The 115,343-nt window shown below is 51.5% G+C and carries 90 protein-coding genes and 2 riboswitches (1 of these 92 cut by a window edge); of the genes, 17 read left to right on the top strand and 73 right to left on the bottom strand.

The features are described 5' to 3' along the window. Positions 1 to 87: 87 nt before the first annotated feature. Together uvrA and uvrB are read right to left on the bottom strand one after the other, a co-directional pair. Positions 88 to 2,964, bottom strand: coding sequence for an excinuclease ABC subunit UvrA (uvrA, locus tag NSU18_RS22710; protein WP_341150124.1), 2,877 nt, complete (start codon positions 2,962 to 2,964; stop codon positions 88 to 90). A 454-nt stretch (positions 2,965 to 3,418) separates the two neighbouring features. Beyond that, positions 3,419 to 5,410, bottom strand: coding sequence for an excinuclease ABC subunit UvrB (gene uvrB / locus NSU18_RS22705; protein ID WP_341150123.1), 1,992 nt, complete (start codon positions 5,408 to 5,410; stop codon positions 3,419 to 3,421). A gap of 181 nt (positions 5,411 to 5,591) precedes the next feature. Between uvrB and NSU18_RS22700 the strand changes: the two genes are divergently transcribed. The 3 genes from NSU18_RS22700 (at position 5,592) to NSU18_RS22690 (ending at position 7,923) form a co-directional block, all read left to right on the top strand. Beyond that, a complete protein-coding gene (locus tag NSU18_RS22700) occupies positions 5,592 to 6,377 on the top strand; it encodes a flagellar motor protein (RefSeq protein ID WP_341150122.1) in 786 nt (261 codons plus the stop codon). Next, complete coding sequence (locus NSU18_RS22695; RefSeq protein ID WP_341150121.1) at positions 6,374 to 7,249, top strand: flagellar motor protein MotB; 876 nt, start codon at positions 6,374 to 6,376, stop codon at positions 7,247 to 7,249. Before NSU18_RS22700 ends, NSU18_RS22695 begins: the two co-directional genes overlap by 4 nt. Before the next feature lie 251 nt (positions 7,250 to 7,500). Continuing rightward, positions 7,501 to 7,923, top strand: coding sequence for a hypothetical protein (locus NSU18_RS22690; RefSeq protein ID WP_341150120.1), 423 nt, complete (start codon positions 7,501 to 7,503; stop codon positions 7,921 to 7,923). Positions 7,924 to 8,023: 100 nt separating this feature from the next. Here NSU18_RS22690 and gcvH read toward each other — a convergent pair whose 3' ends face one another. After that, positions 8,024 to 8,416: a glycine cleavage system protein GcvH gene (gene gcvH / locus NSU18_RS22685; protein WP_341016299.1), complete on the bottom strand. Its 393-nt coding sequence runs from the start codon at positions 8,414 to 8,416 to the stop codon at positions 8,024 to 8,026. Between the two features lie 184 nt (positions 8,417 to 8,600). Then, positions 8,601 to 8,698, top strand: a riboswitch (glycine riboswitch). Between the two features lie 3 nt (positions 8,699 to 8,701). Continuing rightward, a riboswitch (glycine riboswitch) is annotated at positions 8,702 to 8,802 on the top strand. An 80-nt stretch (positions 8,803 to 8,882) separates the two neighbouring features. On the opposite strand from gcvH, the gene gcvT reads away from it, so the two are divergent. The 3 genes from gcvT to gcvPB are packed head-to-tail and all read left to right on the top strand — an operon-like array spanning position 8,883 to position 12,813. Further along, entirely contained in the window at positions 8,883 to 10,007 is a 1,125-nt protein-coding gene (gcvT, locus tag NSU18_RS22680) for a glycine cleavage system aminomethyltransferase GcvT (RefSeq protein WP_341150119.1), read from the top strand. After that, entirely contained in the window at positions 10,004 to 11,356 is a 1,353-nt protein-coding gene (gcvPA, locus tag NSU18_RS22675) for an aminomethyl-transferring glycine dehydrogenase subunit GcvPA (protein ID WP_341150118.1), read from the top strand. Before gcvT ends, gcvPA begins: the two co-directional genes overlap by 4 nt. Beyond that, positions 11,353 to 12,813: an aminomethyl-transferring glycine dehydrogenase subunit GcvPB gene (gene gcvPB, locus NSU18_RS22670; protein ID WP_341150117.1), complete on the top strand. Its 1,461-nt coding sequence runs from the start codon at positions 11,353 to 11,355 to the stop codon at positions 12,811 to 12,813. The genes gcvPA and gcvPB overlap by 4 nt, the downstream gene beginning before the upstream one ends. 95 nt (positions 12,814 to 12,908) lie before the next feature. Here gcvPB and NSU18_RS22665 read toward each other — a convergent pair whose 3' ends face one another. Next, positions 12,909 to 13,682, bottom strand: a complete 774-nt coding sequence (locus NSU18_RS22665; RefSeq protein WP_341016291.1) for a LuxR C-terminal-related transcriptional regulator — start codon at positions 13,680 to 13,682, stop codon at positions 12,909 to 12,911. Positions 13,683 to 13,891: 209 nt separating this feature from the next. Between NSU18_RS22665 and NSU18_RS22660 the strand changes: the two genes are divergently transcribed. The 5 genes from NSU18_RS22660 to NSU18_RS22640 all read left to right on the top strand — a co-directional run bounded on the left by NSU18_RS22660 (position 13,892) and on the right by NSU18_RS22640 (position 17,285). Then, positions 13,892 to 14,242, top strand: coding sequence for a hypothetical protein (locus NSU18_RS22660; protein ID WP_341016290.1), 351 nt, complete (start codon positions 13,892 to 13,894; stop codon positions 14,240 to 14,242). 175 nt (positions 14,243 to 14,417) lie between these two features. Continuing rightward, the gene (locus NSU18_RS22655; protein WP_341018559.1) at positions 14,418 to 15,467 is read left to right on the top strand and encodes an ABC transporter ATP-binding protein; all 1,050 of its coding nucleotides are present in this window, start codon (positions 14,418 to 14,420) and stop codon (positions 15,465 to 15,467) included. Continuing rightward, positions 15,445 to 16,254: an ABC transporter permease gene (locus tag NSU18_RS22650; RefSeq protein ID WP_341016289.1), complete on the top strand. Its 810-nt coding sequence runs from the start codon at positions 15,445 to 15,447 to the stop codon at positions 16,252 to 16,254. The genes NSU18_RS22655 and NSU18_RS22650 overlap by 23 nt, the downstream gene beginning before the upstream one ends. Positions 16,255 to 16,273: 19 nt before the next feature. After that, positions 16,274 to 17,071 carry an ABC transporter permease gene (locus tag NSU18_RS22645; RefSeq protein ID WP_341016288.1) on the top strand — a complete coding sequence of 266 codons (798 nt, stop codon included), beginning with the start codon at positions 16,274 to 16,276 and terminating at the stop codon, positions 17,069 to 17,071. Positions 17,072 to 17,084: 13 nt separating this feature from the next. Then, positions 17,085 to 17,285 (top strand): hypothetical protein, encoded by a 201-nt coding sequence (locus NSU18_RS22640; RefSeq protein ID WP_341150116.1) that lies wholly within the window; start codon positions 17,085 to 17,087, stop codon positions 17,283 to 17,285. Between the two features lie 89 nt (positions 17,286 to 17,374). On the opposite strand, the gene NSU18_RS22635 is transcribed toward NSU18_RS22640, so the two are convergent. The 4 genes from NSU18_RS22635 to NSU18_RS22620 all read right to left on the bottom strand — a co-directional run bounded on the left by NSU18_RS22635 (position 17,375) and on the right by NSU18_RS22620 (position 20,491). After that, entirely contained in the window at positions 17,375 to 17,833 is a 459-nt protein-coding gene (locus NSU18_RS22635) for a hypothetical protein (protein ID WP_341150115.1), read from the bottom strand. 163 nt (positions 17,834 to 17,996) lie between these two features. Next, positions 17,997 to 18,854: an IS3 family transposase gene (locus tag NSU18_RS22630; RefSeq protein ID WP_341018673.1), complete on the bottom strand. Its 858-nt coding sequence runs from the start codon at positions 18,852 to 18,854 to the stop codon at positions 17,997 to 17,999. Between the two features lie 11 nt (positions 18,855 to 18,865). Continuing rightward, positions 18,866 to 19,162 carry a transposase gene (locus tag NSU18_RS22625; protein WP_341016938.1) on the bottom strand — a complete coding sequence of 99 codons (297 nt, stop codon included), beginning with the start codon at positions 19,160 to 19,162 and terminating at the stop codon, positions 18,866 to 18,868. Between the two features lie 789 nt (positions 19,163 to 19,951). Next, the gene (locus tag NSU18_RS22620) at positions 19,952 to 20,491 is read right to left on the bottom strand and encodes a hypothetical protein (protein ID WP_341150114.1); all 540 of its coding nucleotides are present in this window, start codon (positions 20,489 to 20,491) and stop codon (positions 19,952 to 19,954) included. On the opposite strand from NSU18_RS22620, the gene NSU18_RS22615 reads away from it, so the two are divergent. After that, positions 20,481 to 20,816 carry a hypothetical protein gene (locus NSU18_RS22615; protein ID WP_341150113.1) on the top strand — a complete coding sequence of 112 codons (336 nt, stop codon included), beginning with the start codon at positions 20,481 to 20,483 and terminating at the stop codon, positions 20,814 to 20,816. The two genes, NSU18_RS22620 and NSU18_RS22615, sit on opposite strands and share 11 nt — an antisense overlap. A gap of 90 nt (positions 20,817 to 20,906) precedes the next feature. On the opposite strand, the gene NSU18_RS22610 is transcribed toward NSU18_RS22615, so the two are convergent. The 6 genes from NSU18_RS22610 to NSU18_RS22585 all read right to left on the bottom strand — a co-directional run bounded on the left by NSU18_RS22610 (position 20,907) and on the right by NSU18_RS22585 (position 29,211). Beyond that, on the bottom strand, positions 20,907 to 23,924 hold the full coding sequence (locus NSU18_RS22610; RefSeq protein ID WP_341150112.1) for an efflux RND transporter permease subunit: 3,018 nt from the start codon (positions 23,922 to 23,924) through the stop codon (positions 20,907 to 20,909). Between the two features lie 307 nt (positions 23,925 to 24,231). Beyond that, complete coding sequence (locus tag NSU18_RS22605) at positions 24,232 to 25,362, bottom strand: cation:proton antiporter (RefSeq protein ID WP_341150111.1); 1,131 nt, start codon at positions 25,360 to 25,362, stop codon at positions 24,232 to 24,234. 147 nt (positions 25,363 to 25,509) lie between these two features. Continuing rightward, positions 25,510 to 25,833, bottom strand: coding sequence for an L-rhamnose mutarotase (locus NSU18_RS22600; RefSeq protein ID WP_341150110.1), 324 nt, complete (start codon positions 25,831 to 25,833; stop codon positions 25,510 to 25,512). Between the two features lie 108 nt (positions 25,834 to 25,941). After that, positions 25,942 to 27,102: an ABC transporter permease gene (locus NSU18_RS22595; protein ID WP_341016277.1), complete on the bottom strand. Its 1,161-nt coding sequence runs from the start codon at positions 27,100 to 27,102 to the stop codon at positions 25,942 to 25,944. Beyond that, entirely contained in the window at positions 27,095 to 28,261 is a 1,167-nt protein-coding gene (locus NSU18_RS22590; RefSeq protein ID WP_341016275.1) for an ABC transporter permease, read from the bottom strand. Before NSU18_RS22590 ends, NSU18_RS22595 begins: the two co-directional genes overlap by 8 nt. Before the next feature lie 14 nt (positions 28,262 to 28,275). Continuing rightward, the gene (locus NSU18_RS22585) at positions 28,276 to 29,211 is read right to left on the bottom strand and encodes an ABC transporter ATP-binding protein (RefSeq protein WP_341016274.1); all 936 of its coding nucleotides are present in this window, start codon (positions 29,209 to 29,211) and stop codon (positions 28,276 to 28,278) included. Positions 29,212 to 29,405: 194 nt separating this feature from the next. Here NSU18_RS22585 and NSU18_RS22580 point away from each other — a divergent pair, with 194 nt between their 5' ends. Both NSU18_RS22580 and NSU18_RS22575 read left to right on the top strand, forming a co-directional pair. Continuing rightward, positions 29,406 to 30,563: a sensor histidine kinase gene (locus tag NSU18_RS22580; protein WP_341150109.1), complete on the top strand. Its 1,158-nt coding sequence runs from the start codon at positions 29,406 to 29,408 to the stop codon at positions 30,561 to 30,563. Positions 30,564 to 31,209: 646 nt separating this feature from the next. Beyond that, entirely contained in the window at positions 31,210 to 31,875 is a 666-nt protein-coding gene (locus NSU18_RS22575; protein WP_341150108.1) for a response regulator transcription factor, read from the top strand. A 641-nt stretch (positions 31,876 to 32,516) separates the two neighbouring features. Here NSU18_RS22575 and NSU18_RS22570 read toward each other — a convergent pair. The 5 genes from NSU18_RS22570 to ftsE form a co-directional block, all read right to left on the bottom strand. Next, positions 32,517 to 33,863: a PDZ domain-containing protein gene (locus NSU18_RS22570; RefSeq protein WP_341150107.1), complete on the bottom strand. Its 1,347-nt coding sequence runs from the start codon at positions 33,861 to 33,863 to the stop codon at positions 32,517 to 32,519. Between the two features lie 435 nt (positions 33,864 to 34,298). Further along, positions 34,299 to 35,765, bottom strand: coding sequence for a S41 family peptidase (locus tag NSU18_RS22565; RefSeq protein ID WP_341150106.1), 1,467 nt, complete (start codon positions 35,763 to 35,765; stop codon positions 34,299 to 34,301). 213 nt (positions 35,766 to 35,978) lie between these two features. Next, a complete protein-coding gene (locus NSU18_RS22560; protein WP_341150105.1) occupies positions 35,979 to 37,304 on the bottom strand; it encodes a murein hydrolase activator EnvC family protein in 1,326 nt (441 codons plus the stop codon). 43 nt (positions 37,305 to 37,347) lie between these two features. Continuing rightward, a complete protein-coding gene (gene ftsX / locus NSU18_RS22555; protein ID WP_341016265.1) occupies positions 37,348 to 38,262 on the bottom strand; it encodes a permease-like cell division protein FtsX in 915 nt (304 codons plus the stop codon). Next, complete coding sequence (gene ftsE / locus NSU18_RS22550; protein WP_341016263.1) at positions 38,252 to 38,938, bottom strand: cell division ATP-binding protein FtsE; 687 nt, start codon at positions 38,936 to 38,938, stop codon at positions 38,252 to 38,254. The genes ftsX and ftsE overlap by 11 nt, the downstream gene beginning before the upstream one ends. Positions 38,939 to 39,125: 187 nt before the next feature. Here ftsE and NSU18_RS22545 point away from each other — a divergent pair, with 187 nt between their 5' ends. Further along, entirely contained in the window at positions 39,126 to 40,553 is a 1,428-nt protein-coding gene (locus NSU18_RS22545) for a VanW family protein (RefSeq protein WP_341150104.1), read from the top strand. Positions 40,554 to 40,664: 111 nt separating this feature from the next. Here NSU18_RS22545 and NSU18_RS22540 read toward each other — a convergent pair whose 3' ends face one another. From NSU18_RS22540 to NSU18_RS22505, 8 genes are all read right to left on the bottom strand, one after another. After that, entirely contained in the window at positions 40,665 to 41,267 is a 603-nt protein-coding gene (locus tag NSU18_RS22540) for a DL-endopeptidase inhibitor IseA family protein (protein ID WP_341150103.1), read from the bottom strand. A 215-nt stretch (positions 41,268 to 41,482) separates the two neighbouring features. Continuing rightward, positions 41,483 to 42,091: a type 4a pilus biogenesis protein PilO gene (gene pilO, locus NSU18_RS22535; protein WP_341150102.1), complete on the bottom strand. Its 609-nt coding sequence runs from the start codon at positions 42,089 to 42,091 to the stop codon at positions 41,483 to 41,485. Then, positions 42,078 to 43,676, bottom strand: a complete 1,599-nt coding sequence (pilM, locus tag NSU18_RS22530) for a pilus assembly protein PilM (RefSeq protein WP_341150101.1) — start codon at positions 43,674 to 43,676, stop codon at positions 42,078 to 42,080. Before pilM ends, pilO begins: the two co-directional genes overlap by 14 nt. 15 nt (positions 43,677 to 43,691) lie before the next feature. After that, a complete protein-coding gene (locus NSU18_RS22525) occupies positions 43,692 to 44,441 on the bottom strand; it encodes a prepilin peptidase (protein WP_341150100.1) in 750 nt (249 codons plus the stop codon). A 74-nt stretch (positions 44,442 to 44,515) separates the two neighbouring features. Continuing rightward, positions 44,516 to 45,004, bottom strand: coding sequence for a type II secretion system protein (locus NSU18_RS22520; protein ID WP_341150099.1), 489 nt, complete (start codon positions 45,002 to 45,004; stop codon positions 44,516 to 44,518). 99 nt (positions 45,005 to 45,103) lie between these two features. After that, positions 45,104 to 46,309, bottom strand: coding sequence for a type II secretion system F family protein (locus NSU18_RS22515; RefSeq protein ID WP_341150098.1), 1,206 nt, complete (start codon positions 46,307 to 46,309; stop codon positions 45,104 to 45,106). Next, positions 46,309 to 47,358 carry a type IV pilus twitching motility protein PilT gene (locus NSU18_RS22510; protein WP_341150097.1) on the bottom strand — a complete coding sequence of 350 codons (1,050 nt, stop codon included), beginning with the start codon at positions 47,356 to 47,358 and terminating at the stop codon, positions 46,309 to 46,311. Before NSU18_RS22510 ends, NSU18_RS22515 begins: the two co-directional genes overlap by 1 nt. 15 nt (positions 47,359 to 47,373) lie before the next feature. After that, positions 47,374 to 49,038, bottom strand: a complete 1,665-nt coding sequence (locus tag NSU18_RS22505; RefSeq protein WP_341150096.1) for a GspE/PulE family protein — start codon at positions 49,036 to 49,038, stop codon at positions 47,374 to 47,376. A gap of 305 nt (positions 49,039 to 49,343) precedes the next feature. On the opposite strand from NSU18_RS22505, the gene NSU18_RS22500 reads away from it, so the two are divergent. Continuing rightward, a complete protein-coding gene (locus NSU18_RS22500; protein WP_341150095.1) occupies positions 49,344 to 54,149 on the top strand; it encodes a DUF5057 domain-containing protein in 4,806 nt (1,601 codons plus the stop codon). A gap of 83 nt (positions 54,150 to 54,232) precedes the next feature. Here the strand turns inward: NSU18_RS22500 and NSU18_RS22495 are convergent, their stop codons facing one another. The 3 genes from NSU18_RS22495 to NSU18_RS22485 all read right to left on the bottom strand — a co-directional run bounded on the left by NSU18_RS22495 (position 54,233) and on the right by NSU18_RS22485 (position 57,263). Further along, entirely contained in the window at positions 54,233 to 56,059 is a 1,827-nt protein-coding gene (locus tag NSU18_RS22495; protein WP_341150094.1) for a hypothetical protein, read from the bottom strand. 66 nt (positions 56,060 to 56,125) lie between these two features. Then, a complete protein-coding gene (locus NSU18_RS22490; protein ID WP_341150093.1) occupies positions 56,126 to 56,674 on the bottom strand; it encodes a PulJ/GspJ family protein in 549 nt (182 codons plus the stop codon). Continuing rightward, positions 56,658 to 57,263: a type IV pilus modification PilV family protein gene (locus NSU18_RS22485; RefSeq protein WP_341150092.1), complete on the bottom strand. Its 606-nt coding sequence runs from the start codon at positions 57,261 to 57,263 to the stop codon at positions 56,658 to 56,660. The genes NSU18_RS22490 and NSU18_RS22485 overlap by 17 nt, the downstream gene beginning before the upstream one ends. 207 nt (positions 57,264 to 57,470) lie before the next feature. Here NSU18_RS22485 and NSU18_RS22480 point away from each other — a divergent pair, with 207 nt between their 5' ends. After that, positions 57,471 to 58,256: an alpha/beta hydrolase gene (locus tag NSU18_RS22480; protein ID WP_341016244.1), complete on the top strand. Its 786-nt coding sequence runs from the start codon at positions 57,471 to 57,473 to the stop codon at positions 58,254 to 58,256. 187 nt (positions 58,257 to 58,443) lie between these two features. On the opposite strand, the gene NSU18_RS22475 is transcribed toward NSU18_RS22480, so the two are convergent. The 43 genes from NSU18_RS22475 to csaB form a co-directional block, all read right to left on the bottom strand. Further along, positions 58,444 to 60,339, bottom strand: a complete 1,896-nt coding sequence (locus NSU18_RS22475) for an AraC family transcriptional regulator (protein ID WP_341150091.1) — start codon at positions 60,337 to 60,339, stop codon at positions 58,444 to 58,446. A gap of 149 nt (positions 60,340 to 60,488) precedes the next feature. After that, a complete protein-coding gene (argH, locus tag NSU18_RS22470; RefSeq protein ID WP_341150090.1) occupies positions 60,489 to 61,901 on the bottom strand; it encodes an argininosuccinate lyase in 1,413 nt (470 codons plus the stop codon). Between the two features lie 86 nt (positions 61,902 to 61,987). Then, on the bottom strand, positions 61,988 to 63,223 hold the full coding sequence (locus tag NSU18_RS22465) for an argininosuccinate synthase (protein WP_341150089.1): 1,236 nt from the start codon (positions 63,221 to 63,223) through the stop codon (positions 61,988 to 61,990). A 638-nt stretch (positions 63,224 to 63,861) separates the two neighbouring features. Beyond that, positions 63,862 to 64,830 (bottom strand): ornithine carbamoyltransferase, encoded by a 969-nt coding sequence (argF, locus tag NSU18_RS22460; RefSeq protein ID WP_341016237.1) that lies wholly within the window; start codon positions 64,828 to 64,830, stop codon positions 63,862 to 63,864. Beyond that, complete coding sequence (locus NSU18_RS22455) at positions 64,830 to 66,113, bottom strand: aspartate aminotransferase family protein (RefSeq protein WP_341150088.1); 1,284 nt, start codon at positions 66,111 to 66,113, stop codon at positions 64,830 to 64,832. Before NSU18_RS22455 ends, argF begins: the two co-directional genes overlap by 1 nt. Positions 66,114 to 66,233: 120 nt before the next feature. After that, positions 66,234 to 67,058 carry an acetylglutamate kinase gene (argB, locus tag NSU18_RS22450; RefSeq protein ID WP_341150087.1) on the bottom strand — a complete coding sequence of 275 codons (825 nt, stop codon included), beginning with the start codon at positions 67,056 to 67,058 and terminating at the stop codon, positions 66,234 to 66,236. A gap of 44 nt (positions 67,059 to 67,102) precedes the next feature. Then, on the bottom strand, positions 67,103 to 68,335 hold the full coding sequence (gene argJ / locus NSU18_RS22445; protein ID WP_341150086.1) for a bifunctional ornithine acetyltransferase/N-acetylglutamate synthase: 1,233 nt from the start codon (positions 68,333 to 68,335) through the stop codon (positions 67,103 to 67,105). Positions 68,336 to 68,357: 22 nt separating this feature from the next. Continuing rightward, positions 68,358 to 69,413: an N-acetyl-gamma-glutamyl-phosphate reductase gene (argC, locus tag NSU18_RS22440; RefSeq protein ID WP_445321820.1), complete on the bottom strand. Its 1,056-nt coding sequence runs from the start codon at positions 69,411 to 69,413 to the stop codon at positions 68,358 to 68,360. 162 nt (positions 69,414 to 69,575) lie between these two features. Continuing rightward, positions 69,576 to 70,460: a YitT family protein gene (locus NSU18_RS22435; RefSeq protein ID WP_341016226.1), complete on the bottom strand. Its 885-nt coding sequence runs from the start codon at positions 70,458 to 70,460 to the stop codon at positions 69,576 to 69,578. 73 nt (positions 70,461 to 70,533) lie between these two features. Further along, positions 70,534 to 71,647 (bottom strand): peptide chain release factor 2 gene (prfB, locus tag NSU18_RS22430; protein ID WP_445321869.1). Its coding sequence is split into 2 segments (ribosomal slippage): positions 70,534 to 71,574 and positions 71,576 to 71,647, totalling 1,113 coding nucleotides; the frame shifts between segments, so codons are not numbered across the junction. A 502-nt stretch (positions 71,648 to 72,149) separates the two neighbouring features. Continuing rightward, complete coding sequence (gene secA, locus NSU18_RS22425; RefSeq protein WP_341016225.1) at positions 72,150 to 74,654, bottom strand: preprotein translocase subunit SecA; 2,505 nt, start codon at positions 74,652 to 74,654, stop codon at positions 72,150 to 72,152. 308 nt (positions 74,655 to 74,962) lie between these two features. Continuing rightward, positions 74,963 to 75,520: a ribosome hibernation-promoting factor, HPF/YfiA family gene (gene hpf, locus NSU18_RS22420; protein ID WP_341016223.1), complete on the bottom strand. Its 558-nt coding sequence runs from the start codon at positions 75,518 to 75,520 to the stop codon at positions 74,963 to 74,965. A 235-nt stretch (positions 75,521 to 75,755) separates the two neighbouring features. Continuing rightward, positions 75,756 to 77,207, bottom strand: a complete 1,452-nt coding sequence (locus tag NSU18_RS22415; RefSeq protein ID WP_341150085.1) for an S-layer homology domain-containing protein — start codon at positions 77,205 to 77,207, stop codon at positions 75,756 to 75,758. A gap of 416 nt (positions 77,208 to 77,623) precedes the next feature. Then, positions 77,624 to 77,821, bottom strand: a complete 198-nt coding sequence (locus NSU18_RS22410) for a cold shock domain-containing protein (protein WP_019915069.1) — start codon at positions 77,819 to 77,821, stop codon at positions 77,624 to 77,626. 241 nt (positions 77,822 to 78,062) lie between these two features. Then, on the bottom strand, positions 78,063 to 78,398 hold the full coding sequence (locus tag NSU18_RS22405; RefSeq protein ID WP_341150084.1) for a flagellar protein FliT: 336 nt from the start codon (positions 78,396 to 78,398) through the stop codon (positions 78,063 to 78,065). Continuing rightward, positions 78,391 to 78,783, bottom strand: a complete 393-nt coding sequence (gene fliS, locus NSU18_RS22400) for a flagellar export chaperone FliS (protein WP_341150083.1) — start codon at positions 78,781 to 78,783, stop codon at positions 78,391 to 78,393. Before fliS ends, NSU18_RS22405 begins: the two co-directional genes overlap by 8 nt. A 28-nt stretch (positions 78,784 to 78,811) precedes the next feature. After that, positions 78,812 to 80,677, bottom strand: coding sequence for a flagellar filament capping protein FliD (gene fliD, locus NSU18_RS22395; protein WP_341150082.1), 1,866 nt, complete (start codon positions 80,675 to 80,677; stop codon positions 78,812 to 78,814). Positions 80,678 to 80,694: 17 nt separating this feature from the next. Further along, complete coding sequence (locus tag NSU18_RS22390; protein WP_341150081.1) at positions 80,695 to 81,087, bottom strand: flagellar protein FlaG; 393 nt, start codon at positions 81,085 to 81,087, stop codon at positions 80,695 to 80,697. Between the two features lie 141 nt (positions 81,088 to 81,228). Beyond that, the gene (locus tag NSU18_RS22385) at positions 81,229 to 82,974 is read right to left on the bottom strand and encodes a flagellin N-terminal helical domain-containing protein (RefSeq protein ID WP_341016211.1); all 1,746 of its coding nucleotides are present in this window, start codon (positions 82,972 to 82,974) and stop codon (positions 81,229 to 81,231) included. Positions 82,975 to 83,217: 243 nt separating this feature from the next. After that, positions 83,218 to 83,454: a carbon storage regulator CsrA gene (csrA, locus tag NSU18_RS22380; protein ID WP_341016210.1), complete on the bottom strand. Its 237-nt coding sequence runs from the start codon at positions 83,452 to 83,454 to the stop codon at positions 83,218 to 83,220. A gap of 1 nt (position 83,455) precedes the next feature. Next, positions 83,456 to 83,911: a flagellar assembly protein FliW gene (locus NSU18_RS22375; RefSeq protein ID WP_341016208.1), complete on the bottom strand. Its 456-nt coding sequence runs from the start codon at positions 83,909 to 83,911 to the stop codon at positions 83,456 to 83,458. Between the two features lie 75 nt (positions 83,912 to 83,986). Then, positions 83,987 to 84,550 carry a DUF6470 family protein gene (locus tag NSU18_RS22370; protein ID WP_341150080.1) on the bottom strand — a complete coding sequence of 188 codons (564 nt, stop codon included), beginning with the start codon at positions 84,548 to 84,550 and terminating at the stop codon, positions 83,987 to 83,989. Positions 84,551 to 84,568: 18 nt separating this feature from the next. After that, positions 84,569 to 85,486 carry a flagellar hook-associated protein FlgL gene (gene flgL / locus NSU18_RS22365; RefSeq protein WP_341150079.1) on the bottom strand — a complete coding sequence of 306 codons (918 nt, stop codon included), beginning with the start codon at positions 85,484 to 85,486 and terminating at the stop codon, positions 84,569 to 84,571. Between the two features lie 12 nt (positions 85,487 to 85,498). Further along, the gene (gene flgK, locus NSU18_RS22360) at positions 85,499 to 87,094 is read right to left on the bottom strand and encodes a flagellar hook-associated protein FlgK (protein ID WP_341150078.1); all 1,596 of its coding nucleotides are present in this window, start codon (positions 87,092 to 87,094) and stop codon (positions 85,499 to 85,501) included. 57 nt (positions 87,095 to 87,151) lie between these two features. Beyond that, positions 87,152 to 87,652 (bottom strand): flagellar protein FlgN, encoded by a 501-nt coding sequence (locus NSU18_RS22355; RefSeq protein WP_036694669.1) that lies wholly within the window; start codon positions 87,650 to 87,652, stop codon positions 87,152 to 87,154. A gap of 12 nt (positions 87,653 to 87,664) precedes the next feature. Then, complete coding sequence (gene flgM, locus NSU18_RS22350) at positions 87,665 to 87,952, bottom strand: flagellar biosynthesis anti-sigma factor FlgM (RefSeq protein WP_036694667.1); 288 nt, start codon at positions 87,950 to 87,952, stop codon at positions 87,665 to 87,667. Positions 87,953 to 88,057: 105 nt separating this feature from the next. Further along, complete coding sequence (locus NSU18_RS22345; protein ID WP_036694666.1) at positions 88,058 to 88,465, bottom strand: TIGR03826 family flagellar region protein; 408 nt, start codon at positions 88,463 to 88,465, stop codon at positions 88,058 to 88,060. A 141-nt stretch (positions 88,466 to 88,606) separates the two neighbouring features. After that, the gene (locus tag NSU18_RS22340; RefSeq protein ID WP_341150077.1) at positions 88,607 to 89,488 is read right to left on the bottom strand and encodes a ComF family protein; all 882 of its coding nucleotides are present in this window, start codon (positions 89,486 to 89,488) and stop codon (positions 88,607 to 88,609) included. A 114-nt stretch (positions 89,489 to 89,602) separates the two neighbouring features. Then, positions 89,603 to 91,681 carry a helicase-related protein gene (locus NSU18_RS22335; RefSeq protein WP_341150076.1) on the bottom strand — a complete coding sequence of 693 codons (2,079 nt, stop codon included), beginning with the start codon at positions 91,679 to 91,681 and terminating at the stop codon, positions 89,603 to 89,605. Between the two features lie 458 nt (positions 91,682 to 92,139). Then, on the bottom strand, positions 92,140 to 92,580 hold the full coding sequence (locus NSU18_RS22330; protein ID WP_341016199.1) for a glycosyltransferase family A protein: 441 nt from the start codon (positions 92,578 to 92,580) through the stop codon (positions 92,140 to 92,142). Positions 92,581 to 92,832: 252 nt separating this feature from the next. Continuing rightward, positions 92,833 to 93,555 carry a response regulator transcription factor gene (locus NSU18_RS22325; RefSeq protein ID WP_340751349.1) on the bottom strand — a complete coding sequence of 241 codons (723 nt, stop codon included), beginning with the start codon at positions 93,553 to 93,555 and terminating at the stop codon, positions 92,833 to 92,835. 4 nt (positions 93,556 to 93,559) lie between these two features. Next, a complete protein-coding gene (locus tag NSU18_RS22320) occupies positions 93,560 to 94,717 on the bottom strand; it encodes a sensor histidine kinase (RefSeq protein ID WP_036699270.1) in 1,158 nt (385 codons plus the stop codon). Between the two features lie 57 nt (positions 94,718 to 94,774). Next, a complete protein-coding gene (locus tag NSU18_RS22315; protein ID WP_445321819.1) occupies positions 94,775 to 97,504 on the bottom strand; it encodes a stalk domain-containing protein in 2,730 nt (909 codons plus the stop codon). Positions 97,505 to 97,671: 167 nt separating this feature from the next. Then, positions 97,672 to 101,703: an Ig-like domain-containing protein gene (locus NSU18_RS22310; protein WP_341150075.1), complete on the bottom strand. Its 4,032-nt coding sequence runs from the start codon at positions 101,701 to 101,703 to the stop codon at positions 97,672 to 97,674. Positions 101,704 to 101,910: 207 nt separating this feature from the next. Beyond that, positions 101,911 to 103,113, bottom strand: a complete 1,203-nt coding sequence (metK, locus tag NSU18_RS22305) for a methionine adenosyltransferase (RefSeq protein ID WP_076084485.1) — start codon at positions 103,111 to 103,113, stop codon at positions 101,911 to 101,913. A 203-nt stretch (positions 103,114 to 103,316) separates the two neighbouring features. Continuing rightward, on the bottom strand, positions 103,317 to 103,589 hold the full coding sequence (locus NSU18_RS22300; protein WP_036699243.1) for an alpha/beta-type small acid-soluble spore protein: 273 nt from the start codon (positions 103,587 to 103,589) through the stop codon (positions 103,317 to 103,319). A gap of 188 nt (positions 103,590 to 103,777) precedes the next feature. Beyond that, entirely contained in the window at positions 103,778 to 104,347 is a 570-nt protein-coding gene (locus NSU18_RS22295; RefSeq protein WP_341150074.1) for a hypothetical protein, read from the bottom strand. Positions 104,348 to 104,434: 87 nt separating this feature from the next. Further along, positions 104,435 to 107,206 carry a hypothetical protein gene (locus NSU18_RS22290; RefSeq protein WP_341150073.1) on the bottom strand — a complete coding sequence of 924 codons (2,772 nt, stop codon included), beginning with the start codon at positions 107,204 to 107,206 and terminating at the stop codon, positions 104,435 to 104,437. A 688-nt stretch (positions 107,207 to 107,894) separates the two neighbouring features. Beyond that, positions 107,895 to 108,236: a hypothetical protein gene (locus NSU18_RS22285; RefSeq protein WP_341016189.1), complete on the bottom strand. Its 342-nt coding sequence runs from the start codon at positions 108,234 to 108,236 to the stop codon at positions 107,895 to 107,897. A 126-nt stretch (positions 108,237 to 108,362) separates the two neighbouring features. After that, positions 108,363 to 112,298, bottom strand: a complete 3,936-nt coding sequence (locus NSU18_RS22280; RefSeq protein ID WP_341150072.1) for an S-layer homology domain-containing protein — start codon at positions 112,296 to 112,298, stop codon at positions 108,363 to 108,365. A gap of 229 nt (positions 112,299 to 112,527) precedes the next feature. Further along, entirely contained in the window at positions 112,528 to 113,655 is a 1,128-nt protein-coding gene (locus NSU18_RS22275; RefSeq protein ID WP_341016184.1) for a glycosyltransferase family 4 protein, read from the bottom strand. 113 nt (positions 113,656 to 113,768) lie between these two features. Continuing rightward, positions 113,769 to 114,464: a WecB/TagA/CpsF family glycosyltransferase gene (locus tag NSU18_RS22270; protein ID WP_341016182.1), complete on the bottom strand. Its 696-nt coding sequence runs from the start codon at positions 114,462 to 114,464 to the stop codon at positions 113,769 to 113,771. Between the two features lie 70 nt (positions 114,465 to 114,534). Further along, positions 114,535 to 115,343 carry the 3' portion of a polysaccharide pyruvyl transferase CsaB gene (csaB, locus tag NSU18_RS22265; protein ID WP_341016179.1) on the bottom strand. Its footprint extends 358 nt past the window's final position, so only the last 809 of its 1,167 coding nucleotides appear in the window; the start codon falls outside the window, past its right edge — the gene reads right to left on this strand; its stop codon occupies positions 114,535 to 114,537.

Genomic DNA, 115,343 nt, shown 5'->3' with positions numbered 1-115,343 from the left:
AAAAACACCCCTTGCCTCTCCTGTAAAAAGAGATAAGGGGTGTTTGGGTTAATGAAGTTATTAGGTTTTGTACTGCTCTTCCTGCACTTACACCATCTCAGAAGCCTGCAGTTCCATAGCCTGCGTACGTTCCGTATCACGGATCAGGACCGGCTTCAGGTAGCGGCCAGTGTAGGATTCTTCAACGCTAATCAGCTTCTCCGGTGTTCCGGTAGCAAGGACGGTACCGCCGCCGCTGCCGCCTTCCGGTCCCATATCGATGATATAGTCGGCTGTCTTGATGACATCGAGATTATGCTCGATGACCAGCACCGATTCACCGGAATCGACCAGGCGGTGCAGCACCTCAAGCAGACGGCCGATATCATCGACATGCAGGCCGGTTGTCGGCTCATCCAGGATATAGAGCGTCTTGCCGGTGCTGCGGCGGTACAGCTCGGAGGCCAGCTTCACACGCTGGGCCTCACCGCCGGACAGTGTGGTTCCCGGCTGCCCGATGTTGATGTAGCCTAGGCCTACATCCAGTAAGGTCTGCATTTTACGGTGAATCTTCGGAATATTCTTGAAGAACTCCGTGGCATCCTCCACCGTCATCTCCAGCACATCCGAGATATTCTTGCCTTTATATTTCACTTCCAGCGTCTCGCGGTTATACCGTTTGCCTTTGCAGACTTCACAAGGTACGTAGACATCCGGCAGGAAGTGCATCTCAATCTTGATAATGCCGTCTCCACGGCATGCCTCACAGCGGCCGCCCTTCACATTGAAGCTGAAGCGCCCCTTCTGGAAGCCGCGCACCTTGGCCTCGTTCGTCTTGGAGAACAGATCACGGATATCATCGAACACGCCTGTGTACGTAGCCGGATTGGAGCGCGGAGTACGTCCAATGGGGGACTGGTCAATCTCGATGACCTTGTCCAGATTCTCCAGGCCGCGGATTTCTTTGTGCAAGCCGGGACGGACCTTGACCGCCTTGTTAAGCTGGCGGGCCAGACTCTTGTAGAGGATCTCGTTGATGAGCGAAGATTTGCCGGAGCCGGATACCCCGGTTACTGCTGTGAAGACGCCGAGTGGAATTTTTACATTCACATTCTTCAGGTTATTCTCCTTCGCTCCACGGATCTCGATCCAGCGCTCATTATCGGTTGGCCGCCGCTTCGAAGTCACCGGGATGAACTTGCGTCCGCTCAAGTACTCACCGGTCAGAGAACCGGGGTCCTTCATAATCTCCTCCGGGGTCCCTTGGGCGATGACCTGGCCACCGTGCTTCCCGGCACCCGGTCCAATGTCGATGATATAGTCAGCCGCCATCATGGTATCCTCATCATGCTCAACGACGATAAGCGTGTTACCCAGGTCGCGCATATGGGCCAGCGTAGCAATCAGGCGGTCATTGTCCCGCTGATGCAGGCCGATACTTGGCTCATCCAGAATATAAAGGACACCCATCAGACTGGAGCCGATCTGGGTAGCCAGCCTGATGCGCTGGGCTTCCCCGCCGGATAACGAACCCGCTGCCCGGCTAAGGGTCAGGTAGTTGAGCCCCACATTCACCAGGAAGCCGAGCCGGCTGCTGATTTCCTTGAGAATCAGATGGGCAATTGCTGTTTCTTTCTCGCTAAGCTGGAGATCTGCGAAGAAGTCCAGGCAATCCCCAATCGACAGATCCGTCACATTCGCAACATTCCGCTCGTTGATGGTCACCGCCAGAATCTCTTTCTTAAGCCGCTTGCCCTTACATGAATGGCAGGGCTTGGCGCTCATGAAGCCTTCAATGAACTCACGGATTCCTTCGGAAGCTGTATCGCGGTACCGGCGCTCCAGATTAGGAATGATTCCTTCAAAAGCAACCAGGGCGTCTTTGCGCTGGCCGAAGTCGTTCTCATACCGGAAGCGGATCTTCTCACTGCCCGTTCCATGCAGCAGCTTGTTCATCTGCTCCGGGGAGAGGCTGCTAACCGGTACATTCTGCGGGATCTTGAAATGCTCGCACACCGATTTCAGGAACTGCGGATAGTAGTTCGATGTACTGCCTGTCCAGGCCAGGAAAGCTCCTTCTTCAATGGACTTCTCCATATCCGGGATCAGCAGATCGGGATCGACTACCATATTCATCCCCAGCCCGTCACACTCAGGGCAAGCCCCAAATGGACTGTTGAAGGAGAACATGCGCGGCGCCAGCTCTTCTATGCTGAATCCGCAGACAGGACAAGCGAAGCTGGCACTGAACAGCAGCTCTTCCTGGCCCATCACATCAACGAGAATCTGACCACCGGAAAGCTTCAGCGCAGTTTCCAAGGAATCGGTAAGCCGGGTCTCGATGTCATCCTTAATTACAATCCGGTCAACAACAACCTCAATCGTATGCTTCTTATTCTTTTCCAGTACAATGTCTTCCGTCACTTCGCGCAGTTCACCGTCCACACGTACACGGACGAAGCCTTGCTTCGAGATATCTGTGAACAGACCCTTATGCTCACCCTTACGGCCGGAAATGACCGGGGCCAGAATCTGCAGCCGGGTCTTCTCCGGGTATTGCATAATCCGGTCCACCATCTGTTCAACGGTCTGGGAAGTGATCTCTATGCCATGATCCGGACAATGCGGATGGCCGATCCGGGCAAAGAGCAGCCGCAGATAGTCATAGATTTCGGTAACCGTCCCAACCGTGGAACGCGGGTTACGGCTAGTCGTCTTCTGGTCAATTGATATGGCCGGAGAGAGTCCGTCGATGGAATCCACATCCGGCTTCTCCATTTGGCCCAGGAACTGGCGGGCATAGGCAGACAAAGACTCCACATACCGGCGTTGTCCCTCGGCGTAGATGGTGTCGAAGGCCAGGGAGGATTTACCCGAACCGCTCAGTCCCGTTAGCACGACGAAGCGGTCACGCGGAATCGTTACGTCGATGTTCTTGAGATTATGGGCCCTTGCGCCCTTGATTACTATACTTTCATGTGCCAACGGTACCTCTCCTTTAAGGGGAATTTAAAATGGAAAAACATTTTGGGAAAATATTTTCGATCCCTCCCAAACCCTCCCTTCCAAGGGAGGGCCCCAAGGGTTGCACCCTCTGGACACCCGCAAGCTCGGCGGAAGGAATTAGGTTGGTGAATGGACGGCTACTGGGGCAATGGGCCCGCTAACCCCTACGGGGCCGCTCCTACGATTAGAGCGATTCGGCTCACTGTGGCTTGCCGACAACGCTGTCCCTTCGGGATACGCGCTAAGAAATTAACTGCGGGCTGTTCCTGCGGAATGCGCAAAGGGCTTCAACTGCACGCCGTCCCTCCGGGATACGCGCTAAGGGCTTAACTGCACGCTGTCCCTCCGGGATGCGCAAGGGCGTGGCCCCTTTATCTTCAAAAGGAACGGCCTGAGTAGCGCCGTTCCCTGGATCGTTAACTTCAGCGCCGGGTTACTCTGCCCGCAATTCAAGCAAGGCATCGCGCAGTTCGGCGGCGCGTTCGAATTGCAGGTTCTTGGCGGCGTCCTTCATCTCGGCCTCCAGACGCTGCATCAGGCTCTGCTTGTCTTTCTTGTTCAGCTTGCCGCCGACACCGGTGAGGTAATCAGCCTTGGACTCGGCCACCTTAGTCGCCTCGATGATATCGCGCACCTTCTTGTTGATGGTCGTCGGGGTAATCCCGTGCTTCTCATTATGAGCGATCTGAATCTCACGGCGGCGCTGGGTCTCGCTCATCGCCTTCTCCATGGAGTCGGTGATGCGGTCGCCGTACATAATGACCCGGCCCTCCGAGTTACGGGCGGCACGGCCGATCGTCTGGATCAGCGAACGCTCGGAACGGAGGAAGCCTTCCTTATCAGCATCCAGAATCGCGACCAGCGACACCTCAGGCAGGTCAAGACCCTCTCTGAGCAGGTTAATACCGACCAGCACGTGGAAGGTACCCAGACGGAGATCACGCAGGATCGCCATCCGCTCCAGCGTCTTGATATCGGAGTGCATATAACGTACCTTGATACCAATCTCCTTGAAGTAATCCGTCAGGTCCTCAGACATCTTCTTCGTTAGAGTGGTTACGAGTACACGCTCATCGCGTTCTACCCGGTCACGGATTTCGCTAATCAGATCATCGATCTGTCCTTCGGTTGGACGCACTTCAATGATCGGGTCAAGCAGACCGGTAGGACGGATAATCTGCTGAACCATAGTATCGCAATGCTCCATCTCATAAGGCCCCGGTGTTGCGGACACATATACAATCTGACTCACCTTGTCTTCGAATTCCTCGAATTGCAGCGGACGGTTATCCAGCGCAGACGGCAGGCGGAAGCCGTGCTCCACCAGGACGGTCTTCCGCGCACGGTCACCGTTATACATCGCCCGGATCTGCGGCAGCGTCACATGGGACTCGTCAATCACAATCAGCATGTCATCCGGGAAATAGTCCATCAATGTGTAAGGAGTCGCTCCCGGCTCCCGGAAGGTAAGCGGACCGGAATAGTTCTCGATCCCCGAGCAGAAGCCGACTTCCTTCATCATCTCGATATCATAACGGGTCCGTTGCTCCAGCCGCTGCGCCTCCAGCAGCTTGCCTGCTTCGCGGAGTACAGCCAGCCGCTCCTCCAGCTCACGCTCAATATTGACCAGCGCTACACGCATCGTCTCTTCCTGGGTTACGAAGTGAGACGCCGGGAAAATCGCGATATGATCGCGTTCGCCGATCAGCTCGCCTGTCAGAACATCAATCTCCGTAATCCGTTCGATCTCGTCTCCGAACAGCTCTACCCGGATCGCATGCTCGCCCTGGGATGCCGGGAAGATCTCAACGACATCCCCGCGCACACGGAACGTACCACGCACGAAATTAATATCATTACGCTGATACTGGATATCTACGAGCCGGCTCAGAATCTGATTGCGCGGCTTCTCCATCCCTACACGCAGAGAGAGCAGCAAGCTTCCGTATTCCTGCGGCGAACCGAGACCATAAATACAGGACACACTCGCCACAATAATAACGTCACGGCGTTCGAACAGTGAGCTGGTTGCCGAGTGGCGGAGCTTGTCGATTTCTTCATTTATGCTGGAGTCTTTCTCAATGTAGGTATCGGAGGAAGGAATGTACGCCTCTGGCTGGTAGTAATCGTAGTAACTGACGAAGTAATCCACGGAATTGCTCGGAAAAAATTCTTTGAACTCACTCGCCAGCTGCGCAGCAAGCGTCTTATTGTGCGCAATGACCAGCGTCGGGCGGTTCAACTTGGAAATCACTTGTGCGATGGTAAAGGTCTTGCCTGTACCTGTCGCTCCCAGCAGCGTCTGGTGCTTCTTGCCCTGCCGGATGCCGTCCAATAACTCTTCTATGGCATGAGGCTGATCGCCCTGGGGTGTATACTCGGACTCCAGTGCAAAAGTCTTCGTACTGACGACAATATCACTCATTTGCCCGTCTCCCCTCTATCGTCTAGAATATATGAATATATTATAATTTTAACCCTAATCATCCTTCATCCATACCAAGCTGAAAAATATGGAAGATAGGAATGCACGTTCCCGTTTATTATACAGCGTTGCCCAGACTGTTGCAAACCATAATATATAGAAATTTAAGGAGCCTGAATTTATGGATTTCATTACAATACTCGGCCTGCTGGCCGGAATTGCCGCTATGATCGGCGGTTTTCTGTGGGAAGGCGGCAGCCTGTCCGGCCTGCTGCAGCCCAATGCTGCCCTGATCGTATTCGGCGGTACCCTTGCGGCGGTGCTTATCAGTTTCCCGGCGTCCAAGCTCCGCACTATTCCGGCGGCGCTCCGCCTGGCTTTTGGCCGGCAACGGGACACCAGCCGGGAACAAGCCGAAGAGCTGATTGCCCTGGCTGCACTCACGCGGCGCGGCGGTGTTCTCGCATTAGAGAAGCGGGCGGAGGAGCATCCTGATCCTTTTACCCGTGAAGGCCTGTTTCTGATTGTCGACGGCAATGACCCTGATCAGGTCCGCCAGATCCTGGAGCTCGGGATGGATGCCAAGGAGCTGAAATATGAAGGCTATGCCAAAATATTCGAAGCCGCCGGCGGCTATGCACCGACCATGGGGATTATCGGCACCGTTATGGGGCTGATCCGGGTTCTGAGCAACCTAACGGACCCTTCCAATCTGGGCGGGTCAATTGCCGTAGCTTTTACAGCAACACTCTATGGCGTAGCCAGCGCTAATCTACTCTTTTTACCCATTGCCTCCAAAATCAAATCCCGCAGCCAAAGTGAGCTGGGCACCATGGAGATGCTGCTCGTCGGCATTCTGTCCCTGCAGAACGGAGATCACCCGCATCTGGTCCGGCAAAAGCTGGCCCCCTTCCTGACAGACGCTCCTAAACGCAGCAGCAGTACCAGCCCGGGGGAACCGCTATGAGACAAAGAAACCGCCGGCAGCCCCGCGCCTCCGCAGGCAAGGAGAGCCGGGACCGCTGGATGATTACCTACGCGGATCTGATCACGCTTCTGCTGATTTTCTTCGTGATTCTGTTCGCCATGAGCAGCCTGGATTCGCAGAAATATGCCATTGTCAGCGGCTCCTTATCGGATACCTTCAAGAGCGGAAGTACAGTGCTGGAGGGCGGAAGCGGCGTACTTGAAGGCAATCAGGGAATTACAGGGACTGACGTTTCGAAGGGTCATACTGAAGACAGTGGAACCGCTGGCGGTCCTTCTGCTACAGGCTCCGCGGATTCGGACGGGCTGAATGGAAACGGACAAACAGGAGATGGGGATGGACACCAGCCGTCAGCGCGTGAGCTTGCTTTTCGGGAACAGGAAGCGAAGCTGGCTGCTCTTATGGGCGTAATCACCCAGTATGTGGAGGAGAATAACCTCGGGGAACAGATTTTTGTTGCCGATAAACCGCAGGGCATTGCCATCACGCTGAGTGACCGGTTCCTGTTCGATGCGGGTAAGGCCGAGCTGAAATCCCCTGCTTTCCCTGCCCTGCGCCAGCTCTCCGGCCTGTTTCGCGGTATCGGGGCGACGATCAGCATCGAAGGCCATACCGACAATGTTCCTGTGACCCCCGGATCGTTATACAGAGACAACTGGGAGCTATCCGGCGCCCGTGCGCTGTCCGTCCTGCGCTTTTTTCTGGACAAAGAGGGGCTGAGCCCTGATACCTTCCAATATGCAGGGTACGCCGATACCCGGCCCGCCTATGATAATACAACCGCAGAGGGAAAGCAGCGGAACCGCCGGGTTGAATTGATTGTGCTGCGGCAGCTTCAGGAGGAAGAATAGCCGGCAACCGCTCAGTCTATGGCAGATCCTCACTGGCAAAGATACAGTAAAGCTGATCAAGGAGTTGGAGCTTCGTGCACGCAACAAAAGGAACGCCGGATGCTACCCGTTTTTTGGAGCTTCTGCGGCTGTCGGTTTCATTGGTATTGATTATTTTCGCCCAGATTACTATCACTGGCTTCGTAGGCTTTTTTGTTGTATTTCTGCCCTTTTTGTCCTCCTCTTATTCCCCGGGAAGCCTGCTTACCGGAATGAAGTTTCTGATTGCCGGCTTTGCCTTTGCGCTGCCTTGGCTCGGATACTGGTGGATGATGTACAGCTTATCCGGGAATGGCCGCATCCGTGGCTTTTTTCTACTTTTGCTCACCTCGTATTTAGCCCTTATATTTATTTGTATGCAGATCGATCCGGTCTACAATCCGGAAGCCATGATTCCCGGTTCTGCAAGAGAATCTACCTTTCTCGTTTGTATGGCCATGTCTGCCGTAATACTTTTCCCGTTTTATTCGCTTGGCGTTTATATCTTCGTGCTGAGACCTGTCAAGCGTCCCCGAAAAAGATACCGTTTCCTGCTGCTGTGCCTTCTGTTTGCTGTGGCGGGCCTGGTTCTCTTGCCCTTTCTGTGGCACTCTGCTCCCATCGTCTATCCCGGTTTGCTCAGCTTCCCGGAATAACAGACAGACGCAAAAAGACAGACCTCTCACATTAGTAACATCTAATGTAACAAAGAGAGGTCTGTCGTATTAACAGCCGCTTTCGCGGATAAGCTAACTTTTATTCCCCAACCAGTTCCTTGTACGCAGCCGCATCCAGCAGGCCGGTTACTGCCTCTGCGAACTCAGTATCAAGCTCCAGCTCAAAAATCCACCCGTCTCCGTAAGGCTGGTCATTGATCAGCTCCGGGCTGGCCTCCAGCGCATCGTTGATCTTGGTCACCTTACCGGATACGGGTGAATATAGCTCCGATACGGTCTTCACAGATTCGATACTGCCCACACTGTCGCCTGCTGAGATCGCCGCGCCCACTTCCGGAAATTCTACAAACACGATATCGCCCAGCAGATGCTGCGCATGATCCGTAATCCCTACACGTACTACGCGTCCCTCGCCCTGCTGCGCCCACTCATGCTCTTCGCTGTATAGCAGGTTGTCAAGCACTTCACTCATGTCCAAGCCGCCTCTTTTCCGTAATTGGAGTTCTAAATTTAGTTATAGCCTAAGTTATCGGCTTGCCTAATGTCAATATAACTGACAGTAAAATTAAATTTGTCAACTTTTTGACGTTTTTTGATTGACAGGGCGGAGGGTTACCCGGTTTAATGGAGTCAGTAGAAAAACATATGGTTTGCGAATGATGGCATAGGGAGAGACTGTCTCACAGGAAGACAGCGCCGAAGGAGTAAGCCCGGGATGGGTGAATCTCTCAGGCAAAAGGACCTTTGCCGGACGCATCTCTGGAGAGCATCCGGGTGCCTGCGCTGCAGGCTTCACGGATCACCAACGGGGAAACCTGCGCGGCATGGCAGGGTAACTCTCAGGTACCAAGGACAGAGCGAAAGTCCATTTATGCATACGTGCATAATGGCTTTCGCCTGTCCTTTTTCGTATGTAATCAGACCAAGGGAGTGACAAGATGGATGCTTTGAGAAGAACGCCTTTTTATGACCTCTATGCGGCTTATGCGGAGTCCAGATGTATTGATTTCGGCGGCTGGGAGCTGCCGGTGCAGTTCACGGGCATCGTGAAGGAGCATGAAGCCGTCCGTGAACGGGCCGGACTGTTCGATGTCTCGCATATGGGAGAATTCATGGTTACCGGGAGCGGCGCGGAAGCTTTCCTGCAGAGAATGACCACCAATGATGTCAGCCGCCTGAAAGACGGCGCAGCGCAGTACACCCTGATGCTCTACCCAAGCGGCGGAGTGGTCGACGATCTGCTCGTATACCGGCTGGGTGAAGAACGTTACATGCTTGTCGTCAATGCGTCCAACATCGATAAGGACTTCCAGTGGCTGCAGGAGCATCTAACCGCTGAATTCGGCGGCGTCACCCTGAAAAATATCTCGGATGAGACGCTGCTGCTCGCCGTGCAGGGGCCGCTCGCGGAGACGATTCTGGCAAAAGTCACGCAGGTGTCTCTAACAGAGTTAAAACCGTTCCACTTCATCGAACAGGCTGAAGTCTGCGGCGTCACCGTCCTGCTCTCCCGTACCGGATATACTGGTGAGGATGGCTTCGAGCTATATGCTCCCGCAGATACGGCAGCAGCACTCTGGAACGGCCTGCTGGCTGCTGGCGCTCCGCATGGTCTGACGCCTGCCGGACTCGGCGCACGCGATACCCTGCGTTTCGAGGCCAAGCTGCCGCTGTACGGCCAGGAGCTGTCGGCGGATATCACTCCGCTCGAAGCGGGTGTCCAGTTCTTCGTGAAGCTGGATGCAGGGGATTTCATCGGCCGTGATGCCCTGCTGAAGCAGAAGGAAGCCGGTCTGCCCCGGCGTCTTGTGGGCCTGGAGATGGTCGACCGCGGCATTCCCCGCTCCCACTATCCCGTGTACGCGGACGGAGTGAAGATCGGTGAAGTAACGACCGGCACCCAATCCCCTACCCTGAAGCGGAATCTCGGACTCGCCCTGCTGGACGCTGCCTATACGGAGCCGGGCACAGAGGTGTACGTGGAGATTCGCGGCAAGCAGCTCAAGGCTGCCATAATCAAAGCCCCATTCTACAAAAGAAGCCAAGGAGTGAAGCCGCAATGAAGCACCGCTATCTGCCTATGACTGAGCAAGACCGCACAGAAATGATGGAAGCCGTAGGCATCCAGTCCATCGATGAGCTGTTCGCCGATATTCCGCAGTCTGTCCGTTACCAGGGAACCCTGCCGATGTCCGGCGCTCTGGACGAATATGCACTGCTTCGCCATATGAAGAGGCTCGCAGACAAGAATGCCGACTTCGACACCCACGCCAGCTTCCTTGGTGCCGGATTATACGATCACCATGTTCCGGTCGTCATCAACCATGTGATTTCACGTTCGGAATTTTATACCGCCTATACCCCTTACCAACCGGAGATCAGCCAGGGTGAGCTTCAGGCGATTTTCGAATTCCAGTCCTATATCTGTGAACTGACCGGAATGAAGGTCGCCAATGCCAGTATGTATGACGGCGCAACGGCCCTGTCCGAAGCGGCTGTGCTGGCCGCAGGCGCCACCAAACGCAAGAAGCTGATTGTCTCCCGTACGGTTCACCCGGAAGCGCGTCAGGTGCTGCGCACCTCCGCCAACGCCTGGGGCCTGCAAATTGTTGAGATTGACTATGCTGACGGGGTAACGGATCTCACCAAGCTGGCCGATGCCATCGACAGCGATACCGCTGCTGTTCTGGTCCAGTCCCCCAACTTCTTCGGCGGGATTGAGGATCTGCGCCAGATTGAGCCGCTGATCCATGCGGTCAAAGGACTGCTCGTGGTCAGCGCGAACCCCATTGCGCTTGGCGTGCTGGAATCCCCCGGACGGCTTGGCGCAGACATCGTAGTCGGCGACGCGCAGCCGCTGGGTATCGCCGCCTCGCTGGGCGGCCCTACCTGCGGATTCTTCGCGGTGGCTGAGCCGCTCATGCGCCGGATGCCGGGCCGGATCGTCGGCCAGACGGTTGACCGGAATGGCAAGCGCGGCTTCGTGCTGACGCTGCAAGCCCGCGAACAGCATATCCGCCGGGAGAAGGCGACCTCGAATATCTGCTCCAACCAGGCGCTACTAGCGCTGTCTGCTTCCGTCTACCTGTCCGTGATGGGCAAGGAGGGCATGCGCGAGGTGGGTGAGCTGAACATCCGCAAGAGCCACTATGCCGCTGGGCGGCTGGCTGAAATCACTGGTGCAGAGCTTGTCTTCACTGCCCCGTTCTTCAATGAATTCGTCCTGAAGCTCCCGGAGGGCAGCAGTGTGAGTACAGTGAACTCCAAGCTGCTGAAGGAAGGCTATCTGGGCGGTTATGACTTAGGCCGGGATTATCCCGAGCTGGCCGGACATATGCTGGTTGCCGTAACGGAGAAACGAAGCAAGACCGAAATTGACGAATTCGCAAGCGCACTGGAGGGCTGTGTATGAAACCGGAACAAAGTCTGATTTTTGAATTAAGCCGTCCCGGCCGCTCGGCCTACTCCCTGCCTCTGTGTGATGTGCCGAAGGACGAAGGCCTTGATGCACTCATTCCCGGAGGGCTGCTGCGCAGTGAGCCGGTTGTGTTACCTGAAGTATCCGAGGTGGATGTGATCCGCCACTATACCGCCCTGTCCCGCCGCAACTTCGGAGTCGATAACGGCTTCTATCCGCTCGGCTCCTGCACGATGAAATACAACCCCAAGATCAACGAGGATGTCGCCCGCTTCCCGGGACTCTCCAAGATCCATCCGTACCAGCCGGAGGAGAGCATCCAGGGTGCGCTTGAACTGATGTACACGCTGCAAAAGGATCTTGCCGCCCTGACCGGCATGGATGCCGTATCCCTGCAGCCTGCTGCCGGTGCCCACGGCGAGTGGACCGGCCTGATGATGATCCGCGCCTACCATGAGAGCCGCGGTGAGGTCCGCTCCAAGGTCATCGTGCCCGATTCCTCGCACGGCACCAACCCGGCAAGCGCCGCAGCCGCCGGTCTTGAGACAGTCACCATCCCGTCCAACGGTAAGGGCATGGTTGACCTTGAGGCGCTGAAGGCAGCTGTCGGCAGTGACACCGCTGCGCTGATGCTCACGAACCCGAGTACCCTCGGCCTCTTCGAGACGCAGATCGTCGAGATTGCCGCGATTGTCCATGAAGCGGGCGGACTGCTCTATTATGACGGAGCGAACTCCAACGCGATTATGGGCATCACCCGCCCGGGCGATATGGGCTTTGATGTGGTGCATCTCAACCTGCACAAGACGATGAGTACGCCGCATGGCGGCGGGGGGCCGGGAGCCGGACCGGTCGGCGTGAAGGCGAAGCTGATCCCGTTCCTGCCGCAGCCTACAGTGGCGCAGAACGGGGACGGCAGCTTCACACTGGACTGCGGCGGGCCGGAATCGATTGGCCGCGTCAAAGCCTTTTACGGCAACTTCGGGATTCTCGTCCGTGCTTATGCGTACATCCGCACCTACGGTCCTGACGGCCTGCGTGAGGTGTCCGAGAACGCAGTGCTGAACGCCAACTATATGATGCACCGGCTGGCCCCTTACTTCGAGATCCCCTTCCCGGGCGTCTGCAAGCATGAATTCGTCATGTCCGGCAAGAACCTTAAGCAATACGGTGTCCGTACCCTCGATGTAGCCAAACGGCTGCTCGACTTCGGCTATCATCCGCCAACCGTCTACTTCCCGCTGACAGTAGAGGAATGTATGATGATTGAACCTACCGAGACCGAGAGCAAGGAGACGCTCGACGGCTTCATTGAGACCATGATCCGAATCGTTAAGGAAGCCGAAGAGACGCCGGAGATAGTGATTAACGCACCGCATACGACTGAAATCAGCCGCCTGGATGAGACGCAGGCCGCGCGTAAGCCGGTACTCAACTGTTCTTGCGGTTAACCAGATCAATTCATATATTTTCAAATAGCCGGGTCAGGGATACATCGTATCGCTGCCCGGCTATTTGGTATGTACCCGGAAGCGGATTCTCCCGGCTATGGCGTAAGGCGCTTCACGAACTGGAAGCGGTCATTCACCCGCATTTTACTGTAGATACTCTTCAGCATATTGCGCACGGTGCCTTCACTGATCCCCAGATCGCTCCCGATATGCAGCGCGCTCTTCTCCATCAGCCACAGCCTCGCCACCTCCTGCTCCCGCGCGGTCAGCTTATATTCCAGAAGCGTGGCTTCCAGCCGGTACCGCTGCATCTCCGGGTTCTTCTCCATCCACTTCTCCATGATATTCTCGGCAATCTGCTGCACGAAGGGAATGGCGAACTCAATTGGCTCTCCTCTATTAAAAGAAATATCAACATATCCGTAAACGCTATCATCATCCTGCAATGGAGCGCACACACAGTTCCAATCCCGGAAGGTCTGATCCGTATGCTCCGTTCCCCGCACCACCCCGATGCAGTTCATCTCCATCGCCAGCGATACGGCATTCATTCCCGCCTGCTGCCTGCTTAAGCTGACCCCCGGGCGCAGCTCCGCCTGCTCCATCTCCGCCTGCGTCTCCGGAGAAGAATAGACCAGTTCCAGAATGGTACCCGCCTTGTCCGTCAGGAATACCACATAAGGAATAGAGAGCAGCTGGCTTAATTTGTTCATTTCACTGCGGATCGAAGAAATCATAGCTCTATGATAGATATGCTCTCTGGATTCTTCAGATACACCCGCCACAGACATCCCGCCTTGGACTTGGGCCCTAACTGCCTCCAGAGGCCGGAAGGCTTCAAGTTCGCTTGCTTCTAAATCCCCAGGCATACTCCATGCTCTTGATTGATTAAAGACTCTCACAAACGATCCCTCCATATTTACCAATTCCTATATTATCAATTTTAAAAGAAAGCATTATAACATACAATTACGGAATAATGAACATTCAGTATTGGATCTGTAAATCCCCGCGTTAGCGCTGTAAAATGTAGAAATCTGTTCATCTTATATTTCTACATAATTCCAGGAGGTTCGACATGCTTCGCATCGGCTATCTATCGACTACCCTCAATTTGGCTACCGCAATGGTATCCTTCCTGCGCTTCGGCAGTAATTATGCCCTGTTCATTATGGCCAGCTACACACTCTTAACCCTTGCGGGATACCGGCTGCTGCAGAATAAAAGGACCCTGCATCTGGTTCCGCTGCTCACCTTCAGCTGTTCATTCCTCTTATACAATGTGACCTATGTATTGTTGAAGCAGATTAACCTCGTAGACCTGTATGCGGTAGACTGGAGACTTGAGGTTCAGCTGGCGCTGCCCCTGCTGGTAGGGTTCGCCGTCCAGACTCTGCTTAAGCGCAGTGGCAAATCCCGGTTGGTATAGCTATCGGGGGTTGCCGCTTTTTTTTGCAAAATCGACCTAAACTGATAGTTTTCGACATCGGCTCAGTGATATATTTACTCTTACGTCTTTGAGCCAGCTGAGGATTCAGATATTTTCTCCGCAGCCATCTGCGGTAACGCTTTCAAAGAAATGAACAGGAGGGTTAAGCTTGAGTATGATTGAAGCCAGAGGACTGAGTAAGTCCTTTATGCAGGCGGTGAAGGAGCCCGGCCTAAAGGGAGCGGTGAAGCATCTGTTCCTGCCCCGGCATATTGAGAAGGTGGCGGTCAAGCCGCTGGATCTGAGCATTGAAGCCGGAGAGACGGTGGCCTACGTGGGACCGAACGGTGCCGGTAAATCGACTACCATCAAGATGCTGACCGGCATTCTGATGCCGTCCTCCGGGAGTATCTCGGTGAACGGCATCAATCCGTACCGCAAAAGAATGGAGAACGCCGCCCAGATCGGCGCAGTTTTCGGGCAGCGCACCCAGCTGTGGTGGGATATTCCGATTGCCGAGTCCTTCTCGCTGCTGAAGGATATCTATCAGATTCCGGATGCCCAATATAGGAAGAACATGGACTTGTTCACCGAAATGCTCGGGATGAGCGAATTCATCCACCTGTCCGCGCGGAAGCTCTCGCTGGGTCAGCGCATGCGTGCCGATCTGGCTGCTGCCCTGCTGCATAATCCGCCGATTCTGTATCTCGATGAGCCGACGATTGGCCTTGACGTATCTGTGAAGGAGAAGATCCGCGGGTTCATCAAGCAGATCAACCAGGAGCAGCAGACGACTGTGATGCTGACGACCCACGACCTGGGCGACATTGAGGACCTGTGCAAGCGGCTGGTCATTATCGATCACGGCGCGATTATTTATGACGGTACGCTGAGCGAGGTCAAGGCCCGTTTTGCCAAAAACCGGGTCATCTTCTTCCAGGTACGCTCCCCTATGCCGGAGTTGTACAAGCTGCTGGAGCAGAGTCCCGGGCTGAAGCTGGAGCAGCAGAGCAGCCAGGAGTTCTCGGTCACTTTTGACCGGTATGAATATACCGCCAGTGAAGTGGTCAGCCGGGTGATGAAGCATGGGGAGGTCCTCGATTTCCGCATGGAAGATACCCACATTGAGCAGGTCATTAAGGCTGTCTATGACGGCCAACTGGACTTGAACGAGCACCGGGGAGCAAGGGGGCAGGGGCACCATGACGACAGCAGCCCGGCTTAACAAATACAGAAGCATTGCCAATCGCTCCTTGCAGAATGTGATGGCCTACCGGAACTCCTACATCATTAATTTACTCGCAAACTCCATTAATCTGGTCGCGATCTTCTTCCTCTGGCAGGGAATCTATGGCGGGCGTGAGGCGGTGGGCGGCTACTCCTGGGATCAGATGAAGACCTATCTGCTGGTGACCTTCCTGGCCAATTCCGTCTTATCCTGGTATTCCGAGACCGCCATCTCCGGCAAAATCCTTGACGGCAGCGTCGCCATGGACCTGCTGAAGCCGATTGATTTCCAGACGGCCCGATTCGCCGAGACCCTGGGCGCCAGCCTGCTGGAAGGGGCTATCAGTACGGTAATGCTGATCGTGTTTGCCACCTTCCTTACCGGAGTGACCTTCCCCCACTCGCCGATCGTCTATCTGCTGTTTGCGGTCAGTCTGCTCTGCGCGGTTGTGGTCAAATTCGGCGTGGTCTATCTGGCGGCTCTGTTATGCTTCTGGTCGACGGGGTCCCTCGGGATTGTCTGGACGCGGATTGCGCTTACTAACCTGCTGTCGGGCGCACTGGTGCCGCTGGCATTTTTCCCGGACTGGCTGGAAAAGCTGGCGCTACTGCTGCCCTTCCAGGCCATCATTCATACGCCGACGATGATCTTCCTCCAGCAGGCAGATACCGGGGAGAGCCTAAGGCTGATCGGGATTCAGCTCTTTTGGGGAGCAGGACTCTGGATGGCGGGCAAAGCCATGTGGAACTGGGCGGTCCGCCAGGTGACCATTCATGGAGGCTAAGGCGGAAGGAGGACGCAGAATGAAATTATCGCAAATGCTCTATCTCTATAGAAGGCTATATGTGCAGCAGCTTAAGGCGATTCTGGAGTACAACAAAGACTTTTATATCCTAATGTGCTCGGCGGCCTTGACGCAGGTATTGGGATTCGTGTTCCTGTGGGTGATCTATGACCGGATTCCGGATATTCAGGGCTGGCAGTTCTGGGAGGTCACCTTCATGTACGCCATGATCTTCCTGACGGAGGGGGCGGGTTCGCTGTTCTTCGAGGGCAGCTGGCGGCTGGGCAGACTGGTCAACACAGGGGAGCTGGACCGTTATCTGCTGCGGCCGGTGCCGGTGGTTCTTCAGGTGTTCTGCACGGGGATTGGGATTAACGGACTCGGTAATCTGCTCATCGGCGGAGTGATCATCTGGCAGTCGCTCATGCACAGCCCTATCCACTGGACTGCGGGCAAGGCGGCGGTGCTGCTGCTGCTGTTCATCACGGCAGTCATCATCCGGGTATCCATTAATCTCATGGGCAACTCGGCGGCCTTCTGGATTCGCAATGCGGGGAATGCGTTCCCGCTAATGGTGCATAATCTGTCTGATCTGGCCAAATACCCGATTACCCTGTTTCCGCAGGCGATCCGCATCTTTATTTCGACGGTGCTGCCCTATGCGTTCATCAGCTTCTACCCGGCAACCTATATTTTCGGTAAAAGCGGCTGGTCCGGCTGGTGGCTCCTCGCCCCTGTCGCGGCTATCGGAAGCGCGGCTGCAGCTTACGGAGTCTTCCGGTACGGATTGTCCCGGTATGAGAGTACGGGGAACTGAGGGGTGTGGCTGCTTGGCAGTCCGCCGCTCACTTGCGGCGGGTTCTTGCGGTATGGCAGTCCGCCGCTCACTTGTGGCGGGTTCCGGCGGTATGGCAGTCCACCGCTCACTTGCGCGGATTCCGGCGGTATGGCAGTCCACCCCTCACTTGCGCGGATTCCGGCGGGAGGTGGGGAAGCTGCCAGTAAGCGGGGCAAGGAGAATGTGGTACTGAGGGCGATGAGGTGCAGAAGTGCACCTTATTTGCTGGATTGGTGCGCATTTGAGGATTTCAGGTGCATTAGTGCACTTCATTTACTGGTTTTAATCACATTTGGGGATTTCAGGGGCACTAGTGCTCCTCATTGGCTCCTCCAGCCCACTTCCGGCCACATCTGAGGGATTTATCCCTTTCATTCCGCTCACCAGTCCGCTTCCGGCCGCATCTGAGGGATTTATCCCTCTCATTTCGCTCATCCGCCCACTTCCGGCCGCATCTAAGGGATTTATCCCTCTCATTTCGCTCACCCGCCCACTTCCGGCCGCATCTGAGGGATTTATCCCTCTCATTTCACTCATCCGCCCACTTCCGGCCGCATCTAAGGGATTTATCCCTTTCATTTCGCTCACCCGCCCACTTCCGGCCGCATCTAAGGGATTTATCCCTTTCATTCCGCTCACTAGTCCGCTTCCGGCCACATCTGAGGGATTTATCCCTCTCATTTCACTCACCCGCCCACTTCCGGCCACATCTGAGGGATTTATCCCTCTCATTTCACTCATCCGCCCACTTCCGGCCACATCTGAGGGATTTATCCCTCTCATTTCGCTCACCCGCCCACTTCCGGCCACATCTGAGGGATTTACCCCTTTCATTTCGCTCACCCGCCCACTTCCGGCCACATCTGAGGGATTTATGGACTCCTGTCAAGAAAGTAGACAAAACCTACAACGTTTTTCGCTTAAATGTGGCTGCAAACTGAACCGGAGAAACGTACCCCAGTGCCCCATGGATTCGTTTACGGTTGTAGAAAAATTCAATGTACTGGAAAATGGCATCATACGCCTGTTGCTTCGTTTTAAATCGATTCCAGTACACCAACTCTTTTTTTAAGAGGCTGTGAAAAGATTCGATACAGGCGTTATCATAACAGTTTCCTTTGCGGCTCATGCTTGCGGTCATCTGGTACGTCTTTAGGCGTTCCCGGTAGTCTGCAGAGGCGTACTGGGAGCCTCGATCCGAATGGTGAATCAAGCCCTTTCCGGGGCGTTTGGCCTGGTAGGCAGCGTCCAGAGCGCCCTGTACGAGGTCAGTGGTCATCCGGTCGCTAAGCCGCCAGCCGACAATCTCCCGGGTACACAGGTCCAGCACGCTCGCCAAGTACATTCGTCCTTCCCGGCAGGGAATGTAGGTGATATCCGCTACCCACGTCTGGTTCGGCTTTTCCGTGTGAAATTGCTGGTTTAACAAGTTGGGGGCAATGGGTAGCGGATGGTTGGAGTCGGTGGTGCATACGCGAAATCTCTTTGCGACACAAGAGCGCAGCCCCAGTTCTTTCATGTACTTGCCTACCGTGCGTTCACTGACCTGGTGCCCTTCACGCACTAGGAGAACCTTGATTTTGGGGCTGCCATAGCGACCCTTAGAGTCGTGAAAATGATAGGCAATCCGCTTTAGCAACAAGGCTTTACGAGTGGCTTGAGGGCTGGGCTTCGCTGTTCTCCATTTGTAATACCCGCTCCGGGACACCTGAAAGACACTGCACATCTTCTCCACGCGGAACTCGGAGCGATGATCTTCAATAAACCGAAATCTCAGTTCTTTGGATTGCTGAAGATGTGCACGGCTTTTTTTAGGATGGCCATCTCCTCTGTCAGGTCTGCGAGTTCTTGCTCCCGCTCCTTCAGTTGACGTTCCAGCTCTCTGTATTTGTCTGGAGTAATGATGGGCTCATTCTCAAACTGCCGGTACTGACCTAGCCATTTATGCAACGTTTTGGCGGGGACATCCAGCTCCAGGGCCAATTCCGCCACCGTTTTCGTCTGCTCCTGGATGTACTTTACGGCCTGTCTTTTGTATTCTTCATTGTAGCTTCTCCGTGTTCCACTCATGCGGACACCTCCTCGTTAAACTCATTATCTCTATTCTCTTAACGGGTGTCCACGGTTAACACTAACAGCATTATCCCTCTCATTTCGCTCATCCGCCCACTTCCGGCCGCATCTAAGGGATTTATCCCTCTCATTTCGCTCACCCAGCCCACTTCCGGCCACATCTGGGGGATTTATCCCTCTCATTTCACTCACCCGCCCGCTTCCGGCCGCATCTGAGGGATTTATCCCTTTCATTCCGCTCACCAGTCCGCTTCCGGCCGCATCTGAGGGATTTATCCCTCTCATTTCGCTCATCCGCCCACTTCCGGCCGCATCCTGAGGGATTTATCCCTCTCATTCTCGCTCATCCGCCCACTTCCGGCCACATCTGAGGGATTTATCCCTCTCATTTTGCTCTTCCGCCCTCTTCCGGCCGCATCTGAGGGATTTATCCCTCTCATTCTCGCTCATCCGCCCGCTTCCGGCCGCACCTGAGGGATTTATCCCTCTCATTTCGCTCACCAGTCCACTTCCGGCCGCATCTGGGAGATTTATCCCTCTCATTTCGCTCATCCGCCCACTTCCGGCCGCATCTGAGGGATTTATCACTCTCATTTCACTCATCCGCCCGCTTCCGGCCGCATCTAAGGGATTTATCCCTTTCATCCGCACAATCCGGCATGCCTCCGCCAGCCTCCCGAACCACTTCCCTTTGGATTTCAGCCGCTTATTATATGCTAAAAAAACCTCCCTTTGATTACCTGAAAAAAAACTCCAGATACAAGGGAGGTTTTACTCTACTTCGTTCTACTGTGCAACAAATTGCCGCTTATCGAGGTCCAGCTCATAACTCTGTGGTCCTGGTCCCGGTTCGCCCCCGGCACCCTGTGGCAAGTATACCACTAACTGTTCATTCTGGCCCTCCGGGAACGGAGGCAGCTCGGAGTAGACCAGTGTATCGTGTACGCTTTCTCCCTGCTTGAAGGATAACGGAAACACTTCTCCGCTCCCCTTCTCCCTAGCAAAGGCGTAAGCAACCAGTCCATGTCCTGATTTATATTGGGGAGCAAGCAGATAGACTTCTGCCCTCGCAAAGGAGACCACACCAAACTCCAGCACGCGGTCTGTCGGCTGTACGAACAAGAAGGCCGGCAGCTTAAGCAATACCTGATCCTGCTTCCCCTCCCGGTATACGATGGAGTAATCTGCCTGATACGTCGGTTCCCCCTCCAGACCATCGTTACTGGAGGACAACAGATGTCCCCGCTCCTCCGGACCGCTTGCGATCATCAGCAGCTCGCCTTGTCCGGCTGAGGTTCTCGCCCGAACCGTCCCTTTGGCATTCACGGAATCGATAATGACCGATCCGGCCAGCCCCTCCGGCGGGAACTGGCTGGTGAGGCCAGACGTAGTTGCCGGGGTCACTGCGGATGCAGTTTCTGAGGCGGCTGCCGATGCAGCTGGTACAGATGATACAGTCTGTGCAGGAGCAATAGGAGTTGCAGACGGCGATGCAGAAGCAGACGCTGAGCCAGATGAAGCTGGTTCTGCCGCCGGAGTACCGGTGACGGATGTATTTTGGCTGCTGCATCCAAGCAGCAGACTAAGCGACAAGACCGCGCCCGCTGCCAGTGTTGTAGCTGTAGACCGGATTGGACTCATTCCCCTCTAATCTTTTTTGGTGTACAACCCATTATATAAGATTAGCCCGGTCCATAAATTTAGAGATTGTCTTTTTTTCTTTAAAAAATAGTCACCCGGATCAGCCTGGCAGATCCCCCGGTGCCGGAACGGCGGCAGCCTGCCTGCGCTGTTTGGCAGATTTGCGGAAGTAGAGCAGCTCGTAGATGGCCGGAACGACCAGCAGGGTCAGCAGAGTTGCTGCTGTCAGGCCGCCAATGACTACAATCGCCAGACTCTGCGAGACGATGCTTCCCTGCTCGGATTGCCCAAATAACAAGGGAAGCATGGCGCAGACGGTGGCAATCGCCGTCATCAGGATCGGACGCATCCGTGTACCCGCAGCTTCCAGAATGGCCTCGCGGATGGTCATCTGCTCCTCATTATGCTTGATCCGGTCAATTAGTACGATAGCATTGGTAACCACTATTCCGATGAGCATCAAGGCACCGAACAAAGCGGTGAAGTCAGGAGTGATCCCCGAGATCAGCAGCGCAATAATAGCTCCGATGGCGGCAAGCGGCAGGGAGAACATAATCGCCAGGGGCGCACGCAGCGTCTTGAAGGTCAGAACCATAATCAGGTAGACCAGTCCGATGGAGATCAGCGCCGTCATCCCCAGGTCGCCGAAGTCTCCGGCCTGCTGCGCTGAAGCACCGCCCGCGAATAGCGTGACCCCTTCTGGCAAGGTAATGCCTTCCGTCTGCTTGCCAATCTCCGCGCCAATGGCCGAGACCCGCTTCGGGTCTACCTCTGCTGTAATGCGGGCATAGGGCTTGCCGTCTTTATGATATAGCATAGCCGGCTGGTCGCTCACCGTAAGCTCAGCCACCTGTGACAGCGGCTGCGGACCGGATACCGTCATGATTGTCAGCTGCTGCAGTTCCTTCTGCGATGCAGGCTGCACTATGGGTTCAAGCACCACCGCAGCCGGAGAGCCGTCCAGCTCGATCTGGCCTAGCGGCACCGGATTCAGCATAGCCGCAAGCTGCATGGAGATCTCCTGAGCATTCGCCAATGCCGGATCTACCTTGAAAGCAAAGACCGGACGCGTGTCCTCCATATTGCTGGCGACCTTTTCCACCCCTTTAATCCCTTGTACTTTGGCGGCGACTTCCTTGGCTACGGTATGAATGACCTCCGGATCATCGCCTACGATATCAATATACTCACTGGTCGAGCTTACGCCCATCATACTGGCTGCTCCTGTGGTCAATGTAGCTCCGGCATAAGAGGATTGCAGACCGCGGATATGATCCATGAAAGCCTGTGCATCACTGCCTTCCTTCATCATAATCGTATAATCCACCTGCGTCAGGGAGACCACACTCCCCCACTGCGCGGAATCCGCACTATTGCCGGACTGCATAATAACGGTCTGCGCCTGCGGCTGCTTCATCAGCTCAGCTTCCAGCAGCTTGCCGTTCTCCAGCACCTCCGTTACAGGAACATTATTCGGATAGGCCAGCCGGACGGTTACAGTGCTGGCATCTGTAGCATCCAGCGCACCCTTCGGCATGGCGATATAGGCGCCAATGGAACCCGCCAAGAGCAGGAGTCCCAGCGATAACGTTAGCCATTTCCGCTGCAGATTCCATTCCAGGAAGCGGCTGAATCTACGGGAAGGCTCATGCTTCTTCAGCGCCGAACCCTTGAGCAGCCGGGAGCTCAGGACTGGTACAATGGTCAAAGCAACTACCAGCGAAGTCAGCAGCGAGTAGGTCACCGTCAAGGCAAACGGCAACAGGAAAGCCTGAAGGCCCCCGCGCAGCAGCCCCATCGGCAGGAAGACCGCTACCGTCGCGATGGTGGAGGTGGTAATGGCCCGGGCTACCTCCCCGGTAGCGCTGATGACCATGGAGCGGGACAATCGCTCCTGCTGCATCCGCCGGTAGATATTCTCAATCACTACGATGCTGTCATCGACCAGCCGTCCAACCGCAACGGCAACGCCGCCAAGAGTCACGATGTTGAGGGTGATCCCTGACATTTTCAGCAGATACAAGGTAACGGCCAGCGATAACGGAATGGACACCGCTGTGATCAGCGTAGCCCGGAGATTGCGCAGGAAGACCAGAATAACAATAGTAGCGAATAGAGCACCCAGCAGCACCTCCCGCAGCATACTGTTCACCGAGGTCACCACCATATCCGAGCTGCTGAAGATCATCGATACCTCGGCATTCGGGATACTGGCTGTAAGCTCCTTGGCAGTAGTACGGACCAAGCCGCCTACATCCACCGCATTGGCACTGGCCTCTTTGGTGACTACGAGGAACAACACATCCTTGCCGTTCGAGCGGCTGACACTTTCCTGATCAAGCTTGGGCGCTACAGCCGCAATATCACCCAGCGTGACTCCTGCTGCCACCGGCAGCTTGGCAAGCGAATCCACACTCTCGATGGCGGAGACCACATTCACATTTCCGCTCTGTCCGCCAATGGTCTGCTCCCCTACAGATGCCGATACGCTGCGGCCCTGAAGCAGTCCCATCACCTGCGCGGTATTCACGCCCTTGGCGGCCATCGCTGCCGGATCAAGCTTTACTTGCACCTGCGGCGAGGTTTTGCCGTATAGGGCTACGCTGGCTACACCCTTGATCTGCTGCATAGCAGGAAGAATCCGCTTCTCGGTAATCTCCAGATTCTCCTTCGTCATTCCTTCATCGAATGCAACCGTGACCTGCGACACAGGAATCATCGAGGTGTTCAGCTGAATGATGAACGGGTCCATCACCCCTTGCGGGAACTTCAGGGCGCGGACCGCCTTCTCCACCTCCTGCGCAGCTTCCTTCATATCCGACTTGCCGTCAAAATAAAGATCCACCTTGGCATAGCCGTCCGCCGATGTGGACATCTGTTCCGTCTTGCCTTTGATGAGTGCGGTTGCGGCCTCTATCGGCTTCGTCACCTGTGTCTCCATGGAATGCGCATCCTGCCCGGGTCCCAGCACGGCAACCGTCACCTGCGGGTTATCCGCCTCCGGCATGAATTCCATGGGCAGCGAGGTATAGCTCATCATTCCAACGACCAGCGCCATCACCACCAGCAGTCCGAGCGCCCCCTTATTGCCAAACGACCATTTCGTCAACCAAGTCATTATTGTGTACCCCTTCCATTCCATTAATAGTTCGAATGCGGGTAGTCTGTTCACGTATGTATACACGGCCGATTCTTGTTTCAGTGTAAGGGCTGAAGGCCAATGCCAAAACCGTCTCCCGGAGGGTTTCGCGGTCAGTCTTAAGGCGGGCGGCTTCTCCTCCATCAGACATATAGGCACAAAATAATGATGATTCAGGTACTTTGCAGGGAACCCAAAACATATTAAAAGGCCCCCAACAGAGGAGGCCGTTAATGGATCATTTATATAACATTAAGCGGGCTACAAGCATTCCGCACCGGACGGTTTACCGGAACATTCCCTTGAGCAGCGGCGGCGTGACCAGTGTAGTCAGAATCACAGCGATAATGACACCGGTAAAATATTCAGGAAGCAGCAGCCCGCTCGCCAGACCCGTAGAAGCGATAATCAGAGCGACTTCGCCTCTGGAAATCATGCCTGCGCCGATAATGAGCGAGGACCGCGTATTGAACCCGGTCAGCCGCGCGCCGATTCCGCCGCCCAGCCATTTGGCCAATATAGCGAATATGGATAACACCACCACAAATAGGATGTGGCTGCCCAGCCCCTCAAAGCTGACATTCAGCCCGATGCTCACAAAAAAGACCGGCACAAACAGCGTATAAGCAATCGGCTCTACTTTGGACTCTACCACCTGCTTGAAGGGTGTCTGGGCAATAGCAATTCCTGCGGCAAAGGCGCCGATGATTCCGGCCATTCCCATTTTCTCGGCAAAATACGCATAAGCAAAGAGAATCACCAGCGCAGCAGTCATGACCGCCTCGGTTACCCGCAAGGGGGCGAGCCAGCGCATCAGGCGGGGAACAGCAAGCCAGCCGGCAATGACAGCTACGGCGAAGAACAGCAGTTTTTGGCCGATCAGAAGACTTATCGGGATATTTCCCCCCGTACCGAAAAAGCTCATCAGCACCGCCAGCAGAATCACAACGAGAATATCATCAATCACCGCGGCCCCCAGAATGGTCGAGCCTTCCGGCGAATTCAGCCGTTCCATCTCCTTCAGCACCTGAACAGAGATACTGACCGAGGTCGCGCTCAGAATCACCCCCAGGAACAGCGCATTGTGATCCGCGAAGCCGAACCACTCCCCGATAGCGAAGCCGCCGGCAAAGGGCAGCAGTATCCCGCCCACAGCTACCGCAAATGCCGCCTTCCAGTTCTCACGCAGCTGCCTCAGGTCTGTCTCCAGTCCCGCCATGAACATCAGCAGCAGCACGCCAATCTCCGACATGTAATGTATGAATGCGCCCGGCTGCACCCAGCCGAGCACGGCGGGTCCGAGAAGGATGCCGACCAGCAGCTTCCCCAGCACCGCAGGCTGCCCGAGCCGCACAGACAAGTCCCCGGCCAGCTTGGTGAATAATAGAATCAGCAGTAAATACAGTATGAATTCCACTTGCGCTTTTCACTCCTTTTCCTAAAAAACCCGTAAAACGACAAAGAGAAGCCTTGGTGACAGGCTCCTCCTAATAACACTGAATTATTCAGTTCGCTTAAATGATTCTCTCCAGTATATCTCCAATCAACATTGCTGTAAACCGGATTACTTCAGATAAAAGACCTCGCGCAGCGGCACCATCGGAACCGCATCGTTGAAATCAAAGGAGCCCTCGACCATCTTCGAGGTGATCGCATTCCAGCGGTTGCAGGCCTCACTCCCGGCGATGTAGGCGAACGCAGCTTCCGTATCATTACATTCAAAGCAATAGAAGAACTGGTTGCCGTTCTGAAAAATCGAATAATTGCAGATGCCCGCCTTGCTGTGCTCCTCCAGAATCTCCGGCCACGGATCCAGATGCATTTGTACGTATTCCTCTAAGTATTCCTCTTTCACCTTCCAGGTCCAAGCCAGCTTATTGCTGCCCATCCTCGTATCCTCCTGTCATATATTCCTTTGATTTGATCATATCACATAATTATACAAATTGAATATGTCCGTTTTAGACATGAAGGGCAGCAAGGGTACGCTTTGGTCTCAGGTGCTGATTCCCGCTTCATTCGGACGGAGAATGGCAGAGCCAATCGCCAGCAGAACGGCAGCCATCAGGCCTAGAATCGCAAACGGCAGCCACAGTTCATTCCAGCCGCCGCCGGTTGCGGCAATGTCCACCGCCTGAATCGCCCATTTCTGCGGTGTAAAGTTGGCTAGTTTTTGCATATATTCCGGCATGATGGAGACGGGCCAGAAGCAGCCGCCCAGCATACAGGTCGGAGTGAGAATCAGCGAATTCAGCATCCCCGCATTACGCGGATTGCGGATCAGGCCTGCAACGGTGCTGGCGATGCCCATAGATACCAGCATGAAGGCCGCCAGCACCAGGAAGTAGAGAAAGAGCGGCATCTCGTAATCGTAGCGGAGCACCCATTTTCCCAGCACCAGCACAACAAGAATCTGAATCATTCCTACAAGGAAGCTGCCCAGGAAGTTGCCAAGCGCAATTTCATACGAACGGACCGGCGCGCTGAACATGCGCATCATGGTACGCCCTCTGCGGTCATCCGTGATCTGGGAGACGGAGCTGGTCACCAGTGCCATCAGGAACATAAGCGTCATCCCTGTAACCACGCCCAGCGTCTGCCGCGGATAGAGATCATAATCGGTGCGGGTGCCGCCCACATTGTGCTGCTCCGACTGCTTCAGTACAGCAGCGAGCTGCGCCTGCATATCACCTGTTCCTCCGCTTGCGGCAGCAACGGTATGCGCTGCTTCGGCAATCTGAGCGGCATTGGCGGTGATCTTCAGCTTCATCATGATGGAGCTTTCACTTGCCCGCAGCTCATAGATGCTGATCTGCGGCGGCTCCCCCGCCAGTAAGGCCGCAGTGTACCCGGCAGGAATGAACACCCCCACCGTCCCCTCCTGTTTAATGGTCGCTTCCTTCAAAGCGGCCTCATCGCTGCGCGGCTCGAACTTATATTCTCCGGCCTGCTCCAGCTCCGTAATCAAATGTCTGCCGGCTGCCCCCGTATCCGAGTTGACGTATAGAACGGTTGCCGGTCCCTCCGCCATCCCTCCAGTAAGGGAGATAATTGCTGCCACCACTACGCCTGGAAGCAGAATGAATACCATAAGCCCCCTGAAGGTGCCTATGCTTCGTCTGATCATATTCCAGGCAATAATTAATATTTTATCCACGGTAACCCACCTTCCGGTATGAGACAATCACTGCCGCGAATAATGCCGCGCTAATGAAGCACATCACCCACAGATTCGGCAAAAGCTGGTCCAGACCGGAATGCAGCATCATCCGGATGACCGCCTGCTGCACCCAATGGTTAAGCGTAAATGCACCTGCGCTGTTCACCCAGGAATCGGGAAGCGGCGCCATTCCTCCGCTGACGAAGGTCATCACTATAGTCAGGACACTAATGATATTCGTAGCAGTCGCCGAGGTCCGGCTGAAGAAGCAGATCAGTACGCCCAGCGTCATTGAGGCGGCAATCATCAGCAGACAGAACAGCAGCAGCAGTCCCGGGCGGTTGCCCCAGTAGACGCCGAACAGCCAGTCAGACAGCAGAATAATCGTAAGGCACTGCAGGATGCTGACCAGGCCTACGCCGAGCATTTTGCCAATGAACAGATGGCTGCCTTTTACCGGCATGGAATGGATTCTGAACAGCGTATGGTTCTCTTTATCGTTAAAAAGTGAGGCTGTCACAGTAAGTCCGCTGTACATCAGGAACATCAGCAGCATGGACGCCGCATAGAACTGAGCCGCCGAATAGGTCTTCCCGCCATTGTTCAGATCTCCCAGCACCACCCCCGGCTTCCCGGCAGGCGCCGAAGTCGCTGTAAGAGCCTTCGGTCCAAGCGTAACGGCTGCCGCCTGCTTATAATTCAGCTCCATCAGCAGATTGTCGAAGGCGGTTCCGGCTACCCGGTTATCTGCATGGCTCCTGCCCAGAATGAACTCCAGGCTCACCTTCTTACCGCTCTGCACCTCTTCATCAAAACCCGAAGGAACAATAACACCATAGGCATATTTGCTCGTGCGCAGCCCGCTCTCTGCGGCTTCACGGCTCTCTGTCTTGACAGGAATAATCAGCCCCTTCACCTCAGGCGTCTCCAGAAAAGCTGTAAGGATTGCAGATGCCTCTGCCCCTCCGCCTCCATTATTCACAATAGCTACACGCACAGGCTTGATCTCATCTGCCCCCTGTACCCCGACCACCCCGGAGAGCGAAGCGCCCAAGAGGAAGATCAGCACCAGCGGCAGCAGGAACATATTAAGCAGCAATGTGCGTGAACGGAGCTGTCTGCGCAGCTCAAATTTCATAATAATCCAGATATTCACGTTTCTTCCCCTCTCTAGTCCCGCAAGGTCCGGCCGGTCAGACTAAGGAACAAGGTCTCCAGATCCGGCTCTTCAATATTCAGGGAGGCAATGACCCCTTCGTGCTTGGAGAAAATAAACAGAATATCCTGGAGCGCACTTTGCGAGGAGGGAAGATACAGCTCGATCGCATCCTGTACCGCTTCTACCCGGTTGATCCGGGGATGCTGCCCCAGCTCGTTCACTAAGGCAGGGGTGATGCCCGCTGCTTTCACAACGATTTTCTCCTCGTGGGCCACCCGTTCGCGCAGCTCGTTCTCCGTACCGCAGGCAATGATATGCCCCTGGTCCATAATGGCTACCCGGTCACAGATCGCAGCTACCTCCTCCATATAATGACTGGTGTAGATCACCGACGACCCCATCTTATTCAAGGCCTTCACGGATTCCAGAATGTGATTGCGTGACTGCGGATCAATGCCGACTGTAGGTTCATCCATAATAATCAGGCGCGGCCGGTGCATGATGGCACAGGCGATATTCAGCCGTCTTTTCATCCCTCCCGAGAAGGTGGACGGCTTATCCTTGGCACGGTCGCTAAGTCCGGTGAACTCCAGCGCTTCCCGGGTCCGCTCCTTCAGCAGTTGTCCGCGCAGCCCATAGAGTCTGCCGAAAAAGCTTACATTATCGCTGGCCGACATATTCTCGTATAAAGCCAGTTCCTGTGGCACTAGGCCAATCCGCTTCTTCACCTCAAGCGGCCGCTCCCTTACGGACAGCCCGTCGATCCGGATCTCGCCGCTGTCGGCCTGGAGCAGTCCGCAGATCATGCTGATGGTCGTGCTCTTCCCGGCACCGTTCGGGCCCAGCAGGCCGAAGATTTCGCCCTCCTGGATATTGAAATTCACGTGATCCACAATCAGCTTACCGTCATATCTCTTCACAACATCGCTCAGTACCGCAAGTGCCATTGCCGATGCCCCCTATTCCTTCATTCTCGTATTCTTATTGTACAGTAGGGCAGGCACAGCCGAAGGTACTAAAGGTCATGATCCGGAGGTGACCAAAGTCATCTCCTGAAGAGCAGGGCTCTTATGCTAAGATGGATGTACCTGTGAAGAATGTTGACCGATAAGGAATATTGTATCTAAAAGGATGAGCTTACTTGACCAGAGAACTGATGCTGCTGCGCTACAGCCTGCTTATCATCCCGGCGATCCTCTCGATGCAAGTCTATGAATTCGCCGATTATGACTGGTTCACTCTGCATTTCATGCTGTTGATGCTGCTGGTCACACTAGGTACAAGGCCATCTGGATCTCTCGCCGCACTGACCGGAGGCATAGAGCTGGTCCTCACTGCCTGGCTTTGTTATGAATACGGGCCGCTGATGGTTTTTCCGGCCTTGTCTGCGGTGATCTCCTATACCCGGCGGCAGCCCAAGAATACAGCCCTTACCTTCTTCTGTATTCATCTGGCCCTGCTGAATGCCGCCCTGCTTCATGCGGCTCCGGCAGTGCTTGTGTTCACGAACCTTACCTTCCTGCTGTGTGCCGGCTTGAACCTGCTGCTGCTCCGGACAGGGCGCGGGCGTGCCGATACCTTATTCCTCTATGACGAGCTGCGCAAGAAGCATTTCGAGCTGGAAGAGGCCCGCGCAAGGCTGCTTCAGTTCACCTCGCACATAGAGGTGGCCGCGCAGGCCGAGGAACGGGTACGGATTGCCCGCCAGCTGCATGATGACATCGGTCACCGGCTGATCCGGGTCAAGATGATGACTGAAGCGGCCATTCACACAATTCCTGCCGCACCCGAGACGGGACTTCAGATGATGAACCAGATCCGGGATCAGCTCTCGGGCAGTATGGATGATATGCGTGCGGCGCTGAAGCGGATTAACCCGACTCCGCAGTCAGAAGGTGCCTATGCGCTGGACCGGCTGCTGGAGGAAGTGGGCCGCGATACCGGCATTGCCACCTCCTATACGGTGCAAGGGATTCCTTATCCGCTCTATCCGAGCCTTCAGGTTGTGCTGTACACCAATGCCCGGGAGGCCATCACCAATGCGCTGCGGCACGGTCAGGCCAGCTCCGTATGGGTGGAGATCACCTATACGGAGCATGAGGTACGGATGGAGACCGGCAATAACGGGAAGCTGCCGGTAGCTGACCCGCTGAGCCGTCTGCCGGGCAGCAGCGGGATGGGCATGAAGGGCATGAGCGAGCGCTGCTCCATGGTGGGCGGGACGCTGGAGCTGCGGCTGGAGCCGCAGTTCACAGTTGTTACCCGGCTGCCGGTGTACCGGCAGCCGGAGGGAGTGTAGACTGGCAGGATACGGGACTGCGGGGATGCAGGGAAAGGTGGGTGACACTTCCTGGGGGATATGCGGAGTCGATGGGGCGAGCGCTACCTCCTGCCCCAAACTGGAGGGGATATGCTACCTTGTGCTCCAAACAAGTGGAAAAATGTATGTTAATTTCACAGTTTCCGATGATTTTAGGAAATTAGTTGGAAAAACAGCATCTACTGTTGCTGGTTGTGATGCTGACGGACGAATTAGGAGTAATTAAGTGTCATTTTTCCAGCTGTTGTCCCCAGAGAGGGCATTTGCTAATCAGCAAGTGCTCAAAATCCAACTATTTTCCCATGCTAGAACATCGGCAGACTAATCTGCTGTCCTACTATTCGCTCGAACTGTGGCATCGGCAGAATGGTCAGTTCTTCAACAATCCTTGTTTCGCAGTATCGCCAAACTGATCAGTTGTCTAACTATTTCTCCACGCCACAACACCAGCAGACTGATCCGCTCTCCAACTGTAACGCATGCTGCTGCTTCCCGTTATATCGCATCCTCCAACTTCCTATATTAGTTTTATAAGAGAGGAGCCAGATGGGAAGTTTGCGCACACTCATCGAGTTCGCCGGGGATGGATAGCGGGAGTATACTCACAGACAAGAGGTGCCGAACCATGATTAGAGTATTGATTGTTGACGACGATTCTTTTATCCGCGAGAGCTTGAAGGTATTGATCGGAATGGATGCCGGTATTGAAGTGGCGGGAACCGCAGGGGAGGGCCGGGAGGCTCTCTCCTTGCTGGGGGAGCTGCCCGGCGGAGCGGATGTTGTACTTATGGATATCCGTATGCCGGGATGTGACGGAGTGGAAGGTACATGGCTGATCAAAGAAGCTTATCCGGCTGTAGCTGTTCTAATGCTGACGACCTTCGATGATGACGAGTATATTATTGAGGCTCTGCGCGCCGGAGCCAGCGGATATCTGCTCAAGAACATCCCGCCGGACCGGATCATTCAAGGCATCAAGACCGTACATGAGGGCAATATGCTCATTCATCCCGAGATCGCCCGCAAGCTGGCGGGCTTCCTCCAGCCATCCGCGCGTCAGGAAGCCTCCGAGGCGGATCAGCCGCTTGCTGCCTACGGCCTGACCAGGTCCGAGCAGGCAGTCGTCACCTCCATTGCAGAGGGACTCACCAACAAAGAAATCGCCGCCAAGCTGTTCCTGAGCGAAGGCACCATCAAAAACTATATTACCGACATCCTCAGTAAGCTCGGCGTACGTGACCGGACACAGATTGCGATTCTGTATCTGAAAACAGAGCGGGGGAACCCTTGAGCCACAGATTGGCCACCCCTCGCCAATCCTGAGAGTTTCCTCTCACAGATTGATTGCATGAATCGCATTGTTGTACATTTTGCAGGATTCTTCTAGAGTGTTATGGGCTACGGGCTACGGGCTACGGGCTACGGGCTACGGGCTACGGGCTACGATACATTGTTGCATTATTTGCAGGAATTCCGGAGCTTAGTGCGATCCACACCGTCCGAGTGTGATCGGTTTTTCGATTACACTTGGCCCACGTGCCCAATCAACGCTGAATGTGATCGGTTTTTCGATTACATTTGGTCCACGTGCCCAAGCAGTCGAATGTGATCGGTTTTTCGATTACATTTGGTCCACGCACCCAAGCAGCGCCGAATGTGGTCGGTTTTTCGATTACATTTGGACCACGTGCCCAATCAACGCTGAATGTGATCGGTTTTTCGATTACATTCGCCCCGCACACCACCACCCGGCGCATTGTATTCAGTTTCCCGCATACATTCCAGGTACCTCACACCACTCCCTTAACAACTATTAATATAAAGAGGCCCGTTCCCCCTGAACTTAGTTCAGGGAGAACGGGTCTCTTTAACCTTCCGCGCCAGCAACCGCTGGGGGAGCCAATTACGTTGGTAATCTACCGTCAGACGCCGTCAGACACCAGCAGATTCCTGCTTGGCCTCTGCCGGCGAGGTCTGCTTAGCCTCTGCTGGCGGCGTCTTCTTCGTCCGGCCCAGCCGGTCACCCTGCACTCCACGCTGCCGTATGCCTGACCGCATCCCGATGATGCTGAAGATGCTGGAAGGCTTGGTCTCTGCGGTGATGCCCCCGTCCGGGTCCGGCACCAGAATGATGCCTAGCTGATGATGGTCCCCGGCATAGATCGCGCGCTGCAGATACTTGCTCTCGCCTGCGCGGTTCTGCACCTCCAGCTTGCAGAACGCGGGGTTCATGCGCATCGCCTCATGCAGCTGCGCCGCGCTGGTCAACAGGACCCCGTTGACCTTCAGCAGGATCTCGCCGGGCAGGATGCCCAGCTCCTGCGCGGGGCTGCCCTGCAGCACGGCCAGCACCTTGCGGCCGGCTGGGGGATGCACGAAGACGGGGCTAAGGCTGCGCTCCTCCAGAGCGCTGTACCAGCTTAACCCTTCGTGCAGCAGAATAGCCGCGAGCGCCGCGACAACCGTCAGCGGGCTCCATAGGTCCGCAAGCAGGCTAAGGCCGAGCAGGACGGCGCTGTAGACCAGCAGCCGTCCGAACGTCCGGGCCGCCTTGCGTCCGGGCAGCATGCCCTGGGTCATCTCACTGAAGCCGATGATGACCGGCAGCGAGACCAGGCCGAGGCCCCCGCCCAGCAGCGGATGCCACGGCAGGTCACCGATTCCGCTGCCTGCCGGAATCAGCACGAACAGCGGCAGCGGCCAGAAGGCCTGCAGCTGATAGCCGCCCACCACCTTGCCGCGCTTGCCGGCAAGGAACAGCGGCGTCGCCAGCCGGGGCCCCTGCCAGCGCGCCAGCAGCGCCTCGGCCACGTGAAGCAGCGCGGCGAGCGCTAGCAGCGCGGGAATATCCATCTCCCGCACAGCACCAGCAACCGTTCCGGCGACTCCGCTCTGTAGCGTCTCCGGGAAGAACGACAGTACAAACTGCACAATGCCAAGCACGCCTATGGCATACGCAAAGCATAAATAACGCACCCGAAACAGCATTAAGACAAGGCTGACTACCCAGATACAGGCTACAGCCGTATAGGATACCGAAACTCCCAGTGCAACTGCGGTAAGGGAGACCATCAGCCCCATGAGGCCGCCGGTCCAGACGGTCCGCCAGGTTTCTGGTCCCCAGCTATGCAGCTTCACATGAATAAGCTTCCGTTCCAGAACTACCTGCCTACGGTAATACAGGGCAATAAATAGAATAGCGATATAGTAATAGGGCTGCATCAGCAGATGAAGGACTGCTGTGCCTAAGCTGGTCAGCAGCTCCGGGAGGACATTCAACGGTTCGCACACTCCTTTTCATAGCCTAGAGCATAGGTGTTTCTTTGGTTCAAGTGGAAACGGCTTTGCCGTCCCTTTGAAGGACAGCACCGTTTTAGCGAGAAATAGAAAGATAAGTTATGGAGTGAAACATATAACTTCTTATATTTGAACAAAATCATCCTAACGACGAGCACATTGTATACTGTTTTTCACATACATTCGGACCATATGCCTGCTTGCGAACACATTGTATGCTGTTTTCACATACATTCGGGCCATATGCCTGCTTACGAGCACATTGTATACTGTTTTTCGCATACATTCGGACCATATGACGCTGTACCAGGCAAGCGGATTCGATTTTGAGCCTACCTTCAGCCTTCAGTCACATTCAGCGCGAAGCATATTAATTCTTATCTTGTAAAGAAAAAAAGAAGGCTGAAATCAGCCTTCTTACTTTTTCGACGCCGCAGCCTTGATTTCCTTCTGAATTTCTTCGATCCCCTTATTCCGCTGGTTATCATTCGCCGGATCCTGGATGACCTTGATCAGCGCCAGCTCCAGCGCTTCAGCGGTCTTGGCATCAATCGAGCCTGTCGACTTCAGCTTGGCTGCACTCTGGAATTTCTTGACCGCTTCTTTGGTCCCGGCATCAAAGTAGCCGTCCTTGCGGCCCGGCTTGTAGCCTAGCCCATCCAGCATGGTCTGTGCACTTTTGACATCTGCATTGTTCATATTATATTGCAGCGTAACACTCTTGTTAATCGGCGCCACCGAGAAGTAATCCGGCTGGGCTACGGCGATATCCGGCTTAATGCCCTTGCCGTGAATCCAGGTACCGTCTGGCGTCAGCCACTTGGCAATCGTAATCTTCAGCAGGCTTCCGTCACCGAGCTGCTCCTCGAAGCTGGTCTGCACGGTTCCTTTGCCGAACGAATTCTCGCCGATCAGCTTAGCTCCGGCAGATTGCTGCAGGGCTCCGGCCATGATCTCCGAAGCGCTCGCGCTGCCTTTGTTCATCAGCACGACTACCGGATACTTCTTGCTTGATCCCTTAGAGGTGCTGATCTCGCGCCGCTTGTTCTTATCCTCCACCTGTACGATGGCTTTGCCGGAAGGAACGAACTGTTCAACCATCTCAATGACGACCGGCAGCACACCGCCCGGGTCATTGCGGACATCAATAACAAGTCCCTTCATGCCTTGCTTCTCCAGCTTCGTCAGCTCTTCCTTGAACCGCTCCGAGGTATTCTGAGAGAACTGCGTAACCTCGATTACACCGACATGCTCCTTCTCCATCTTCGCATAGACTGTCTCCAGTCTGACATCATCACGGGTGATGACGAATTGCAGCGGCTCTGCTGTTCCGGTCCGCTGGACCTTCAGGGTCGCCTTACTGCCCTTGGGACCGCGGATTTTGGCTACAGCCGCATTCAGCTCCAGCCCTTCCAGCGATTCTCCGTTCACGGAGAGGATTACATCCTTGGCTTGAATGCCGGCCTTCTCTGCCGGTGAGCCCTTGATAGGGGAGACTACAACAACCTTGCCGTTGTCGGAGGAGACTTCAGCACCAATCCCCGAGAAGGAGCCTTCGATGCTCTCCTCGAACCGCTGCGCCGTCTCCTTGCCCATGTAGTTCGAATACGGGTCACCCAGTGCTTCCATCATTCCGTTGACCGCACCGTCAATCAGCTTCTCCCGGTCGACCTTCTCATAATAATTGCCCTCGATCAGGCTAAGAGCGGTACCCAGCTTCTTCGATTCCTTCTCCTGTAATCCGGCAGTCTGCAGGACCGTTGCCAGCCCTTCACCTGCGGCTTGTCCGAATACCTGCACATAACCGGTCACGCCCAGAGTCAGCAGACTGCCGCACAGCAGTGCCGCGACGATCATAAAGGCCGCAGTGCTTTTCTTTAACATGATGTTCCCACCGTCCCTTCTTGTCCATCTTAACACCAGCATGGGCCCGTTCCATGAGAAACGGCATCTCTTCCAGTATATGCCGCAGCACGAAAATATATTTATTTTATAAATTGAACTGATGATTTTTATGTTTTAGGATTGGACGGGACTCCATTTTCTCAGTTCAATCTAAATAGTTCAGCCAAACTTAAAATCTTTCCATCACTCCGCCTACAGATAAGGCATAGGATTCACCGGTTTCCCGTTGATCCGCACTTCAAAATGCAGATGCGGGCCGGTAGAACGTCCCGTTGAACCGGATTCCGCAATCGTCTGACCGCGCTCCACCCGGTCTCCCTCGCTCACTCTAATGCCGCCTTCGCGGATGTGACCGTACAGCGTCCACACCCCGCCGCCATGGTCGATAATGACACAATAACCATAACCGCTATACCAGCGTGCTACCACAACTGTTCCGGAATCCGCTGCATGGATACTCGTACCCTGCGGTACGGCAAAGTCTATACCGGTATGCAGCTTGCCGACTTCATGCGTCACCGGATGGGTCCGGTAGCCAAAAGGAGAAGAGATCCGCGCGTAGCCCACCGGCCGCAGGTAAGGACCATCGCCGCCGGAATATTCTTCAACGCTCGCAACGGAGGAACTGCCGCCACCGGAAGACTTGGACGCCTTCGCGGCCTTGGCAGCTTCAGCTGCCTTGGCTGCGGCTATTGCCGCCCGGCGCTGCGCCTCAGCCTTCGCTGCAGCCGCTCTGCGCGCCGCTTCCTCCGCCTTTAGCTTGTCCTTCTGCGCTTCTAGAGAAGAGCGGGTGCTAGCCAGCTCTACCAGCTTAGCATCCTGTTCAGCAGAGATGACCTCCGAATTCTGAATCTCCTCATCATAATAAGCGATGAGCTCCTGCTTCTCCGCTTCCTTCTCCTTCAGCATACTGCGCTGGGCTTCCAGATCGGTATACAGCTGCTTCGCCGTGGCATATTGCCCTTCCAGCTCCTGCTTCTTGGTAATCACGGTCTGCTTGTCCAGCTTATGCTGCACCAGCAGGTCCTGATCCTGATCCACGATCATCTTCAGGGAATCGGCCCGGTCCAGGAAATCGGAGAAGCTGGTCGAGGACAGCAGCACATCCAGATAGGAGACTGCGCCATCCGTGTACATGAGACGGACACGGGATTCCAGCAGCTTTTCACGGGAGGCCACGCGCGCCTCCGCCTCATCCAGCTCCGTTGCCGTCACGGTAAGCGACTTCTCCGTGCTGGCAATTTTGCCGGATATCGTGGTCATCTCACCCTTCACCTGGGCAATCTGCCCCAGCACATAGTCCAGATTCAGCGTGGTCTTATTCTTATAGTGCTTCGCCTCTTGATTACGGGAGTCCGCCTTCTCCTGCGCCGCCTTGGCCGCCTGGACCTCCTGCTGCAGCTGCTTCAGCTGCTTATCGATTTCGGCAACACTTGTTTTCTTCGCATATCCGTCAGAGGGTCCGAACATTGTGACAGCCAGCAATATTACGGCCATTCCGGCAGCAATCTTTTTCAACTTGCACTCTCCGTCCTTTGTTCAAATATAAGAATGATACAGGCTATACCTTCAAGAACTTGCGGATCGACACCGTGCTGCCCCATACTCCAATCAGTACACCGAGGCCCACCAGCAGACCGCACAGCAGCAACCAGATATTTTCAAACGGAATCAGTTGAAGCCCCAGCATCGGATCTCCCTTCACGGAAGATACCAGACTGCTGTAACCGGCGTAGAGCACACCCGAGGTTACCACTGAACCAATCAATCCGATCAGAGCGCCTTCGATAAAGAAGGGCCAGCGGATGAAATAATTCGTCGCGCCTACAAGCTTCATAATGCCGATTTCCTTGCGGCGGGCCAGAATCGTTACCCGGATAGTATTCGAGATCAGGAACATCGACATCAGCGCCAGTCCCGCTACAAAAATAAACCCGATATTCCGCACCGCCTTGGTTACCTTGAATAAAGTCTCTACAGAGCCTTTACCGTAGTTCACCTTGTAGATCGGCTGCTCTTCATGTGTCTTGTTCAGTGCTTCTATCTTCTCCGCTACAAACGGAACCGTGGTCGGCTCAATGACTTCAACGAGCAGCTTGTCCGGCAGCGGATTATTGTCTTCATCGAAGCCTTCAAGGAGCTCGGCGGCATCCGGCCCCATATCTTCACGGAATTCCTTCAAACCCTGTTCTTTGGAGACGAACTCCACCTTGCTGACTTCCGGCATATTGCCGATTTCGTTTTCCAGCTTCTCCCGCATCTTCTGGTCCGTATTCAGCGTCAGATGCACATTGATCTGCACCTGGCTGTCTGCTTTGTCCGCAATTTGATTGACGTTGAGCACCAGCAGGATGAACACTCCGAGTACGAAGAGAGAGACAACGATGGAAGTGATGGACGCCACCGACATCCAGCCGTTGCGGAATACGTTTTTGAAGCCTTCCCGCAAATGCCGCAAGAAGGTTTTAAAACTCATAACCGTATTCCCCTCTCAATTGGTCTCTGACGATCGTTCCATTCTCAATGGCAAGCACCCGTTTGCGCATTTTGTTCACAATATCCCGGTTGTGGGTCGCCATAACGATCGTGGTGCCGCGAAAATTAATCTCATCCAGCAGCTGCATAATGCCCCACGAGGTCTCCGGGTCCAGATTGCCGGTGGGCTCGTCCGCAATAATAACTGAAGGGTTGTTCACGATGGCCCTGGCAATCGCGATCCGCTGCTGCTCTCCCCCTGAGAGCTGTGAGGGCTCACGCCCCGCCTTGCTGCGCAGTCCCACCAGATCGAGCACTTCATTCACACGCTTCTTGATAATCTTCTTCGGCGCCTCAATCACATCCATCGCAAAAGCCACATTCTCATACGCCGTCATCTTCGGCAGCAGCCGGAAATCCTGAAAGACCACGCCGATGTTACGGCGCACATAAGGGATCTTACGGGGCTTCAGCTTGCCGATATTGAACCCGCCTACAGAGATCTGTCCTTTGGTTGGCGTTTCTTCTCTATAAATTAATTTCATGAACGTTGATTTCCCTGCGCCGGACGGTCCAACTACATAGACGAACTCATTCCGGTCGATTTTGACCGATATTCCTTGCAATGCATGGGTCCCGTTGGGATAGGTCTTCCATACATCCTGCATTTCAATCATTGTCTCACTTCCCGATTCTGACATCTTCCGCCGGTCCACTGGGCCGGGGGCTTCCATAAACTGCATGATTACCGCAGGCGTATCTATTGTAACAAATCCATAACCCCTTGAGTACCCGAAAGTTTTACCGAATCCTTACATATACATAAAAACATCAGGTTTCGCCCCATAGAAGGAGAGATTACTTATGAAAAAAATACACGCCGCTCTCATCGCGGGTTTTGGTCTGATGCTGGCCGGTTCACTGGCTGCCGGAGGGCTTCATCTGTACGGCAGTCAGCCCACCCTGCCCGCAATCACCGCTATCGCAGGCTGGGAGGTAGGCGGCATGAACATCGCCGACGTAGCGGCCGGAATGGATGCAAGACTTCAGGCGCTGGAAGCTACTCCTCTCATGCTGAAGGCAAAAAACAACGCCGGTCTCCAGCTTACCCTTAAGCAGGCAGGTGTGACCTATGAAGCCGGGGATTTCCTCCAGGCGCTGAAGACACTGACGGACGGCACGCTGATGGAGCGGGTACAAGCCCGGCGCAGCTGGCCCGGCAGCTGGAATATGGAGATTCAGCTGCAGACTTCGCAGCTTAAGAGTCTCTTGAATCCCGAGTGGGAAAAAGAAGCCTTCGGCGTTCCCGTCGATGCGGTCCGGCAGATCACCGGAGATGACCGGGTCGTATATACGCCGGGCACCTCCTCCTACGAGGTGGACTGGCAGGCCCTGGAGCTTGCGATGCAGGCGGCGGTGCCTACCCGGCTGGCCGCTGACGGCAAGCTTCAAGATCAGCAGATTCAGCTGGAGGTTCCCCTTGCCGTCAAGCAGCCGAAGATCACGCTGCAGGCGCTTAAGGATCAGGGCATCGAACGCAAAATTGTCCAGTTCAGCACCTCCCTCGGGGCCAGCGGCCCCGGGCGCAGCTTCAATGTAGAGGCCGCCGCCAAAGCCGTGAACGGCACGGTGCTGCCGCCGAATGCGGTTTTTGATTACGGAAAAGCAATCCAGAAGGCCCAGACCGAATACGGCTTCCGCGAAGCCCCGGTCATCGTGAATGGCAAGCTCCAGCCCGGCACGGGCGGGGGGATCTGCCAGGTCTCCAGCACCCTGTATAATGCCGCGCTGCGCTCGGGGCTTGAGATCGTAGAACGGCGCAACCACTCGCTTCCGGTCAGCTATCTGCCCAAGGGGCAGGACGCCACTTTTGCCGAGGGATATATTAATTTCCGCTTCCGCAACAACACCGGCAAATATCTGATCATCAAATCCGAAGTCCAAGGGCGCACGCTGACCATCAAGCTGTTCGGCACGTTCCCGAAGAACGTCACCTATTCGATTGAATCCAGAACCGTAGAAGTGCTGCCTCCCACAGATAAATATGTGAGCGATGCCTCGCTCCCCAAGGGCGGAACCCGGGTCGTGCTTGCCGGTAAAACCGGCTATGTAGTTGAAACTTACATTACCCGCCATGTGGATGGAAAAGCGGTAGAAAGAAATCTGCTCTCCCGCGATACCTATTACGCCCAGAAACGTGTCATCGCCATCAACCGCGGCGGGATGAGCAAATCCGATCAGCCCGAATCCCCGCGCAGACAGCTTGTCGAGGATGGAGTGAAGGTGCGGTAACGTCTATGCCCCCTGAAAGGTACGGCAAACAGAAACGGCTGTGCTCACCTTGTGACAAGGTCGGCACAGCCGTTATTTCAGGAAGCGCTGGACGGAACCTGAAGCCGCTTCTTAGAACAGAGTAGCCGGCGACATATCAATTCTCCAGTAGCCGTTCACCTTCTTCAGCTTCACCGTTACTACCTCGGGAGATCCAGTCGGTCCTTCCGCAGGTACAGTCAGCTCGAACACCGCGGTCTGTGCAGTCTTGGAGACCATCCGGGCAGTGGCTTTAGTGAAGTCCAGCGAGTTACCCAGATCGGCATTGACCTGCGCCATTCTGCCCTCATGCTCCAGGAACTGTGTCTGTGTGTAGTAGGCCGCCGCATTATGCGTGAATCCCTTCTTGATATAGCTCATCAGCTGCTGCTTCGTGCCCAGATCACTGGACAGATAGCGGTACTCCAGTGTTTTATAAGTGAACAGCTGCGGATTGAATGTATTGCCTCCCCGGCTGGCATACGTATATAGCTTCTTGGCATGAACCACCAGCGGAACAACGCTCCGTTCCGTGAGATTGTTAATGGTAGCCGGCCCTTCCTTGCCCAGTGCAGACGCCGCAACCGTTCTAACGCCCTCAATGCTTGCCACCGGTGAAGCCGCAAGCGCTCCGCCCCCCGCAGAGACAAGACCCAGTGATAATGCCAGTGAACCGATCATCCATTTTTTGTTCATCATGAACGCCTCCTCATATTCCTGTGTGGTAGTCCGAAGCATGCCCCAGACTAAGCTGCTGCGATAAGTACTCTATACCTTACAATAGCCCGTAACCTGTAATACCCAAACCACCCCGGGGTATAAACGGGTAATGGGGGAAAAGCGTAAAAAAACTCTGCCCCTGTGTAAACAGGGGCAGAGTTGGGGGGAGCGGAATGTCCAAAGGGTACAGCTTAATTATCAGACTTAGGTGCTGTCGCTTCAAAGTACGCGGTAAAAGACACATTAGCCGTTAGGATACTGCCCGGTTTTCCCGGGGCCGGGAATTCGTAAGGCTTTTGGAAGGAGAAAGAATCTACAGCAAGGATTCGCGGTAGGTCATGAAGCTGCTTCAACCATTCCTTAATCTCTGCATAACTCCCTTGTACAATAGCAGCCATTTTGATCTCTCTTAAGCTGTCCGCTGCCTCGGGCTTGATCCCGGTCCAGGGGCTAATTTCATTAGATTCTATCAGCGAGAATCCGATATCCTTCAGTCTGGCATGTGAGCTGGTTCCAATCCGTTGTAAGGCCAGGATTAGCGCTTCGCTGTCATCTCCGTGAGGAATTCCTGCCAGTAGAGTATCCTCACTTGAATCTGTTCCCTGTTCTTCACTCTTAAGCTCGTTAATCTTATTTGTAAGAATCCCCTTCTCCTGCTCCAGCAAGGAGAACTCACTATCTTGCATAGCTATATCGATATTTACCGGGCGTATGGCGAACATGTAGAAGCCAAACAGAATCAGGAACAGGATTAGCAATGCCAGCACAATGGCTGAGCGGTATTTATTAATTTGTTCCACTGCTGTCCTCCCCTCCTTCCGCCGGACTCTGGGCCTGAGCACTCTGCTCCACTACAGGTGCCATGTTCACCCTGAAGACTGCAGTATATTTAACAGCAGAGTTACCAGATTTCTCAGTGCCTTCTGTCAGCTTCTGAATGGAAGCCCCCTTGGAAAAGAACATCTGACGTAATGCAGTTAAGTAGACTGTACTGTGCTCCATTGCCGTGAAATTGACCGACAAGATAATCTCACTATGGTACGAGTATTTAATATCTCTGATGACTCCGCCATAAGGAAGACTTGCCTCTAATTCATCCAGAACAGCAGCAGCATCTGCACGGCTGGCAGACATGGCTTCAATGATAACCGCACGGTCAAGCCCGCCGCCTGATGAGTTACGGCCGTTAAGTCCGGCTAACTCCGCTTGGAGCATTGCATTCTGATCCTGATAAGCCAATATCTGTTCGCCCCGCTCTGCATATTGTCCTTGAACAGTTGCATACAATACGCCCGATCCGACCACACCCAGAATCCATATTGCTGCTAAAGAGATAGCGATATAAGGAAATATAATCGTCTCACGGTCTTCGCGGGGCAGCAGGTTAATGCTTCGTATCTCACTGTCACGCAGAGCTGCTCCGGCAGCGGCTCTGTAATCATTAAGAGTGCTGTCCGGCTTCGCGCCTTGTGAGAATTGGTCAACGGCAATAGGAGCAATAGCCATCTCTGGAAGCGCAGCTTGAAGCTCCTTCTGTAACTGTACACGCATCTCTGGAGAACCGGTAATCAGAATCTCTGAGATTCGCGTCGAGCCGTCATGCAGACTGTATTGATAGAAGCTGAGCATCCGGGAAATCTCGGCTGTAATTTCGACAACCTGTTCCGTAGAGAGGTGTTCCTGTGACGCAGCTGCCACCTCCGCTTCAGCAAGAAACGGCATGTTCTCTTGCAGATTCAAGGGCTTATCAAGCGACAGATCGATCAGATCAATGGTTCTCATGAATACAGGATGACCACTACGGAACATATAGATATCCAGCAAAGACTGTTCCAGGTGAATCAGCATCGTCTCACTGAACTCATGTCCATACCCCGCTACAATACTTCGGGCAAGCGCAGTGGCTGTTACTTCTACCGTCCTCACCCGCAACCCTGCATCCTCCAGAACATTCACATAATCCTGAACTACCTTACGCGGTGCAGCAATAATAATCAACTGGCTCTGGTTCTCATCCTGTTCGGTAATTACATAATCATACACCGGGTTCTCAAACGGAAGATGCAGCCCGGTTTCAACCTCCAGCTTCACAAGCTGTTCGATCTGCTTCTCGCCCGTACTCGGAATCATCATCTTGCGGACAATTATTTGCGATGGAGGGATCGAAACATCAACGGCGCTGCCACGCATCCCCTTTTGTTTGACCCATTGCTTCAACCGGTCCAGCAGAGCCTCCCTATCCGCAATCTGATTCTCTACAATCATCCCGGGAAGCAGGGGGATGAAGCGCTTTTTATGAATTTGCTTGTTGGCTTTGAAACTTATATAGCGGATTCCAGTCTGCTCAATGGAGATCCCTGCTGCTCTGTGCCTTAGTCCAATCATGCTATATAGTTCCTCCTAACGAATGAGCGCAAGATAACCGCTGATAAGATGTGAGCCGTATGTGAAGGCAAGCAGCGCCCCTGCTGCCAGCCATGGGCCAAAGGGAATATGTTGCTTGCGCTGGATTCTGCCGGTAAACAGCAAAGTGCCTCCAACCACAGTTCCTAACACACAGGCAAGCAGAAAGGCCAGGATCGTATTAGGGAACCCCAGCACCATACCAAGCAATGCCATCAGCTTCGCATCCCCCATCCCCATGCCGCCGAACAAGACTAACAACAACAGAATACCGCCGCCTGCGGCTGCTCCCAGCAGATGAGAGACTAGCGTACCCTCGGGAAAGAGCAGTACTACTGTAGCTAGTATCGGGAGAAAAAACAGCAATACCTTGTCGGGAATCAACATAAACTTAAGATCAGACACTGTAACAATAACAGCTAGACTTACCAATAAGTATCCAATAATCCCCTTGCCCGTCAGACCGAATTGAAGGTAAATCCATAGAAACAGCAAGCCTGTCGTCGCCTCACCAAGCATATATAAGGGTGAGATCCTGCCCCCGCAGTAACGGCATCTCCCTCTGTTCAACACATAACTTAGTACAGGAATCAGATCCCTTGATCTTAGCTGTGTGTTGCAGCTTGGACAGTGTGAAGGCGGCCGCAGCAGGGATTCACCTGCTGGTATACGTAAGGCTACTACATTATAAAAAGAGCCCAGAATCAGGCCGATCAGCGTGATGTAACTGGCTACAATAATCGTCATGGTTCAATCGTTCCTGTCTGGTTAATTTTAAAAAAGGAATCGGGAATTCCGATTCCTTGATCCAAGTTGGGTTATTATAGTTTTGATTCTAAGATTTGTTGAGCAGTATACCTTCTAGTCACTGCGCTGGTACCTGTACCATCCGCTATAACAATTGCATACCCATTAGTTCCATTCGCTAATTTTCCACCAGAATAATTTACTGTACCAGATACGATATTATGTTTATTACTAGGTAATACTAGCGGATTTTCCAGATAATTTTCAATTTGAAGTCCCTTACCCGCTTTAGTTCCAGTTCCTTCTATAACATCAATAGATAGATTCTCTACTTTCCCATCAAACTCAGTTGTAATATACATACGCGAGGCTTCATATATCTGCCGAGCTGTAGCCAGATCAGCCTTCTCCCCTGTTTTGTTGATTAGTCCGCTAATCATTGGAATAGCTATAACTGCTATAATCCCCATAATTACGATGACCGCCAGCAACTCAATCAGCGTGAATCCTTTTTCCTCTTTTACCGCTTTACCTAACCTCGTTCTCAGTGCCTGTGCGAACATTATAATTCCTCCTCAGATAGTGGTGTAATCCCTTGAACAGACCCGATCCTCTGCTATTTGACCGGCGTCACCCCTCTCAAATCATTTAGAATATTCCAATTAAATATTGCTATAGATACTGAACATAGGCAGCATAATAGAAGCTACTATAATTCCCACCACTCCTGCCAAAAAAGCAATAAGCAGAGGCTCCAGCAGCGATTTCAGACGGTCCACTGTATTCTCTACATCCATCTCGTAGAAGTCAGCTACCTTGGCGAGCATCTGATCCAGCGCCCCCGTCTCTTCACCAATCGCAATCATCTGTGTAACGAGCGGCGGAAAAACCCAAGCCTTCTTCAGCGGGTCCGATAACGGCTTCCCTTGACGAAGAGAATCACTAGCCTTGCGGATATATCCTCCAATTACCTTATTCCCAGCAACTTCTTCGACAATCGACAAGGATTGAAGAATAGGTACCGAGCTGGCATACAGAGAGGAGAAGGTGCGTGTGAATTGTGCAATGGAGCCTTTTTGATTCAACTTGCCGAATACGGGAATCTTGAGCTTGGCATAATCAAGCGCATAGGCTCCGCGTTCTGTCCGTCTGACTAATTGATAGACAGTAATGAGCAATACAATTGCCAGCAGCCAAATATACCACTGGCCCTGAATGCTTGTACTAAGTGCCAATACCATCTTGGTAATCGCAGGCAGCTCGGCGTTCATTGACTCAAACATGCTGACGAACTGAGGTACAATCGCCCAGAGAAGGTACACCACTGCCGCAATAGCCATAATTCCAACGGTAATGGGATAGGTAAGTGCTGATTTGATCTTCTCTGTGGTTGTATGCTGCTTCTCGAAATAGACAGCCAACCTCTCAAGCGTCCCTTCCAGATCACCGGTCTCTTCCCCTGCACGAATCATACTGACAAAGAGCGGTGGAAAGATCTTCTTATGATCCTGAATCGCCTGTGAGAATGCAGTTCCTCTTAACAGGCTGGAGTTCACATCCAGCAAAGCTTTACGCAGAGGCTTGCTCTCTGTCTGTTCAGCCAATATTCGTGTAGCATCCACAATAGAAACACCGGCACGCATCAGTGTGGCGAACTGGCGGCAATAGATAATGAAATGGATGATCTTGACCGGATTTCCTATGTATATTTCCATAGATAGAATAGTAGTTTTGCGTTCTACGAGCGAGAATACGGTTAGACCACGCTTACGAAGCTCCTCCATCGCTATGGCCTTATCCGTTGCCGTGAGCTTCCCCTTCAGCTGCTTGCCCGCATGGGTCTTCACTTGATATTCAAATTGCGGCATCAGCTGCCCACCTCCGTGAGATAAGCCTTGGCAGCTTCCGGATGAATAAGTCCATACTGCAATTGTTCACGAATATTCATCTCAAGCGTATGCATCCCAAGTGACCGCCCGGTTTGCATTACATTTTTGAGCTGATGGGTCTTGTCAGTACGGATCAGGTTCGCTACAGCTGGCGTATTAATAAGTAGCTCCGTTGCGCTCAGCCTCCCCCGTCCACCCGCCCTCGGGAAAAGACGCTGTGAGAGAACTGCCAGCAGCACTGAAGCTAATTGGGAACGAATCTGACCTTGCTGGTGGCCTGGAAAAGTATCGATAATCCGGTCAACCGTTTGCGGGGCATCCGTAGTATGAAGCGTAGCCATCACCAGATGGCCGGTCTCCGCAGCCGTAACTGCTGCGGACATCGTCTCCAGATCACGCATCTCACCCACCAGAATTACATCCGGGTCCTGGCGCAGCGCAGCCCGTAATCCGCTGGCGAAGCTCCCGGTATCACTTCCCACCTCACGCTGATCAATTAGGCATGTGCCATGAGAATGTATAAATTCTATAGGATCCTCAAGCGTCACGATATGCTTACGCTCTGTCCTATTGATATAATTCAGCATGGCGGCAAGTGTGGAGGACTTCCCGCTGCCGGTTGGCCCCGTTACTAACATTAGCCCCTGAGGCTTCATAGCAAGACTGGAAAGTACAGATGGCAATGATAATTGTTCAAGCGTCGGTATCTCTACAGGAATTGCCCGCGCCGCTATGCTGACTTCCCCTCTTTGTTTATACACGTTAACCCGATACCGCACCCCATTGTCCAAAGGATACGAGAAATCCATTTCCCCAACGCTATGGAAGATTGCACTTTTGTCACTCCCAAGTAAGGTTTCCGCCATACTAAGAGATTCTTCAGGCTCAACGTTCTCCCCATCCAGCGAATGGAGCGCTCCGTCTACCCGGATTACTGGCGGAGAACCTACAGATATATGCAGATCTGAAGCTTTGGAGGTATAGGCCATATGCAGAAGTTGAACAATATCATGTTTGAATAATGGCATTTATACTCCCCCTATCTAATGCGATACGGTCTCACGCATGACTTCCTGTAAGGTTGTAATCCCTTTGGATACTTTGACGAATCCATCCTCTACTAACTGAATCATGCCCTGCTCTCTACCTGCTGCCCGCAGTTCCTCTATGGATGCAGAATCTGTAATAAGCTGCCGCAGATGATCATTAATGGTCAGCACCTCATGAATGGCAATCCGACCGCGGTATCCTGTATTGTTGCAGTTACCGCAGCCTTTACCCTGATAAATGACTTCGGCAGGCAAGCCATAGCGCCTAAGCATTATTGACTCCTGCTCTGTCGGTTTATGCTCCTCTTTGCAATCCGGGCAGATTTTGCGTACCAGCCGCTGAGCCACTACCCCCAGTAGCGAGGAAGCAATCAGGTAGGGCTCAACGCCCATGTCACGCAATCTGGAAATTGTGCTAATGGCATCATTGGTATGTAATGTGGACAACACCAGGTGTCCTGTAAGTGAAGCACGTACAGCGATCTCGGCAGTTTCAGTGTCCCGAATCTCTCCCACCATTACAATATTCGGGTCCTGACGAAGAATGGATCGTAAGCCAGCTGCGAAGGTTAAGCCAATCGCCGGATTCACATGCACCTGATTCACGCCCTCCAGCTGATATTCCACCGGATCTTCAATCGTAATAATATTCGCATTCTCAGTATTCAATTGGCTCAGGGCGGAATATAAGGTGGTAGATTTCCCGCTGCCGGTTGGACCGGTAATCAGGAGAATACCGTAAGGCTTGGTGATCATATCTCTGAAGGCATCTGCGTTAAGTTCACTGAAGCCCAGTGTATCTACAGACTTAACTCCAGTACTTAGGTCCAAGAGACGCAGTACGATCTTCTCACCATGCATAGTAGGCAGCGAAGATACACGTATATCAACCATCTTGTAGTCAAATTGCATTTTAATCCGGCCGTCCTGAGGCAAGCGCCGTTCTGCTATATTCAATCGGGCCATAATCTTCAGCCTGGCGGTGATGAAGCCTTGCATTTGCTTGGGAATGATCCGCTCTGTCCGTAAAGTCCCGTCAATCCGGTAACGAATGGAGAGATTATTCTCACCAGGGTCCACATGAATATCTGAAGCCCGCAATGACACTGCCTGCTGAATCATCTGGTTGACCAGCCGCACTATCGGTGAATCCTCATCCGTAATCTCTGTTTCTTCTATCTCTTCCTGGGTTGGAAGCTCGACCATCATCTGACTCATAGAGTCCCGCATTCCGTAATGACGGGCTATTGCTCTAGTCAGCTCATCACGGCTGGAGATTGCCGGCTCAATCCGGAATCCTGTACTCATGCGCAAATCTTCAATAGCGAAATAGTCCAAGGGATCTGCCATTGCCACCATCAGCTTGCTGCCTTCCTTCATGAATGGGAGCACTTGGTAGCGTTTGGCCATACTCTCGGGGATGATCTGCGTGATTGCCGGATCAATCTGATATTTGAACAGGCTTACGTGGGGAATACCTAACTGGAACTCAAGTACCTCTATGAGCTGTTGCTCTGTAATATAGCCTTGGGTTATTAGCAGATCTCCCAGCTTTCGTTTGGTTTTGCGTTGCTCTACCAGCGCTTCTTCAAGCTGTTCTTGAGAGATAATCCCGTTTTCCACGAGTAAATCTCCCAGTCTCTTCTTCATGATAGCCATATCTGTTTCACTCCAGAGCACTGTATTTTCCAACCAGGTATAAGCTAATCATTTGGCAATCAGCAGTACATTAAAATCATAGTTTTCATAAAATATTTTAAATTTTATAGTTAATTAGTCTCAATTTTATAGGTTTTTATGCATATCTTTTAATTGCCTATCTACTAAATATGTCCTAGAATGTATATAGCATAGAATGGATAATTTTACAATGAAAACTCGGCTAAACTACAACCTTCATGCGGTAAAATAGAAGTTTATATGACAAATTTTGTGTTATTAATAATTATTGGGGAGAGATCACGATGGAGGTCTTGAAAAGAAAAAGACTGCTGCTTATGCTTAGCCTTCCGTTGACCTTAATCTTGTTTGCTGTCATCTGGAGTATGGTATCAAGGATTGATGCTGATCAGAACAGTTATCCGGTTCGCCTGCTTGAAGTCACGGAAGATGGCACAAGCCAGTTAACCTCCCTCAAAACCGATTTTCCAGATTTCACAGTCGTTACCATGAGCATGAAACGTTTTGTCGCTTTACGCGATGATCTGGACGGGCAGTATGACGGCATTTTTATAGGTAAAGGTACCTACAGTCCAATAACCTTGGGTAACCTTAAGGATAAAGATGTCCCTGTGCGTTCTGCGGCTATGAACACCTCGTTAATTCAGAATGACATTACGCGCCTTCGTGTAGATGATATCAATAAGCTCTTTATTATGAAGGGCTTGTATGTAATTTTTCATGAACAAACTTTCTTAGATCAGGAGAAGCCTGAAGGCAGAAAAGGAATCCTCTACGAAGCATTTAATCCCTTACGCAAAACCTCAGCGACGAAGAGTAACGTTCTCTTTCTGACTGATTCCGGACTTAATGATTTCTTCAAGGGACTAACGGCTGACAGTTCCAAGCTGAAACAACGCCCCCAACTGCAAATCACGAACAGTAACGAGATCCGTAATTATGCTCCGGCTTCTACAGGAGGTAAGATTTATGCTCCCGGTGACAAACTTAAATTCAACTTCAATGTCAGCAATACGCCTGATCTCGCAAATCATCCTTTGACCGCCAAGCTGTACATTAATCTTGATAAGTCTATTGCCCTGAGCGAGCAGCAGGTTGTTGCATCTGTCAAAGTGAATAAAGCAAATGGTACGCTCGAGTACATTCTTCCACGGACATTCTCAGGATTGTTGTACTGGAAGCTTGAGATTAGTGACCCTACCAGCTTTTCACAGTTAAAAAGCTTTGAACGCGGAAGCATCCGTTACCGGAATGAGCAGACCGTTATTCGAGTCCTGCAGATCACGCCTCCAGGTTCCAGTTCATCTCCAATTCATGAGAGCAGTCTTAAAAAATCAATAAATATGAATCAAAACTTTTTAAGCAATGAGGATTACGAGCTGGATATTACTGTCATGAATATAGATGAGTTTAATTATTATATTGAAAGCACCTTAGCAAATACACATGAATATGGCCTTAATGGCGTCTATGACATGCTACTGTTCGGATTCCGGGATGAATACTACTCAAAAACAATAATGAAGCCATTGTCTATTACAGCAGTAAAGGAATTCATTAACGAATCCAAGCAGAGTGCAATGTTCACACATGATACAGTCATCAACCTCTACGGAAGCAACACTTGGGTCAACAATTTCAAAGAGATCACAGGTCAGAAAGATCCTGTTGTTAACCTTGGCCATAATGCACTTAATCCATCCAAAAAAGTAACGCCGGTTAATGACGGGTTGCTTATGCAATATCCTTTTTACCTGAGTCAACAGACTAACAACGGTACCCAGAACAATATAGGTGAACCCAAAGTAGCCAAGACCCACAATCAGTACTTCACTCTGGATTTGGAAGACCGGACAGTTGTACCCTGGTACAACATCATCAGCGAATCAGGCGACGCCAACAAGCGGACTCCTGATGACAGCTGGAACCATTACTACACCTATTCCAAAGGAAACGTAACCTATTCAGGAACCGGCCATCTGTTTGGCTCTAATCTTTCGAGCAGTGAGTCAGTGTTCCCTGAGTGGGAACAGAAGCTTTTTGTTAACACGATGTACAGAGCATTTATGGGTGCCAACCACGCTCCCAGCATCACTGCATATTCACCTATTGAAGGAGCCGTTATTCCGTCCTATCAAGATAAGCTGACTGTAAGCTATTCGGTGGCCGATCTCGATTTGAAGGACCGCACTCTGACCACTAATCTGAAGTTCCTTGTGAACGGAAAAGAATTGACCAGCCCGGACCATATGATCCAGAACCGGCGTGTAGGATCAGAAGAGACTATTACACAGACCTTCAAGAACCCGCTTAGCGAGAGCGGCAATATTGAAATTATGATCACAGCACAAGATGACCAGGGTGCTTCCGCTTCACCGGTTATCATCCCATTGACCGTGTCAAAGGTGGAATCCTCTTTATCCATAGGCCGAAGCCAGTCCGCCACCAAAATAGGCCGGGACAAGCTGGTAACGATCGATTACAGCATTGCTCCAAAAACCTTACGGCTAGAGGATGTTCAACCTCAATATCAGGGGAAAAACAACTTGTTAATTTCCGGCTTGCACTATGAGGAAAAATTCGCTCCAAATCTTGAATTTGAGGGAGAAGCCCTGCCGCAAGGGTTCACTAAGACCGGAAATCTCAGTGAAGGTTACACTATAAAAGGAACTTTTGAGAATATCACTTTTCAGTTAACTACAATTGATGGTAAGCAGTACTATAAGCCGGTTAATCCTCACAGTACGTCAGACCCGATTATATATAAATTCACTCTAAGGTTTAAACCTAAGGCAGCAGAGAAATATATACTGGATAACTCCAGCATTACGTACGAGGATATCCATGCTCCCGCAGAATCTGTACCTACGGCAGTACCTACAGCGGCTCCTACTGTTGCAGCAACACCGACTCCGACACCTGCGCCAACTCCGGTTCCGACTGTAGCTCCTCCGGTGTTCCCGGGTTCTACAGCACCTATCTCGGCTTTGGGGGTTGCTAAGGATTATACCGTCTTTATGTTGAAAGACATCCGCTATGATAATAATAGTTTTCAGAATAAAGGACGAACTGCTGCAGGAAGAGACGTAAAAGCACAATCCTTTACCTTAGGTGATACACTAACTGATGCTGTTTTAGTTGTAGGCAATGACTTGTACTGGGGATCATGGGGAGGGAAAATATCCGGCAAAGGGTACTATGGAAATAATATCGAAATGCATGCCTATTTGTCGCCAGAAGAGCGGGCAAACATTACGAAGGGTTCTCCACTAGATTTTACAACGATTGGTTCTCAACTCATTAGCCGATCTGCATACATGGGAAGTCTAACAGGCAAAGAGATCAAAGTTTCTGAGGATAGCGATCTTGTAGTTTCGGGAGAAGATAAGAAACTAAATATTTTCAATGTAAAACCAAACAATCTAAATAATATTAATTTACGCAGCCTCAAAATTAATGCACCAGCAGACTCAACAGTCTTGATTAATATTGCAGGAGAATCAATCAAGTTTATAAATGGGAGCGTATCTGTTAACGGAGTAAGCAGCAACCATATTATCCTCAATTTCTATCAAGCCAAATCCTTGACAGTCGAGAGTTATGGTGAGATTAATCAGTCTATTCTGGCCCCATTAGCTAATATCAATCTCACCGGGAGCTTTAATGGAAATATTATCGGCGAGTCTCTGTTAACTATAGGATCTAGTGGAATCTCGATAGGTTATCAACCCTTTGAGGGCTCGTTGCCTGAAATGCCTGCCGCAACCACAGCACCAACCGCTGTTCCTACAGCGACTGCTACACCAGTAGTTACAGCTACACCAGTGCCAACTGCTAGTGCTACACCAACTGTGATGCCGACAGCTATGCCAGTTCCAACAACTGTGACTATGAAGTTTTCAGCTGTTAATCTGGAAGTGATTATTGAGATTACTTCAATTGTGGTACACGATGAAGATATACTGGTTGATCAAAAGTTATCGCTCCCGTCAATCACAACTATTCTGCCTGACGATGTAGATGCGAAGGACCGGACTCTTCAGTGGACTATCGTAAGCGGTAAAGATTTCATTAAATTTATAAGTGACGGTATGATCCAAGCAGTTGCTCCGGGTGAAGCAGAGATTCAGGCCTCCGCTCAAGATGGAAGCAAGGTTGTCAGCAATATAGCCAGGATTACTGTGACAGCCCCTATCCCGCCTGAGCCGATACGTACCATTGAACTTACCGGAGATACTTCAGGAACTGCCAATACCCCAATTAATTTGAATGCTGTATACACCAGCAATCCAGTTGAGACGGATATAACCTATAAGTGGACAGTCGCAGATGGGAATGGCACCAACGTTAATCAATACCTGAGAACGAGTGGTCCAACTTCACCTACGGGAACCTTTAATGCACCGCAGAGTGGGATCTATACTATCACGGTAACGGCATACAGCAATAGTAATACGGCTGGCTCCCCGGCCACCAAAACCATTGCTATCACCAATCCTTTAAGAGACTTTATAATCGATAGTGCTGACAGTGTTTTTGTCGGCAAATTCATAGAGATGAGTGTAAAGGACTTCGCCCCTGCTAACGCAGATAATGCTTCCGATATTCATTGGAGCTTAGTTGGAGATGGTACTCAATATGCAAGCTTAACCAAAGCCCCTGACGATACGAATGACACTAAGTATATTTTCACTGGCATCAAAGCAAAGGATGCTGTCACTGTTTCAGTCACGGCAGGAGGCATTACTAGGATTAAGGAAATTAGAATCCAACCTCTGGTTCTTACCGACATCCAGTTTACCGGCACTATCGTGGAGATGATCGTTGGCGAATCCAGACCTCTGGGCCAGCTTCTCTGGTTCTCACCAAGAGAGATTACTTTGAATGATGTTCGAGATCAATTGGATTGGACAAGCACCTTCTCTGGTATTGCCTCCTTCCAAACTCCTGTTACTGCAGACAATCGGGGGATAATCTATGCACACAAAAGCGGAAGTACACTTGTAACTGTGCAGTATGCTAACAACCCCCTGATCAAGACAACTATACTTGTCAAAGTATATCCACTCGATACGGATGACCGTTACTAAGGGAAACTAAATGCAATATTAAAAGGAGCCATTGAGCGCAGTAGGTACTGACGCGAAAGGGCTCCTTTTAATACTGCACATTGTCAATTTACCAGTTGCATAGGTCCGACATTTACATTGACGGTTTGCACTCTGGGTAAGCTGGATTGCTGATTCTCATAGATATCCGGTTTATAATCTATCACAAAACGCTCAGGAGCATTCGCTTGGTTAATGATTAGCCTGCCAGCATTGTCTGGAAGAGGCTCCATAACATTACCTTTCACTGCATGGACAGTCAGGTTGTCTTTAGCAAAAAAACCGCCGATCAAGTGGAACATAGAGCCTACGCCATACAGCTCACCACTGGAGTCTGTATAAAAGAAAGCTTCCATCGTTTCCTCTGCACTTGGTTCGTTTACAGCAAAGGCGTGCAGGCGGTTGATAAGCACTTTCCCTTTGGAGATCAAGACCAGTTCTTTGGTCTCCAGGTCATTACCCTGAATTCCCCGAATATTTGCATCCTCAACCGTTGTATCACCTAACACCAGCAAAGTCGAATCAAACTTAACGTTGCCTTTGATCTTAACATTCCCAGTAACTAATATATTGGCCCGGACTGGTAAAAAATCCGGTTTAAAGTTGTTGATCTCTAAATTACCGGCAACGATGAACCAGCGTGGCATACTCCCGCTTTTGGGATCAATCTCATGGGAAGGTCCCTCCCGGTAAAACAATTTCTTGTAATCCAGACCATCCACAACCAAATTTCCGTTAAAAACAACTGTGGAATCCAAGTTCTCCAACTGCTGTAGCTTCTCGTTGTATATTTCAAGATCCTTCTGATATTGCTCAAGGACAGCTTCTTCAGCATCTGGTAGCACTTTATCTGGAGCTACCGGCATTCCTTGAATATGTGTGACCTCCGAACGCCCGATAATCCAAGAATTCAAGTCTGCAATGCCTTTGTTGTATTCTCCACGCATACTGTTTCTTAATGATTTTTGGGTAATCTCATCCTTCGAGGAGGATAGCCCCTGAGCCAGCTTATCGAAAAACGACTCCTCAACGTTGATTTGGACAAATTTATTTTTCTCTTTAATTTTAATGTTAGCCGGATTCATATGCAGAATCTTAGTCAGTAGATCATTCCTTGCACTCTCCGTTTCAGGCAGGGAGGTCATCGTATCTTCCTGATCCTCTGACAGGATACTCTCTTTCGGCTGGAAGTTCTCTTTATACTTGATATTGCTCATTGCTTGAACATGAACCTCCCCCGGGGCTGACCCATCCGCATTACTCATGACGGTGGGGAAATCCAAGGTGACTTCAGGATATCTATGTCCCAAGTAAGTGTACCAAGGTGTATTCGTTACCAGCAGCTTATCTCCGGCATATACATTGCCCTTAAGCACAGGAGCTCCATTCAGCCGTAGAGTCTTCTCTGAGCCGAATACATACTTCAGGAAGTCTGGATAACTGTCTATAATCACCTGCTGTCTCAGTGTCCGTTCCACTCCGTTGACCACTGCCTTGGAGCTGATATTGATCGTATACTGGATAGATTGGTTTTTAATTTTTTTATCTTTAGTATCATCGTACTTGATGCCATCCACCGAACCCATGCTGGTAGATTGTAATTCTGTAGCTACTTTCAGACTCGACTTATTGTCATCCAGCTTCGCCAGAATTACTCCCAGGCTTTCCGGGTCAATATCCTCCAGCTGTAATCCCTTCAACTCGGATTGAATGTAGGCTGCAGCTTCATTAAGTCCTTTTTGGGCAAGATGCAGGGACTGTACGTCACTCTCCCTTGTTTCACTTCTTTGGGCTCCTCCAATGGTTGCACCTAGAACTGCTAATCCGAGAATTGTAAGCAGAAGGACAATAAACATTACCAGTACGAGTGCGGAACCTTGTTCAGATTTCATGCGCGAGAACCGCTCCGTCCATCTGCTCCTATTCATAAGCCACAATCCCATTTCTGCCCACCGCTCCTAGAATCCGAATTTGCTCTCAACCGCAAGCTGCCGTCTGGTATCTCCACGTTCTAAAGTCAGAGAAAGCTTGATATTCAGCAGACCACTCTCACAAGGCTGGATTGAATTTGCACTGCATTCCAAGCTTATTGAAGAATTCGGGCCTAACGTGGAATCTGTCGAAGTCCGTGTATTATATGTATCTCCTGGTGTGGGTTCTGTTGTTGGAAGCTCATTAATCACTAACTGCCCACCGGATATGCCTATTGCTACTTCATCGATTCCACCGCTAAGATTATCTCTTCGCAGAAGTATAGTCTTATTCACTTCATCAGAAGAAATAGTGTTTGGAGCAAAAGTATAGATTTCAGTAATAATGGCAGACATCAGTAAGTCACTTTCATCCCTCAACGTATTCTCCATAGTCACTCTCTGATAACTCTGCACGCCAAACGTCATTACTCCATAGACCAGTGCGGATACCAGAGAAAACAAAGACAAAGCTGCAATGAGCTCAATAAGCGTAAAGCCCTGCTCTTTGCGGAGAAGATCAACGAATTTTCTCATCTGTAATATATCCCTCCACAACAGTCTCCTTAGCATTCGTTCTAACCTGACTGGAATCCCGCACTCTGACCCGAACCGGCAAAAGGTACTCGGCAGTAGCCCTCTCAATGGCATCTGTTGAATGTATCATTCCTGTATGCAGAGTAGACTGATATTCAATATCTATCTGATAACTGATGTTATTAATCGTAGGATTCAGCACCTTCGCCAAAGTGTTCACATCGCTCACCGCATTACTGTAGACGCTGCAGCTCACTGCTGTCTCTGTCAAAGGAACACAGCCGGAGGCCTGAATTGCAGGGTGACCTATAATCTCAGTTTCTGCTCCTGAAGCAGGTCTCCCTTTAAGGTATAATTCCAGCTCACCAAAATCCTGCTTCTCCATATAAAACAAAGCGTTCCGCGCCAGATTGACCATGATCGTCTTGTTCTGGTTGGACTTGGAATAGGTCATGGCATTGGTAAAATAAGAAGTCAGCACCAGGGACACTATCGACAAAATGACGATGGCGGCCAGCACCTCGATTAAGGTGAAGCCCGCTTCCTTGCCCCGCTCGCGGCTGCGGTTCCATGGGTCTTTCCAGGACATTGTGTTCGCTCCCTATACTCTATTGAAATTCAATTATGGGTTTATCCATGTCTTCAGTCCTGTGTCCTTGCGTGTTTCTATGAATCTTTCTACCTACTTCCATTATATTCTTTCTCCTCCGACAGCAGCAATGCCTGCGGGCAATAAATCTACAGTTTATATCAGGTAGGGGCTGTGCTATCATGTGGGCAGAAAGGGGATACGCAAATGGCTTTGATTGAATGTAAATTTTATTCGGAGGTGCTGGGGCTCAGTACTTCGATGACTGTTATTCTGCCGCAGCAGACCACTACGCAGATCGGAATGAGCAATGTCTCCAAAGGGAACCTACACCCCACCCTGTACCTGCTGCACGGTCTGTCTGACGATGATTCGATCTGGCTGCGCCGGACCTCGATTGAGCGTTATGTGGCGGAGCTGGGTATCGCTGTTGTTATGCCGCAGGTTCACCGCAGCTTCTATACGGATATGGAGGCAGGCGGCAAGTACTGGACGTTCATCAGTGAGGAGCTACCGGCGCTGGCCCGTTCCTTCTTCCCGTTGTCGGCCAAGCGCGAGGATAATTTCGTGGCGGGATTGTCGATGGGCGGATACGGGGCGATGAAGCTGGGACTGCGCAAGCCGCAGGACTGGGCTGCTGCAGCAAGTCTGTCGGGAGCACTCGATATGGCACATAATTTCTTGAACTTTGAAGATCCCTCGCAGAAGACCAAGGATTATTTGCAGATTTTTGGGGACAAGGACATTGCTGGCACTCCGGAAGATCTGCTCTGGCTGCTTGAGGAAGTGAACCGCTCCAAAGGGCCGAAGCCGCTGCTCTATCAGTGCTGTGGAACCGAGGATTTCCTCTATGAGGACAATCAGGTCTTCCGTAAGGCCTGCTCCAAGACCAAGCTGTCTCTAACCTACGAAGAGGGGCCGGGAGCGCATGAGTGGGGATACTGGGATGCCAAGATCCGCGATGTACTGAAGTGGCTGCCGCTAAGCAAGTAGAGGGTTTGATATTGTAAGCGGATAAATTCATAAGTGGAAACGGCATTGCCGTCCTTTTAAAGGACGGTACCGTTTCAGCGAGAAGGATAAGGATGATTTTAGCGCGAAGCATGTACATTCTTATCTCTACATAAAAGGGACCTGGACAAGTCATCCAGCGTCCCCTTTTTATTAGGCTCCCACGTATTCATGTGCCGCTCCCTGCCAGCAGATTCACGATGATGTCCATTTGTTGTTCTATTGAAATCGGATCACTGAAAAGAAATTGGTTGAAGTCAATATTGTAGACCTTGCCCGCTCTCCCGGCCGGTGAATTCTGAATGAGCTTGTCCACTTTCTTCAGATCAGCCTCGGCCCCTTCATTCACAGCGAGAAATAACCGGTCACCGATGAACTCAGGAATCAACTCGTTAGAGATTTCCCAGGTATCTCCGTGAATGACCTCTTTCTCAATCTTATCGGTAGGCTTCAGGCCCAGATATTTATACACGATGTTGCCGCCCAGATTGGTATCGCCGTATATGAATACTGCACCGGAACGCACATTCAGAATGGAGAAGGTTTCGCCCGGTTCAATGTACGGAGTAATCTTTTCTTTGGATTGTTGTATTTTTGCCGCAAAATCCTTGTTCCACTGTTCCGCCTCCGCCTGCTTGCCCAGAATGTCACCGAACATTACCACATCCTTGACCGGATCATTATACTGTTCCACCACAAGGGTTGGCGCAATCTGACTGAGTGCTTCGTACCCTCCATCGACTACCTCCGCGAATGGCGCTGTTGTAATAATCAGATCAGGCGCAAGCGACAGGATCTTCTCCGCATCCGGCGTAGAACCGACATCTTCAATATCCGAGACATCGCTTAACAGCGGATTGTTCAGGATGAAGGTGGTGGCACCTACCGGCTTCACTCCCAGCGCCATCAATTCCCCCAGATGAAAAAGACTGACTACCCGCTGGGGCTTCACCGGAATCTCAGTCTCCCCCTTCAAATGCCTATACATACGCGTATCTGCGGACCCTCTGTCTATAGCGGTATTAGTAGAAATAGGCTCAGAGCCTGCAGTTCCAGTATTGCTGCCTGTCTGACATGCACTTAGGAATAAGGCTGTGCATAACAATAGTGTGGCCCCAAAGGCCGGCCTTGAAAATCTAAACATCGATAGTTCCCCTTCCTCACTATGTTGATAATAATTCTCATTATCATTATGAGAAACAGGCTCATCAGATACAATAGACGATTTCAGCAGAAGCAATGGATTATTCAGAACCCTGTGGCGGTTGTTCTCCCGGAAGCGCTGCGGCGGGAAGCCGGTATGTTTTTTGAACAAACGGCTGAAATAATAGACGTCGGCATAACCAACTCTGCCAGCTATCTCCTGGATTCGGGCTTCTGATTGCAGCAGCAGCTGCTTGGATCTGCGGATACGTACATGAATCAGATAATCGATTGGGCCAAACCCCAGCTGATTTTTGAACATGCGGAATAAGTAGCTTGTGCTGCAATTGCACATTCCGGCCAACACCTCTGCGGTAATCGGTTCGCTGTAATGCTCATGAATGTAGTGAATGGCTTCGGTGACAACCTTAGGCCGATTCGTCTCCTGTGCTGAGATGTGAACTTGCCGCATGACCTCGTACACAAACTCATGAAAAACACTCTGTGCCTGAAGCTTATCCAGCGGGGCGGTATGCTGGCACAATCTATTCATTGCCTCGCACTTCTCCTGCAAAGGCAGCATTGCATAGGGAGCGAACGCATACGGCACATTGAAGCTCTCCCGGTCCTCCTTCGACTCACAGACGGCTTGGTAGCAAATGAAATAACCGACAAATTCGTGATCTAGCGGCGTCAGCTTGAGCTCCATCTTCGGGCCCCCATGCAGAATAGGTGCAGACCGGGTGGAATAGACCGTTCCCGATAAACTTACAGACGCCTCACCGTGCACAGTCAGCAGGAAGAAGCTCGCGGATGCCATGTGATACCCAGGTACCGTCCCCTTTTGCACAGCGAACTGTTGAACATCCAGCAGTCTGACAGCGGCGCGGCTCCAGCGTTCCATGTGAACTTCCCAATCCATACCTTCCCTCCTATCAACAGATCCGCATAGACATTCTTATATCTCAAAAAAAGACTGTCCTTCTGCAGCCTCAGCTGCAAAAGACAGTCTCTAAATGCCTTCTGCAATCCTCTGCCCCTGGCAGGCATTGCAGACGATCTGCGTTAATCTTACACGGCTACGCTATGCTGCTTCACCCATTCACCCGCCGCCAACAGAGCCGCCTCGGCCCGTTCAATGGCAGCCTGCACCTGAACCGTGGCGGTACCGCCGTAGACATTACGGGCGTTCACCACGGCCTCTGGCTGGAGCACCGCATAGATCTGGTCGTCGAACAGCGGCGAGAACTGCTTGAATTCGTCCAGCGTCAGATCCAGCAGGAACTTGCCCTCGTTAATGCAATACAGAACGGTCTTGCCGATCACCTCATGCGCTTGACGGAACGGCAGGCCTTTGCCTACCAGGAAGTCGGCGATATCGGTCGCGTTGGAGAAGTCGGTATTCACCGCTTCGCGCATCCGCGCCTTGTTCACCTTCATAGTGGAGATCATCGGTGCGAACAGCTGCAAGGCCCCTGTAAGGGTAGCAACGGTATCGAACATGCCTTCCTTGTCTTCCTGCATGTCCTTGTTATAGGCCAGTGGCAGCGACTTCAGAACGGTCAGGAGTCCGATCAGGTTGCCGTAGACACGGCCGGTTTTGCCGCGTACCAGCTCCGGCACATCCGGGTTCTTCTTCTGCGGCATGATGCTGCTGCCGGTGCAGAAGGCATCGTCCAGCTCCACGAAGCTGAATTCGGTGCTGCTCCACAGCACCAGCTCTTCGCTAAGACGGGACAAGTGAGTCATCACGAGCGATGCATTCGCCAGGAACTCCACGATGAAGTCGCGGTCACTGACTGCGTCCAGACTGTTCTCATAGACGCTATCGAAGCCAAGCTGCTCGGCCACGAAGTGGCGGTCGATCGGGAACGTCGTTCCCGCCAGCGCCCCGGCACCCAGCGGCAGCACGTTGATCCGCTTGTAGCTGTCGGTCAGGCGCTCCGCGTCGCGGCGGAACATCGATACGTACGCCAGCAGATGATGCGCGAACAGAATTGGCTGTGCCCGCTGCAGGTGGGTATATCCTGGAACGATCGTCTCCAGGTTATCCTTGGCCTGCCCGATCAGCGCCCCCTGCAGCTCATGCAGCAGCGCTACCAGCTCCACCACGCGGTTACGCAGGTAGAGGTGCATATCTGTAGCCACCTGATCGTTGCGGCTCCGTCCGGTGTGCAGCTTGCCGCCGACCGGGCCGATCTCTTCGATCAGGTTCTTTTCAATATTCATGTGGATATCTTCATCGGCAACCGAGAACACAATCTCCCCCGCCCGTACCTTGTCCAGTACCTTCGCGAGCCCGTTCTTGATCGTCTCGACATCCTCCTGCGGCAGAATTCCGCATTTGCCCAGCATCGTGACATGCGCCAGACTGCCCTGCACATCCTCTTCCGCCAGCACTTTATCGAATTCGATAGAAGCCGTATATTCCTCTACCAGCTTGTTCGTTCCTTTGGTAAAACGTCCGCCCCACAGCTTACTCACCAGTTGTTCCTCCTTGATAGACGTTAGAAGGGCCGCCCCTGTCCAGTTGGGAGGAACGGCCTTCTTGTGTCCGCTTTTATATGCTGCTACTTATTGGATTCCGCTACGCCCGCCGATACCTTCAGACGAAGGGCATTCAGACGGATGAAGCCGGTCGCATCACCCTGGTCATAGGCCTGGGTTGGATCTGCCTCCATGGTGGCGATATCCGGGTTGTACAGGCTGACCGGACTCTTGACTCCGGCGCCGATGATGTTGCCCTTGTAGAGCTTCACGCGTACCGTACCGGTCACGTTCTTCTGGCTCTCCTTCACCAAGGCCTGCATCGCAATCCGCTCCGGTGCGAACCAGAAGCCGTTATACACCAGCGTGCTGTAACGGGTGATCAGGCTGTCACGCAGGTTCATCACTTCACGGTCCATGGTGATTGATTCCATTTTGCGGTGAGCGGTGAACAGAATGGTTCCGCCCGGAGTCTCATACACGCCACGGCTCTTCATGCCGACAAAACGGTTCTCGACCATATCCACGCGCCCAATCCCATGCTTGCCGCCCAGCTCATTGAGCTTCTCCATCACTTGCAGCGGGGATAACGCTTCGCCGTTCAGCGCTACGCAGTCACCCTTGAGGAAGTCCAGCTCCAGGTACTCTGCTTCATCCGGAGCATCCTCCGGGGCACTCGAGAGCAGGAACATTTCCTTGTTCTCCGGTGCGCTTGGATCGAACCATGGATCTTCCAGTACGCCGCTCTCATAGCTGATATGCAGCAGGTTGCGGTCCATCGAATACGGCTTGGCCGCAGAGGCTTGTACCGGAATACCATTGGCTTCGGCGTAAGCGATCATCTCGGCGCGGCCCGGAAACTGGTTGCGGAACTCTTCCAGACGCCAAGGCGCGATTACCTTAATGCTCGGCGATAATGCCGCAGCGTTCAACTCGAAGCGTACCTGGTCATTCCCTTTACCCGTAGCTCCATGAGCAATGGCAGTTGCGCCTTCGGCGATAGCGATATCGACCATGCGCTTGGCGATCAGCGGACGGGCAATGCTGGTGCCCAGCAGATATTGGCCCTCATAGAGTGCGCCCGACTGGAACATCGGGTAGATGAAGTCATTTGCGAACTCGTCGCGCAGATCATCGATGTAGACCTTGGATGCGCCGGTGGCGAGTGCTTTTTCCTCCAGGCCATCCAATTCTTCTTTTTGACCAATATCCGCTGTAAAAGCAATAATCTCCGCATCATACGTTTCTTTCAGCCACTTCAGAATGACTGAGGTATCCAGCCCGCCGGAATAGGCGAGTACAATTTTTTCTTTTGGCATGGGGTGTTTAGCTTCCTTTCGGTGTGAAGGGTGATAAGATGATTTTTAAAAATATGCTTTTACAACCCGGTGCTTTAGGCGCAAGCTGCGTGAATGTTTGGACTTTCGGCCGCTGTTGTCTCCAGATATTCTTGAATATACCGCCAGAGCGGATACTATCCGGAGACAAAGGCGGACGCTGACGCTCCTACAGTTCCAAACTTCACTCCGTTGCTTAGCACCGACTTATAGCGCACCTATTCTAAGTTCATCTTATATATGTGTTGTATATATATTTAAATTACTTCAACCCAGCGCTTGCTGGAGGTTAGCGGTGTACTGATTAAGGTGCGCTTGTTAGACTTAATTGCAATCTGTACAACTAAATTGGCTGATGCACCGCCGAATGTGCATTTAGCTGCAGTTCGTACAATTAAAATTCCTCATTACCTGCATTCTCGCCCATTCGGGCAAATTTAGTTGTACAGACTACAGTTATAAGAGAAAATACTTACTTTTAACTGTTTTTAATTGCACGGAATACACTTATCTCTAAATATCCGCAGAAAATGTACACTTCACTTCATAACATCAGCGCATTCGTTGGTGGAATGAGCTCATTTCTCAGCTCTTAATGCTCTACTAAACTCCATCTACATCTAGCCCATCAAGGCCGCCATAAGCGCCTTCTGCGCATGCAGGCGGTTCTCCGCCTGATCGAAAATCACGGAGTTCGGGCCGTCAATGACGCCCGTGCTGACCTCTTCCTCCCGGTGGGCCGGCAGGCAGTGCAGGAACAGATAATCGCTCTTCGCGCCCTTCACCAGCTCCTCGTTGACCTGATAGTCCTTGAACGCCGCTTCACGCGCCAGCTGCTCGGCCTCGAAGCCCATGCTCGCCCAGACATCCGTGTAGATTACATCTGCGTCCTGTACTGCCTCCTGCGGGCTGCGGGTCACAGTGATGACTGAGCCTGTCTCCTTGGCGATCTCACGCGCTTCAGCCACAACTGCCTCGTCCGGCTCGTAGCCCTCCGGTCCGGCAATAGAGACATGCACACCCAGCTTGGCGCCGCCGATCAGCAGAGAATGGGCCATATTATTGCCGTCGCCGATGTACGCCAGCTTCAGGCCCTTCAGCTTGCCCTTGTGCTCGTATACGGTCTGGTAGTCTGCCAGCACCTGGCAGGGATGCGCAAGATCGCTGAGGCCGTTGATTACAGGCACTGAGGCATAACGCGCCAAATCTTCCACTTTATCATGGCCGAACGTACGGATCATGATACCGTCCAGATAACGCGACATGACCTGGGCCGTATCACCAACCGTCTCGCCGCGGCCCAGCTGAATATCATTTTTGCTGAGGAACAGTGCATGTCCGCCCAGCTGATACATCCCCACTTCGAACGACACCCGGGTACGGGTAGAGGATTTCTCAAAAATAAGGCCGATCGTCTTCCCCAGCAGCGGCTGGTAGACTTCACCGTTCTTCTGCTTGCGCTTCAGCTCAATAGCGAGATCAAGCAAATACGTGATCTCCTCCGGGCTGTAATCATTCAGCTCCAGCAAATCACGGCCCTTGAGCTGTGCGGCAATCGTCTCTGTTACGCCTGGTGTACCGTGACTCATCAATTTGCCTCCCCGCTTACTTTGTTAGCATAAGTATGAATTAGTTCCGATAGGATGTCCACCGCCTGATCAATCTCGTCAGTGCTAACATACAGATTAGGCAGCAGCCGGACCACATTCGGGCCAGCCTGAACGAACAGCAGTCCGCGCTTCTGTCCGGCAAGCACGATCTCGGCCACCGGCTCCTGGCATTCAATGCCGATCAGCAGGCCTTTGCCGCGAATCTCCTTCACAAAGGAAGTGTCCGCCAGCTTCGCTCTCAGCTGTCCGCTTAAGTATTCGCCCATCTCCGCAGCCCGCTCGGGCAGCTTATCTTCAAGCATGGTCTCAATGGTTGCTTCCATCACCGCTGCCGCCAGCGGGGTGCCGCCGAAGGTGCTGGCATGGCTGCCCGGGCTGAAGGCCTCGCGCAGATAGCCTTTACCCAGCATCACACCAGCCGGGAAGCCGCTCGCTACCCCTTTGGCCAAGGTGAAAATATCCGGCTCAATGCCGTAATGCTGATGAGCAAACAGCTTGCCCGTACGGCCCATGCCGGTCTGCACTTCATCCACGATCAGCAGCAGCCCGTGCTCCTTGCACAGCGCAACAACAGCATCCAGAAACTCCTGCTGTACCTCAAGCACACCGCCCTCGGCCAGCACCATCTCCAGCATAATCGCTGCCGTATGTTCAGTAATGGCGCCTTTCAGCGCGTCCAGATCATGCAGCGGCACCGTCTTGAAGCCGGCGGGCAGCGGCAGGAAGCCTTCCTTGACCTTCGCCTGCCCAGTGGCTGTCAGTGTAGCCAGCGTACGTCCATGGAAGGACTGCTCGAACGTAATAATCTCGTAGCGGTCTGCACCCTGCACCTTCTGATGATACCGGCGCGCCAGCTTGATGGCCGCTTCATTCGCTTCCGCTCCGCTGTTGCAGAAGAAGACCTGATCCGCACAGCTATTCTCTGTCAGCAGTGCAGCTACCCGGTCCTGGCCGGGAATGTGGAACAGGTTCGAGACATGCCACAGCGTATCAATCTGCTCCTTCAGCTTCGCACCGACCTTCTCCGGTGCATGGCCCAGACTTGTTACCGCAAGTCCGCACATGAAGTCCAGATACTTGTTACCCTGCTCATCCCATACCCAGCTGCCTTTGCCTTTGACCAGACTGATATCGTATCTGCTGTACGACGGGAATACCGCACTCAGCTTGGCAGGAGCGGCCCCCTGTCCGTTCGTACCTGCTGAACGCTCCTGCGGCGCCCCTGTCAAAGAATTCTTGTCCGTTTGCGTAAGCTCACTCATTCTTAGTCACTCTCCCACCATGCTGCTGCCGGCTTCCCGTCAGCGCGTCTATTTTCACTTGCCACTCTATCTGATAATCCAGCTCATTAGCCTATCCATGCCCCGGTTTCTGCACATCTGTTATCTTACAATCCGCGTGCCCAGCGCTTCGCCCTTCAGCACCCGGCTGAGGACACGCGGCTCTTTGCCGTCTACAATAATAACCTCTGACACCTGACCCTGGATGCAGTCCATGGCGGCACGTACCTTGGGAATCATTCCGCCGTAGATTTCACCACTCTCAATCAGCGCTTCGATCTGCGCCACCGTTACGGATGGAAGCACGACCTTCTCTCCGTCCACCGTCCGCATAATGCCCGGCACATCCGTAACCACGATCATACTCGGTGACCCTATATAAGAAGCCACAGCTCCGGCAGCAGTATCCGCATTGATGTTGTACCGCTGGCCACCGCCATCTACGCCTACAGGTGCAATAACCGGAATATAGCCCATCGCGAGGATACCCGTCACAATCTCCGCTCGAACACCGGTCACTTCACCCACCAGACCCACTTCATCGTGATTGGCCACCGGGTGCGCGAGGATCAGGTTGCCGTCAACGCCTGACAACCCGAGTGCCTGCCCCCCGCTGGCCTGAATTCGGCGGACAATCGCCTTGTTGATGCTGCCGGACAGAGTCATCTCCACCACATCCAGCACCTCTTCCGTCGTTACCCGCAGGCCGTTCACGAAGCGGCTCTCGATACCGAGCTTCTCCAGATTGCCGGAGATCGCCGGACCGCCGCCATGCACGATTACAGGCTGAATCCCGCTGGCCTGAAGCTCCCGCAGATCCTCGAAGAACGAATCCGGCAGCGCCGCCAGCGTACTCCCCCCGCATTTCATTACGAACAGCCCGGCAGTCCCCGCCTGCGCTTGAGGCTCTATCGGTTCTACTGTCATCTCCCTGCCCCCTCTGTACAAGCTTCTACACGCCGCTGCACAGATTACGTGCGGTAAGCCGCGTTAATCCGCACATAATCATAAGTCAGGTCACAGCCCCAGGCTGTAGCCTGCCCGCTGCCGTCCGACAAGGTTACCGTGATTAGCACGGTATCGCTTTTTTGCAGATATTGCAGCGCCTGCTCCTCATCAAAAGCCACCGGACGCGATCCGCGCAGCACCTCGATCTCACCCAGCTTAATATCTACCCGCTCCGGCGATACCGGAACGCCCGCGCGCCCTACGGCCGCGATAATCCGCCCCCAGTTGGCATCCGCGCCGAAGATCGCCGACTTCACCAGGCTTGAGCCGACCACGGTCTTGGCAATCGCCGCCGCAGCCTCATCATGCACCGCCCCGCTCACCTGCACCTCAATCAGCTTCGTGGCCCCTTCGCCGTCACGGGCAATCGCCATCGCCAGACTCTGGCACACATGGGTGAACGCCGCCGCAAAAGCTTCCCAGTCCGCATGCAGTCGCGTCAGCTTCTCATTGCCGGCAAGTCCGCTGGCCATCGTGACCAGCATATCGTTCGTACTGGTATCCCCATCAACTGTAATCATATTAAAAGTAGAATTAGTAGCTGTACGCAGCAAGCTGAGCAAATCCTCGCCGTCAATGAGCACATCGGTGGTCATGAAGCCCAGCATCGTCGCCATGTTCGGGTGAATCATCCCGGAACCCTTCGCCGCTCCGGCAATAATAACCTCTGTACCGCCTACCGTTACTTTGACGCAGCTTTCTTTTTTGACCAAATCGGTGGTTAGAATCGCCTGGCTGAATTCCTCCGCACCGACAGCGCCACCGTCCATCTTCTCCGGCAGTCCGGCAATCCCGCTGCGCACACAATCCATCTTCAGCAGCTCCCCGATCACACCCGTGGAAGCGACAGCGACATCCTGCTCCTTCACGCCCAAATAACGGGCAGCCGCCGCACGCATCTCATAGGCATCCGCCTCGCCCTGGTCCCCTGTGCAGGCATTGGCATTGCCGCTGTTCACGATAACCGCCTGCAGCGTCCCGTCCGCCAGACTCTCCCGCGTAACCTTCAGCGGAGCCGCCTGAAACACATTGGTCGTATACACTGCAGCCGCCGTAGCCGGCACCTCACAGAGAATCGCGGCAAGGTCATTGCGCTCTGTTTTTTTGAGTCCGCAGTGCAGGCCGCCGGAGGTGAAGCCCTTAGGTGCAGTAATGCTTCCGCCTTCTACGACGGTATATAGTGGTTGCTCACTCATGATATTGTTTGACCGCTTGCGCTTATGGATACACTGGTGTGTAACCAAGCCCGCGGGTTTCCTCCCATCCCATCATCAAATTGAGGTTCTGAATCGCTTGCCCTGCGGCGCCCTTGACGATATTGTCGATCACCGACACAATGGTAACCCGTCCGGTACGCGCGTCTGTGGCGAAGCCGATGTCACAGTAATTCGACCCGCTGACTTCCTTCGTCGCCGGAACCACTCCGGGCTCACGTACCCGCACATACGGCCTGCCTGCATAATAGTTACGGTATAATTCCACCAGCTCCTGCTCGCTGTGTTCGCCATTCAGTCCGGCATACATCGTGCTCATAATCCCCCGGGTCATCGGCACCAGATGCGTAGTGAACGTTACCGTGACCTTCTCCCCCGCGATATCGGTCAGCACCTGCTCGATTTCCGGGATATGCTGATGCTTGTTGATTTTGTAGGCTTTGAAGTTCTCATTAATCTCGGCAAAATGCACCATCAGGCTCGTTCCCCTCCCTGCCCCGGACACCCCGGATTTCGCATCAATAATGATGCTGTCCGGCTTAATCCAGCCTGCCGCAAGCGCCGGAATCAGCCCCAGCAGCGTAGCTGTCGGGTAGCATCCCGGATTCGAGATGAAGTCCACTCCCGCCGCACGTTCTCCATACACCTCGCATAAACCATATACCGCCTGCTTAAGATAAACTTCCGGAGGAGCCGGGTGCTTATACCACTGCTCATACTCCGCGCCATCCTTCAGCCGGAAATCCCCGGACAGATCGACGACCTTGAGTCCTGCCGCAAGCAGCCCGGGCACCAGCTTCGCGCTCACTCCCGAAGGGGTAGCGGTGAATACAACATCTGCCCGGCTTGCAATCTCTGCTGCGTCAACACCATCCAGCTTGCGCTGTACAACTCCCGTTAAATGCGGAAAACCCTCCTCAATCGGCGCACCCGCACTCGAAGAGGAAATCACTGAAGTAATCTCTATATCAGGGTGTCCCTGCAGCAGCCTGATCAGCTCCACGCCCCCATAACCTGTTGATCCGACAATTGCCGCTCTCAGCTTGCCTGTCACTGTCATCCCCGCTTCCCGTTTCTCATTTCTATCATTATCGCCTGACTTGAACCGTTCTGCAAATATGTATTATTATACGACCGAATTAATATAAATACAACATGTTACGTTAAGTTTATTCAGAGGGTTCCAGCCCAAAAGAAAAAGCGCAGTGCCCCCTATGGGAGCCTACGCTTCTCTTTTAAACCCTTCGCCCAGCACTTCGTGAGCCTCTGTAATAATCACAAAAGCACCCGGGTCCACCGAGCGGACAATCGCCTTCAGCCTGGTAATTTCATTCTGGCCTACCACGGCCATCAGCACCGTCCGGTTGTCACCGGTATAGCCGCCTTGCGCATTCAGCTTGGTCAGCCCGCGGTCCAGATCATTCAGAATCGCCTGCGAGATGTCCTCGGTCTGATCCGAGATGATATAAGCCACCTTCGTGGTGCTGAAGCCCACCTCCAGCGCGTTGATCACCCGGCCGGTGACGAACAGCCCGATCAGTGCATACATCGCCTGCTCCATCCCCAGCACAAATGCCGCCAAGGTAATCACCGTACCATCCAGCAGCACGACAGACAGCGAGAAGCTGAAGCCGGTAAGCTTTTGAATAATTTGAGCCGCAATGGTCAGTCCGCCTGTAGAGCCGCGCCCCCGGAAGACGAGTCCCAAGCCGAGACCCACACCAATTCCCCCATAGATAGAGGCCAGAAGCGGATTCGTGGTCGGCACCGGCCCATCCTTCGTCAGAAAAATAAACAGCGGCAGCACAAAGCTGCCCAGCAGCGAGCGGATGCCGTACTGTTTGCCGAGGAAAATCACGCCGAGAATGAAGAGCGGAATATTCAGCGCCCACTGGGTAAAAGCAGGCTCCGCCCCAAACCAGGCCTCAGCCAGCACAGACAGTCCAGATACACCGCCTGAGGCAATCTGATTAGGCAGGAAGAACAGGTTGAACGCCAGCCCTGTGATCAGCGAGCCGATTAGAATTAGCGCAATATCCACCGTATGACGCAGCGGCCCGTTCAGGGGGATAAGCGGAGGTTTGTTGCGTGAATTGATTTTTTGCATCGTTATGGCCTGCTCCTTTATGTTCAGAAAAAAATCCCTACACCTCCGAAGACGCGTAGGAATGTGATTACCTTTATTCAGCTTCCGTCTTAATCTGGCTCCGCAGATATCCGTCAATGAATCCGTCCAGATCGCCGTCCATTACCGCTCCAACGTTGCCTGTCTCTACAGAGGTGCGGTGATCCTTCACCATGCTGTAAGGATGGAATACGTAGGAACGAATCTGGCTGCCCCAAGCAATCTCGGATTGTTCTCCGCGGATCTCATCCAGCTGTGCCTGCTGCTCCTGAATTTTGCGCTCATAGAGCTTGGAACGCAGCATCTTCATCGCCTGCTCCCGGTTCTTGATCTGTGAACGCTCATTCTGACAGGTGACCACCACGCCGGTTGGCATATGCGTAATCCGCACCGCTGAATCGGTTGTATTGATGTGCTGACCGCCCGCGCCACTGGCCCGGTACGTATCAATCTTCAGATCTTCTGTACGGATATCCACCTCAACATCGTCTGCAATCTCCGGCACCACATCGCAGGATACGAAGGAGGTATGCCGTCTGCCTGAGGAGTCAAAAGGCGAAATCCGCACCAGCCGGTGCACGCCCTTCTCTGCCTTAAGGTACCCATATACATTGTGGCCCTTAATTAACAAAGTTACACTCTTAATTCCTGCCTCATCGCCCGGCAGATAATCCAGCACGTCTACCTTGAAGCCCCGCTTCTCCGCCCAGCGTGTGTACATGCGCAGCAGCATCTGGCCCCAGTCCTGAGACTCCGTACCGCCTGCTCCCGGATGCAGCTCCAGAATGGCATTCAGCTTATCGTAAGGCTGATTAAGCAGCAGCTGCAGCTCGAAGTCATCCACTCTGGCGCTTATGCTGCGGATCGTTCCGGCTGTCTCTTCGGCCAGTTCGTCGTCGCCTTCCTCATCGGCCAGCTCCGCCATCATGGCAGCATCGTCATAATCCTGCTGGAGCTTCTCGAATTGGTCAACCACCGACTTCACGGCATTCATCTCGCCAATCACGCTCTGCGCCTGCTCGGAATCATCCCAAAACCCGGGAGCCGCCATCTTCTCTTCGAAGTTCGCTATCATCTCCAGCTTCAGGTCTAAGTCAAAGTGACCCCCTAAGGTTGGTTAATTTCTTGCCCATTTCACGCAGGTCCTGCTTCACATTAGGATCGATCACTTGGATCACATCACCTTTCAAATTAAAATATTGCGCCGGGACTGCCGGTTTGGGCTCACCGGCATGGACGGACCTCTATGCTGCTGTCGCATTGCTTCAGCTGCCCCATGGCCAGGTGTACGCCGTAACTGCGGGGAATGTTTGGACTTCCGGCCGCTGTTAGGATTGAATTTCCTCATTTAAACTGCTCATCGCAGTAGAAATTCAATCCTAAAGGCGGACGCTACCGCTCCTACAGTTCCAAACTTCCCCTCCGTTACTTCCACCTCAGCCATTAAACATCTGGAAGCTCCCGCCCTGACGCACAGCTATGCGTCCCATACCACTTTAAGCCCAAAAAAGCAGCCGGGCCGCAAACGGGGGAGTTCCCCGGGCCCAGCCGCTTTTTATTGTCATTATAACCTAAGTGCCCGCGAACAAAACCGGAAATGCGGTGTGGTGAAAGGTATTCGCAGCTTCGTGCCTGCTCATTATTTCACCGTGTACACAGAACCGTCCTATCTTACGCCTGTCCGTGGCAGTTCTTATATTTCTTGCCGCTGCCGCATGGGCAAGGATCGTTACGGCCGACAGTGGATTCCACATGCACCGGACGCTTCTCAGCAGGCTCTGCATTGGTGGAGATCTTGTCTTCCTCCACTACCGATTGCCGCTCCTGATTCGTCTCGATGTGCGCCTTCATAATATAGGTCGCTACTTCCTCCTGAATGTTCGCTGTCATAGCGTTGAACATCTCGAAGCCCTCGAATTGATATTCGCGCAGCGGATCGGTACCGCCGTAAGCACGGAGGTGAATCCCTTGACGAAGCTGATCCATAGCATCGATGTGATCCATCCATTTGCTGTCTACGGAGCGAAGCACAATAACCTTCTCGAATTCACGTACCAGCTCGGAGCCAAGACGCTCTTCGCGGGCAGCATATTTCTCAAGCACACGGGCGAAGATGAATTCGATGATTTCTTCCACTTCTTTGCCCCACAGATCATCGCGGGTCAGCTCATTCTCTTCGAGAAGCTTGCTGTTCACATAATCCGCAACCTCCTGCAGCTCCCAGTTCTCAGGAATATCGTCACTGCAGTGGGCATTCACAACACGGTCGATAACCGGCTTGATCATTTCCACTACGATGTCTTTGATATTGTCCGACTCCAGAATTTCGCGGCGCTGCTTGTAAATAATCTCACGCTGCTGGTTCATAACGTCATCGTATTGCAATACGACTTTGCGGATGTCGAAGTTATTGCCTTCTACCCGCTTCTGGGCAGATTCAACAGCCTTGGTAATCATACGGCTCTCAATCGGCTGATCTTCCTCGAATCCAAGACGGTCCATCATGTTCAGCACGTTGTCCGCACCGAAGCGCTTCATCAGCTCATCCCCAAGGGACAGATAGAACTGTGTGGAGCCCGGGTCGCCCTGACGTCCGGCACGGCCGCGAAGCTGGTTATCAATCCGGCGTGATTCATGGCGCTCTGTACCAATAATATGCAGACCGCCCACATCGGTTACCCCTTCGCCCAGTACGATATCCGTACCGCGTCCAGCCATGTTCGTGGCAATCGTTACTGTTCCCGGCTGACCGGCATAAGAAATGATTTCGGCTTCGGCCGCATGGTGCTTCGCATTCAGCACCTGGTGTCTGACACCCTTGCGCTTCAGCATCTCTGATACACGTTCTGAGTTCTCAATCGATACCGTACCTACCAGCACCGGCTGATTCTTCTTGTGGCGTTCCACAATTTCAGCAACGACGGCGTTGAACTTGCCGTTCTCGCTTTTGTAGACCACATCAGGCATGTCGATCCGTTGATTCGGCTTATTCGTAGGAACCTGAAGAACCTCAAGACCATAGATCTTCTTGAACTCCTCTTCCTCCGTCTTCGCCGTACCCGTCATGCCGCCCAGCTTGCGGTACATCCGGAAGTAGTTCTGGAAGGTGATCGTAGCCAGCGTCATGCTCTCATTCTGTACTTCAATCTCTTCCTTGGCTTCAATCGCCTGGTGCAGCCCGTCGCTGTAACGGCGGCCCTGCATCAGACGCCCAGTGAACTCATCGACGATCATAACCTCATCTTCATTCACCACATAATCGACATCCCGGCGCATAATAGCGTTCGCCTTCAAGGCCTGTACAATATGATGGTTCAAGGTAACATGGCTATGGTCATACAGATTCTCTATCCCAAAAGCACGCTCAGCCGTAGCCACGCCCTTCTCGGTAAGCGCTACAGACTTCACCTTAATATCTACGGTGTAATCCTCTTCGGCAGTCAGCTTCTTCACGAAGCGGTCTGCTGCATAATACAGCTCTGTCGATTTCTCAGCCTGGCCGGAGATGATCAGAGGAGTACGCGCTTCATCAATAAGGATGGAATCGACTTCGTCAATAATACAGAAGTAGAGCGGGCGCTGTACCATCTGTTCCTTATAGAGCACCATGTTGTCGCGCAGATAGTCGAACCCGAATTCATTATTCGTTCCGTACGTAATATCGCAGGCATATGCCGCTTGTTTATCATTATGGTCCATGCCGTTCAGGTTGACCCCAACGCTCATGCCCAGAAAGTTATAGATTTGTCCCATTTGCCCACTGTCGCGCTGAGCCAGATAATCATTTACGGTGACGACATGCACGCCTTTACCCAGCAGCGCATTCAAATACACCGGCAGCGTTCCAACCAGTGTCTTGCCTTCCCCGGTCTTCATCTCGGAGATCCGGCCTTCATGCAGCGCCATACCCCCAACCAGCTGAACGTCAAAATGCCGCATGCCCAGCGTCCGTTTGGAAGCTTCGCGTACGGTAGCAAAGGCCTCGGGAAGAATCTCTTCCAGGGTCTCACCTTTCTCAATACGGGCGCGGAATTCCGCTGTCTTCGCCTGCAGCTCTTCATCCGTAAGCGATACGAAATCCGGCTCCAGACCATTAATTACTTCGACCGTCTTCATGAGACGTTTGACATCCCGTTCATTAGTGTCGCCAAAAATTTTCTTAACAAGTCCTAGCATGGTTAACCCCTTTCATGCAACACAGATGGTGGAACCGAGCCCATCCTCATAGATTGAAAGGGCCATATATGATTTCGATTCCGCTGCTTCATAAATTGTAACAGTTTGTAAGAGAAGCCGCAATACAAGCCGCCCTAACCTTATTCTGTATAATCCCCTTACAAGAGGCCAGATGATGGCATTTTAATGAAACTTCTATATATACGCACAAGAGCCCTATTCGCTTCAGGCGAATAGGGACTCGTCTAATTGTCCACGTTAGGCTGAACCGAAGCCCTTGCTTATTCCAACAATTCCCGGTCCGCGGGTTAGTTCTGTTCGATCAGACCGTACTTGCCGTCATCGCGTTTGTATACTACGCTAACTTCGGAAGTCTCAATGTTGGAGAACACGAAGAACGTATGTCCAATCATGTTCATTTGCAGAATCGCTTCTTCCACATCCATAGGCTTCAAGGTGAAGCGTTTGTTCCGCACAACCTCAAGATCATCATAATCCGGTTCCTGCTCTTCAACAGCTACGGCGCTGGCCGAACCTTCAACGAACAAGGTCTTCAGGCTGCCTTCCTGGCGGAACTTGCGATTAAGCTTAGTCTTGTGCTTGCGGATCTGACGTTCCAGCTTGTCCACTACGGCATCGATGGATGCATACATATCATCGCTGCGGTCTTCCGCACGAAGCGTCACACCAGCTAGAGGAATTGTCACTTCCACCGTATGAAGGCCGCGAACGACGCCAAGCGTCACATATCCTTCAGAGGTAGGGGGTGCTTCGAAATACTTCTCAAGTCTGCTGAGCTTCTTATCAACATAGTCTCTCAAAGCGTCGGTCACTTCAATTTGTTGACCTCGAATGCTGAATTTCATAAGGCACTCCTCCTTTGTTTACTTTTCCATTATAGCAAATTGTCAGGGCTAAGTAAAAAACAAATCATGACAGACTTTACATTCATCTAACAATCGATGTAACAGACCTGTCTTAACAACAAACGGCCCGGCTCGAGCATAAAGCCGCCCTCGCCGGACCGAATACTGATGCTGTATTATTTCACTCTAAAGCCTGAATTATGAACGTTTAAATGATTGCTTTCATCAAGCTTACTTACTTAGTGTGAATCCGCAGAAGCTCTACAGGTGACAAGGTGCCATTAGCGTCTGTGATAATGAAGACTTTATACGCTGTATCGGCAGTAAGTCCAGTCAGGTTAATACTTTGTTTCACTACTGGATTACCTGTAAGAGTTCCAGTCCAAGGTGCTGTTAATGTAACACCTGCACTGTTCTTAGCTTGGGAAATCTGCAATGCGGTTGGATTAGCCTCTGTTGCTTTAACCACCACATATTTCAGAGGGGTTACCGGTGTACCCGCCTGCCCGTAAGCAGCGTATACATCTGCAGACACTGATGTTACGTTGGTGATCCCAACTTGAGAAACTGACCAGTTGCTGCCTGCTGCTGTTTTCAATTGAAGCGGCGTTACGCCGGACCAGTTCCCAGAAGCGTCAGTCAGGGCAACGTATACGGTATAATCCATACCTGCAGTCAGACCATATACAGAGAAAGCGACAGTAGTATTACCGGTTGCAGCAATTTTGCCGGAATGAACGCCAGCTGTTGTAGCATTAATCAGTCCGTCTTTCACTTGTGCTGCGTTTGGCGGAGTTACGTTCACGCTGTAAGGAGCAACTACATAATACACGGCTCCTGTAACAGAAGGCGTAACATATACATCAGCAGTAACAGAACCTACATGACCGTAAGTCACGTTGCTTACAGTTGGCGCGGTCACGCTACCGCCTCCGCCACCACCGCCGCCTCCGCCAGTACCGCCACCACTACCGCCGCCAGGAGCTGGAGTAGCTGTTGGGCTGGTGCTTGGCACAGGTGTTGCTGAAGGAGCTGGGGTCGCTGTTGGTGTTGGGGTAGGTAATACTCCGCCCGTAGCCGGCTTATGCACTACCGAGTTGCTTATAATTCCAACCGCTTCGGCACGGGTAAGAGATTTCTTCGGACCGAAGGTGCCGTCAGGATAACCGTTGATGATCTTCTTCTCTGCCGCTGAGGCTACTGCTACCTTGGCCCAAGCTGCGATCTGAGCATTGTCCTTGAACTTAAGCGGAGTAGAGCTTGTACTCAGCTTAAGCAGCTTGGCAGCAATAACTGCTGCTTCCTGCCGGGTGAGCGGGTTGTTGGCCCGGAAGGTATTATTCTCATATCCGCCGATGTATCCGGCCTTCACAGCCTTGGCTACTTCGCTGTAGACCCAGTTTGATTTCTTCACATCGGTGAAGCTAAGGGTAGCCGATTCGGTGAACCCGAACAGACGATTAATCAGTGCCACATATTCACCACGGGTAATTGCCTTATTCGGCTTAACCGTTCCGTCAGGATAACCGCCCAGGTATCCTTTATCCAGCCAGCTCTGCAGCTGTTTCTGCGCCCAGTGTCCTTGAATATCCTTGGGGACCGGCGCTGCCGATACACTTCCCAAAGAACCGAGCAGCATTGAAATACCGAGTACTCCGGCCGTAAGGCCACGCCACATTTTCTTCATTCGTTTGTTCATCCTCCTGTGAGTTTGATGGGCATAGGCTTCACTGCATGACTTCTTACCAAAGCTCTTTCGGAAGCATACGCCTAAGCAATAATGAGAGTGCAAACTAGGCAAAAAAAAAAGCCCAACGGTTCCCATTACCCATAATTTGGAGGATGAAAACATTTTTCCGCGACTAATTTTTACAAAGTGTCCAATTTCGGACTCTTTTCGCCTCGAAATATAGGATATTTATAAGGAATTTGTAAAATGCCCTACGGCTTCTCAAAGCCCCCGACATCATACACACCCTTTCCCCAACAGGATTTCTGAAGATACAATAAAAAAGACCCCAGGGATATGCCCCAGGGTCTAACGCTAGCGTTGTCTCAATTGCTAACCATCTACCATATATGTAGGTCGGCTGCGCCGGATGATTATAATTTGATGACGTTAGCTGCTTGTGGTCCGCGTGCGCCTTCAACGATATCGAACTCTACGGATTGGCCTTCATCCAAAGTCTTGAAACCGTCAGTTTGAATCGCGGAGAAGTGTACGAATACGTCGCCACCATCGGCAGTTTCGATGAAACCATAACCTTTTTCTGCGTTAAACCATTTAACTTTACCTTCCATTGACTAAACATTCCCTTCGTCATCAGATGAACGTGAGTCTTGCTCACAATTCGACTATACCACCGCAGCTTCTCTATTGTCAATTGGAATAGTAAATGATTACTTTCAATATTTTACCAGACAGCAATCGACATCAGAAATGGATATCATTCGGTAATATAAGTTACAAAAAAAGGAGCAGACGCTTGTAAATACCCGTCCACTCCCCTATTGAAACAGGAGAAAATCTATTATTCTATCTTTATTTTTTGCGGTCCATCAGGAAGCTGTCCGGTGTGTAGGCCGTCTCGTAGGCGTTGCGTTGGATTTTGGCTTGACCCCGCTTCTGGAGGAAGTCTTGGGCTTCTTGGCGAAGGGCGTTCATCTGGTCCAGCAATTCATTATCATGTGACAAAATCCGATGAATTTCCTGCTTTTGCGCAGGAGTTGCCGGACAAATTTCGACCTCTTGTGTGATGGAATCGACAAGCTTCTGCCGCTCCTCCACGAAGTCTTCAAGCTCCTCATAGGTCGCGTCCTGGAGACCATTCATCATCTCTCCAGTCAGCAGATCCAAGTCACGGATAAGCTCATCCATTCGCAATCTCAGTCTGGCTAGCCGCCAGCTTAGAGGCCTGAAGCCAAGTCTCTCTGAGGTCGGTAAGGTAGCCGATGGCTTCTTCGGCCTTCTCCGGGTTCTTCTGGATATTGGCCTGAATTAGCAGGTAGTTCGTGTATTCGTAAAGGGAGTACAGTCCCTTTGAGACTTCAATAGAGTGATCCAGTGTACTCATCAACTCACTGACGATGGTCTGCGCCTTTCCAAAGTTCAAATTGGACTTCTCCAAATCCTGCTTGTTCAACCCGTCCACCGCAGTCTTCACGAAGCGAATGGCCCCATCATACAGCATAATCACGAGTTGCGCAGGCGTTGAAGTCTGGACAGAAGACTGGCGGTATTTATCATAAGGAGATTTAATCAAATTGGTCACCCTCTATTGTGAAATGTTCTTATTTGCCGGTGGAGAAAAGGCTGTTGGACTGGGATTGCAGTTTGTTCATGGCGGTTTCCATGGCGGTAAATTGTTTGTAGTAACGGGTCTCTGTGTTATTTAACATCGTGGTCATGAGAGTGAGCCGCGAGTTGTATAACTTCATTTTCTTACCCATCACACTTTCTTCTTTGAACGTACTGGTAAGATCCATGGAGAATCTGTTCGTGCCTGCCCGATCCGATAGTTTCTCGATGGCCGCTGTGATTTTGTCAGCCATTTTGTCGAAAATCCCGTCTTTGGGGGCACTGGCCGGACCTTGCAGCAGATCCATAGCGAGCTGCGGATTGGCATTAATCGCCGTATTCAGCTTCTCCTCATTAATCTCAAGCTTGCCGTTCGACATATAATTCCCGGTCGTAATGCCTAAGGTACTTAACGGCCCTAGTTTATCACTAATAATACTGCGCATTTCAGACAACACGGACTTGATAATATCATCATTCTTGAGCAGTCCGCTCTGTGCCTTCTCGGTCCAGGTTTTGATGTCAGCCTCTTTCATCTCAGCCTTCTGCTCATCCGTCAGCGGCCTGAAATCACGATATTTCGCTTCGTCAATCTTGGAATTCAAGGATAGAATCAGACTGTTATAATCTTCAACGAAGCTCTTGATGGACTCTACTGCTTTGCTAGAATCGGTCTGCGTCTTGATGATGACAGGCTCATCCGCTTTGGTAACCTCCAGCAACGTGAGCTGGACGCCGTTAATGGTGAACGTATTATTGGTTACATTATCAATATCCACATTATTAATCTTGACTTCACCATTCTCGCCTGTGATGGTCTGTTTAATAGAGTTACTGTCTGCCGGATTGGATTTCATCCCGTTAAAGAGCTTCGTGAATCCGTAAGAATTGCCTCCAAGGTTGACAGGACCATCTGATTTCCCGGTCAGCTTCAAAGTGCCGTCTGAGGTAAATTCTGCACTTACCTTGGCATCAGGGTCATTTTTGATGGTATCCACAATTTTATCAATAGTATCAGAACCCTTAAACGTAAACGCTTTGCCGTTGATACTAAATGTAATATCTTTCACTTCATCGTCGGTCAGGACAGAGCCATTAAGCTGGTTCGTAAGTTGTGTCAATGTAGTAGAGCCAGTAGCGCCTGTAAGCTTATTCGTCTCTGCAACCTTCTTTGTAGAGAACAACCCTAGAACTGTATTGCTACTGGCAGGGGTCCCCATCGTTACCGTACCATCTTTGCCGCCCGTCTTGGAGGCAATAGTCAGCTTCCCGGTGATTTCATCATAGCTGGCGATCGCATTAGCCTTCGCTGAAGCATTAATCGTTGCGACCAGCGTCGAGATCGAGGTCATGCCGTTGAACAGGGATTTCCCATCCTTATCCTTGAAGGTCTCGCCGTTGATGCTAATGTCAAAGCCCTTCTTCAGGTACGCTTCCATATCTAGGCCTGACATACTTCCCAGGTCAACACCATCTAATGCAGCCAAGGAGGTCGTAGCCGGTATGCCTTGTCCTAATCCCGTCGTCTCATAGGTAGTTCTTGTTGCAAGCTTCGTGACACTAACTTTCATCTCCTGGCCAGTTGCCGTTGATGTCGCTTCTGCCTTAATGGCGGTCGTATTGCCGCTCAGCACAGCCTTCTGGGCATTAAGCGCTGCGTCTCTACCATATTTGGTAACTAGTTTATTGGTCCGGAAGTCATACAGCTTGCTGTTCATCTCCCGGTAGCTCTCACGCGTCCATTGCAGGATTTGCTTGTCCTGATTAAGCTTGTCCAGCGGTACCCGCTTGGCAGCCATCATACTCTTAACCATACTATCGATATCCATACCTGAGAATCCATTGACCCGAGTAACCAAAACAGCACCTCCCTCTATTAAATCTTCTCGTCTATAAGAATACCAGCAAGCTCCATCATATTCGCCACTAGATCCAAAGTCTTCTCCCGGGGAACTTCACGTATTAACTCACCGGTATCTTTGTTAAGAACCTTCACCATAATATCATGTGTCTTCTCGTGGATGCTGATCTCCAGCGTGGTCTGGGGGCCCTGCAATGATTTCACTGCCCGTTCTATGGTGCGGATTAACTGTTCCTCACCTACTGACACACTCGCTCCCTGTTTCTCCTTCAGGCTCATATCCTTAACATCCCGGATGCCCGATGCTTGATCTACAGGCGCTGCTGAAATACTACTGGATGGTACTGCCTCTGGCTTACCCTGTCCACTTGCTGTCGTACTAGCAGTTAGCGAAAACTGTACATTCATTAACCCCGACCTCCACCAACACTCATTTTATACTTTATATATCGGTTAGTTTGAGGGATAATTTAGGATTTTGTTGTAGTCAAGCAAAAATAAAAAAAGCCCCGGGGGATTCCCCGGAGCCTAAGGTGAAGCAAGTACAAATTAACGAAGCAATTGCAGAACGCCTTGTGGCTGCTGGTTAGCCTGAGCCAACATAGCTTGTGCAGCCTGTGCAAGGATATTGTTCTTCGTTTGTTGCATCATTTCTTTCGCCATATCAACGTCACGGATACGGGATTCAGCTGCAGTCAGGTTCTCGGAAGCTGTTCCCAAGTTGTTGATGGTGTGTTCCAGACGGTTCTGAGTCGCACCCAATTTAGAGCGTTCGCTGGATACAGTTGCAGTAGCTTTATCCAGAATTGCGATAGCAGCAGCTGCGCCTTCTTTAGTAGCAATGTTCAGAGCAGCTTCGCCCTTCACATCGTTAGTTCCGTCAGTTACTGTGTTAGCAGCTGTGAAGCCAGCATCGCCGGCTTTACCAGTGATACCCAGAGCTTTGGAACGCATGTCGTTGATCGACAGGCTCATGGATTGACCAGTGTTAGCACCGATTTGGAAGGAAGTTTCGAATGCCTTTTGAACGCCGCCATCCGAGAAAGCAATCTTTTCACCAGCATCACCTGCTGTAGATGCAGTTATCACAAGGTTGTTAGCATTCGCAGTAATTGTAACACCTTCAATTTTTTGACCCACAGTATCAGCAATGGCCTTAACCAATGCATCCGCTTTGTTTGTATTTGTTGCTTCTGCTAGAGCGGTATCGATAGCAACTCCTATCGCATTTCCAGTATACGCACCTTTACTCGAATCATAAAACTCGATCTGTTTGTCATTTACTGTAAATCCAGTACCAACAAGCTTTTGTAATTGAGTATTCATATTAGCAGCAGTTCCAGTTAGGATAGTATCAAAATCAATAGATTTTGTCGCTGCTACTGCTGCATTAGTTGTACCTAATACTGCTGCAGGTGGTGTGATAACAAAAGCACCAGTTTCTGTGGTAATACCTAAGTTTCCAGCTGCCCCTTCAAACGTTCCACCTTTAACAGCTGTAAGAGTAACGTTTGTACCAGTTCCTGAAACAGTATACTGACCTTTAAGGGTATCATTTGCATCAATCATTTTTTGCAATGCATCACGAATTGCACCACTCTCGTTTGCTGCAGTATTATTAGCGCCAGTAGCAGAGAGGTTAACTGCTGCAGATGTTCCAGTTACAGAAGATACCGCGAAATCTGCTTTTGTTGTATCATTGGCAGCTGCAGTAATAGTCAAATCAACACCTTGAACTTTAAAAGTAATTGAATCACCAGCTGTTGTAGCACCTGTTGTGATTGCTGTTGTAGAAGTTGCTTCAACTGTAGTTCTTTCGGAGCCATTGAGTAATGTTCCAGCAGTAATTCCACCTGTACCTGTAAGGTTCGATTTTCCATCACCCTGCAGCAATTTCTGAGTATTGAACTCAGTTGTATTACCGATACGGTTGATTTCGGAAGTCAGAGCGTTCATTTCATCTTGCAGCGCTTGACGGTCGGAATCAGTGTTGGTTCCGTTCGCGGATTGGTTGGCGATTTCGCGTTGACGTTGCAGGATGGAGTGAGTTTCGTTCAGAGCACCTTCAGCTGTCTGAATCAAGGAGATACCGTCTTGAGCATTACGGGAAGCCTGATCCAAACCGCGGATTTGACCGCGCATTTTTTCGGAGATTGCCAGACCGGCAGCATCGTCACCGGCACGGTTGATGCGAAGACCGGAAGACAGCTTCTCAATATTTTTGTTCGTGTTGGCAGTGTTAATGGACAATTGGCGGTGAGTATTCAACGCCGGTACGTTGTGGTTAATAATCATTTGATATTTCCTCCCTGAAATTGAGTTAGTTCCACATCCTTGTGGTAAGCACTGAACCATTAAGGTCGGCCGCCCTGCCGGCTCAATGCCTAATACATATATCGACGGCTTGCCCCTAACTGTTTAGATCTTTTTTTCTTTTTTTATTATTTTTTTAATTCTTTACTATGATCACAAAAAAACCCGAGCCACTTAAGCAGACTCAGGTTCATAAATCATCTTTTATACTCTTAAAAACTACACTTAAGAATTCGATCCTCGAAGACGGTGTATCAAGGCGTTCAAGTCTGAAGTTTGTGGCGCTACGGACTCACGGTTCGATTCCTGTATCGATAGGTAGACTTCTTTGCGGAAGATATCCACATGTTTCGGTGCGGAGATCCCTACTTTTACGGTGTCGCCGTCTACGCTCAGAATCGTCAGTTCAATCTGATCCTGGATGACGATGGTCTCCCCTTTTTTGCGGGACAGTACGAGCATGTTAACCCCCATCCTTTCCATCAGCCACTAACTGCTCTTGCAGCAGACTGTGCTTCGTATGATATGAGGTGCGGTGTATTACAATCTGCTTTCCGGTCAATCCATTGGGATTGAAAATAATGGGTGCTAACAAATTAATGGTTGAGGCTTCTACTTGTTCCTTCAGCGTAACAATACAGCGGACAAGCACATCCGACTCAATACCCAGTTCTTCTGCTTCATCATCCGGAAGTTCAAATTCATAAGAAGGATAGAATGTAAAAGGATCAGCAAGCAAAAACGAATGACCTCGCTCCTTAACGGATTGTAAGACCCAAAACGGAGACTCTTCCAGAGCCACAAGCGCAAAGTCTGCTTCTTCATCAAACCCTGGAATTCCTTTGGCGAAGTGGAACACCTGATCCTCCCTAACTTCAAGTGTACCCATAGATAGCGTTTCTATAATCAAGTTATTCACTCCTTATCAATCTGACTGTTGTTAGATAACAGAAAAGCTATAGAAGTGCCCAGAGCACATCCATAGCTTATTACATTACATTTGCACATTCAATTCCGGCGGAATAAACTGCACGGAAGCATATTGCTGCATATAAATATCAAGCTTGCCGCGTGTATATTCCGTCTCCGGGCGGTGTCTTTCCACCTGAATATCCACTGTCGCGGGTCTGAAATTAATCTCCGGCGCTCTTGCTTCGTAACGTAAGTCCACATTATCATATGACGCCGGGCCACAAGGCTCGGGAAAGGAATTCGGCTCGGTATCTGTTCCGTAAATCTCAGCAATGCTGTTACCGGGCTTGAAAAACTCAGCCATGCGCGTGCCTTGCTCCACTCTACGGGCAATGGCCTGAAGATACAACTGCTGAATTCCCGAGTAGATTCTACGGTTCATATCCAGCACACTGCCACCATTATAAGCGGCGCGTGCCCTGGTCTGGTCAATAATAAGCTCTGGAGGCGTGGATTGAACGCTTAGCTCACCGGGTGTTGTCGTGATGCTGACGTCTGCCTTCGGTTGAGTGATAGAGAATGACCCAAGATCCGCATCAATACCGATCCGCGCAGGTGTCTGTCGAATTTGCAAAATAGACTGCATCAACAAAAACCACCTCCGTTATCGGATAAAGTCTACAAGCGTTGTAGAGATAATCTTTGCTCCTACAGACAGCGAGGCATTATAAATATTCTCTTGGATCTTGGACTGCATGATCAGTCCTTCATAATCAGCATCCTCTGTCTTAGCCTGAAGATCCGTTAAGTTAATGTTCAGATCGCTTAAGCGGTCCTGCATCAGCTCCACGCGGTTAGTCTTGGCTCCGACCTCAGAACGTGCGGATAGAATCGTCTCGGTGCGGGTATCAATTTTATCAAGCTGGCTGGAAATACCTGTGATGTTCCCGGCCTTCAAAGCAGATGAAAGATTATTAATTAATGAGAAAATATTATCTGATTCACCAGTGTTACCAAATACCGAATTTCCGGTTAAATTGATCGGCATTTGAACCCCTTCGCCGACAATGTACTGAATTTGTCCGGCGTCCGTTGTAACCTCCTGTGAGGTGTCATAGGTGCCATCGGCTCCCTTGGCAAAATCATAAGGCTTGGTAGTATACTGCTCACCATTGAAAATGTATTTTCCGTTCAGCTTACTGTTCGCTATATCTACCAGCTGTTCTTTGAGCTGCATCACTTCTTCATTAATACTGTCCAGAGCAGATTGCGGATTACTGCCGGTAGAGGCTTGTACAGTCAGATCACGCAACCGTTGAATTACATCCCCAGCCTGGCCCAAAACCGTATCGTTATAATCCAGCCAGGACAGTGCGCTGTCCACGTTCTTCGTGTACTGCTCGTTGGAAGACAGCTCGGCGCGGTAGCGCAGCGAATAGGTGATGCCTACCGGGTCGTCGGAGGGCTTGTTGATTTTGCGGCCGCTGGCCAGCTGGAGCTGGGTCTCGTTCATGGTACGCGCATTGCGGTTCAAGTTAAGCAGCAGCTGTGAGCTCATCATATTGGAGGTGACTCTGATCATGGTATGGCCTCCTTATCTTCCGACTGTGCCGGTAGAATTAATCAATTTATCAAGCAGTTCATCATAGGTGGTCATGAAACGTGCAGCAGCACTGTAAGCGTGCTGGAACACCAGCATATTGGACATTTCCTCATCCAGCGACACACCGCTTACGGATTGGCGTCGGGAATTGACTTGCTCCACCAGATAATCGGCGTTACTCGCCTGGCGTGTGGCTTCTTGAGACTGGATACCCAATTGTCCAACCATGGAGCTGAGATATGATCCAACCGTACCGGTCTTGGTGCCGTCCGCTGTAGCAAACGTATTGTTATCCTTCATGTTGCTGAACAGCAGCGCCAGGGTGTTATTTCCTTTTACTACGGATATATTGCCTGAGGTGTCTGTAGTAGTACGCAAGGAAGTAGCAAACAGCGTGGGATCAGCAGCGATTTCCGGATTCAGCTTGAGATTTGCAGCAGTGATCGCTTCTCCGGCTACCGCTGAGGTGAAGAACGGCCGGCCCGAAGTCCCATTTAATGCGTACCCCAGCTGATGGAGTCCATTCAGACCTTTGACTGTTGTTCTTAGATCACCCGGCAACGGGTTAGGTACCGCGCTTCCTGCTGTTAGTGTTGTTTTGGTGCCATCCGCATTAATAATCTCTGAATCCTTGAGCACAGTGGTTCCTGCTGGCAGGTTAGAGCCTGCCGGTATGGTCACCTGCACTTCACCATTGGCAATGGTATTGGCCATCGCGTCGAGCTGCTTCCTGTAATCTGCTACATAGGTGTTTTTGGAGAAAAGCATCCCATAAGCTTCACCGGCCTTCAAATCCCCGGAGGCGAAGGCGGTATTAAGAAACGTACTGTCTACGGCCGCAGTTACGGTTGCTCCTTGAACCAAGGGCTGTGTACCCAGTGAGATGTTATATCCGGCATCTGTATCCAGAATGGTGATATTGGCAATCTTGGACAGCTTGTCCGTCAACAGATCGCGCTGGTCGCGCAGATCATTGGCTTTGTCGCCCATGCCTTCTATCTTGGAGATGGATTGATTGAGGTCAGCGATAGAGCTTAGGTAGCTCTGGATCTCTTTGCCTTTGACATCAATATTGGTGCTTAGATCGCGGTCCAGATTGCTGAGCTGTGTACTCATATAGTTCATGGCATCCGTGAGGGCCTGGGCTGTCTGCACGACGATCTTGCGGGCTGTGGGATCTTCCGGGTTCTTACTGAGGTCCGACCAGGATTTCCAGAAGTTATCCAGCACGATACGGACACCGGTATCTGAAGGCTCATTCACAATCGCTTCCAGCTTATCTAAGGTATCCGACTGAATGCTCCAGTTCCCGCTTGCCGAGTTCTCTCCACGGAACTGATCGTCCAGGAACATCTCGCGAATCCGCTCGATGGAAGTGAATTCAACCCCGGTCCCCAGCTGCCCTGGCATCGTCGAGTTATTCATGCCATAGGCTTCAATCGGGATGGCTGCCTTCATATTTACACGCTGGCGGGTATATCCCTCTGTGTTGGCGTTGGCAATGTTGTGGCCGGTGGTATTGAGCGCCGCTGTCTGGGTAAACAGGCTTCGTCTTGCGGTCTCGATGGAGTGGAATGTAGATGTCATACTGCGTGTTCCTCCCTTGTGATTGCTGCGGTGGGCGCAGCTCAGCGGATAACCTGATTATCCACGGGCATCAAAAAGACCCGGCCGAGTTACACTGCTGCCCTTGTCGGACGGATGATGGTACGTCATTTCCTGATTTGGTCTTCCGACAAGCAAATCTAGGGAATAATCTATAAAGGTAAGCGACTGCTCAATCAGCTTCTGATTCAGCTCATTGGCCTTTTTTAATTGCTGCAATGTGCCGGAAAGCTTCTGCTGAATATGCAGCAGGCGTGATTTGTCTTCGGGATCAAATACAAGGCGGGACAGCTCGGTAAGATTCAGATTCAGATTGGAACGGATTCCAACCCCCTGCAAAAACTCGAAGGCCGCTTCTGCGCGCCGTTCTTCCAGCTGTCCGATCACCTTCATCAGCTTGGACTCACGGTTCAGGATATCAATAAGACCCTCCACCTTGTTGTCCATAATGGTCTGTTTCTTGACTGCGGCCAGATCCAGCATCTGCACATGCGCCTCGTCCAGCCGCTCAAGCAATTCTAATAATGTTGTAAGTGCCATGGGTGTGTTCACCTAATTCTCGGAGGATTGCTTAAAGTAGGGGGCGAGTGTCTCGGCGAGCTTGGCTGCGTCAACCTGGTAGGTACCTGCGGATACTTGCTGTTTCAGGCTCTCGATCTTGTTCGCACGTTCAGTGTCAATCTTCCCGCTCTTCTGTGCCTGAAGCAGCTTGATGGCTTCGTCCGAAATCGATACCTCATCCTTGCGTGTACTTTTCTTCATCTGTTCCTGCCTTTGCGATTCCGCACTTCGTTGGTATGGATTAATCGCATTGATTCGTCCGGCATCGTTAATTTTCATAACTTCACCTTCCTTCTGTAATAAAAAAGCCGATAATCTTTACTAAGTTTATCGGCCCCTGTTGAAACATTCTTTATAGCTGCAAGCGTTTTTTTGCAGAATTGTTTAGTTGCGGAACTTGTCCACTGCGCGGTAAGCGCCATCTGGAGCCTTCTTGGAAGCGCTCGAGTCTGCACTTTCCTTGGCTGCATTCGCAAGATCTTTGGTCAGACGGCTGCGGCAGCTGTCGCACATATGCCCGTCCCGGATCAGGGTTCCGCATACCTCGCAAGGATACATCATATTAGGTGCATTGGCGATGGAAATCCGGCCCTCCCGGATAAAACGCGTAATTTCCTTGATGGAAATATCGGTGGCATCGGACAGCTCCTGTATGTTGGTGCCTCTATTTTTACGCAAATATTCTACACAGATTTCATATTCATGCTCTAACTCTTTGATGCAGGGCTGGCACAGGTTCATCAGGTTCTTGACATATAACCGGCCGCATCTCGGACAATTGTCTACATTCATTTCTACCGCGGCTCCCTTCTATCATTCTGCACAACTCATGAATCGCTTATGCTACTAAGATTACATGATCGCCGAAGATCCGTCTATGTTTAGTATCGGTCAGGGAAGCGGTTTTATTGAATTCCGGAGCGGCGGCAGCTGCTAGGAACGGGCCCAGGTCAGAGAGTATATCTCGGCAGTGCAATCCAGGCTGCGGCAGAGCTGCTGAAGCGCCCCGGCGCAGGCACGAATCGTACTCCCCGTAGTGTAGATATCATCGACAATGATGATTCGTAAGGGACGCTGTTCAAGCTGATGCGTCATACGGGAATGCAGGTATTCCTTCAGAATTTGCAGAACCACCGGATCTGTATTTCCGGCAAAAGCATGCTTCATATCGGCCAGCCGCTCCTTTCTGCTTTTGAAGCTCTGCTTGGCGGTGTGATGGGTGCGGACCAGCAGCGGAAGCTGGGGTACTCCTCTTTGCAGGGATACCACTTCAGCCAGCCGCTCCGCCTGATTGAAGCCCCGCTCAGACAGACGGACAGCGCTCACAGGTACAGGGACCAGCAAGTCGGCCTGCCACAGGTTAGAACGCATACGAAGCTTTGAATGCAATATCGGGAATGGTTTGCTAAAAAGGTTGCTCTGTGACGCTCCGTTCAGTTGTTGTCCACTCTGTTCGTGTTGCAAAAGCGCGTATGCCCTGTCCAGCATCAGACCGAGTACGGGCGCGAGCCGCTCATTCCCCCGGTATTTATACTGGCCTAGTATTTCGCGCATATCACTGGTGTACGCTACTGTGCTCCGGTTGCATACGATTGGTATGGGTCCATTGCTGCGGCTGCAATCGGGACAACCCACATGCCTTCCGCAGATCTGGCACCGGGGAACGCGAATCCATGGAATGCCGCTCTGGCAGTGTACGCAGATACCGGGCCATTCGTGAGAAGGACGGCCTCTGCGGCCGCAAAACAGACATTCCGTCTGCGAAGGTGCGATTAGGGAGCGGGCTTGCTTCATCCATGATGTCAGCTGACGCATTGTAATCCTCCTAATAAAATAGATTGTGCAGAGTTTAAAAGTACAGAGTGTATAGAACTCAAATTGTGGGAGCTGGGCTTTCACAGCTATTTCCAGGGACTCCTCACAAAATCATTAAGACTTGAGATATCCTTGTCTGCGGGCAATGGCGTTCATACTGCGGATCTGTGATATGGCGGCGCGCTGCGAGCGGCTCCACTCTGCGGAAGCGAAGATGACGTTGCCTGCCGGATCATCCTTGGAACGTCCCGCACGGCCCGCCATCTGCACCAAAGCTGCCTCATCAAAGAGTCCACTGTCCGCATCCAGTATAAACACATCACTATGCGGTACCGTGACCCCACGCTCCAGTATCGTGGTCGTTACCAGCAAGGAAATCGTGCAATCCCTGAACTTCAGCACCTTCTCTGCCCTGTCCGGGTCTTGAGAGGAGGTTCCCTCTATAGAAATCCCGGGGAACATCCGCCGCAGCAGCTGCAGCAGTCCCTCAATGTGGGCAATCCGGGAGACGAAGAGGAAAATCTGCGCCTTACGGTCAAGGGACCGCTGTAACGATGAACGCAGTCCTGCCGGAAGTCTCCCCTGCCTCAGACAGCGATAGAGCGGCTGCATGCGGATATGGCGCGGAACCGGCAAGGGATGGCCGTGAAAACGGACCGGGACTCTCGCATGCGCTAATCTGCCGGAGCGGGCAAGGCGCTGCAGCTTCGCAGGCGGCGTGGCGGAGAGAAGGATGAATCGCCCGCCAGGCTTGCAGACCTGCCTTGCGGCATAGTCCAGCATAGGGTCGTTGTGATAGGGAAACGCATCGATCTCATCGATGATGACCAGATCGAAGGCCTGACCAAACCGCAGCAGCTGGTGTGTGGTCGCCAGGGTGATCCGGCTGCGGCGTAAGCGGTCCTCGCTGCCTCCGTACAGCACGGCGGGAACATCCGCCGGGAATGCCTTCGCCAGGCGCGGCGCAAGCTCCAGCACGACGTCACGCCGCGGCGTGGCGATCAGCGCCCGGCCTCCGGCCGCGAGCGCCGCGTCCAGGAGCGGGAAGACCATCTCCGTCTTCCCCGCTCCCGTCACTGCCCAGAGCAGGAACCGCTCTGGGTCCGGGCCGGCGGAGCGCCTGCGCGGCTCCGCCAGGAACCCCAGCGCAGCGGCGGCGGCTGCCGCCTGCGCTGCGCTAAGCCCCCACCGGCGCGCCGCTACGGTGGGGGACACGCCTGCCGTGCAGCGCACGGCAGGCAGCGGTGCGCTGCGCAGCAGCAGCGCGCAAGCCCGGCTGCGCCCCAGTGCGAGGCAGGCCTCGCAATAGGCGCAGCCGGCAAGGCCGCACGCGGCGCAGGCCGTGCGGCCCGTGGGTACGCTGCCGCAGCGCAGGCAGCGCGGCACTTCGCGGCGGCGCAGGCCTAGCCGCGCGGTGCCCGCAGGGCCCTGGACGGCGGCCGTAAGGCGCAGCCGTCCCTGGAGATAGGCGAGCTGCGCCGCAGCCCGCCAGTTCTCCCCCAGCTCCGGGAGCTGCTCGGCCACCAGTGCCTCTGCTTCACCCTGAAGCAGAGAACGCCCGTCCAGCGCCGCAACCAGCCGGTCTGCTCCCGCTGCAAGTACCGCCATTTCTCTCCTCCGTAAGCTCTCCTGTTCGTTCCTTCGCAATTTTGTCCTCGTACTCGCCTGCACGCCGACCTGTTCGTTCTCTTGCCAATTCTCCCTCACATTCCCCTGTCCATCCGCCTGTTCGTTCCCCCAGGCACCCTCCACCCCATACCCGCTCCATCCCCTATCCTCCGGCAGCCTGTACACCTTAGCCTCCTCAAAAGGCCCCCCCTCTCCCCGGCTACCTCCAGCAGCCTGCTCCGCCTTAATCTCTGCCTTTAGGAGCGCTGCGGCATATCTCCCCCAGTCCGTCTCCTTCCAGCGCTGCATGGGGGCCGTGAACTTGCAGACTGCTGCCAGCTTCACCGCCCAGCCGAGCGGCAATGACCGTGAGAGTAGAACAACCCGGTATTCCTGCTGGAATTTACGATCTGCCAATCGCCCCTTCCGCTCCGCCGCTTCGTTCTCCCCGTCTACCCATCGCCCCTCCCAACCCACAAGCCCCTCCGCTTCACCCGCCCACCATGATTCATCCACCGCCAAATTCAGCGAAATCCGGGCCTGCCACCCTCCGCCCTGCTCCACCACATACACAGCCGCCTTCAATCCCATCGCCTCCTTATCTATTGACGCACACAACAAATCACCCTGCGGGTGAACGATGGTGCCTCAAGCTTACGTATAGGTAATATTTCACGCTCTTCCACTTGTCTGCTTTTTGGCGGCAAACAGCGTTAATCATAAGTAGCACAGAGACTTTGACTTCGATTGTATTCAGTTTTTCGCATACATTTGGTCCAACTGCGGTAGCACTAGCCTATTGTATTCGGTTTTTCACATACATCTGGCCCATGCACCTTGTGCTGACCGATTGTATTCGGTTTTCCGCATATATTGGTCCATGTACCGTTGTATCACTAAATTTTGTTCGGTTTTTCGCATACATTCAGCCTTTGAGCACACCTTGTCCACAACAGACGGAAACTATAATTTCCTAAACGCCAAAAAGCACACCGCCCCATTCCTGGAGAGTGTGCTTCACCCGTACCTTACATATTCAGCTGTCATTCGCCGTGCTTGGATGGGGAGCTCCCGCTTCCCGGCAGCCGCATCATCCGCAGCGGCAGCAGCGGCTCCTGAACCCGCAGATCCACTGTAACCCCCTGGAGTGTATCCCTGTCCGCGAGACCGTATAACGGCACCGCAGGCGCAAATTCAATAGAAGAGTTGTAATAAGCCATCCGTGAGGCTACCGCCATGGTCCTGTCCTCTGAACCGTCATCCACCAAGGTAACCCGCAGGGGCTTGCCGATCCAGTAAGCATGCACTACAAAGACCCTGAGATACCACTCCACCACGGCCTCATGATTACGGGTAATCAGAATATAGTGAAGCCGCTTACCAGTCCGTGCTGCTGCCCGGGTCTCTTCCCGATGATGCAGGAGTTGAACAAGGGCTGCTGCGGATGCATAAATAGCGATAATCCAGATTAACTGGGCGATCATGAAGATGCACCTCCCTCTTATACCCACACTATATGCCGGTGATAAAAGGACGGTGACAGCCCACTTGTACGGGAGCCCCTGCCGCCAGTTTAACTTAGGGTACATATTTAAGTTAGCATTTTGCAAAATTCGAATAGAGTGCGGACTGAAACAATACTATGGCTGCAGCTCGCGGCTGCATACAAGTTATGTACCGTTTATAAGGATCATTAGGATTCTCCAAAACGCTCAGTTAAAAGTTTATGAGGGAAGCTATAAAGTTACCCAGCCATATTTGATAGAATTAATTACAGCTTGCGTGCGGTCATCCACTTCCATCTTTTGCAGAATACTGCTGACATGGTTTTTGACCGTCTTCTCGCTGATAAACAGATACTCCCCGATCATCTTGTTGCTCTTGCCCTCTGCCATCAAGCGCAGCACCTCTGCCTCACGGCGGGTCAGCGGATTGTTGTCGCCTGCAACAAATTTGACACCGGCTTCCTTCACGGCCGTCTCGGCCATAGCGCCAGTCTCGTTAAGGTACGTCATGCGCCGCAGCTGATTAATCAGCTTGCCGGTCACCTTCGGATGGATAAAAGCATGTCCTTCGCATACGGAGCGGATCGCATTAATCAGCGACTCGGCTTCCATATCCTTCAGCAGGTATCCGTTCGCCCCCTTGCGCAGCGTCTCAAACACATAGCTTTCATCGTCATGAATCGAGAGGATAATCACTTTGACATCCGGGAACATTTCACGGAGCTTTTGCGTAGCCTCCACGCCGTTCTCAATCGGCATATTGATATCCATCAGCACGATATCCGGCTTGTTGCCGTTGCAGAATTCAAGCACCTGGATGCCGTCCCCGCATTCGCCAATGACCTCGATGTCATCCTCCATATTCAAAATACGCTTAAGCCCTTCACGAAACAATTGATGATCATCGGCCAAAAGAACTTTGATGGGCGCTTTGCCAGAGATTTGGTTCTCCATCACATTACTCCTTTCCCTTTTCCACATTCGTCGGAATGTGAATTACGATTGTTGTGCCCTGGTTCTCGGCTGACTGTATTTCCATTCTTCCCTCCAGCAATTCCACGCGTTCGCGCATACCCACCAGACCGAAGCTTTCCCGGTTGGCTTGTTCACTGATTTTTTTGACATTGAAGCCTAAGCCATTGTCTTTCACGACAATCTTGATCAATTGGGCCTGATAAGTAATCTCCACCAGCACGTAGCTCGGATAAGCATGCTTCGCCGCATTGGACAGGCCCTCCTGCACCAGCCGGTATACCGCCGCTTCCATCGCTGAGGACAAACGGTGCTCCTTCCCCCTGGTTTCAAAAGAGGTACGGATCTTCGTCTTCTCCTCATAATCATGCACATACTTCCGCAGAGTCGGAATCAGCCCCAGATCATCAAGCGCCATAGGACGCAGGTTGAAAATCACCTTGCGCATTTCTTCCAGGCTGTATCTTACCTGCCCCTTTAAGTCTATTACTTCGGCTTGTACCAGCCCAAATTCCTGCTTTACCAGCATTCTTTCTACAATTTCCGTCCTTAGGACTAGATTCGCCAGCATTTGAGCAGGACCGTCATGAATTTCCCGGGCAATTCTTTTCCGTTCCTCTTCCTGAGCCAGGATTATTTTGAGTCCGATCATCTGGCGGTTCTTCGCAGATTCGACAATTCGCGTCACTTGACCTAGTTCTCCGGACAGATATTCCAGGACAACGCTCATTTGCGAACCAATCGATTCGGCACGCTCTACAGAATTTTCGACACTGCGAACCCGCATTTGCAGTTCATCGCGTCTGTTCCGCAGATAAGCCTCCCTCTCCCTGGTCATCATCAGCTCCAGCTGCAGCTCCGTCGCCTTCTCATAGGCAATCCGGATATCCTTCTCCGTGTAGCGGACAAAATCCCGGCTGACCTCTGTCAGCCGGATCCGGGAGCGGTGGTACTGCTGCTCCAGCTTGTCTACCTTTTGCAATGTTTCATCCGTTTCTTCCATAACCCGCTGCAGCTCTTTGTTGAGTGCAGCAAGCTCATCCCGTGCCACCTGCAATATTTCGAATATCTGATACTTGCTGCTCTCCATCACGTCGATGGTGTTCTTAATCACCCGATCTATTGCATCGGCTTGAAATTCCACGGATGCTTGCCCCATTTCTATCGAATCGTATTAAAGGCTTTCCTTTATACTAACATATCACGATTCGATAGTTACGGTCTTAGTGTTCTGTTCCCATTTTACAGTGAGTCCGAGCTGTTCTGTCACGAGTCTGAGCGGTACTAAAGTCCTGGCATTCAGGATCATAGGTGCTACTTCAGCACTCTGCCGCTTCCCGTTCAGTACGAATTCCTTCTTGTTCACGGTCAGATCCAGCGCCTTGGCGCCCCGCAGGACCATAATCTTCTTGGTCTTTGCATTCCAGACCGCATTGCCGCCGAACGCGTCCAGTACATATTTTATCGGCACATACGTACTGCCGTCCTTCACAATCGGTGCGACATCAATCGGCCGCTTGGTGCCGTTTACCGTCATCGCCTTGCCGCCAATGCTCATCGCTGCCGTCCCTTTAGGTAGTCCCGCCTCACTGGAGAGCGATGGCATCACGAAGGAAATATTATCAAAGGCCACTGTTCCTGTCTTGGCCCGTTCATCCTGTCCTTCTTCTACATTTACCACGTAAAGTCTCTTAAGGGAAGCTGGGAATTTAATCCCTGAGCCGGACAGATCGATATTAAGCGTCTTCCAGCCATTCCAGTCGATGACTTTCGCCAGATCAATATAGGCCGTTTTCCCGTCGGCATCCGTCAGTTCCGCACGCAGCCAGTTCAGGCTCATATCACCCATGACGTCCACCGACATCGAGGTTGCCGCCGCAGGAATACTTTTGCCGGTTGTGCCGTTGAACTGGGCGTATGCGTACATTTTGCCGGTGCCTTGTGTCATATCATAGCTTAGCGACAGAACCTTCGACCCGGCACGCTCTGCGCTGCCCGCAGCTATGGCTGCTGTACCGGTAACCCCCGCTGCATTCGTAGTGAACGCAATCGGATAGGCGGTGTTCTCGAAATCCTCCCACGCCGTGGCAGCCGCAGTAGACAAGACAACCGCCGTGCTGAAGCCGTCATAGCGGGCAATCGCATATCCGGTAGTTACGCCAGCATCAACCGCCTCCACCTTAAGCTTGCCGTCCCCCACACTTCCTTTGAAGCCGATGAACTCCCACTTCAGTGCGGTTGCCGGAACAGCTATCGTTGCCCCGCTCTTCGACACTGCACTAACCGGAACTGATACAGTGGCCCCTGCTTGCAGCGGTGCAGTTGCAGTACCTGCAATCAGGCTGGACAGGTCTTCTCCGCCCAGAACGGTGACCTCGGTCTCGGCACTCGCTGTTCCGCTGGTCGCCTTCAGCTTGACGGTTCCCGGCTTGACGGCCGTGGCTTCTCCCGCATTCACAGTGACACTGCCGCCGCTTGCGGTCCAGGCCGGATTAGCCGCTGCTACATCCACCGGATTGTAGTACGTATCATAGCCCTTCAGGGAATATGTGGCCTTTTGTCCGATTAACAGTACCGAACTGCCGCTGATCTTGATCCCTTTCACTTCACCTTGCGGAGCGGAAGTATATACCCCCACGCCGTTAACGATTGTGCGCTGCTCCTTGCCGTATTCAGTATTGAAGGTAAGTGTAGTCGAGGTTTCAGCCAGCGGGCGGTCCACCATCGTTGTAGAGCCCCCTCCGTCCAGATTCATCCCTTTCCACACCCCGATATTCGTCATGAAGGATTGCAGCTCTGTCAGCGACAGCCCCGCACTATTGCTGTTCTTCTCGGCTGCAATGACATATACGTATCTGCCATCCTGGGAATAGCCCAGTGCTGTACGCGCCCGGTACCCGCCAATGCTGCTTGTAGAACGGGAGAACGATGACGCCTTGCCGTTATTGACCAGAATGGTATGCCCCCCGATCATCATCTGCAGCGTAGAAGGATCGAGCTCCTGCTGGGTGGTTTTGGAACGGAGCGCATAGGTACTGCTCAGCTTCTGCCCTACAACCAGATGAGCCTTAACGAACTGGGCAGCCAGCCCGTGCGTCCGCAGAATATAGGCCCCTTTGGGTACGGTCACCGGCAGAGCCGAATCCAGCGAGATCTGGGTAATCGTATCATTCTCTACCAGCACCTCTGTGGGAGTGGTAGAGCTGCCCTTAGGGCGTTCCAGCGCTGTCCATGCATCTGTATAGATATAAGCAGCGTTAGCGTGACTGTAAGTCGAACTGCCGCCTTCGGGATTGTAGGCCCCTTTGTTGATGCCGGACAGCGGGAACTGGGCACCATCCTCTGCGGTCAGCATCCCCTCAAACGTATATTCATCAATGATAGGTTTACGGTCCTTGGTTACTGCAAAAGCATACATTCCGTTCAGCTGTGATGGAGTAGACACCAGCACACCGCCGGATACCTGACCGCCGATCGGTGCCCCTTCTCCGCCAGTATTGAAGTAATCCCCGTTCACTGCCGCGACCGCTCCTGTCTCCGTCGCCATGCCCCCGGTGCTCTGCCGTGTCGTCAGATTCCCGCCTTTGCCGGTCATTACATCCAGAGAGACGTAAGGATTATTCAGATCGACACGAATGACGCTGGCCAGTCCTGTCGCACTCTTACCGGAACGCACCGTGGTAAACTTATATTTCATCATCATCGCCCCGGAAGTGATAACCTCTTCACTAAGCTTCGTCGCCGAGAAGGACGCTGCTGCTTGTGCTACCGGCGCAGGGCCTGCACCCAGCCATCCTGCACCTTCACTCCCGACAACCGGCATGATCCAGATTACACCCGCCAGGGATGCAGCAATCCATTTTTTAGCAGGCGACCATTGATTTCCCCGTGTTTGCTCTGTACTCTTTTTCCCCATGAAAAGCTCATTCATTTCAGTGTAACTCTCCCATCTATTTGTACTCTTCTACCTCGCTATCAAGACCTGGATATCAGTTCATAGTAATAGACTATACCTTTAATAGACTGAATTCAGCTCGAAAAGTTGCGAAAAAGCACCCGGCCCATAGACCGGATGCTCTGCTTAACTATGCAATTCTCTTACAAATAGCCTGCTGTCTTCAGCATCCGCTGCAGCATGACCGCAGCCTGTCCCCGGGTAGCATTGCCTTGCGGCTGGAACTCTGTGGTGCTGACTCCCTGAATAATTCCCGCCTTAACCGCCTTGGCTACAAATTCGAGGCTCTGGCTCAGAATTCTCGCCCGGTCCTTGAACGGACTAAGCGTATCCATAGACGATGCACTCAGCGTTACAGGCTGCCCCGTATACTCCAGCGCCCTCACCATCATAATCGCCATCTGCTCACGGGTAATCTTATCCTCCGCACGGAAGGTTCCGTCCGTATTACCGTTGATAATGCCGGCTTTGGCGGCGGCTTCTATGAAGTCACTTGTTTGTGTAAACGGACGTACATCCTTGAACTGGGAAGCTCCGCCGCGTACTGCCTGTAGCCCCAGCCCCCGGCTGAGCATCACAGCAAACTCGGAACGGGTGATCGGCTTATCAGGAATAAACGCAGTTCCATAGCTGCTGTCGATGATATTTTTGGCGGCTAACTCTGCTACAGCAGTCTTACTCCAATGGGAGGTTATATCTCCAAAGGTACGTAAAGAAATGAACACCCCGACTACCTGGTTACTATTCGTGCGTGCACTAACAACGCTATTATTGCCCACTGTAGCCATTTGGGCCGGCAAATAAATAGCATCATTATATGTCGAATCTACTCCGGCAGCCATCGTTTGTGCAGAATTCAGTACAGCAGCATTGCGAACAGTGTATTGTCCTGCTACATTTAACTCCTTTGCATTGGAGTAGTTATCTTTAATAGAACCGGTTAGACGTAAATCCATAAGCCCGGTAACGTTACGCATGGCCTGGCTTCCGATTTTTTGCTCGAACGAATAGAACGTCCCTCCTGGAACACTCTCCATACGCAGAACAAGTGAGACCTTATTGATATCTGTCCCCAAACTGGCTATTAGCGAATTTACATCAATATCGCTTAGTTTTACACCATACATATGATCTCCGTACCGGATAATCAGTTTTGCATTCTTGTTACTAGCGGCTGCATCCGAAAGAGCTTTTAGCGGAACGGTAACATAGGCTGACTTCTCTGTAGAAGGAACCTCGAACACCAACTCATCCGTACCTGCAAGCTTTAGATATTGATAACTGGCAGCCATCCGTTCTGCATTCAGATCATATCTTTTAATCATTTGTTTGTAGACCGAAAGATCTGTAACTGCAAGAGCAGAATCACTCTTCAGTAACGGGTATTCCTTGCCAAATTCACTGGCAGGCAGGGTTCCCAGATAAGAGGGGCGGCTTCCATTGCCCGTTACACCAGTGGTCAGATTCTGAACAGATAAGGAATTGAACGACGGAAGAGAGTTACCATTCGTGTCTGTAATGATCCCCGCACCTGACAGGTAAGAGAGCTCCACCTTTTGCCCGGACGTCACTGCCTGCGAGAGATTCAATTTCAAAAGAGTTCCGGCCAGACTGAAATCCTGAACATCAATACTGCTTCCATCCGCCTTAATTCCAAACTGATTGGCATACAATTTCGAGGAGGACTGCATGTTCTTCGTAAAGGTAACATTAAGTTCATTGCCCTTCACTGTAGCTGCGCTGATCTCGGATACTATCGTGGTTGAAGTTACAGACACTGGCTGAAGATCAACATAGGCTGCACGATTACCATTCAGATCACTAAGTCCAAGAGTACCCGGAACATAGGATACCGTCACCGCTCCGCTTAGCGGCAATGTATTCTGAAGGGTCAATATAGCCTGTGTACCATTCACCGATACGTTAGTAACATAGTTAGGTTTGCCGCCAACCAATACAGAGAACTGGCTGTTCATTGGCAAATTAATTGTAGACAGACCTTCGTTATAATTGAGAAGTATCTTATTGCCCGCTCCCGTCGCATTCTGGAACACGGGCGGCACATTATCCTTACTATTGCGGATGTTAAACTCAGTGAAGCCCGCGATATTCTGTCCCAAAGAGCTAACCAGCGGATACGAACCGGCGTAATAGGATACCCGGACCGACTCCGAATTGCCCACCTCAGAGCTTACAGTTAAATATAGGGTGTTACCGCTGATACTGATAGAATTCACTCCGAGCGAATACCCGTCAGTCGTGACCACAAACTGTTCATAGGCATATGGAGAGACCGGTTTGAGCGTATCATTGAAGGTCAGTGTCACTGTTTTACCTGTAATTCTGCCTTCTTTGGGCGTAGGAAGCGCCGATTCTATAGTGTTGGTGATCTGCTGCCCAGAAAAGGTAGCCGCAGCATTCCCGCTAGTATCCTGAATGGTCCGCACACCGCCGGTATAGCTGATTTTTACATTTTGGCCTACAGCGATGCCTGTGCTAATCACTACAAATACACTGTCTCCTTGAACATAGGCGTTCTCAATATTCCGGGTTTCCTCATTGACGGTTACCCCGAAGCTGGAAGCCAGCAGAGCCACTGAAGCGTTAAGCGGCTCATTATACCTCAGGCGGATCGTCCGGTTGTTCTCCAGCACTGCACTCGTCAGCGATGGAGGGGTCTTATCTATGGCTACAGTACGGAAGCTCCAGGATTTGGTGCCGTTTAATCCCTCATACTGCACACTGGGGTCTGCGGCATCCGTGAACGTGCCTTTGGCAATGTCGATATAATAGATCGTATCCGATTCCAGTGCAGCGGACGGCTTAATAATAAATTCCTTGGCAGAGGCGCCCTGCTGAACTGTCGCTGCCACTTTAGAGCCATTGCTTTTATATAGAACAACCCCGTTCGTGACGATGCTATTATAAACAACATCACGGTTGAAATTAACCGCAATTGTCTTGGAGATATCTACGGACTCACTGCGGTCCGCTGGTGATAATGCGGCTACAGACAGACTTGTTAATGAAGCTGTTGTAAATGTCCAGGAATACGGGCCTGAAGCCGGAAAGAGATGACCATCCTGATCATAAAAAGCACCCTGCGGTATAGTAACTGTATATAGCGTACCGCTCAACAGCGGCGAGGCCGCGGAGGCTGGCAACAGTGTAATTGTCGAGCTCCCCCCGCCGGTAACGCTCGTTGAATTGATATTCAGCCATCTTGTTCCAGGGTCCCCAAATGCACCTGGAGAGACTGAGATCACTCCAGAAGCCGGACTCACCGGGCGGTCAAAGTACAGCTTAAGTGCTCCACTGACCGATGCACCAAAAGAGGCGTTGACCGGAGCCGTAGTTGCAGAGATAGTCCCCGTACCGATCGTGGAGAAGCTCCAGCCACTGCCGCTGGCTATCCCCTGATAGGTTGTATTATTAGCATCCTTGAAGGCATAAGCATCGATAAGCACATAATAATTCCCGCCGGATGGAAGCTTATTAGCCAGTGTCAGCGTTACCGTTGTCGAGGAATCTGCACTCTGGAAGGCAACCCCAGCTTCTCCCTCCCGGATCGCAAACTCCTGTATAACCGCGTTATCCGCTGATGAGAGCAGCCTGACGCTGCCTCCCCCGGCTGTAAGCACTCCAGATAAGCGTATACTCAGCTCCGTTAAGCTTGCAGCCTCTACCCTGGAATTAGGGGCTGGAGACATACTGCTTGCTATAATCGCCGGATTCACCTCCGGGGCTGTCGTGAACTTCCAGCTTGTTGCTGCTGACTCATTGCCTGCACTATCCTTGAACAGCCCCTTAGGTACACTTACGCTATATGTTTTGTAAGGAGCGAATTTAAGACTGGAGCCTAGCTTGATCTCGTAGCTTGCCGAGTTTCCGATTAGCCCTGCACTGCCGATTGCAATTTCCGTAAATACCGTTTCGGCATTTACATCTGTAATGGTGATTTTCCCGGCTTGCGGGATCACCTGGCGGTCAAAGCTAAGCCCCAGTGAAGCCCCGGTATTTACAAAAGCAGACCCGTTTGCAGGAGAAATGCTGATTCCGAATTCTGAAGCGGCGTATACCGCTGATGTATGTATACCGATAACCGGACTGCCCAAACCAAGCAGCAGATGACCTGCAATAATAATCGCTGTGCCTATTCTTACCTTCTTTTTCATTCTTGATAAAGCTCCCTTCAGCCCCTCGAGCGTTTCTTGTATACTGTTATATTCGGCTAAAGGGCTTCCAAAGTTTAGAAGATGACGGCTGAGGGCATATCCGCTTGCTCTTTTCACAAAAAAAGCCCAAAAAGCACCTTCTTCATGAGGGTGCTTTTTGGGCTAACTATGACGATGCATAGTAAGCTCTATTCGCTTAATTAACTCTTAGATTCCGGACTGGGCTTTTAACAAATCCGCCTTATCCACGCGTTCCCAAGGAAGGTCCACATCTGTACGGCCAAAATGTCCATAAGCAGCTGTCTGTCTATAGATAGGCTTACGCAGGTCGAGCATCGAGATGATTCCCGCCGGGCGAAGATCAAAGTTATCGCTGATCAGCTGAACCAGCTTCTCCTCACTAATCTTCCCCGTTCCATATGTATCCACATTGATCGATACAGGGGTTGCAACACCGATAGCGTACGCCAATTGAATCTCGCACTTGTCAGCAAGGCCGGCAGCGACCAGATTCTTCGCTACATAACGGGCAGCATAGGCTGCTGAACGATCCACTTTGGTCGGATCTTTACCGGAGAAGGCTCCGCCGCCATGACGGGCATAACCGCCATATGTATCCACAATAATCTTACGTCCAGTCAGACCGGCATCTCCTTGAGGACCACCAATAACAAAACGTCCAGTAGGATTAATGAAGTATTTAGTGGCTTCATCCAATAGTTCAGCTGGAACAACCGGAAGAATGACATGCTCTTTGATGTCTGCCTGAATTTGCTCAAGGGTGATTTCTTCTGCATGCTGGGTAGATACGACGATCGTGTCCACACGCACCGGCTTGTCGCCCTGGTACTCAATCGTAACCTGGGTTTTGCCATCCGGACGCAGATATTTCAAAGTTCCATCCTTACGGACCTCCGCCAGACGACGGGCAATCCGGTGGGACAGGGCAATCGGAAGCGGCATGAGCTCAGGCGTCTCATTCGTAGCGAACCCGAACATCAGACCTTGGTCACCGGCACCAATGTTAGCAGTCTCTTCAGCTAATGATGCAGGATCACGGTGCTCAAGAGCAGCATTAACACCTTGGGCAATATCTGCCGATTGCTCGTTCAACGAGCTAAGGACGGCACAAGTATTATAGTCAAAACCAAACTTCGCGCGGGTATAACCAATTTCCTTAATAGTATTACGTACGATTGCCGGAATATCCACATATTCAGACTTGGTGCTAATTTCCCCGATGACAAGCACGAGACCTGTTGCTACAGCTACCTCACAAGCTACACGGGCATTAGGATCGTTAGCAAGAAATGCATCTAGTACCGCGTCGGATATCTGATCACAGATTTTATCGGGGTGTCCCTCCGTTACGGACTCAGAAGTAAACAGATGACGCCCTTTGATCGACATATACAACAACCTCCCATATTGTTGATCTGACACTGTATTCAAGGGGGCTCCCTAGTAGAAAACAGGCCAAATATAAGTAGTAGAATAATAATAGCCTATGCCTGTTTTATTCAAAAAATGAACCTTTTCCGAATGGAAAAGGTCTACGGCCTTCCTCAAAGGTCATATTATCTTATTTACCGGGTGCTGTCAATTGAAGCCAGTTATGCGAAAAGAGACTGCTCCGCCTGTTTGATCAACCTCTTTGTGATTTCCCCGCCAACAGATCCATTATCTCTGGAGCTTAGATGCCCCAGATATGGAGTTCCTCCAGATGCGCTTGCTCCGCCAATTGTCCCTAGCTCAGAAGCAAACTCCGTGTCCATTCCACCGCCGTATGAAGCTCCATATAATCCGAATTCAGAAGCAATTTCATATTGCATTTGTTTCAGCATTGCCCGGCTCTCTGGTACCACAGTGCGATTTGTACGTGCCATGTTACAGCACCTCCTGCGAATTTTTTAAGATTACAGGTGATATTGTGTACGAATTCCAAAGGCCTAAGTCGGCTCAATGTTTGTCAGCTGTGGGAATGAGTTCCGGGGTATATTGAAGTGCAATACAGGGCATTCTTTATATAGAAAGAATAATGTCGATTGAAGTGAACTTTAACACGAGTTGCTGTTTATTTCAGAGTATATGCACCACGGACCATAACAACGATTTTCATCGTCTGACCGTCCTGTACAGCGATCCCCCGGCCATCCCGCGGGAAAGATAACAGATGATTCGTAGGCGCAGCGGCACCATTCGCCAAATCGACACCATCCGTCAAGTCAGCCACCCCATTAGCATCCTGGGAATAAATGACCGCTTTGCCGGCACGGACAATGAATTCTGCACCTGCTCCAGCAATAAGGGTCTGTCCAGGCTTCACATCAACAATTTCACTGGCATTACCAGTATTGCCTGTATCCCCTGAAGCGGAAGCCGGCGCTTTGGTAGGAGCTGTAGTTGCAGCCGGTGCATTAGTTGCTGTAGCGGCCGGAGCTTGAGTAGGTGGACTTATTGTCCCACCCTGCAAAACCTTTTGAATCTGCTGGTCCACATAACTCTTGGTAACCACCGGGTCCTCTGCTGTTCCTGGCTGTGATCCGACACCGGCGCCTTCAGCCGTTAAGTTAAGCATGGAGCCTGCCCACAGGCCACCCGCCAGCAATACTGCTGACATCGTAACTTTCCAAGCGGTCTTCAAATGTGATTCCTCCTTATGGTGGGATAAATGGCTATAAAAAAAGAATAGCCTCCGAAGAGGCTATTCTTGAACTGCAGTAATCGGAGATTACTTAGCGTCAACTTCTGTTCCAGTAACGATAACGTTGTTGGAAGTATCTGTGATGTTAGCAGTGGTGTTAACTTTAACCTTAACTGTGTTGATGTTGTTAGCGTTAAGATCAAGAAGCTTACCAGTTGACTTCACAGTGAACGTTACATAGTACTTACCGGAATCGTTACCTGCACCAGCAGTTACAGTGTTTGCAGTGTACAGGGAATCATTAGCAGTTGTTGCAACGCCATTGATAACGAATTCGAAGTCTTCCTTCTGAACAGTTGCAGTATTGAGGTTTTCAGAGAAGCTCAACACCAGAACTTGAGTATCACCAGTGGAAACAGTGGCTCCAGTCAGTGTAGGTGCAACTCCATCAGTCAGGCTCATGTTTTGAGGGAAAGCAACAATTCCATTTCCTGCAGTATCCACGATACCGGAAGCTACGAAGTTATAAGTCTTAGACTCAGTGATCGACGAGCTAGGAATAGTGATTGTAAGTTCTGCTGACAGTGGTGCAGAAGAGTTGTCGCCAGTTGTCTTGGTGATGAAAGAGTAGGCAGTGTTTGGCAGAGCCTTGCCATCCAGTGTATAGCTGTTAAGGTCGCGAAGGCTGGCAACATTCAAGCCTTTGTTATCCTGAGCAGATACAACAATGACAACATTTTCTTTCTTTCCATTAGCAGTAGTTTCTTTGTAACTAACACTAGTTACAGTAGGTCTTTCCGTATCCGTTGTCGAAGCAGCAGCAGCAGTTACAGTAACTGTAGTCGCTGCAGATTTGTTTCCAGTGAGGGAATCATCAACAACGAATGCAGCTGGCAGACGAAGTGTATAGCTTCCGCTCAAAGCAGCTACGTTAGGGTAAGTTACTTTCGCGCCATCAATTGATGGGGATGCGAAGTTCGCATTTACCAACTGACCAGTGGATTCATTGATCAATGTTGGAGCACCGGACAGAGAAAGGATATTCTCAGAGAAGGTAACAACCAGACCCTTGCTGCCGTAAACAGCACTGATTACTGTTGGAGCAACTGTGTCCTTAGTGATTGTTACTGGCTGAGTCAGTGCAGTTCCCAGAGTGTTACCAAGTGTATCCTTAACGGATGCAGCGAATACCAGGTTTCCAGTGAATGCAGCAGTATCAGGAACCTTGAAGCCTGCAGGAACTTGCAGTCTAATTGTGTCGCTGTCTTTAGTTGTCTTCACAGACAATGTACCTTGGCTTTCACCATATACATTCAACAAGCGAACATTAGCAACAAAGGACTGATAGCTAACTTTCTTGTTGAAAGTGATATCGAAGTACTTGTCACTTACATTGACAATCTTAGTGATGCTTGGAGCCGCTGTATCAGAAGTTACAGCAACAGTAGTTTTGATTGGGTTAGGGGTAGCAATGTTTCCTGCATAGTCAGATACGTTCAACAGGGATACATCATAGCTGGAACCACTGTTCAGAGCAGCACCAGTAGTGAGTGTAATTGTGTCATAAGTATCATCAGATACAGTAGCAGATGCAGCCGCACCGTTAACATAAGCGATAATTCCAGCTTTTTTCACTGGCTCGCTTACTTTTACAGTTACAGTATTAGTAGTAGTCTTAGCTACTGCTGTTGCACTAACAACTGTAGGAGCAGTAGTGTCAGCAACATTCAACAGGGTAGTATAAGTAGCGAAAGCAGTTCCTGAAGAAGTCTTAACTGCATCAGTAACTACAACGGAGTACTGGCCCTTCATGAACTCAGTGCTTGGGAAAGTGATAGTTGCTTCATTTCCGCCAGCATTCACAGTAGCATGAGCACCTGCAACAGTAACATTATTAGTTCCAGTTACGGTAACTACTTTGATTGTGTTAGCGATAACCTTATCATCAGAGATCAGGGAATCAGTGCTGATAGCACGGTTGAATTTAACAACCAATTGCTTGGAGTTTGGAGCTTCAACAGCTACAACCTTAGGCGCCTGCAGAGTTACTTTTGCAGTGTAGTCCTTTTCAAGGTGTTTGAAGTTGATTGTTTGTTCAACGCCTTCTACCAGGGCAGTTGTCAATTCAACGTTTGCAGTTGTCTTATCAGAGAAGGTAACAACTACTTGAGTTGGGCTTACTGCTTCAGCAGAAGCTACAGTCAATGTAGGAACCTTACCGATTTGCTCAGCATAGTAAGCTGTTTCAATTACCAAAGAGCGGGTAGCGTTAGCTTTGAAGTTGTAATCCTTAGCTACCAGACCAGCGTTGATTACTGCTTGAGCATATCCTTTAGCCCATACAGATGCACTGTTGTCAGTTGTTGTTGGTTGTTCCAGCTTAAGAGCGATAGCCAATACTTTAGAAACTTCTTCAACTGTTACTTTGCCATTGAAGTTGAAGAGTCCCTTAACTGTATCTTGACCTTGCATCAAGCCAGCAGCTGTAACAGCTTCGATATAAGGAACGGCCCAGTTTTTAGCGTCGTATCCTTTATCTTTGTAAGACAACTTGCCAGTTACTTCAGTAAGACCAAACAATTTAGTAACGATCTTAGCGAACTCTCCGCGAGTCAGATCCTTTTCAAGGTGAGCCTGACCATCAGGGAAGCCATTCACAACACCCTTTGCTGCCAAAGCATCAAATGCTTGTTGTGGAGTTACCTTTGCTGTTTCACCAAACGCTACAGAGGCAAACATCGAGAATGCCATTGCTGTAGACAATGCTACGGATAAAATTTTCTTCATAACCTTTTTTTCTCCTCCTTGGACATTCATAAACTGGGATTTTTCTTTAGTTGTGTAGCTCATATCACTCATTTGTCGAGCACCCCCTTTCCCGAGTTGAGCAGATTAAGTATAAATAATGTCTGTGACGGGTATCACAGAAACTTGTAAACAGCTTCAAGGCATAGTAATACTAGATTCCTAATTCTACCTAAGTATTATACAATGTGCCTCTAGTCACGTAAAGCTAATTTTTCCATTTAGCAACGGGCTGTGCCTTCAGGGCATTCCGCAATTGCCTTGTGCAAATGACTCTACACCTTAAACGCAGTAGTTTCAAAAAAGTTGCGCTTTGGTTAAAAAAACTTTTTCTGCCCTGCTGTATCCCTGCCCCGAAACTCTAGAAGATACAATATGTATGTTCTACTAACTATTGTTAATGTTGGGTGGCTACGGGAATCAGTATAGCATAGAGGCATTCTAAACGTCATTAAACAATATTTGCTAAGTTTATAAACAAATATTGCATACTAAAAGTGATGTATTTGTTAATAAGCATTCAAGCTAATAAGTATATACCCACATTACAACAGGGTTAACACGTTCTCGAATAATGATTTACACAAGTGGAAACGGCATTGCCGTCCTTTTAAAGGACGGTACCGTTTCCGTGAGAAATAGAAGGATAACGTATAGCGTGAAACCTATACATTCTTATATTTTAAAGAAAGACTGCTGAGGTTACCTCAGCAGTCTTTCCTTCATCTTAATATATCCGGGACTACCGAATCTTCATCGATAGCTGTATTAACTCCTGGCGCTTCTCTGGGCTTGAATTTACATTCTCATACATGGCATCGATTGCTGCGCGGTTCTCGCGGTAGCTCTTCTCATGCTTGATTGTGCTGTGGGACCATTCAATCAAAGCATTCTCAGCAATAACCAGTTCATTATAAGCATCATGGAAGCCCGTTGCTTGAACAAGCTCTTCCATTACCTCCTGAGTGATCTCCTGCAGGGCCCGCTTCGCTGCAATTTCCTTTTCCATAACCTTTGCTCTATTCTCAAACATATTCTTTGCTTTCGTGTAATCCAATTGTGCTTTAGATAAAATCGGTTTCATCGATGGCTTTCACCTTTCACGTAAAAATGGTTTCTTTGACATTGTAACGCAAATGGGAGCAGATTACAAAGATGTCCGAATGGTAATTTAACCTGAATAAGGTTTTTACTATAGGACTGTTACTGCCTAGCTCAGAGTTTTAGGGAAAATTGTAGTGCTTTTCTTCAAAAGCTCCACAGCAATTTTACCAGCCTCGGCTCTTGTCATATTGGCTTTGGGATTAAAGTTGTAAGAAGCCTTCTTTTGACCCGTGGTGGTGACTTCAGCCCCGTTCATTATTTTCGCCTTTGACACGGCCTGAACTGCGGCTAATGCATAGGACTCTATTTTACCGGAATCCAGGAATGACTTGGCTACTGCATCCTTTAATTTCTGATCATTAACCGGCAGCTTCAGCTTGAGTGCTCTGGCAATCATCACTGCCGCCTGCTCGCGCGTAATCGGTTGATCTGGTCCGAATACCCCATCGGTAAGTCCAGTCACAATTCCGGCTCTCGAGGCTGTTTCAATATGTTCATAATCCCAAGTCACTGAACCGGCCCCTGGAACCAAATCAGCGTAAGTCTTATTGTCATCATAGTTAAGCGGCAGATTCAAGCCTTTTACCAGCAGGGTTGCGAACTCTCCTCTTGTAGTCTGATCGTCTGTGCCAAACTGTTCAAAGCGCAGGTTATTCATGATCCCCTTGGCATAGAGGGCATTGAGAATGTTCCGGGCCCATTGATGATTCGTAATGTCATTATAACCGCGGCTCATCTTCATAACCTTGTAATAACCAAACTCATCAAACGGAACACTGATCGTATGCTTGTTGGTATCTACAGTACCACCAATATTCACCCATTCACGGTTGGAATTATATTGAAATACAGTTACAACAGTCCCTGCGTCATCAACCACATTAGAGTCGAAGGCCAGTGTTAGTTTTCCCCGCTTGGATGGAGTGATCTTGCGTTCTGCCGGAGTCTGCGGATCACCGAACAAACCATCTACAGAATATGGAGCCAGGCCATTCGTTGCAGGAATGTAGCCTGCAGTCGATACAGCACCCTGTTCGCCTAGTCCTCCGCTAATCCAGTACACATCAGATATTCTTACAAAGTTGCTGCTCTCATATGGAGAGCTGAAACGAAGTGAGAATTCATCCGGAATAGTCCAGTTAGGAATTCCGCTCTCCTCAAAGGTTACCGGGAAGCCGATGACATTGCCATAATCGTTACGGCGTTCTACCACACCTGTTGTCGGTTCAGCAATGCCGAAGCGAAGTTTGGTATCCGGATAGAACTTCTTCAGGTTGCGTGTATCTGTACTTTGCATTACAGTCCCTTTCGGGAAGCTCAGTTCCAGCTTCTTATTAAATACACTGTATTTGTCCGCTACCTTAGGAGCCATATACTGCGAATCAACAGCCACAGTACCCGTATAGAATATCGAGATAGTATCTGTACTTGTACTGCTTCCTCTGACAACTTGAATTTTGATGCTGTTTGCCTTATCCGGCTTCAAGCCTACATAATCCAGAGCAAATCTGCCAGGTCCCAGATCCGTTCGCTTAACAGCCTGCTCTTTATCAATAACAACACTTGTAGCTCCCTCAGCCTCAATATCAAAATGAACAAAGTTCTTATTCACAACATACTGAGTCCCCACAGAGGGCTGAGGAGACAGAATGCGGTAAGCACTGACCTCCCGGATTAACTCCAGCTTCTGGCTAGTTTTGGCACCAGTGCTGTTAATCAGTTCCAGCGTATAAATGTAGGTTCCCGGTGTATCATTAGTAAGATCCTGAATCCGCATTACGAAATCCCTCTGACTGCCGGCAAAGCTGGTAGTGTAACGTTGATCCGCAAACACCGGGCTTGCTGTATTTGTAGTACTGGCGTTTGCCGGAATATCAAGCGACAAAATATTTTTGGTACCCAGGTTCAGGTTCAGCTTCACAGCCCCGCTGCCCCGCAGCACTAAATCGTAAGTTTTTAGACTGGTTGTATACTTTGTTTCATTATAAATAAAATCAGGTGTCAAATTAAACAACTTCGTGAGCAGTACATCCGTTGGTCCAAAATTAGTGTCCGGGAATGTAGATCTCCCTGTGCCTAAGGCTGGCTGGAACTTGCTGATGGTTGATACGTTCTCATCGAGAATATAGACGCGCAGTTCCTTGCGAACCTCACGAACCTGTCCTTTTTCATCTACCCCTGTTCCTGTAAGAACAATTTTGTTCTCCCCGAATACGATGGGTCCTTTGCTTGCATCAATATCTAAATCAACTGAAAAAGTACCATCACTTGGGTTAAGCCATTTCTCAGTTCCCGTGGGCTTCTTCTTCGTTCCATTCACATACATTTCAGCCAGGAAGTAGCTGCTGCCCAGATTAAAATCAATATATTGTCCTTTTACGTTCAATACTGTACTTTCTTTGGAGTTTATTACATAAGTTTGGCCATCCGTAAGGTTGGATACATAAATGTAGCTCTTGGAAGCAAATGAAATATTCACATCCTTGTTTGATGACGAGCCATCAATCTTGAATCGGACAGTCTGATTGCCGTTCTGGAAATCCGTAATTTTAAAGATGTGCTCTGTAAGGGATAGTGATTTTATCCATTTAGGTTCCAGTTTCCTAGTGGACAAAGGAAGATAGCTTGCCAACAGTTTTACAGGAGTAGTTACTTTATCAGACGCAGCAGCATTAGTCTTGACCAAGATATAGAATTCTCCAGAATCCACCTTAGCCCCATTCAGCGTTACTCCGGCAGGTACTGTATCTGTAGTCTCATTATATCCCTGCAAATACTTCATATCTGTAATTACAATGTTATTCTTCATATACTGAAAATCAATAGACCGGTTAACGGTCTTGGTGCCATATGCTACTGAAAGATTGTGCGTTTGCTTTTCTAAGCGGTTAGCGGGTGTTGCATTATCCTTGTTTAGAGTCAGAGGGACCTGGAAAGTTACCAACCGGTAAGCCGGCGCATCCTTAACTGGAGATGGCACCAAAATTTCACCATTGCCTACTTTTAACTCTACAGTACCACCACTTCCAAGGGTCAATCCTTCCCCATATTTAATAGCGGGGACTACACTATCCAGCTTCACAACTGCCGATCCGCTAAAAGGTACTCCTGCATTATCAGGAACCATCATCTGGACAAACAGATTGGCGGTATCGCTGTCTTCTGTCATCACTGGCTGGTCTCCGTATAAGAAATCCTGACCCTGGCCCTTTGAATCTCCTAAGTACATGGCGACTATCGGGTTCTTCTCATCATAGTAGAAAATTGAATATTGAAAGCTGAGTGTGTCAGAACCATTCTGGACAACCAGCTTAAGGCTATTTACCCCAGGCTTAAGCTCCATACGCTGGGAAAAGAAGGTGCCGTCCTGCAATAATGATGTGCTTGAAGCCGTACCGTCATTAAGAGAGACTGTAACCTTGGTAGCATTCTGGGCCTTACCTTCCAAGGTGATTTCCTTATTGGCTACTACCAACTGCGCGCCTTCATTTAAATTCAGCTTCTCAGATCCTCCCAGAACCTGAAGCTTCTCTACATACGGGACCTTATCGAACAGAACGTAAAATGCCTCTGAGCGGTCATTACTGCCCTGTGATCCGGTCAATGTAATCCGGTTCATACCGGGATATAAGGTCAAATTGGCACTGAAGCGGTTGTCAGGACTATCAACATCCAGCTGAACAACTCCAGGCGTAACATGTGTAGGATCTTCCAGCCATTTGCCGTTCTTCTGATCCCACGTCAATAACTGTACATTGGCTCCAAGTGTAGAACTGGTTACCTTGGTGAAGGTTCCTGTTACTGTCAGACTCGCATCTGTCACCTGCAATACATTGCCTCTGGCAATTTGCGCAGATGACGATGATGAAGCTGGCGGCAGCAGGGTCAGATCAACCGTATTCCGCAGCTTTTGATTGTCCGGTGTGAAGTAACTGGTCGGCTTGTCTGCAGCCGCCGCAATATTCATAAGTCCCGGGGGGACTAAGGATACCAATAAAGCGAACAGAAGTGTCCAGATAAATGTTTTTCTCATGCGCTGCATGTCATTAACCTCTCCCTTTTGTTGATGATAATTATTTTATCGGTCCAGCAGCCCATAATTTGAAGGACTACGCACAACTTTTCTGTAAGCGGCATCCAGATCTGCAATAGCAAAGGGCTTCAGCCTGCCCGGCTGCAAGCATAAGACAAAAAAAGGCGTACCCTCATGAAAGGATACGCACTAATATTTAATGAAACTAATGATGAGTTAAGCTAAGATGCCGAAGAATTTATAGCTTGCTGCCCCGCTCTTGCCCAACCTTCATCCGCATTCTCAAAAACAAATCAATCACCGGACGCTTGGTCTTACTGATGACCCCGGTAATCTCTGCACCGATCTGCAGGAAGAAGAGCATGACACAGATGACTACAAAGGTAACCCAGTTGGCTTCGTAAAGCGAAGCTGAGGTCTGGATGACCGCCAGGATGCCGAAGAATGCGGCAATGCCGTAGATAATAAGTACCGTCTGGCGGTGGCTAAAGCCAAGTTCGCGCAGACAGTGATGGAGATGGCCTTTATCCGGAGCGAAGATTGGCTTCTTCTGCAGCTTGCGCCGGACGATGGCGAAGAATGTATCCGATAACGGAACTCCGATGATCAGGAGTGGTGTGATGAATGAGACTACCGCAATCTGTTTGAAGCCTAGCAGTGCGAGCAGCGCCAGGCAGAAGCCCAGGAACAGCGAGCCTGTATCGCCCATGAAGATTTTGGCGGGATGAAAGTTGAAGAACAGGAATCCCAGAATGCTGCCCAGAAGCAGCAGACAGAGCAGGGCAACCATGGTGTTCCCCATCAGGAAGGCCATGACGGCAATCGTTGCAATTGCGATACCGGATACGCCTGCTGCAAGCCCGTCCAGTCCGTCGATCAGGTTCACGGCGTTCGTGACACCGACTATCCAGAAGATCGTCAGAGGGATGGCAATCCAGCTCTCTAAGGAAGAATAGCTATTATGAAAAGGAATATTTACGAAATCAACCGTGATGCCAAACCCGAAAACCACGATGCAGGCAGCGGCAATTTGGCCCAGCAGCTTCACTTTGGCTGACAGCTCGAAACGGTCATCCAGACCGCCGATCAACACAATCAGACCGCCGCCGCATAGCAGCGCCTTAATGAAATTAGCCTCCCGGGGAGTGAAGTCATAAGGAATAATCGGTAATACGGCAAGCAGGCCTAACACAAACGCCAGAAATATGCCGAGTCCGCCGAGGCGGGGCATGATCTTCGTATGCACTTTACGGGCATTTGGCACATCTGTCGCACCGATCTTAATAGCGAATTTCTTCACGAACGGCGTCAAAAGCAGTGCAAGCCCCATGCACACAATGAATCCGGCGATGTATATAATTAACATGTGAAAAGTCGACCTCCATTTCTCTACCGCATTGAATTATACGCTGAACCAAAAACAAATTCCAATACTGTTTTTAGGCGATACCACGGATTTTTTCGGTAAATTTCCTCAATTTACTGATCTTTTGTTACTTTATCTTTCTCTCGTACCACTTTTACTGCGAATTTCGGCAGCGCAAGCATTCTTTTGTAACGTGTAGGTTCCTTGAGCAGCCGATATAACCATTCTGCCCTTAATTTCTGAAAGGCAACAGGGGCACGGCGGCTCTTGCCGGAGATCACATCAAAGCTCCCGCCAACCCCCATCATTACCGGGATCTGCAGCCGGGACTTGTATTTGGCGATCCATGGCTCCTGGCTGTCCGCTCCTCTGGCAACAAAGAGCAAGTCAGGCTTCGCTTCAAGGATTCCGCCCACAATCTGTTCGTCCTCTGCCGGACCAAAATACCCGTCATGATATCCTGCGATAACAATACCGGGATATCTTGTTTGTAACCGGGAAGCCGTCTCGCGAATCACCTCAGGGGTAGAACCGAGCAAATATACTCTCCAGTTATAGCTTTCGCCCTGGTGCAATAATTCATGTAAAAGATCAAAACCGGCTACACGCTCAGCTACAGGCTCATGACAGTATTCCGCTGCCCATACCACTCCAGTCCCGTCGGGGACGACCAGCTCTGCTGATTTCATAATCTCCATATAAGACGGATTCTCCAGTGCCGCCATAACCATGATTGGATTGGCAGTAATTACCTGATGAGGCTCACGCTTATGAACCGCCTCCGTTAAATAGGAAACGGTTGTTTTCATATCCGCCTTGGATACTCGTATGCCAAAAATGGGCACTGTCGGTATTGCGCTATCTGCTTTCACTTGTCACTCATCCTTTATGGCCGAAATATTGGGCAATTCGCCGGGCCGGAGCCTCTGCCTCTTGGGTGAGCGCGGCAATCAGCGGCTCCCGCTCCTGCTTCCAGTTCTCCCCCGAGTTCAGCAGCTCCAGTAGCCCGGCAGCCACCTTGTCTGCCTCCAGTGTATCCGTCTTCCCCACCGGCTGACAATCCACCCGCTCCAGAAAATGATCAATCTTCGGATCATAAGAGACGCCCATCAGCGGAACACGCTGTCCCGCAGCATAGATCAGGCTGTGCAGCCGCATGCCTATAAGTGCCTGACACTGAACTACCTCGCGCAGCATCCGCAAGGGATGGAGCGTATCCTCACGGATATTTACCGTCCCACCGTTGTTTTCAATCCCCCCGCCCAGCTTCTGCATCACGTAGCGGGAAGCCTCATTATCAGCAGGATGATGGAAGGGAAGAAAGCGAACGTCTAGCGGCTGCACCGCAGAAGCCCTCAGCAGACCTTCAGCCAGGGCATCCAGCTCCTTGCGGGACTGCTCCCAGAAGCGCACGGAGACACCTACAGTAGCGGGCGAACCTTGCATGCCGGAGTTGGATGTTCCAACTGCCTTATCTGCTTCTGAATGCTGTTCTGGCTGCATATTCTTAGGCAGCTCCAGCCCCATAACCGGGTCGGGTACAACGTCTATCTCATCAATGCTAAGCCCCATAGACTGAAGCAACAGGCGGGACTGTTCATCCCGCACCGAGATATAAGCGCATTTCCGGAAAATCGATTTGATCAGCGGATGAAACAGCTTGCGGTTCACCGGTCCGATCCCCTGGG

This window comes from Paenibacillus sp. FSL H8-0048, from assembly GCF_038002825.1.
In the GTDB taxonomy this organism is placed as follows: Bacteria; Bacillota; Bacilli; order Paenibacillales; family Paenibacillaceae; genus Paenibacillus_AQ.
Note: the sequence above shows the minus strand (reverse complement) of the source record. Positions and strands in the feature narration are given on the sequence as shown.

Coding starts and splice junctions, on each gene's coding strand:
- uvrB (WP_341150123.1), bottom strand. CDS start 5,410: ATGAGTGATATTGTCGTCAGTACGAAGACTTTTGCACTGGAGTCCGAG.
- NSU18_RS22700 (WP_341150122.1), top strand. CDS start 5,592: ATGGATTTCATTACAATACTCGGCCTGCTGGCCGGAATTGCCGCTATG.
- NSU18_RS22695 (WP_341150121.1), top strand. CDS start 6,374: ATGAGACAAAGAAACCGCCGGCAGCCCCGCGCCTCCGCAGGCAAGGAG.
- NSU18_RS22690 (WP_341150120.1), top strand. CDS start 7,501: ATGAAGTTTCTGATTGCCGGCTTTGCCTTTGCGCTGCCTTGGCTCGGA.
- gcvH (WP_341016299.1), bottom strand. CDS start 8,416: ATGAGTGAAGTGCTTGACAACCTGCTATACAGCGAAGAGCATGAGTGG.
- gcvT (WP_341150119.1), top strand. CDS start 8,883: ATGGATGCTTTGAGAAGAACGCCTTTTTATGACCTCTATGCGGCTTAT.
- gcvPA (WP_341150118.1), top strand. CDS start 10,004: ATGAAGCACCGCTATCTGCCTATGACTGAGCAAGACCGCACAGAAATG.
- gcvPB (WP_341150117.1), top strand. CDS start 11,353: ATGAAACCGGAACAAAGTCTGATTTTTGAATTAAGCCGTCCCGGCCGC.
- NSU18_RS22665 (WP_341016291.1), bottom strand. CDS start 13,682: ATGCCTGGGGATTTAGAAGCAAGCGAACTTGAAGCCTTCCGGCCTCTG.
- NSU18_RS22660 (WP_341016290.1), top strand. CDS start 13,892: ATGCTTCGCATCGGCTATCTATCGACTACCCTCAATTTGGCTACCGCA.
- NSU18_RS22655 (WP_341018559.1), top strand. CDS start 14,418: ATGATTGAAGCCAGAGGACTGAGTAAGTCCTTTATGCAGGCGGTGAAG.
- NSU18_RS22650 (WP_341016289.1), top strand. CDS start 15,445: ATGACGACAGCAGCCCGGCTTAACAAATACAGAAGCATTGCCAATCGC.
- NSU18_RS22645 (WP_341016288.1), top strand. CDS start 16,274: ATGAAATTATCGCAAATGCTCTATCTCTATAGAAGGCTATATGTGCAG.
- NSU18_RS22635 (WP_341150115.1), bottom strand. CDS start 17,833: ATGAGTGAAATGAGAGGGATAAATCCCTCAGATGTGGCCGGAAGTGGG.
- NSU18_RS22625 (WP_341016938.1), bottom strand. CDS start 19,162: ATGAGTGGAACACGGAGAAGCTACAATGAAGAATACAAAAGACAGGCC.
- NSU18_RS22610 (WP_341150112.1), bottom strand. CDS start 23,924: ATGACTTGGTTGACGAAATGGTCGTTTGGCAATAAGGGGGCGCTCGGA.
- NSU18_RS22600 (WP_341150110.1), bottom strand. CDS start 25,833: ATGGGCAGCAATAAGCTGGCTTGGACCTGGAAGGTGAAAGAGGAATAC.
- NSU18_RS22585 (WP_341016274.1), bottom strand. CDS start 29,211: ATGGCACTTGCGGTACTGAGCGATGTTGTGAAGAGATATGACGGTAAG.
- NSU18_RS22575 (WP_341150108.1), top strand. CDS start 31,210: ATGATTAGAGTATTGATTGTTGACGACGATTCTTTTATCCGCGAGAGC.
- NSU18_RS22565 (WP_341150106.1), bottom strand. CDS start 35,765: ATGTTAAAGAAAAGCACTGCGGCCTTTATGATCGTCGCGGCACTGCTG.
- ftsX (WP_341016265.1), bottom strand. CDS start 38,262: ATGAGTTTTAAAACCTTCTTGCGGCATTTGCGGGAAGGCTTCAAAAAC.
- ftsE (WP_341016263.1), bottom strand. CDS start 38,938: ATGATTGAAATGCAGGATGTATGGAAGACCTATCCCAACGGGACCCAT.
- NSU18_RS22545 (WP_341150104.1), top strand. CDS start 39,126: ATGAAAAAAATACACGCCGCTCTCATCGCGGGTTTTGGTCTGATGCTG.
- NSU18_RS22540 (WP_341150103.1), bottom strand. CDS start 41,267: ATGAACAAAAAATGGATGATCGGTTCACTGGCATTATCACTGGGTCTT.
- pilM (WP_341150101.1), bottom strand. CDS start 43,676: ATGATTGGACTAAGGCACAGAGCAGCAGGGATCTCCATTGAGCAGACT.
- NSU18_RS22525 (WP_341150100.1), bottom strand. CDS start 44,441: ATGACGATTATTGTAGCCAGTTACATCACGCTGATCGGCCTGATTCTG.
- NSU18_RS22520 (WP_341150099.1), bottom strand. CDS start 45,004: ATGTTCGCACAGGCACTGAGAACGAGGTTAGGTAAAGCGGTAAAAGAG.
- NSU18_RS22515 (WP_341150098.1), bottom strand. CDS start 46,309: ATGCCGCAATTTGAATATCAAGTGAAGACCCATGCGGGCAAGCAGCTG.
- NSU18_RS22510 (WP_341150097.1), bottom strand. CDS start 47,358: ATGCCATTATTCAAACATGATATTGTTCAACTTCTGCATATGGCCTAT.
- NSU18_RS22505 (WP_341150096.1), bottom strand. CDS start 49,038: ATGGCTATCATGAAGAAGAGACTGGGAGATTTACTCGTGGAAAACGGG.
- NSU18_RS22500 (WP_341150095.1), top strand. CDS start 49,344: ATGGAGGTCTTGAAAAGAAAAAGACTGCTGCTTATGCTTAGCCTTCCG.
- NSU18_RS22495 (WP_341150094.1), bottom strand. CDS start 56,059: ATGAAATCTGAACAAGGTTCCGCACTCGTACTGGTAATGTTTATTGTC.
- NSU18_RS22490 (WP_341150093.1), bottom strand. CDS start 56,674: ATGAGAAAATTCGTTGATCTTCTCCGCAAAGAGCAGGGCTTTACGCTT.
- NSU18_RS22485 (WP_341150092.1), bottom strand. CDS start 57,263: ATGTCCTGGAAAGACCCATGGAACCGCAGCCGCGAGCGGGGCAAGGAA.
- NSU18_RS22480 (WP_341016244.1), top strand. CDS start 57,471: ATGGCTTTGATTGAATGTAAATTTTATTCGGAGGTGCTGGGGCTCAGT.
- NSU18_RS22475 (WP_341150091.1), bottom strand. CDS start 60,339: ATGGATTGGGAAGTTCACATGGAACGCTGGAGCCGCGCCGCTGTCAGA.
- NSU18_RS22465 (WP_341150089.1), bottom strand. CDS start 63,223: ATGCCAAAAGAAAAAATTGTACTCGCCTATTCCGGCGGGCTGGATACC.
- argF (WP_341016237.1), bottom strand. CDS start 64,830: ATGAGTCACGGTACACCAGGCGTAACAGAGACGATTGCCGCACAGCTC.
- NSU18_RS22455 (WP_341150088.1), bottom strand. CDS start 66,113: ATGAGTGAGCTTACGCAAACGGACAAGAATTCTTTGACAGGGGCGCCG.
- argB (WP_341150087.1), bottom strand. CDS start 67,058: ATGACAGTAGAACCGATAGAGCCTCAAGCGCAGGCGGGGACTGCCGGG.
- argJ (WP_341150086.1), bottom strand. CDS start 68,335: ATGAGTGAGCAACCACTATATACCGTCGTAGAAGGCGGAAGCATTACT.
- argC (WP_445321820.1), bottom strand. CDS start 69,413: ATGACAGTGACAGGCAAGCTGAGAGCGGCAATTGTCGGATCAACAGGT.
- NSU18_RS22435 (WP_341016226.1), bottom strand. CDS start 70,460: ATGCAAAAAATCAATTCACGCAACAAACCTCCGCTTATCCCCCTGAAC.
- secA (WP_341016225.1), bottom strand. CDS start 74,654: ATGCTAGGACTTGTTAAGAAAATTTTTGGCGACACTAATGAACGGGAT.
- hpf (WP_341016223.1), bottom strand. CDS start 75,520: ATGAAATTCAGCATTCGAGGTCAACAAATTGAAGTGACCGACGCTTTG.
- NSU18_RS22415 (WP_341150085.1), bottom strand. CDS start 77,207: ATGAAGAAAATGTGGCGTGGCCTTACGGCCGGAGTACTCGGTATTTCA.
- NSU18_RS22410 (WP_019915069.1), bottom strand. CDS start 77,821: ATGGAAGGTAAAGTTAAATGGTTTAACGCAGAAAAAGGTTATGGTTTC.
- NSU18_RS22405 (WP_341150084.1), bottom strand. CDS start 78,398: ATGGATGAGCTTATCCGTGACTTGGATCTGCTGACTGGAGAGATGATG.
- NSU18_RS22390 (WP_341150081.1), bottom strand. CDS start 81,087: ATGAATGTACAGTTTTCGCTAACTGCTAGTACGACAGCAAGTGGACAG.
- NSU18_RS22385 (WP_341016211.1), bottom strand. CDS start 82,974: ATGATTATTAACCACAACGTACCGGCGTTGAATACTCACCGCCAATTG.
- csrA (WP_341016210.1), bottom strand. CDS start 83,454: ATGCTCGTACTGTCCCGCAAAAAAGGGGAGACCATCGTCATCCAGGAT.
- NSU18_RS22370 (WP_341150080.1), bottom strand. CDS start 84,550: ATGCAGTCTATTTTGCAAATTCGACAGACACCTGCGCGGATCGGTATT.
- flgL (WP_341150079.1), bottom strand. CDS start 85,486: ATGATCAGAGTCACCTCCAATATGATGAGCTCACAGCTGCTGCTTAAC.
- flgK (WP_341150078.1), bottom strand. CDS start 87,094: ATGACATCTACATTCCACTCCATCGAGACCGCAAGACGAAGCCTGTTT.
- NSU18_RS22355 (WP_036694669.1), bottom strand. CDS start 87,652: ATGGCACTTACAACATTATTAGAATTGCTTGAGCGGCTGGACGAGGCG.
- flgM (WP_036694667.1), bottom strand. CDS start 87,952: ATGAAAATTAACGATGCCGGACGAATCAATGCGATTAATCCATACCAA.
- NSU18_RS22345 (WP_036694666.1), bottom strand. CDS start 88,465: ATGAATGTAGACAATTGTCCGAGATGCGGCCGGTTATATGTCAAGAAC.
- NSU18_RS22340 (WP_341150077.1), bottom strand. CDS start 89,488: ATGCGTCAGCTGACATCATGGATGAAGCAAGCCCGCTCCCTAATCGCA.
- NSU18_RS22330 (WP_341016199.1), bottom strand. CDS start 92,580: ATGATCGCCCAGTTAATCTGGATTATCGCTATTTATGCATCCGCAGCA.
- NSU18_RS22325 (WP_340751349.1), bottom strand. CDS start 93,555: ATGGAGAACCAAATCTCTGGCAAAGCGCCCATCAAAGTTCTTTTGGCC.
- NSU18_RS22315 (WP_445321819.1), bottom strand. CDS start 97,504: ATGAATGAGCTTTTCATGGGGAAAAAGAGTACAGAGCAAACACGGGGA.
- NSU18_RS22310 (WP_341150075.1), bottom strand. CDS start 101,703: ATGAAAAAGAAGGTAAGAATAGGCACAGCGATTATTATTGCAGGTCAT.
- metK (WP_076084485.1), bottom strand. CDS start 103,113: ATGTCGATCAAAGGGCGTCATCTGTTTACTTCTGAGTCCGTAACGGAG.
- NSU18_RS22300 (WP_036699243.1), bottom strand. CDS start 103,589: ATGGCACGTACAAATCGCACTGTGGTACCAGAGAGCCGGGCAATGCTG.
- NSU18_RS22290 (WP_341150073.1), bottom strand. CDS start 107,206: ATGAGTGATATGAGCTACACAACTAAAGAAAAATCCCAGTTTATGAAT.
- NSU18_RS22285 (WP_341016189.1), bottom strand. CDS start 108,236: ATGAAACCGATTTTATCTAAAGCACAATTGGATTACACGAAAGCAAAG.
- NSU18_RS22280 (WP_341150072.1), bottom strand. CDS start 112,298: ATGCAGCGCATGAGAAAAACATTTATCTGGACACTTCTGTTCGCTTTA.
- NSU18_RS22275 (WP_341016184.1), bottom strand. CDS start 113,655: ATGTTAATTATATACATCGCCGGATTCATTGTGTGCATGGGGCTTGCA.
- NSU18_RS22270 (WP_341016182.1), bottom strand. CDS start 114,464: ATGAAAACAACCGTTTCCTATTTAACGGAGGCGGTTCATAAGCGTGAG.